The 109,637-nt window shown below is 74.0% G+C and carries 115 protein-coding genes, 4 tRNA genes and 1 pseudogene (2 of these 120 running past the window's edge); 47 read left to right on the top strand and 73 right to left on the bottom strand.

Annotation, left to right across the window (positions count from 1 at the left end; translation table 11 throughout):
* A protein-coding gene (locus NFX44_RS11715) for an LCP family protein (RefSeq protein ID WP_262283519.1) crosses the window boundary here: on the top strand, positions 1-447 show its 3' portion. 606 nt of this gene lie to the left of the window's left edge; 447 of the gene's 1,053 nt are visible here — the last part of the coding sequence; its start codon lies beyond the left edge, outside the window; it ends in the stop codon at positions 445-447.
* Positions 448-480: 33 nt separating this feature from the next.
* Here the strand turns inward: NFX44_RS11715 and NFX44_RS11710 are convergent, their stop codons facing one another.
* Positions 481-693, bottom strand: a complete 213-nt coding sequence (locus NFX44_RS11710; protein WP_262283518.1) for a hypothetical protein — start codon at positions 691-693, stop codon at positions 481-483.
* 138 nt (positions 694-831) lie between these two features.
* Between NFX44_RS11710 and NFX44_RS11705 the strand changes: the two genes are divergently transcribed.
* Together NFX44_RS11705 and fbaA are read left to right on the top strand one after the other, a co-directional pair.
* Positions 832-1,215: a phage holin family protein gene (locus tag NFX44_RS11705; RefSeq protein ID WP_262283517.1), complete on the top strand. Its 384-nt coding sequence runs from the start codon at positions 832-834 to the stop codon at positions 1,213-1,215.
* 131 nt (positions 1,216-1,346) lie between these two features.
* A complete protein-coding gene (gene fbaA / locus NFX44_RS11700) occupies positions 1,347-2,369 on the top strand; it encodes a class II fructose-bisphosphate aldolase (RefSeq protein WP_262283516.1) in 1,023 nt (340 codons plus the stop codon).
* 50 nt (positions 2,370-2,419) lie between these two features.
* Here fbaA and NFX44_RS11695 read toward each other — a convergent pair whose 3' ends face one another.
* On the bottom strand, positions 2,420-3,631 hold the full coding sequence (locus NFX44_RS11695; protein WP_262283515.1) for an LOG family protein: 1,212 nt from the start codon (positions 3,629-3,631) through the stop codon (positions 2,420-2,422).
* A gap of 262 nt (positions 3,632-3,893) precedes the next feature.
* On the opposite strand from NFX44_RS11695, the gene NFX44_RS11690 reads away from it, so the two are divergent.
* Entirely contained in the window at positions 3,894-4,322 is a 429-nt protein-coding gene (locus NFX44_RS11690; RefSeq protein ID WP_262283514.1) for a DUF3151 domain-containing protein, read from the top strand.
* A gap of 49 nt (positions 4,323-4,371) precedes the next feature.
* Here NFX44_RS11690 and NFX44_RS11685 read toward each other — a convergent pair whose 3' ends face one another.
* Complete coding sequence (locus NFX44_RS11685; RefSeq protein WP_262283513.1) at positions 4,372-6,639, bottom strand: chromosome partitioning protein; 2,268 nt, start codon at positions 6,637-6,639, stop codon at positions 4,372-4,374.
* Between the two features lie 76 nt (positions 6,640-6,715).
* On the bottom strand, positions 6,716-7,714 hold the full coding sequence (locus NFX44_RS11680; protein WP_262283512.1) for an acylglycerol kinase family protein: 999 nt from the start codon (positions 7,712-7,714) through the stop codon (positions 6,716-6,718).
* Positions 7,715-7,836: 122 nt separating this feature from the next.
* Between NFX44_RS11680 and NFX44_RS11675 the strand changes: the two genes are divergently transcribed.
* From NFX44_RS11675 to purD, 3 genes are all read left to right on the top strand, one after another.
* The gene (locus NFX44_RS11675; RefSeq protein WP_262283511.1) at positions 7,837-9,126 is read left to right on the top strand and encodes an adenylosuccinate synthase; all 1,290 of its coding nucleotides are present in this window, start codon (positions 7,837-7,839) and stop codon (positions 9,124-9,126) included.
* Between the two features lie 203 nt (positions 9,127-9,329).
* The gene (locus NFX44_RS11670; protein WP_262283510.1) at positions 9,330-10,250 is read left to right on the top strand and encodes a type IV toxin-antitoxin system AbiEi family antitoxin domain-containing protein; all 921 of its coding nucleotides are present in this window, start codon (positions 9,330-9,332) and stop codon (positions 10,248-10,250) included.
* A gap of 40 nt (positions 10,251-10,290) precedes the next feature.
* Positions 10,291-11,538, top strand: coding sequence for a phosphoribosylamine--glycine ligase (gene purD / locus NFX44_RS11665; protein WP_262283509.1), 1,248 nt, complete (start codon positions 10,291-10,293; stop codon positions 11,536-11,538).
* A 72-nt stretch (positions 11,539-11,610) separates the two neighbouring features.
* Here purD and NFX44_RS11660 read toward each other — a convergent pair whose 3' ends face one another.
* The 4 genes from NFX44_RS11660 to NFX44_RS11645 all read right to left on the bottom strand — a co-directional run bounded on the left by NFX44_RS11660 (position 11,611) and on the right by NFX44_RS11645 (position 16,694).
* On the bottom strand, positions 11,611-13,179 hold the full coding sequence (locus tag NFX44_RS11660) for a N,N-dimethylformamidase beta subunit family domain-containing protein (RefSeq protein WP_262283508.1): 1,569 nt from the start codon (positions 13,177-13,179) through the stop codon (positions 11,611-11,613).
* A gap of 97 nt (positions 13,180-13,276) precedes the next feature.
* Positions 13,277-14,842 carry an AMP-binding protein gene (locus NFX44_RS11655; protein WP_262283507.1) on the bottom strand — a complete coding sequence of 522 codons (1,566 nt, stop codon included), beginning with the start codon at positions 14,840-14,842 and terminating at the stop codon, positions 13,277-13,279.
* Positions 14,843-15,025: 183 nt separating this feature from the next.
* Positions 15,026-16,240 carry an acyl-CoA dehydrogenase family protein gene (locus NFX44_RS11650; protein WP_262283506.1) on the bottom strand — a complete coding sequence of 405 codons (1,215 nt, stop codon included), beginning with the start codon at positions 16,238-16,240 and terminating at the stop codon, positions 15,026-15,028.
* Position 16,241: 1 nt separating this feature from the next.
* Positions 16,242-16,694, bottom strand: coding sequence for an SCP2 sterol-binding domain-containing protein (locus tag NFX44_RS11645; RefSeq protein ID WP_262283505.1), 453 nt, complete (start codon positions 16,692-16,694; stop codon positions 16,242-16,244).
* A gap of 77 nt (positions 16,695-16,771) precedes the next feature.
* Between NFX44_RS11645 and NFX44_RS11640 the strand changes: the two genes are divergently transcribed.
* The gene (locus NFX44_RS11640) at positions 16,772-17,410 is read left to right on the top strand and encodes a TetR/AcrR family transcriptional regulator (RefSeq protein WP_262283504.1); all 639 of its coding nucleotides are present in this window, start codon (positions 16,772-16,774) and stop codon (positions 17,408-17,410) included.
* Here NFX44_RS11640 and NFX44_RS11635 read toward each other — a convergent pair.
* Positions 17,385-18,059: a DedA family protein gene (locus tag NFX44_RS11635; RefSeq protein WP_262283503.1), complete on the bottom strand. Its 675-nt coding sequence runs from the start codon at positions 18,057-18,059 to the stop codon at positions 17,385-17,387. The genes NFX44_RS11640 and NFX44_RS11635 overlap by 26 nt on opposite strands.
* A gap of 160 nt (positions 18,060-18,219) precedes the next feature.
* Here NFX44_RS11635 and NFX44_RS11630 point away from each other — a divergent pair, with 160 nt between their 5' ends.
* Both NFX44_RS11630 and NFX44_RS11625 read left to right on the top strand, forming a co-directional pair.
* A complete protein-coding gene (locus NFX44_RS11630) occupies positions 18,220-19,374 on the top strand; it encodes a sensor histidine kinase (protein WP_262283502.1) in 1,155 nt (384 codons plus the stop codon).
* Positions 19,371-20,018, top strand: a complete 648-nt coding sequence (locus tag NFX44_RS11625) for a response regulator transcription factor (RefSeq protein WP_262283501.1) — start codon at positions 19,371-19,373, stop codon at positions 20,016-20,018. Before NFX44_RS11630 ends, NFX44_RS11625 begins: the two co-directional genes overlap by 4 nt.
* An 8-nt stretch (positions 20,019-20,026) precedes the next feature.
* Here the strand turns inward: NFX44_RS11625 and NFX44_RS11620 are convergent, their stop codons facing one another.
* The 7 genes from NFX44_RS11620 to NFX44_RS11590 form a co-directional block, all read right to left on the bottom strand.
* Positions 20,027-20,644 (bottom strand): DedA family protein, encoded by a 618-nt coding sequence (locus NFX44_RS11620; RefSeq protein ID WP_262283500.1) that lies wholly within the window; start codon positions 20,642-20,644, stop codon positions 20,027-20,029.
* Positions 20,645-20,668: 24 nt separating this feature from the next.
* On the bottom strand, positions 20,669-21,919 hold the full coding sequence (locus NFX44_RS11615) for an adenylosuccinate synthetase (protein ID WP_262283499.1): 1,251 nt from the start codon (positions 21,917-21,919) through the stop codon (positions 20,669-20,671).
* Entirely contained in the window at positions 21,916-22,872 is a 957-nt protein-coding gene (locus tag NFX44_RS11610) for a hypothetical protein (RefSeq protein WP_262283498.1), read from the bottom strand. Before NFX44_RS11610 ends, NFX44_RS11615 begins: the two co-directional genes overlap by 4 nt.
* A gap of 10 nt (positions 22,873-22,882) precedes the next feature.
* The gene (locus tag NFX44_RS11605; RefSeq protein ID WP_262283497.1) at positions 22,883-23,857 is read right to left on the bottom strand and encodes a serine/threonine protein kinase; all 975 of its coding nucleotides are present in this window, start codon (positions 23,855-23,857) and stop codon (positions 22,883-22,885) included.
* Positions 23,854-24,606, bottom strand: coding sequence for an NUDIX hydrolase (locus NFX44_RS11600; RefSeq protein ID WP_262283496.1), 753 nt, complete (start codon positions 24,604-24,606; stop codon positions 23,854-23,856). Before NFX44_RS11600 ends, NFX44_RS11605 begins: the two co-directional genes overlap by 4 nt.
* A gap of 85 nt (positions 24,607-24,691) precedes the next feature.
* Entirely contained in the window at positions 24,692-25,582 is an 891-nt protein-coding gene (locus tag NFX44_RS11595; RefSeq protein ID WP_262283577.1) for a MaoC/PaaZ C-terminal domain-containing protein, read from the bottom strand.
* Positions 25,583-25,875: 293 nt separating this feature from the next.
* Entirely contained in the window at positions 25,876-27,234 is a 1,359-nt protein-coding gene (locus tag NFX44_RS11590; protein ID WP_262283495.1) for a 3-oxoacyl-ACP reductase, read from the bottom strand.
* Positions 27,235-27,288: 54 nt separating this feature from the next.
* Here NFX44_RS11590 and NFX44_RS11585 point away from each other — a divergent pair, with 54 nt between their 5' ends.
* Positions 27,289-28,581: an acetyl-CoA C-acetyltransferase gene (locus NFX44_RS11585; RefSeq protein ID WP_262283494.1), complete on the top strand. Its 1,293-nt coding sequence runs from the start codon at positions 27,289-27,291 to the stop codon at positions 28,579-28,581.
* A 51-nt stretch (positions 28,582-28,632) separates the two neighbouring features.
* On the opposite strand, the gene NFX44_RS11580 is transcribed toward NFX44_RS11585, so the two are convergent.
* The gene (locus tag NFX44_RS11580) at positions 28,633-30,960 is read right to left on the bottom strand and encodes a PKD domain-containing protein (RefSeq protein WP_262283493.1); all 2,328 of its coding nucleotides are present in this window, start codon (positions 30,958-30,960) and stop codon (positions 28,633-28,635) included.
* A 267-nt stretch (positions 30,961-31,227) separates the two neighbouring features.
* Here NFX44_RS11580 and purB point away from each other — a divergent pair, with 267 nt between their 5' ends.
* Entirely contained in the window at positions 31,228-32,649 is a 1,422-nt protein-coding gene (gene purB / locus NFX44_RS11575; protein WP_262283492.1) for an adenylosuccinate lyase, read from the top strand.
* A gap of 6 nt (positions 32,650-32,655) precedes the next feature.
* On the opposite strand, the gene NFX44_RS11570 is transcribed toward purB, so the two are convergent.
* Together NFX44_RS11570 and NFX44_RS11565 are read right to left on the bottom strand one after the other, a co-directional pair.
* On the bottom strand, positions 32,656-33,177 hold the full coding sequence (locus tag NFX44_RS11570) for a YbjQ family protein (protein ID WP_262283576.1): 522 nt from the start codon (positions 33,175-33,177) through the stop codon (positions 32,656-32,658).
* A 69-nt stretch (positions 33,178-33,246) separates the two neighbouring features.
* Positions 33,247-33,930: a DUF1986 domain-containing protein gene (locus tag NFX44_RS11565; RefSeq protein WP_262283491.1), complete on the bottom strand. Its 684-nt coding sequence runs from the start codon at positions 33,928-33,930 to the stop codon at positions 33,247-33,249.
* A 471-nt stretch (positions 33,931-34,401) separates the two neighbouring features.
* On the opposite strand from NFX44_RS11565, the gene purS reads away from it, so the two are divergent.
* The 4 genes from purS to NFX44_RS11545 all read left to right on the top strand — a co-directional run bounded on the left by purS (position 34,402) and on the right by NFX44_RS11545 (position 38,878).
* Positions 34,402-34,665 (top strand): phosphoribosylformylglycinamidine synthase subunit PurS, encoded by a 264-nt coding sequence (purS, locus tag NFX44_RS11560; RefSeq protein WP_030332194.1) that lies wholly within the window; start codon positions 34,402-34,404, stop codon positions 34,663-34,665.
* Positions 34,662-35,345 carry a phosphoribosylformylglycinamidine synthase subunit PurQ gene (purQ, locus tag NFX44_RS11555; RefSeq protein ID WP_262283490.1) on the top strand — a complete coding sequence of 228 codons (684 nt, stop codon included), beginning with the start codon at positions 34,662-34,664 and terminating at the stop codon, positions 35,343-35,345. The genes purS and purQ overlap by 4 nt, the downstream gene beginning before the upstream one ends.
* A 67-nt stretch (positions 35,346-35,412) precedes the next feature.
* Positions 35,413-38,118: a phosphoribosylformylglycinamidine synthase subunit PurL gene (gene purL / locus NFX44_RS11550; RefSeq protein ID WP_262283489.1), complete on the top strand. Its 2,706-nt coding sequence runs from the start codon at positions 35,413-35,415 to the stop codon at positions 38,116-38,118.
* Between the two features lie 10 nt (positions 38,119-38,128).
* Complete coding sequence (locus NFX44_RS11545) at positions 38,129-38,878, top strand: 2-phosphosulfolactate phosphatase (protein WP_262283575.1); 750 nt, start codon at positions 38,129-38,131, stop codon at positions 38,876-38,878.
* Positions 38,879-39,111: 233 nt separating this feature from the next.
* Here the strand turns inward: NFX44_RS11545 and NFX44_RS11540 are convergent, their stop codons facing one another.
* The gene (locus NFX44_RS11540) at positions 39,112-41,169 is read right to left on the bottom strand and encodes a carboxypeptidase regulatory-like domain-containing protein (RefSeq protein ID WP_262283488.1); all 2,058 of its coding nucleotides are present in this window, start codon (positions 41,167-41,169) and stop codon (positions 39,112-39,114) included.
* Between the two features lie 158 nt (positions 41,170-41,327).
* Between NFX44_RS11540 and NFX44_RS11535 the strand changes: the two genes are divergently transcribed.
* The 5 genes from NFX44_RS11535 to amcA all read left to right on the top strand — a co-directional run bounded on the left by NFX44_RS11535 (position 41,328) and on the right by amcA (position 46,079).
* A complete protein-coding gene (locus tag NFX44_RS11535) occupies positions 41,328-41,681 on the top strand; it encodes a sterol carrier family protein (RefSeq protein WP_262283487.1) in 354 nt (117 codons plus the stop codon).
* 170 nt (positions 41,682-41,851) lie between these two features.
* Positions 41,852-43,435, top strand: coding sequence for an amidophosphoribosyltransferase (gene purF, locus NFX44_RS11530; RefSeq protein WP_262283486.1), 1,584 nt, complete (start codon positions 41,852-41,854; stop codon positions 43,433-43,435).
* 56 nt (positions 43,436-43,491) lie between these two features.
* Positions 43,492-44,646 (top strand): phosphoribosylformylglycinamidine cyclo-ligase, encoded by a 1,155-nt coding sequence (gene purM, locus NFX44_RS11525; RefSeq protein ID WP_262283485.1) that lies wholly within the window; start codon positions 43,492-43,494, stop codon positions 44,644-44,646.
* A gap of 124 nt (positions 44,647-44,770) precedes the next feature.
* Positions 44,771-45,874, top strand: a complete 1,104-nt coding sequence (gene amcB, locus NFX44_RS11520) for a cyclophane-forming radical SAM peptide maturase AmcB (protein WP_262283574.1) — start codon at positions 44,771-44,773, stop codon at positions 45,872-45,874.
* Positions 45,843-46,079 carry a multiple cyclophane-containing RiPP AmcA gene (gene amcA, locus NFX44_RS11515; protein ID WP_151461157.1) on the top strand — a complete coding sequence of 79 codons (237 nt, stop codon included), beginning with the start codon at positions 45,843-45,845 and terminating at the stop codon, positions 46,077-46,079. The genes amcB and amcA overlap by 32 nt, the downstream gene beginning before the upstream one ends.
* Positions 46,080-46,222: 143 nt before the next feature.
* Here amcA and NFX44_RS11510 read toward each other — a convergent pair whose 3' ends face one another.
* A complete protein-coding gene (locus NFX44_RS11510) occupies positions 46,223-46,441 on the bottom strand; it encodes a DUF3073 domain-containing protein (protein WP_091315761.1) in 219 nt (72 codons plus the stop codon).
* 302 nt (positions 46,442-46,743) lie between these two features.
* Positions 46,744-47,826 (bottom strand): Glu/Leu/Phe/Val dehydrogenase, encoded by a 1,083-nt coding sequence (locus NFX44_RS11505; RefSeq protein ID WP_262283484.1) that lies wholly within the window; start codon positions 47,824-47,826, stop codon positions 46,744-46,746.
* 174 nt (positions 47,827-48,000) lie between these two features.
* On the opposite strand from NFX44_RS11505, the gene NFX44_RS11500 reads away from it, so the two are divergent.
* Together NFX44_RS11500 and NFX44_RS11495 are read left to right on the top strand one after the other, a co-directional pair.
* Positions 48,001-48,840, top strand: coding sequence for a hypothetical protein (locus NFX44_RS11500; RefSeq protein ID WP_262283483.1), 840 nt, complete (start codon positions 48,001-48,003; stop codon positions 48,838-48,840).
* Positions 48,841-49,095: 255 nt separating this feature from the next.
* Positions 49,096-49,305: a BldC family transcriptional regulator gene (locus NFX44_RS11495; RefSeq protein WP_007073996.1), complete on the top strand. Its 210-nt coding sequence runs from the start codon at positions 49,096-49,098 to the stop codon at positions 49,303-49,305.
* A gap of 91 nt (positions 49,306-49,396) precedes the next feature.
* On the opposite strand, the gene NFX44_RS11490 is transcribed toward NFX44_RS11495, so the two are convergent.
* Entirely contained in the window at positions 49,397-49,774 is a 378-nt protein-coding gene (locus NFX44_RS11490) for a PPOX class F420-dependent oxidoreductase (protein ID WP_151461154.1), read from the bottom strand.
* A 54-nt stretch (positions 49,775-49,828) separates the two neighbouring features.
* Between NFX44_RS11490 and NFX44_RS11485 the strand changes: the two genes are divergently transcribed.
* Positions 49,829-50,605: a bifunctional 2-polyprenyl-6-hydroxyphenol methylase/3-demethylubiquinol 3-O-methyltransferase UbiG gene (locus NFX44_RS11485; protein ID WP_262283482.1), complete on the top strand. Its 777-nt coding sequence runs from the start codon at positions 49,829-49,831 to the stop codon at positions 50,603-50,605.
* Positions 50,606-50,644: 39 nt separating this feature from the next.
* On the opposite strand, the gene NFX44_RS11480 is transcribed toward NFX44_RS11485, so the two are convergent.
* Complete coding sequence (locus NFX44_RS11480) at positions 50,645-50,932, bottom strand: hypothetical protein (protein WP_262283481.1); 288 nt, start codon at positions 50,930-50,932, stop codon at positions 50,645-50,647.
* A gap of 166 nt (positions 50,933-51,098) precedes the next feature.
* Here NFX44_RS11480 and NFX44_RS11475 point away from each other — a divergent pair, with 166 nt between their 5' ends.
* Positions 51,099-51,956 carry a 3-hydroxyacyl-CoA dehydrogenase family protein gene (locus tag NFX44_RS11475; RefSeq protein ID WP_262283480.1) on the top strand — a complete coding sequence of 286 codons (858 nt, stop codon included), beginning with the start codon at positions 51,099-51,101 and terminating at the stop codon, positions 51,954-51,956.
* Positions 51,957-52,008: 52 nt separating this feature from the next.
* Positions 52,009-52,752 (top strand): enoyl-CoA hydratase/isomerase family protein, encoded by a 744-nt coding sequence (locus NFX44_RS11470; RefSeq protein ID WP_262283479.1) that lies wholly within the window; start codon positions 52,009-52,011, stop codon positions 52,750-52,752.
* Positions 52,753-52,807: 55 nt separating this feature from the next.
* On the opposite strand, the gene NFX44_RS11465 is transcribed toward NFX44_RS11470, so the two are convergent.
* Positions 52,808-54,157, bottom strand: coding sequence for an ABC transporter substrate-binding protein (locus NFX44_RS11465; protein WP_262283478.1), 1,350 nt, complete (start codon positions 54,155-54,157; stop codon positions 52,808-52,810).
* 166 nt (positions 54,158-54,323) lie between these two features.
* On the opposite strand from NFX44_RS11465, the gene NFX44_RS11460 reads away from it, so the two are divergent.
* Together NFX44_RS11460 and NFX44_RS11455 are read left to right on the top strand one after the other, a co-directional pair.
* Positions 54,324-54,713 (top strand): hypothetical protein, encoded by a 390-nt coding sequence (locus NFX44_RS11460; protein ID WP_262283477.1) that lies wholly within the window; start codon positions 54,324-54,326, stop codon positions 54,711-54,713.
* Positions 54,714-54,751: 38 nt separating this feature from the next.
* Positions 54,752-55,459 (top strand): DUF2786 domain-containing protein, encoded by a 708-nt coding sequence (locus tag NFX44_RS11455; protein ID WP_262283476.1) that lies wholly within the window; start codon positions 54,752-54,754, stop codon positions 55,457-55,459.
* Positions 55,460-55,468: 9 nt separating this feature from the next.
* On the opposite strand, the gene NFX44_RS11450 is transcribed toward NFX44_RS11455, so the two are convergent.
* Positions 55,469-55,984, bottom strand: coding sequence for an SRPBCC family protein (locus NFX44_RS11450; protein ID WP_262283475.1), 516 nt, complete (start codon positions 55,982-55,984; stop codon positions 55,469-55,471).
* A gap of 207 nt (positions 55,985-56,191) precedes the next feature.
* Here NFX44_RS11450 and NFX44_RS11445 point away from each other — a divergent pair, with 207 nt between their 5' ends.
* Positions 56,192-57,358 (top strand): hypothetical protein, encoded by a 1,167-nt coding sequence (locus NFX44_RS11445; RefSeq protein WP_262283474.1) that lies wholly within the window; start codon positions 56,192-56,194, stop codon positions 57,356-57,358.
* Positions 57,359-57,368: 10 nt separating this feature from the next.
* Here NFX44_RS11445 and NFX44_RS11440 read toward each other — a convergent pair whose 3' ends face one another.
* From NFX44_RS11440 to NFX44_RS11400, 9 genes are all read right to left on the bottom strand, one after another.
* Entirely contained in the window at positions 57,369-58,154 is a 786-nt protein-coding gene (locus NFX44_RS11440) for a hypothetical protein (protein ID WP_262283473.1), read from the bottom strand.
* 160 nt (positions 58,155-58,314) lie between these two features.
* Positions 58,315-58,388 (bottom strand) — tRNA-Phe (locus NFX44_RS11435).
* Positions 58,389-58,463: 75 nt separating this feature from the next.
* Positions 58,464-58,537: transfer RNA gene (locus NFX44_RS11430), tRNA-Asp, on the bottom strand.
* 33 nt (positions 58,538-58,570) lie between these two features.
* A tRNA-Glu gene (locus tag NFX44_RS11425) sits at positions 58,571-58,643 on the bottom strand.
* Positions 58,644-58,798: 155 nt separating this feature from the next.
* Complete coding sequence (locus NFX44_RS11420; protein WP_262283472.1) at positions 58,799-59,593, bottom strand: polysaccharide deacetylase family protein; 795 nt, start codon at positions 59,591-59,593, stop codon at positions 58,799-58,801.
* Positions 59,594-59,673: 80 nt separating this feature from the next.
* The gene (locus NFX44_RS11415) at positions 59,674-60,621 is read right to left on the bottom strand and encodes a MerR family transcriptional regulator (RefSeq protein WP_262283471.1); all 948 of its coding nucleotides are present in this window, start codon (positions 60,619-60,621) and stop codon (positions 59,674-59,676) included.
* Positions 60,611-61,216, bottom strand: coding sequence for an isopentenyl-diphosphate Delta-isomerase (gene idi, locus NFX44_RS11410; RefSeq protein ID WP_262283470.1), 606 nt, complete (start codon positions 61,214-61,216; stop codon positions 60,611-60,613). The genes NFX44_RS11415 and idi overlap by 11 nt, the downstream gene beginning before the upstream one ends.
* Entirely contained in the window at positions 61,213-62,694 is a 1,482-nt protein-coding gene (gene crtI / locus NFX44_RS11405) for a phytoene desaturase family protein (RefSeq protein ID WP_262283469.1), read from the bottom strand. Before crtI ends, idi begins: the two co-directional genes overlap by 4 nt.
* 29 nt (positions 62,695-62,723) lie before the next feature.
* Positions 62,724-63,881: a polyprenyl synthetase family protein gene (locus tag NFX44_RS11400; RefSeq protein ID WP_262283468.1), complete on the bottom strand. Its 1,158-nt coding sequence runs from the start codon at positions 63,879-63,881 to the stop codon at positions 62,724-62,726.
* A 65-nt stretch (positions 63,882-63,946) separates the two neighbouring features.
* Here NFX44_RS11400 and NFX44_RS11395 point away from each other — a divergent pair, with 65 nt between their 5' ends.
* Entirely contained in the window at positions 63,947-64,879 is a 933-nt protein-coding gene (locus NFX44_RS11395; protein WP_262283467.1) for a phytoene/squalene synthase family protein, read from the top strand.
* A gap of 34 nt (positions 64,880-64,913) precedes the next feature.
* Here NFX44_RS11395 and NFX44_RS11390 read toward each other — a convergent pair whose 3' ends face one another.
* On the bottom strand, positions 64,914-66,014 hold the full coding sequence (locus tag NFX44_RS11390; RefSeq protein WP_262283466.1) for a serine hydrolase: 1,101 nt from the start codon (positions 66,012-66,014) through the stop codon (positions 64,914-64,916).
* A gap of 92 nt (positions 66,015-66,106) precedes the next feature.
* Between NFX44_RS11390 and NFX44_RS11385 the strand changes: the two genes are divergently transcribed.
* Positions 66,107-67,591, top strand: a complete 1,485-nt coding sequence (locus NFX44_RS11385; RefSeq protein ID WP_262283465.1) for an NAD(P)/FAD-dependent oxidoreductase — start codon at positions 66,107-66,109, stop codon at positions 67,589-67,591.
* A 3-nt stretch (positions 67,592-67,594) separates the two neighbouring features.
* Here the strand turns inward: NFX44_RS11385 and NFX44_RS11380 are convergent, their stop codons facing one another.
* The 3 genes from NFX44_RS11380 to NFX44_RS11370 all read right to left on the bottom strand — a co-directional run bounded on the left by NFX44_RS11380 (position 67,595) and on the right by NFX44_RS11370 (position 70,214).
* Positions 67,595-68,359 (bottom strand): crotonase/enoyl-CoA hydratase family protein, encoded by a 765-nt coding sequence (locus tag NFX44_RS11380; RefSeq protein WP_262283464.1) that lies wholly within the window; start codon positions 68,357-68,359, stop codon positions 67,595-67,597.
* Positions 68,360-68,403: 44 nt separating this feature from the next.
* Positions 68,404-69,309: a DMT family transporter gene (locus tag NFX44_RS11375; protein ID WP_262283463.1), complete on the bottom strand. Its 906-nt coding sequence runs from the start codon at positions 69,307-69,309 to the stop codon at positions 68,404-68,406.
* Positions 69,310-69,374: 65 nt separating this feature from the next.
* Positions 69,375-70,214: an SDR family oxidoreductase gene (locus NFX44_RS11370; protein ID WP_262283462.1), complete on the bottom strand. Its 840-nt coding sequence runs from the start codon at positions 70,212-70,214 to the stop codon at positions 69,375-69,377.
* Positions 70,215-70,307: 93 nt separating this feature from the next.
* Here NFX44_RS11370 and soxR point away from each other — a divergent pair, with 93 nt between their 5' ends.
* Positions 70,308-70,676 carry a redox-sensitive transcriptional activator SoxR gene (gene soxR, locus NFX44_RS11365; RefSeq protein ID WP_262283461.1) on the top strand — a complete coding sequence of 123 codons (369 nt, stop codon included), beginning with the start codon at positions 70,308-70,310 and terminating at the stop codon, positions 70,674-70,676.
* Between the two features lie 239 nt (positions 70,677-70,915).
* Entirely contained in the window at positions 70,916-71,767 is an 852-nt protein-coding gene (locus NFX44_RS11360; RefSeq protein ID WP_262283460.1) for a Rieske 2Fe-2S domain-containing protein, read from the top strand.
* A 62-nt stretch (positions 71,768-71,829) separates the two neighbouring features.
* Here the strand turns inward: NFX44_RS11360 and NFX44_RS11355 are convergent, their stop codons facing one another.
* The 12 genes from NFX44_RS11355 to NFX44_RS11300 are packed head-to-tail and all read right to left on the bottom strand — an operon-like array spanning position 71,830 to position 80,883.
* Positions 71,830-72,873, bottom strand: coding sequence for a LysM peptidoglycan-binding domain-containing protein (locus tag NFX44_RS11355; protein ID WP_262283459.1), 1,044 nt, complete (start codon positions 72,871-72,873; stop codon positions 71,830-71,832).
* 16 nt (positions 72,874-72,889) lie between these two features.
* On the bottom strand, positions 72,890-73,321 hold the full coding sequence (locus tag NFX44_RS11350) for a pilus assembly protein TadG-related protein (protein WP_262283458.1): 432 nt from the start codon (positions 73,319-73,321) through the stop codon (positions 72,890-72,892).
* Entirely contained in the window at positions 73,318-73,779 is a 462-nt protein-coding gene (locus NFX44_RS11345) for a TadE/TadG family type IV pilus assembly protein (RefSeq protein WP_262283457.1), read from the bottom strand. The genes NFX44_RS11350 and NFX44_RS11345 overlap by 4 nt, the downstream gene beginning before the upstream one ends.
* A 5-nt stretch (positions 73,780-73,784) precedes the next feature.
* Positions 73,785-74,288: a TadE/TadG family type IV pilus assembly protein gene (locus NFX44_RS11340; RefSeq protein WP_262283456.1), complete on the bottom strand. Its 504-nt coding sequence runs from the start codon at positions 74,286-74,288 to the stop codon at positions 73,785-73,787.
* On the bottom strand, positions 74,288-74,497 hold the full coding sequence (locus NFX44_RS11335; RefSeq protein ID WP_189193410.1) for a hypothetical protein: 210 nt from the start codon (positions 74,495-74,497) through the stop codon (positions 74,288-74,290). Before NFX44_RS11335 ends, NFX44_RS11340 begins: the two co-directional genes overlap by 1 nt.
* 24 nt (positions 74,498-74,521) lie before the next feature.
* The gene (locus NFX44_RS11330) at positions 74,522-75,382 is read right to left on the bottom strand and encodes a type II secretion system F family protein (RefSeq protein ID WP_262283573.1); all 861 of its coding nucleotides are present in this window, start codon (positions 75,380-75,382) and stop codon (positions 74,522-74,524) included.
* Between the two features lie 55 nt (positions 75,383-75,437).
* On the bottom strand, positions 75,438-76,337 hold the full coding sequence (locus tag NFX44_RS11325) for a type II secretion system F family protein (protein ID WP_262283455.1): 900 nt from the start codon (positions 76,335-76,337) through the stop codon (positions 75,438-75,440).
* Positions 76,338-76,340: 3 nt separating this feature from the next.
* Positions 76,341-77,870, bottom strand: a complete 1,530-nt coding sequence (locus NFX44_RS11320; protein ID WP_262283454.1) for a CpaF family protein — start codon at positions 77,868-77,870, stop codon at positions 76,341-76,343.
* Positions 77,860-78,693, bottom strand: coding sequence for a ParA family protein (locus NFX44_RS11315; RefSeq protein ID WP_262283453.1), 834 nt, complete (start codon positions 78,691-78,693; stop codon positions 77,860-77,862). The genes NFX44_RS11320 and NFX44_RS11315 overlap by 11 nt, the downstream gene beginning before the upstream one ends.
* Positions 78,693-79,355, bottom strand: coding sequence for an SAF domain-containing protein (locus NFX44_RS11310; RefSeq protein WP_262283452.1), 663 nt, complete (start codon positions 79,353-79,355; stop codon positions 78,693-78,695). Before NFX44_RS11310 ends, NFX44_RS11315 begins: the two co-directional genes overlap by 1 nt.
* On the bottom strand, positions 79,352-80,323 hold the full coding sequence (locus NFX44_RS11305; RefSeq protein ID WP_262283451.1) for a hypothetical protein: 972 nt from the start codon (positions 80,321-80,323) through the stop codon (positions 79,352-79,354). Before NFX44_RS11305 ends, NFX44_RS11310 begins: the two co-directional genes overlap by 4 nt.
* Entirely contained in the window at positions 80,317-80,883 is a 567-nt protein-coding gene (locus tag NFX44_RS11300; protein ID WP_262283450.1) for a hypothetical protein, read from the bottom strand. Before NFX44_RS11300 ends, NFX44_RS11305 begins: the two co-directional genes overlap by 7 nt.
* 590 nt (positions 80,884-81,473) lie before the next feature.
* On the opposite strand from NFX44_RS11300, the gene NFX44_RS11295 reads away from it, so the two are divergent.
* Entirely contained in the window at positions 81,474-82,247 is a 774-nt protein-coding gene (locus tag NFX44_RS11295) for a prepilin peptidase (protein ID WP_262283449.1), read from the top strand.
* Between the two features lie 21 nt (positions 82,248-82,268).
* Here NFX44_RS11295 and NFX44_RS11290 read toward each other — a convergent pair whose 3' ends face one another.
* Complete coding sequence (locus NFX44_RS11290) at positions 82,269-82,898, bottom strand: phosphatase PAP2 family protein (protein WP_262283448.1); 630 nt, start codon at positions 82,896-82,898, stop codon at positions 82,269-82,271.
* A gap of 136 nt (positions 82,899-83,034) precedes the next feature.
* Here NFX44_RS11290 and NFX44_RS11285 point away from each other — a divergent pair, with 136 nt between their 5' ends.
* The gene (locus NFX44_RS11285) at positions 83,035-85,419 is read left to right on the top strand and encodes a glycoside hydrolase family 65 protein (protein WP_262283447.1); all 2,385 of its coding nucleotides are present in this window, start codon (positions 83,035-83,037) and stop codon (positions 85,417-85,419) included.
* On the opposite strand, the gene NFX44_RS11280 is transcribed toward NFX44_RS11285, so the two are convergent.
* The 4 genes from NFX44_RS11280 to NFX44_RS11265 all read right to left on the bottom strand — a co-directional run bounded on the left by NFX44_RS11280 (position 85,392) and on the right by NFX44_RS11265 (position 88,981).
* Positions 85,392-85,874 (bottom strand): hypothetical protein, encoded by a 483-nt coding sequence (locus NFX44_RS11280; RefSeq protein ID WP_262283446.1) that lies wholly within the window; start codon positions 85,872-85,874, stop codon positions 85,392-85,394. The two genes, NFX44_RS11285 and NFX44_RS11280, sit on opposite strands and share 28 nt — an antisense overlap.
* Positions 85,875-85,929: 55 nt before the next feature.
* Complete coding sequence (locus tag NFX44_RS11275) at positions 85,930-86,526, bottom strand: FHA domain-containing protein (protein ID WP_262283445.1); 597 nt, start codon at positions 86,524-86,526, stop codon at positions 85,930-85,932.
* The gene (locus tag NFX44_RS11270) at positions 86,511-88,319 is read right to left on the bottom strand and encodes a serine/threonine-protein kinase (protein WP_262283444.1); all 1,809 of its coding nucleotides are present in this window, start codon (positions 88,317-88,319) and stop codon (positions 86,511-86,513) included. Before NFX44_RS11270 ends, NFX44_RS11275 begins: the two co-directional genes overlap by 16 nt.
* A 233-nt stretch (positions 88,320-88,552) precedes the next feature.
* Positions 88,553-88,981: a hypothetical protein gene (locus tag NFX44_RS11265; RefSeq protein WP_262283443.1), complete on the bottom strand. Its 429-nt coding sequence runs from the start codon at positions 88,979-88,981 to the stop codon at positions 88,553-88,555.
* Between the two features lie 404 nt (positions 88,982-89,385).
* Here NFX44_RS11265 and NFX44_RS11260 point away from each other — a divergent pair, with 404 nt between their 5' ends.
* Entirely contained in the window at positions 89,386-89,985 is a 600-nt protein-coding gene (locus NFX44_RS11260) for a hypothetical protein (RefSeq protein ID WP_262283442.1), read from the top strand.
* Positions 89,986-90,058: 73 nt separating this feature from the next.
* On the opposite strand, the gene NFX44_RS11255 is transcribed toward NFX44_RS11260, so the two are convergent.
* The 5 genes from NFX44_RS11255 to NFX44_RS11235 form a co-directional block, all read right to left on the bottom strand.
* Positions 90,059-90,901 carry an alpha/beta fold hydrolase gene (locus NFX44_RS11255; RefSeq protein ID WP_262283441.1) on the bottom strand — a complete coding sequence of 281 codons (843 nt, stop codon included), beginning with the start codon at positions 90,899-90,901 and terminating at the stop codon, positions 90,059-90,061.
* Between the two features lie 264 nt (positions 90,902-91,165).
* On the bottom strand, positions 91,166-92,101 hold the full coding sequence (locus tag NFX44_RS11250; protein WP_262283440.1) for a hypothetical protein: 936 nt from the start codon (positions 92,099-92,101) through the stop codon (positions 91,166-91,168).
* 95 nt (positions 92,102-92,196) lie between these two features.
* A complete protein-coding gene (locus NFX44_RS11245) occupies positions 92,197-92,604 on the bottom strand; it encodes a hypothetical protein (RefSeq protein ID WP_262283439.1) in 408 nt (135 codons plus the stop codon).
* A 470-nt stretch (positions 92,605-93,074) separates the two neighbouring features.
* The gene (locus NFX44_RS11240; protein ID WP_262283572.1) at positions 93,075-93,740 is read right to left on the bottom strand and encodes an HAD-IB family phosphatase; all 666 of its coding nucleotides are present in this window, start codon (positions 93,738-93,740) and stop codon (positions 93,075-93,077) included.
* A 127-nt stretch (positions 93,741-93,867) separates the two neighbouring features.
* A complete protein-coding gene (locus NFX44_RS11235) occupies positions 93,868-94,275 on the bottom strand; it encodes an SMI1/KNR4 family protein (RefSeq protein ID WP_262283438.1) in 408 nt (135 codons plus the stop codon).
* 97 nt (positions 94,276-94,372) lie between these two features.
* On the opposite strand from NFX44_RS11235, the pseudogene NFX44_RS11230 reads away from it, so the two are divergent.
* From NFX44_RS11230 to NFX44_RS11215, 4 genes and pseudogenes are all read left to right on the top strand, one after another.
* Positions 94,373-94,533 (top strand): annotated as a pseudogene (locus NFX44_RS11230) (site-specific integrase); the annotation flags it as partial.
* Between the two features lie 64 nt (positions 94,534-94,597).
* A complete protein-coding gene (locus NFX44_RS11225) occupies positions 94,598-95,122 on the top strand; it encodes an SMI1/KNR4 family protein (protein ID WP_262283437.1) in 525 nt (174 codons plus the stop codon).
* Between the two features lie 147 nt (positions 95,123-95,269).
* On the top strand, positions 95,270-95,428 hold the full coding sequence (locus NFX44_RS11220; protein ID WP_262283436.1) for a hypothetical protein: 159 nt from the start codon (positions 95,270-95,272) through the stop codon (positions 95,426-95,428).
* A 66-nt stretch (positions 95,429-95,494) separates the two neighbouring features.
* Positions 95,495-96,355 (top strand): class I SAM-dependent methyltransferase, encoded by an 861-nt coding sequence (locus NFX44_RS11215; RefSeq protein ID WP_262283435.1) that lies wholly within the window; start codon positions 95,495-95,497, stop codon positions 96,353-96,355.
* A 204-nt stretch (positions 96,356-96,559) separates the two neighbouring features.
* Here NFX44_RS11215 and NFX44_RS11210 read toward each other — a convergent pair.
* Positions 96,560-96,631: transfer RNA gene (locus NFX44_RS11210), tRNA-Lys, on the bottom strand.
* Positions 96,632-96,753: 122 nt separating this feature from the next.
* Here NFX44_RS11210 and NFX44_RS11205 point away from each other — a divergent pair.
* The gene (locus NFX44_RS11205; RefSeq protein ID WP_262283434.1) at positions 96,754-97,053 is read left to right on the top strand and encodes a hypothetical protein; all 300 of its coding nucleotides are present in this window, start codon (positions 96,754-96,756) and stop codon (positions 97,051-97,053) included.
* Between the two features lie 36 nt (positions 97,054-97,089).
* Positions 97,090-98,172: an NAD-dependent epimerase/dehydratase family protein gene (locus NFX44_RS11200; RefSeq protein WP_262283433.1), complete on the top strand. Its 1,083-nt coding sequence runs from the start codon at positions 97,090-97,092 to the stop codon at positions 98,170-98,172.
* A gap of 60 nt (positions 98,173-98,232) precedes the next feature.
* Here the strand turns inward: NFX44_RS11200 and NFX44_RS11195 are convergent, their stop codons facing one another.
* From NFX44_RS11195 to NFX44_RS11175, 5 genes are all read right to left on the bottom strand, one after another.
* On the bottom strand, positions 98,233-99,423 hold the full coding sequence (locus NFX44_RS11195; RefSeq protein ID WP_262283432.1) for a hypothetical protein: 1,191 nt from the start codon (positions 99,421-99,423) through the stop codon (positions 98,233-98,235).
* Between the two features lie 105 nt (positions 99,424-99,528).
* Positions 99,529-100,278: a ZIP family metal transporter gene (locus tag NFX44_RS11190; RefSeq protein WP_262283431.1), complete on the bottom strand. Its 750-nt coding sequence runs from the start codon at positions 100,276-100,278 to the stop codon at positions 99,529-99,531.
* Between the two features lie 39 nt (positions 100,279-100,317).
* Positions 100,318-101,517, bottom strand: coding sequence for an enhanced intracellular survival protein Eis (gene eis / locus NFX44_RS11185; RefSeq protein ID WP_262283430.1), 1,200 nt, complete (start codon positions 101,515-101,517; stop codon positions 100,318-100,320).
* Between the two features lie 51 nt (positions 101,518-101,568).
* On the bottom strand, positions 101,569-102,288 hold the full coding sequence (locus NFX44_RS11180; RefSeq protein WP_262283429.1) for a PP2C family serine/threonine-protein phosphatase: 720 nt from the start codon (positions 102,286-102,288) through the stop codon (positions 101,569-101,571).
* A gap of 93 nt (positions 102,289-102,381) precedes the next feature.
* Positions 102,382-102,945 carry a helix-turn-helix domain-containing protein gene (locus NFX44_RS11175; protein ID WP_262283428.1) on the bottom strand — a complete coding sequence of 188 codons (564 nt, stop codon included), beginning with the start codon at positions 102,943-102,945 and terminating at the stop codon, positions 102,382-102,384.
* A 59-nt stretch (positions 102,946-103,004) separates the two neighbouring features.
* Between NFX44_RS11175 and NFX44_RS11170 the strand changes: the two genes are divergently transcribed.
* Positions 103,005-104,213, top strand: a complete 1,209-nt coding sequence (locus NFX44_RS11170) for a benzoate/H(+) symporter BenE family transporter (RefSeq protein ID WP_262283427.1) — start codon at positions 103,005-103,007, stop codon at positions 104,211-104,213.
* On the opposite strand, the gene NFX44_RS11165 is transcribed toward NFX44_RS11170, so the two are convergent.
* The 5 genes from NFX44_RS11165 to NFX44_RS11145 form a co-directional block, all read right to left on the bottom strand.
* Complete coding sequence (locus NFX44_RS11165) at positions 104,214-104,489, bottom strand: hypothetical protein (RefSeq protein WP_262283426.1); 276 nt, start codon at positions 104,487-104,489, stop codon at positions 104,214-104,216.
* Positions 104,490-104,511: 22 nt separating this feature from the next.
* Positions 104,512-104,877: a hypothetical protein gene (locus NFX44_RS11160; RefSeq protein WP_262283425.1), complete on the bottom strand. Its 366-nt coding sequence runs from the start codon at positions 104,875-104,877 to the stop codon at positions 104,512-104,514.
* Positions 104,878-104,906: 29 nt separating this feature from the next.
* On the bottom strand, positions 104,907-105,155 hold the full coding sequence (locus NFX44_RS11155; protein ID WP_091315558.1) for a hypothetical protein: 249 nt from the start codon (positions 105,153-105,155) through the stop codon (positions 104,907-104,909).
* A 77-nt stretch (positions 105,156-105,232) separates the two neighbouring features.
* Positions 105,233-105,703 carry a large conductance mechanosensitive channel protein MscL gene (mscL, locus tag NFX44_RS11150; RefSeq protein ID WP_262283424.1) on the bottom strand — a complete coding sequence of 157 codons (471 nt, stop codon included), beginning with the start codon at positions 105,701-105,703 and terminating at the stop codon, positions 105,233-105,235.
* Positions 105,704-105,742: 39 nt separating this feature from the next.
* Complete coding sequence (locus NFX44_RS11145; protein ID WP_262283423.1) at positions 105,743-106,426, bottom strand: FadR/GntR family transcriptional regulator; 684 nt, start codon at positions 106,424-106,426, stop codon at positions 105,743-105,745.
* 49 nt (positions 106,427-106,475) lie between these two features.
* Between NFX44_RS11145 and NFX44_RS11140 the strand changes: the two genes are divergently transcribed.
* A complete protein-coding gene (locus NFX44_RS11140) occupies positions 106,476-107,768 on the top strand; it encodes an MFS transporter (protein ID WP_262283422.1) in 1,293 nt (430 codons plus the stop codon).
* 10 nt (positions 107,769-107,778) lie between these two features.
* On the opposite strand, the gene NFX44_RS11135 is transcribed toward NFX44_RS11140, so the two are convergent.
* On the bottom strand, positions 107,779-108,135 hold the full coding sequence (locus NFX44_RS11135; RefSeq protein WP_091315546.1) for an STAS domain-containing protein: 357 nt from the start codon (positions 108,133-108,135) through the stop codon (positions 107,779-107,781).
* Between the two features lie 161 nt (positions 108,136-108,296).
* On the opposite strand from NFX44_RS11135, the gene NFX44_RS11130 reads away from it, so the two are divergent.
* The 3 genes in view from NFX44_RS11130 to NFX44_RS11120 are tightly spaced (each overlapping or abutting the next) and all read left to right on the top strand, a layout consistent with a single transcriptional unit that may run on beyond the window.
* Complete coding sequence (locus tag NFX44_RS11130) at positions 108,297-109,157, top strand: STAS domain-containing protein (RefSeq protein ID WP_262283421.1); 861 nt, start codon at positions 108,297-108,299, stop codon at positions 109,155-109,157.
* A complete protein-coding gene (locus NFX44_RS11125) occupies positions 109,157-109,567 on the top strand; it encodes an STAS domain-containing protein (RefSeq protein WP_262283420.1) in 411 nt (136 codons plus the stop codon). Before NFX44_RS11130 ends, NFX44_RS11125 begins: the two co-directional genes overlap by 1 nt.
* Positions 109,564-109,637 carry the beginning of an ATP-binding protein gene (locus NFX44_RS11120; protein ID WP_262283419.1) on the top strand. It continues 346 nt past the right edge of the window, so the window shows 74 of its 420 coding nt (coding positions 1-74); its start codon is at positions 109,564-109,566; the stop codon falls past the right edge of the window. The genes NFX44_RS11125 and NFX44_RS11120 overlap by 4 nt, the downstream gene beginning before the upstream one ends.

The following is a 109,637-nucleotide window of genomic DNA, read 5'->3' as shown; positions in this document are numbered from 1 at the left end:
CACACCGGGCGGCGGTTCCCGGCCGGCTGCCAGCAGCTCGACGGCACCGCGGCGGTGGACCTGCTGCGGCAGCGCTACGGCCTTCGGGACGGCGGACTGGACCGGGACCGCAACGCCGGCCGGTACGCGGCCGGACTGCTCACCCGGATCCGGGAGGAGGGGGTGCTGACCAACCCGGTGCTGCTCAACCGGTTGGTCTCGCAGGCCGGTTCGGGCCTGGTGACCGACACCGGTGAGACGTCCCTGCTGACGCTGCTCTCCGTGGCCGGGAAGGCGGCCACCGTCGATCCGGTCGTGGTCGGCCTGCCGGTCCGCTACACGGAGAAGGAACCGTTCGGGTTCCGCCTCGACCCCGCCCTGGCACCGGGCTTCCTCGACGCGCTGCGGGGCGACCGGCTCGGTGAGTGGACGGCCGCGTACCCGAAGCAGGTCACCGCGCTGCGCTGACGCGGGCGGGGCCGCCGGCCCCGCCCGCCTGGCTCAGCGGTAGTCGTCCTCGTCGGCGGTGACCACCCGGGCCTGTTCCATGGCATCCCAGTCGCCGACCTCCAGCCCCCGGTGCGGCTCGCCGTCGGCGTCGTCGGGGGTGACCGCCGCAGCCTGCTCGACCGCGTCGGCCGGCTCCGCCTCCAGGTCCCGCTCCTCCGGAGCGAGGTGGTCGCTCGGGGCGAAGTCCTCGTCGGGCTGACCCATCTTCCCTCCCTGGATCTCGGTGCGGGCAGTTCCCACCACACCGTACGGGCTGACCCGGGTCCCCGCTCGGGAGCGGGTGGAACGGTGGAGTCGGCGATTGTCCCCTCCGGGGCGAGCACCCGGTGCCAGGATGATGGCGTGGGGTTCCTGATCCGGCTGGCGATAACCGCGATCGCACTGTGGATCACCACGCTCATTGTGCCCGGCGTGGAGGTGACCGGCCGCAACGGGGCGAACACGGCGTTCACCCTGGTCGTGGTGGCGCTCATCTTCGGCGTGGTCAACGCCGTGCTGAAGCCGGTCATCAAGGTGTTCGGCTGCGTGTTCTACCTGCTCACACTCGGTCTGTTCGCGCTCGTGGTCAACGCCCTGCTGTTCCTGCTCACCGACTGGATCGCCCGCGGGCTGGATCTGCCGTTCCACGTGGACGGCTTCTGGGCGGCCTTCTGGGGCGCCATCGTGATGGCGGTGGTGAGCTGGCTGATCAGCGTCGTGGTGCCGGACAGGCTGGGGAAGCGGTGAGCGGTTCCCGGGTCGGTTGTGTCCGCCGCGCGCTCCTACGGGATACTTCCGGCGGTGGACAGCGCGGTCCGGCGCACCCAAGGAAGACAGCGGCCTGCACGGCCGAGAGCGGTAAGTAAGGAGCGTTCGACATGCCCATCGCTTCCCCCGAGGCTTACGCGGAGATGCTGGACCGGGCCAAGGCCGGCCGGTACGCGTACCCCGCGATCAACGTGACCTCCTCGCAGACGCTGAACGCGGCGCTCAAGGGCTTCGCCGACGCGGAGAGCGACGGCATCATCCAGGTCTCGACCGGTGGCGCGGAGTACCTGTCCGGGCCGTCCGTCAAGGACATGGTGACCGGCGCGGTGGCGTTCGCGGCGTACGCGCACGAGGTGGCCAAGAAGTACCCGGTGAACATCGCGCTGCACACCGACCACTGCCCGAAGGACAAGCTGGACAAGTTCGTCCGCCCGCTGATGGCCATCTCGCAGGAGCGGGTGAAGAACGGCCAGGAGCCGCTCTTCCAGTCGCACATGTGGGACGGCTCGGCGGTGCCGGTGGCCGAGAACCTCGAGATCGCCGAGCAGCTGCTCACCGAGGCCGCCAAGGGCAAGATCGTCCTTGAGATCGAGGTCGGCGTCGTCGGCGGCGAGGAGGACGGCGTCGAGAACGCCATCAACGAGAAGCTCTACACCACCGTCGAGGACGGCCTGGCCATGGTCGACGCGCTCGGCCTCGGCGAGAAGGGCCGCTACATGGCGGCGCTGACCTTCGGCAACGTGCACGGCGTCTACAAGCCGGGCAACGTCAAGCTCCGCCCTGCGGTGCTGCACGACATCCAGGTGGCCGTGGGCGCCAAGTACGGCAAGGACAAGCCGCTCAGCCTGGTGTTCCACGGCGGTTCCGGCTCGCTGCTGTCCGAGATCCGCGAGGCGCTGGACTACGGCGTGGTGAAGATGAACATCGACACCGACACCCAGTACACCTTCACCCGGCCGGTCGCGGACCACATGTTCCGCAACTACGACGGCGTGCTGAAGGTCGACGGCGAGGTCGGCAACAAGAAGATGTACGACCCGCGCGTCTGGGGCAAGGCCGCCGAGGCCGGCATGGCCGCCCGCGTGGTCGAGGCCTGCGAGCACCTGCGCTCCACCGGCACCAGGATGAAGTGACCTGACCTGCTGAGGAGGGGCCCCCTGTCGTCGACAGGGGGCCCCTCCTTTCACGCGGTGAGGATCCGTGCCGCCTCGCGGGCGTCGTCGGTGAGGTGGATCGTGGCCGACAGGTCGCCGAACGGGGAGGCGGCGAAGAGCGGCCGCAGCAGCGACTCCACCGGCAGCTCGGTGGTCCAGTAGGTCCGGTCCAGGAACACGTACGCGCCGCTCGCCCCGTCGGTGCCGTAGAAGGTCTTCGTGGCCGCCTGGAACACCTCCTGCACCGTGCCGGCCCGGCCGGGCGCGAAGACGATCCCGCCCCGGGCCAGCCGCAGGATGGTGTCCTCCCGGATGGCGTTCGAGAAGTACTTGGCGATCCGGCCGGCGAACAGGTTCGCCGGCTCGTGCCCGTACAGCCAGGTGGGGATGGCCAGGCCGCCCGAGCGGGCCCACTCGGTGCCAGGCGCCGCCGGGCGGGGCGTGGGCAGGGACGGGCCGGCCGCGTACCGGGCCCGGACCGACAGCGCCGCGGCCGTGTAGCGGTCGTGGTCGTTGAAGTCGGGCGCGGTGGCCAGCAGGTCGATCGCCGCCGTCAGATCCTCCGCCGGCCAGGCCGCGAGGAACGCGCCCAGGTTCGCCGCCTCCATCACGCCGGGGCCGCCGCCGGTCACCACCAGCCGGTCGGCCCGCGCCAGCTCCCAACCCAGCACGGCCGCCATCCGGTACGCGGCGCTGCCGCGCGGCACCGCGTGCCCACCCATCACGCCCACCACCGACTGCGGCCCGTGCACGGCCAGCCAGGCCCGGGTGGCGTCGGCCAGGGCGTTGTCCACCCCGTGGTCGTGCAGCCGCTGGCCGAGCGCCTCCCGCACGTCGGGCAGGGCGCCGCCGTGCGCCCGGAAGTGCGCGTACACCCGGGTGTCGTACATCCCGGCGAACCCGCCCTCGGCGAAGCCGGCGGCCAGGTCGTCGGCGGTGTAGAGGTGGGACGGCTGCGTCGGGTAGGGCAGCCCGGAGAAAGGTGGGACGACGTTCGCGCCCCGGCGGACGAGGTCCGCGCCGACCTCGCGGTCGGCGAACCGGCAGCCCACGAAGAGCGTGCCGGCGACCTCGGCGCCGCGCAGGTCGGGGACCGGGTCCAGGTCGAGGCGGAGGCCCTGGACGGTCACGCCGGCGAGGGTCCCCTCGGCCAGCCGCCGGTCGAACTCGGTCCGGGTCTCGATCTCGTCGGTGCGGGTGGCGTGCGGCTCGATGACGTCCGCGGGTGGTGGGGTCGGCACCCGACCATCCTGCCCCCGGGCGGCAAGCCGGCAAACGTGGGGAGCACGGACAGGAGCCCGGTGGCCAGGCCGCCGGGCTCCTGCACTACCCGGTCCTGGGGAGGCTCCGGATCTGTAGTTGTAGTGGAAAAACCCGCGCCCCGGCATGGGCCGCGGGTACGTGGGTGGCACACCGCAGGCGTGACGAAACCCTCAGCCGTTCAGCCGACCGGCTGGCCGGACCCCCTCGCGTACCCCAGGGCGAAGCGGGTTGAATGGGGCGATGCAGAACCTGTTGCCTGAGCCACCGGCCACCCTGCTCCCCGCACACGAGGAGGCCGACGCCATGCTGGCGGCCGCCGCCGAGCAGGACACCGACGAGGCGTACGCCGAGGTCGCGGCCCGCTTCCCGACCTACAGCGCGGGCTGGGCGGCGCTGGCCACCCGGGCGCTCGACGCGGGCCAGGTCATCCCGGCGTACGCGTACGCCCGCACCGGCTACCACCGGGGCCTCGACCAGCTCCGCCGCAGCGGCTGGAAGGGCCACGGCCCGGTGCCCTGGTCGCACCGGCCCAACCGGGGCTTCCTCCGCTGCCTCTACGTGCTCTCCCGGGCGGCCGGCGAGATCGGTGAGGCGGACGAGGCGGCGCGCTGCGCCCAGTTCCTCCGGGACTGCGACCCGGCCGCCGGAGACGCCCTGGCCAGCCACTGACGCGGGCGACGGCCGGCTCTCCGCGCGGGAGCCGGCCGTCACGCTCGCGCTACAGCCCCTCCGCCACCGACGCCGCGATCTTCAGCCAGGCGTCCCGGGTGGCCGAGGAGAGCTGCCCGTACCGGATCGGCTCGCCGGTGTCGATGAGCCGCTCGTACGGTGCCAGCAGCACCGCCCGGGTTCGGGCGGCGAAGTGTTCCTGGATGGCCGGCAGGTCGATCTCCTTGCGGGACGGTGGCATCGACACCACCGTCACGGCCTGCCGGACCAGCCGCTGCCGGCCGCTCTGCTCCAGGTGGTCGAGCATCCGCGCGGCGGTCTCGGCCGAGTCGTTGCGCGCTGACATGGTCACCACCAGCTGGTCGGTGGCGTCCATGGCGGCCTGCCAGTTCTGCGCCCGGACGTTGTTCCCGGTGTCCACGAAGATCAGCTTGTAGAAGCGGCTCACCACCTCGCGGATCTCGGCGAACGCGGCGGCGGTCAGCATCTCGCCGCCGGTCGCCGATTCGTCCGAGGCGAGCACGTCGAACATGCCCTCGCCCTGCGAGCGGACGTACTGCGACAGGTCGCCGACCCGGCCGTGGGGCCCCTGGAACTGGCCCAGGTCACGCAGCATGTCCCGCACGGTGCGGGAGTGGAAGTCCTGCTGGGCCCGCATCCCGAGGGTGCCCTGGGTCTCGTTGTTGTCCCAGGCCAGCACGTACCCGCCGCGCTTCTGGCCGAAGGTCATGGCGAGCAGCAGGATGGCGACCGTCTTGCCGGCGCCGCCCTTCGGGTTGACAACGGTCACCTGGCGCAGGCCGCCGAAGTTCCGGCGCACCATCTCGATGTCGCGCCGCATCTCCTGCTCCTGCCGCCCCGGCGCGAGCCGGACCAGCCCGATCTTGTTGACCACCGCCCGGACGCCCATGGTCGCCACCGGGTCGACCGGCCGGGCCTGCCGCCGCCGGGCGAAGTCCTCCGCCGTCGGTGGGGCACCGCTCGCCGGGGTCCAGACCTGCTCCGGGTACGCGCCGGGCTGCTGCGGCCCGGCCTGGTGCGGGCCGGGCTGCTGAGGGCCGGGCTGTGGGGGTACGGGCGGCTGTTGGGGTGCGCCCGGTTGCGGGGGCGGGCCGGCCTGCTGGGGCCAGGCCGGCGGGTACCAGCCCGGTGCGCCGGCCTGGGGCGCCGGTTGCCCGTAGCCGACCGGACCCGGCGGGTACCCCGTCCCGTCGCCGTAGGGCTGCTGGAGAGGTACGCCCGGCGAGGGTGGGAACGGGCCGAGCCGCGGCGGCGAACCCTCGGCCGGGCGGTCGGGACCGACCTGCGCGGTCCCGACCGCAGGCTGCCCCGGGTCGGGCGCGGTTGGGCCGGGCTGCGCCGGGTCGGCGGTGCCGGTCGCTGCCGCTGCGGCGGTCGGGTTGTCCGGCTCCCCGGCGTGTCCCTGGGTGCTGTGGTTCGGCTCCCCCGGGTGAACGGGGGTGGCGGGGTCGGTGGCCCCAGGGTGGGCCGGGCCCGTGGCCTGCGGCTGCACGGGGTGGGCCGGGGTCGACGGAGTGGTGGCAGGCGGCTCGGGCGGGTGGACCGGGGTCGCCGGTGCGGCGGCCTGGGTGGGCGGGACCGGCCCGGGGTGGGCCGGCGGCGTGGACGCGTCTGCGGTGGAGCGCTGCGGGGGCTGAGCCCAGGGGGACTCCGGCCGGCCGATCGGCTGCGTTTCCGCCCGGCGCTCGCCGGAGGTCGCGTCCGCTTCGCCGGGCGTCCCGTCGGTGCCGGCCGAGGTGTCCGCCGAGGTCGCACCCGCCGTCTCCGGCGTGGTCTCCGGCGCGCCGGATGCGCCGTCCGTGTTGGCCGTTTCGACGGGGCCATCCGGGGCGGCGGCCTGCACGGGGGCGGCCTCGGCGTCCGTCCCGACACCGGCCTGCGGGCCGGCCGCAGCGTCCGCGCCGGCCGCACCATCCGCGCCGGCGGGGTCGCCCGGGTGGGCGGCGGCCGTCCGAGGAGCGGGGACCCCGGGGGCGGCCGCGGCCGGTTGGTCGAGGGTGAACGGGAGATCCAGGTCGACCGGGGCCCGCGCCGCGTGGGGCGCGGGCACCGCGTCGCCCGCCGGTGCCCCGACCTCCGTGCCGTCGGCCGTCGAGGGCGCCGGCTCGGCCGGGGACGGCGTGGGCCAGGCGGGCGGGACGGGCCAGGCCGCCACGTTGGGCTGGGCCGGGGCCGCCCACGGCGGAGCGGTCACGCCCCCGTCGGTCTGCTCGGGCGGCCAGAGCGGTTCGACGTCCCGCTCCGGCACCTGCGGTTGACCTGGCACGTGGGCCCGGTCGGCGTTCTCGTGCACCACGGTTCCTCCCCATTCCTCCCGCCGAGGATAGGCCGTCCGGTCAGCCGGGTGGCCCGAGCGGGGGGATCGACGGAGGTCAGGCCGTCCAGACCGCCCAGGCGCCCGGCTCGGTCCACCAGGACCGCTTCCGGCTCAGCTCGCCCTCGACGCCGTCGTCGAGGAAGGGCAGCTTCTTGTCGCGGGGCACGACCGCCGCCGCCCGGCCACGCGCCCGGCGCACCTCCAGCCGTACCCTCTTACGGCCCAGCGCGGACCGGGTGACCACGGGCACGGCGACCGCCACCTGGACCCGGCCGTCGGACGGGTCCGGGTCGGCGAGCAGCACCACGTCGTCCAGGCGCGCGTACCCGCCGGCGTTGCCGATCGCGCACGCCATGATCGGCTCCTCGCCGTTGCTGAGCACCGTGCCGTCGACCTCGATCCGGGCCCGCCAGTGCAGCGGCCGGCCCGCGTCGTCGGCCGCCCCGAGCAGCGCGCCGTCCAGCGTGACCGAGCCACCGTCGTTGCGGAGCAGGTCGAGCCGGCGGGCAGTGCCGTCCAGCACCGCGGCGGCCACCGCCGCCGGGTCGCGGGGCAGGCCGAGCTGCGCGGCCAGATCCCGCGCCGTCCCGGACCGGGCCGGGTCGAGCGGAAGTACGCCGACCGGCGGCAGGTCCGGCACCGTCCGGTTGTCGGGCAGGTCGGCGGGGCGGCGGCTGGGCGGCGGAGCGTACCTCCGCACCAGCCGGCGCAGCACGGCGCGCAACTGCCCGTCACTGGCCGTGGCGACGACCAGCCGGGTCTTGGAGTCGGGGTCCGGCCAGGTGAGGCCGTCGGCGCGGGGTGGGCCGTCGAGGCGGGCCAGCACCTCGTCGATCTCGGCGTCCGAGCGGGCGGTCACCGTCTCCACCCGGGCACCCCGGGCGGTGAGCGCGTCCGCGCAGGCCAGCACCGGTACGCGCGGCGTCTCGCACCGCTCCCCCGGCTGCTCGCCGGCCGCCTCCGAGGCGCCACCGCAGCAGGCTCCACCGCTGCCGCAGCCTCCACCGGGAGCGTCCCGCTCCGAGCCGAGGGTGAGCAGCACCACGTCGTACACGAAGGAGCCTCCTGCTTCTCGACGAACCCCTGCCGGTCCCGCCGTCACTACTTGTTAGCCTGACACCCCGGGCTCGCCGACCGGTCGCCACCTGGCACCCGAGCCTTCTGGAGGCGGAAAAGATGCCAGCGATCGTGCTCATCGGCGCTCAGTGGGGCGACGAGGGCAAGGGCAAGGTTACCGACCTGCTGGGTGAGCGGGTCGACTACGTCGTGCGCTACTCCGGCGGCAACAACGCCGGCCACACGGTGATCACCCCGGACGGCCAGAAGTACGCGCTGCACCTCATGCCGTCCGGCGCGCTGTCGCCGGACGCGATGATCGTCATCGGCAACGGCGTCGTGGTCGACCCGAAGGTGCTGCTGGAGGAGATCGACGGTCTCGCCGAGCGGGGCGTGGACGTGTCCCGGCTGCGGATCTCGGGTGACGCGCACCTCATCATGCCGCACCACCGGGCGCTGGACCGGGTCGTCGAGCGCTACCTGGGCAGCTCGCGGATCGGCACCACGGGCCGGGGCATCGGCCCCGCGTACGGGGACAAGGTCGCCCGGATGGGCATCCGGCTCCAGGACCTCCTGGACCCCGGCATCCTGCGCAAGAAGCTGGAGCTGGCGCTCCGCGAGAAGAACCAGCTGCTGTTCAAGGTCTACAACCGCAAGGCGATCGACGTCGACGAGACCGTCGAGGAATACCTCCGGTACGCGGAGCGGCTGCGGCCGTACATCGCGGAGACCCGGGTCATGCTCTGGGACGCGCTGGACCGCGGCGACACGGTCCTGCTGGAGGGCGCCCAGGCGACCATGCTCGACATGGACCACGGCACCTACCCGTTCGTCACCTCGTCGAACCCGACGGCGGGCGGAGCGTGCGTGGGCGCGGGCATCCCGCCGACCGCGATCACCAAGGTCATTGCGGTGAGCAAGGCGTACACCACGCGGGTGGGTTCCGGCCCGTTCCCGACCGAGCTGTTCGACGACAACGGCCAGCACCTGCGCAAGGTCGGCCACGAGTACGGCACCACCACCGGCCGGGAGCGCCGCACCGGCTGGTTCGACGCCGTCGTGGCCCGGTACGCGTGCCGCCTCAACGGCGTCACCGACCTGGTCATCACCAAGCTGGATGTCCTGACCGGCATGCCCAAGGTGCCGATCTGCGTCGGCTACGAGATCAACGGCAAGCGCTTCGACGACATGCCGATGACGCAGACCGAGTTCCACCACGCCACCCCGGTCTACGAAGAGCTCGACGGCTGGTGGGAAGACATCACCAAGGCCCGCACCGAGGCGGAGCTCCCGGAGAACGCCCGCCGCTACATCGCCCGCATCGAGGAACTCTGCGGCACAAAGGTGAGCATCGTAGGCGTAGGCCCGGGCCGCGAAGAAAACGTAATCCGCCACCCCCTCCTCCCGTAACCCACCCACCAGGCCCTCCCGCGCCGCCGTCGCCCCGGTGATCATGAAGTTATTGCTCCGACACGCCGAAATCGGTAGCAATAACTTCATGATCAACCCTGCCGGATGTTGTCTGTGTCCACAGGGTTGTCCACAGGGGTCGTAAGTTCCGGCGGGGCGGTGGATCCTGCCGGGTTGTGGATGCTCTGGCGATCGTGCGGCGAGTGGCCGCGGCTCGAGACGGTGTGGTGACGCTGGCTCAGGCGCGTGCCGCCGGCTTCAGCGTGCACGAGGTGCAGCGCATGTGCCGGGCGGGTCGGTGGCGGCCCCTGGCCCGTGGCGGCTATCTGGTCGACGCGGACGCCTACGACGACATCCCCCGACGTGCGCGGATCAGAGCGGCAGTCGCCTCGTTCGGTCCGGGCGCCACGGCAGTGCTCGGCACCGCAGCCGAGTTGCACCGCATCGAGGGACTGCCGCGCAGCGACGTGATCCACCTGTCGGTGCCGGGAGCTGCGGCGCGACCGGCCCGTGCGTCCCATCCCGAGGTGGTCGTGCACCAGTGTGTCATCGGGTCCGGCCAGATCAGGTGTGTGGCCGGGGTCATGGCGACCAGTCCGCTGCGCACGGTGGCAGATCTCGTGCTGCGGAAGGACCGGTACCAGGCAGTCTCGCTGTTGGATTCCGCCCTGAACCGACACCTGCTCGAGCCGGGCGACCTCGAACTGATCCCGTCGCTGCTCCGCGGGCGACGTGGCGCAGTCGCCGCACGCGGCTACCTCGCCGAGGCGAACGGCCTGGCCCAGTCGCCGCTGGAGACGCGTACCCGACTTCGCTGCGTTGACGGCCGGATCCCGCCGGACGCCCTTCAGGTGGAGGTCCGCGACGGCGACGGCTACCTGCTGGGCCTCGGTGACCTGGCCTGGCGCGCCGCCCGGGTCATCGCCGAGGCGGACGGCCGACGGGCGCATGGCGGGCCGACCGCGCTCTACGCCGATCGGCACCGGCAGAATCGCCTGGTCAACGCCGGCTGGACGGTGCTGCGCTTCACCTGGGCCGACACCCTCCGCCCCGACTACATCCCCTGGGTGGTCCGACAGGCCGTCAACGCGCGGAGACCACCATCCGGGCGCGGCGCCTCATGATCGACGGGGGCGGGCGGGGTGGTCAGTAGGATGCGGGGTCGTGCGGGTTCTTCTTGTGGGTGGTGGAGGGCGGGAGCATGCGCTCGCGCTCGGACTGGCCGGCGATCCCTCTGTCTCGGCGCTGGTCGCGGCTCCCGGTAATCCGGGGATCGCGGGCGTGGCGGAGTTGCGGGACGTGAACGGCGCCGATCCGGCGGCGGTGGCGGCGCTCGCCGTCGAGGTGGCGGCGGATCTGGTGGTGATCGGGCCGGAGGCGCCACTGGTGGCCGGGGTTGCCGACGCGGTGCGCGCCAAGGGCATCGCGGCCTTCGGTCCGTCGGCCGAGGCGGCCCGGCTGGAGGGCTCGAAGACCTTCGCCAAGGACGTGATGACCGCGGCCGGCGTGCCGACCGCCCGGGCGTACACCTGCGCCGACGCGGAGAGCGTCGGCCGGGCGCTGGACGAGTTCGGCGCCCCGTACGTGGTGAAGAACGACGGGCTGGCCGCCGGCAAGGGCGTCGTGGTGACCGACGACCGCGCCGCCGCCGAGCGGCACGCCGAGGAGTGCGGCCGGGTGGTGATCGAGGAGTACCTGGCCGGTCCCGAGGTCTCCCTCTTCGTGGTCACCGACGGCGAGGCCGCCGTGCCGCTGCTGCCCGCCCAGGACTTCAAGCGCGTCGGCGACGGCGACACCGGGCCGAACACCGGCGGCATGGGCGCGTACGCGCCGCTGCCCTGGGCCCCGCCCGGCCTGGTCGACGAGGTGATGCGCGACGTCGTGCACCCGACGCTGGCCGAGCTGCGCCGGCGGGGCACCCCGTTCGCCGGCCTGCTCTACGTGGGCCTGGCGATCACCGCCGCCGGCCCGCGCGTGATCGAGTTCAACGCCCGCTTCGGCGACCCGGAGACCCAGGTGGTGCTCGCCCTGCTGGAGACGCCCCTCGCCGGGCTGCTGCACGCCGCCGCCACCGGCACGCTGGCCGCGCACCCGCCGCTGCGCTGGCGCGACGGCGCGGCGGTCACCGTCGTGGTGGCGGCCGAGGGTTATCCGGCGGCGCCGCGTACCGGTGACGTGATCACCGGCGCGGACCGCGCCGGGGTCATCCACGCCGGCACCCGCCGCGACCCTGACGGGAGCCTGCGCTCCGCCGGAGGCCGGGTCCTCTGCGGTACGGCCACCGGCCCGACCCTGGCCGCCGCGCGGGACGCCGCCTACGAGTTGGTACGCGGCATCGAGCTGGCCGGCTCGCACCACCGCTCCGACATCGCCGCCGCCGCCGTGGACGGCCGGATCGACCTTCCCGCCTGACCGGATAGCCAACGACCATCGGCCGGGCCGGGCAGGGCTGGTGGGGCCGCGACCGAGCCGCCGGCCCGGGCGTCAGCGGTTCGTCGCGCCGGGGGAGACCGCCGGCTGACCCGCCGTCTCCATGCCGGTTCTGCCCGGCGAGGCCGGGCGGACGGGTGTGCGGCCGACCATCCGGTCGAGCACGTTGGCGGTGGCCCGTTGGATCCGCTCGTCGCGGTGCCCGCGCCGGTTCAGCGCCATCGTCCAGCCGAGCGTGCCGGTGGCGAAGACCACCGCGCGCTGGGGCGTCTCGTACACGTGGGTGCTCTGCGTCCGCTGCCCGCCCTGCCGGGCCGGGTACGGCGACCCGCTGAGCAGGGTCTCGTGGAGCCCGCCGGGCCGGGCGGCGGCGGAGTTGACGCCGTCCGCCTCGCCCTGGACGACCCCGGGGATCCGGTCGCCGTCGGCCACTCCGGTGCCGGCCCACACCCAGTGCCTGGCGGACCGGACCACCAGCGGCTGCGGGGCGGCGACGATGCCGTTGTACTGGACGCCGAGCAGGGCCTGCTCGGGGATGTCCAGGTCGCGCCAGGTCACGGTCGGCCCGGCGGCGTCCTCGCCGGGGTCGGGGGTGGTCTTGGCGCAGGCGACGATCCGCTCGGGACAGCCGTGGGCCGAGGGGCGCACCCGGATGTGCCAGTAGACGCTGTTGGCGCCGAGGAAGGCGAGGCTGGTGCCGCCGGCCAGCCCGGCCTCGGCGGCCCGGCGCATCTCCGCCGACCAGTACTCGTCGTGCCCGCAGAACACCAGCCCACGGTGCCGGGACGGGTCGAGCCGCCCCGAGTGCAGGTCGAAGCTGGTCGCGTAGCTGACGTCGTAGCCCTCGCGCTCCAGCCACTGGACGGCGTCCTGGTCCCGGCTGAACTGGGTCGGCTGGCCCGCGTCGGCGTACGGGCGGTCGAAGGAGACCTCGCGCGCCCGCAGGGCCGGGGCGCGCCGCCCGCTGGCCGTGTAGCCGTTGTAGAGGCTCTTGCCGGCCCGCCCGTCCAGCGGCCACTGGTTGTACGCCTGCCAGGTGGTCACCGGCAGCACCACGCACAGCGCGGCGGCCCGCCGGTCGTCGCGCACCACGAACGGGGTGCACGCGCGCCAGCCGTCGGTGGAGGTGAAGACCGCCTGGTAGAGGCCGGAGGTCCAGTCCTCGGGGATGCGGAGGGTCCAGGACACCGGCCAGCGGCAGGCGATCGCCCCGGTGGCCGGGTCGGCGGGCGGCACCGGCTGCGGCGTGCCGTCGAGTTCCGGGCTGGTCAGCATGGTCCGGGCGCCGGCCCCGCGGTACCAGCCGAGCCGGTGCACGGTGATCCGGAACGGGCAGGCCGGGTTGACCGCGACGTGGAAGTCGACGGACTCGCCGGGGGCGAGGCTGGTCGTCGAGGCGTACCCCTGTATCTGCCGTTGCCGGTCGTCGGCGGACCGGATGTCGCCCCGCGGCCACCAGGGCTCGCCCGCCGCGCGGTTCTCCACCGGGACGGGTGGGGTCTGGCGGCGGGTGGGCGGGCCGGTGCGGCGCTGGCTCAGTACGGGCTCGCCGGCGCCGAGCGCGGTGGCGGAGACACCACCGAGGAGGAGGCCCAGGGCCCAGCGCCGACGGAGTCGCACCATGCGCAGCTCCCGGAGGGGATGAGAGTCACTGCCGGGGCAGCCGGCGCACGGAAAGTACCACCGGCCGGGGGGCTCCGTCTGTCCCCTGTGGGACCGCTCAGGCGTAGTAGCGGCGGAGTTCCCGGCCCAGCACCTTGCCGGTGGCGTTGCGCGGCAGGTACTTCACGAACACCACGTCCCTCGGCACGGAGAAGCGGGCCAGGTAGTGCCGGACGTACTCCCGGACCGCCTCCGGGTCGAGCGCCTCACCGGGGTGCAGGGCCAGGAACGCGGCCAGCCGCTGGCCGTACTCCGGGTCCGGGACGCCGATCACGGCGACCTCGCGGACCTGCGGCAGCCGGGCGATCAGATCCTCCACCTCGGACGGGAAGACGTTCTCGCCGCCGGAGACGATCATGTCGTCGGCCCGCCCGTCGACGAAGAGCAGCCCTTCCGGGCTCATGCGGCCCAGGTCGCCGGTGTCCAGCAGGCCGTCGCGGCGCTCCCGGCCGTCCCCCGAGGTGTAGCCCTCGAAGAGCATCTCGTTGCCCACGAAGATCCGGCCGACCCGCCCGTCCCGGACCGGTTCGCCGGCGTCGTTCACGATCTCGACGCGGGTGCCGTGCGGCGGGCGGCCCGCCGTGGTGGGGGCCGCGCGCAGCTCGGCCGGGCCGGCGATGGAGGCCCAGGAGACCTCGGTCGAGCCGTAGAGGTTGTGGACGACGTCGCCGAAGCGGTCCATGAAGGCGGTGGCCAGGCCGCCCGGAAGGGCGGAGCCGCTGACCGCCACCACCTTGAGTGGTGGCCGGGGCTCGGGGGGCGGCACCTCCATGAGCCGTTGCAGCATCACCGGTACGGCGAAGAGCGCGTCGCAGGGCTGCCCGGCCAGTGCGGCCAGCGTGGCGGCCGGGTCGAACCGGCGGTGCAGCACGATCGTGGCGCGCAGCGCGAACGAGACCTGGAGGGCGGCGTACCCCCAGGTGTGGAAGATCGGCGCGGCGATCAGCACGGTGTCGTGAACGTGCAGCGGGATCCGGTCGATGATGGACACCAGCGGGCCGAAGCCGTGCGGTGTGGGCCGGCGGGCGCCCTTGGGGGCGCCCGTGGTGCCGGAGGTGAGCACGATGGTGCGGCCGTCCCGCTCCGGCGGCTTGAGCTGGTCTCCGGGCAGCGCGCCGGCGATCAGCTCCTCCTGGCCGCGCTCGTCGACCCGGTGCAGATCGGCGGGAAGGCCGAGGACCCGCTCGGCGAACTCGGCGTCGTGCACCAGCACGCGCAGGCCCTGCTCCTCGGCCACGGTGGCCAGCTGTGCCGCGGAGAGGCCGGTGTTGACAAGTACGGCGTCGGCGCCGAGCAGCATCGCGGCGACGATCGCCTCGATGAGGCCGTGGTGGTTGCGGCAGAGCACGCCCACCCGGTCGCCGGACTGCACGCCGAGCCCGGCCCGCAGCGACCGGGCCAGCCGTTCCGACCGGTCCAGCAGCTCCTGGTAGGTCAGGGAGGCGCCGTGCTCGTCGACGACGGCGGTCCGCCCGGGGTCGCGCGCGGCGGCCTGGCGCAGCTCTCCGGCGAGGCTCCAGCCCCACCGGCGCAGGGCGTTGAGCTGAGTGGCCACCCGGATGGGGCGGCCCGGGTTGAGCAGTCCGCGTCGGGTCAGCGTGGCGACGATGAACGGCAGGTCCAAGTCGCAACCCTCCTTCGCGTTCGTGTTCTTCCGATCATGCACCCGCCGCGGCTCGGCGCCCAGCTCACGTGATCAGTTGCGCAGCCCGTCGGGATCCGGAACGGGGGCCGGCGGCCCGACCCGCGACGGCGGTACGCCCGGCACGGCGGTGCCGTCGCGGGTCGAGTCGGGGTCCGCCGGCGATCAGCGGATCTGCATGCCGGAGATGGCCCGGGAGATGACCAGCCGCTGGATCTCGGAGGTGCCCTCGAAGATGGTGTAGATCTTGGCGTCCCGGTACCACCGCTCGACCGGGTGGTCGCGCAGGAAGCCGGCGCCGCCGAGGAGCTGGACCGCCCGGTCGGTGACGGACACGGCCACCTCGCCGGCCTTGAGCTTGGACATCGAGCCCTCGCCCGCCGTGAACGGCCGGTTGTTGCGACCCATCCAGGAGGCCCGCCAGACCAGCAGCCGGGCCGCGTCGATCTCCATCTTCATGTCGGCGAGCGCGAACGCGACCGCCTGGTTCTCGATGATCGGCCGTCCGAACTGGACCCGTTCCTTGGCGTAGTCGAGGGCGTACTCGTACGCGGCGCGGGCCACGCCGAGCGCCTGCGCGCCGACGGTCGGGCGGGACAGTTCGAACGTGCGCATCGCCGCCTGGCCGGAGGCCCGCTGGCCGGTGCGGGCCCGGGCCAGCCGCTCGTCGAGCGCCTCCTTGCCGCCGAGCAGGCAGCGCCCCGGGACCCGGACGTCGTCGAGGAAGACGTCGGCGGTGTGCGAGGCGCGCAGCCCGAGCTTGCGCAGCTTGCGGGTGGCGGTGAGCCCCGGCGTGCCGGGCGGTACGACGAACGCGGCCTGCCCCCGCGAGCCCAGGCCGGGCTCGACCGAGGCGGTGACCACGTGCACGCCGGCGATGCCGCCGTTGGTGGCGTACGCCTTCTGGCCGTTCAGCACCCACTCGTCGGTGGCCTCGTCGTAGACGGCGCGGGAGCGCATCGACCCGACGTCGGAGCCGGCCTCCGGCTCGGTGGTGCAGAACGCGGCGACCGCCGGCTGGTCGACGTCGCCGAAGCACTGCGGCACCCACTCGACGAGCTGGTCGGGGGTGCCGGCGCCGTAGATGGCGGCGACGGCCAGCGAGGTGCCGAAGATGCTCAGGCCGATGCCGGCGTCACCCCAGAACAGCTCCTCGCTGGCGATCGGCAGGGAGAGCCCGGTGGGGTCGGCCCAGCAGGTGGCGAGGAACTCGAAGCCGTACAGGCCGACCTTCGCCGCCTCCTGGATGATCGGCCAGGGCGTCTCCTCCCGGGCGTCCCACTCGGCTGCGGCCGGGCGCACGACCTCGGCGGCGAAGCCGTGCACCCAGTCGCGAAGGTCCCGCTGTTCCTCGTTCAGGTCGAGCGAGAACTCGGCCATGTCAGGCCTTGGGGATGTCGAACAGGTTGGCGATGTTGGCGGCGAGGCCCAGGTCGCCCTTGGCCTTCAGCTTGCCGGTCATGAACATCATGACCGGGTTGCCGCCACCGGAGACGATCTTCAGGAACTCGACCGGGCCCATGGTGAGGCTGAGCTTCGGGTCCCGGGTCGGGGTCTCCGAGACGGCGCAGGTGCCGTTCTCGATGACGATCTCGTAGGTGTCGGTGCCACCGTCGGGGCGACCGGTGATGTTCCAGTGGATGACCGCGTTGGTGGAGCCCGCCCGGTCGGCCCGGAACAGCGACGGCATCCGGTTGAAGACCTCGCTGAGGATCTTGCCGCGCAGGTCGCCGGACATGATCTCGGCGAGCTTGTCGTCGGGGGTGGACTTGACCAGCTGCGCGAACTCCTTCGGGCCGACGTTCGCGAAGTTGGCCGGGTCGAAGTCACTCATGGGGGATGCACCTCTCGGGCGAGCCGACTTTGGTTACTCAGGCGTAACCCTACGCACGAGTAGGTATGCTCGCAAGGGTGTCCGACACGCCGACCTTCAAGCGCCTCCCCCGCGCCGTGCGCGAGCAGCAGATGCTCGACGCGGCGGTCAAGGTCTTCTCCCGCCGGGGCTTCCACGCGGCCAGCATGGACGAGATCGCCGACGACGCCGGCATCTCCAAGCCGATGGTCTACGCGTACCTGGGCACGAAAGAGGAGCTCTTCGTCGCCTGCCTGCACCGGGAGGGCACCCGGATGATGGAGGCCATCGCCGGGGCGGCAGCCCCCGACCTGCCCGCCGACGAGCGGCTCTGGCGCGGGCTGCGCGCCTTCTTCGGCTTCGTCGGCGCGCACCGGGACGGCTGGGCGGTGCTCTACCGGCAGGCCCGCGGCGAGCAGCCGTTCGCCGCCGAGCTGGCCACCATGCGCGGCCGGCTGGTCGAGGTGGTCGCCGGGATGCTCGACCACGCGCTGCGCGCCAAGGGCCGCGAGGTCGGCGCCACCGACCTGGAGGTCGTCGCGTACGCCCTGGTCGGTGCGACCGAGTCGCTGGCCGACTGGCTGGCCGACCACCCGGAGGCGGACCCGGAGAAGACCGCCACCCGGATGATGAACGTGGCCTGGCTCGGCGCCGACCAGCTGCTGCGCGGCGTCACCTGGCACCCGCCGGCCGGCTGACCCGGGACCGCACCCGCCGGCCGCGCGCCCAGCGCACCGACTCCACGACGGCGGTCAGGGTCAGCGCCAGCCCCAGCCCGAGCAGCAACCCGCGGACCGGGTCCCGCTCGAAGGCGAGCCCACCCAGGTAGCCGACCAGCGCCGAGTAGACGCCCCAAGAGAGCGCGGCCAGCGCGTCGAAGGCGAGGAACCGCCGCCGGGGGAACCGGGTCGCGCCCATGGTCAGGGTGACCGCCGTCCGTCCACCCGGGATGTAGCGAGCCACCACCAGGATCAGTCCGCCGCGCGCCGCGATGCCCCGCCTGGCCCGCTCCACCGCGGCCCGCCGCCGGCTCCCACGACCGTGCCGGCCCGACTCGTCCGACGCCGCGCCGCGAGCGGGCGCCGGGAGCCGGGCCAGCAGCCGGCCGCCGCCGTGGCGGCCGATCGCGTACGACACGTGGTCGCCGACGAGTGCGCCCAACGCGGCCACCACGACCACCAGCGGCAGGTCGGGCTGGCCGGTCGCGGCGAACACCCCGGCCGTGATCACGGCGGTCTCGCTCGGCACCACCGGGAAGAAGCCGTCGACCACCGCGACGGCGAACAGCGCCAGGTAGACCCAGGGCGAGGACATGGTCTGGTGGAGCAGGTCGAGCACGGAATCCATGGCCCCGATGCTGGTCGCGCCGGCCGTCCCGGCCATCTGCCATCGGTCGCCCGGCGACGGTTACTTTCGTCGCGTCGTACCCCGAGGGGCCGTCGGGGTCGGCCCCCAACCCTCCCGGAGGTACGCCCCGGCGCGCGCCCGCCCGGCCTAGGCTCGCCGGGTGACCACCCGCGTCGCCCTGCTGCGGCGGGCCGAGCGGCACACGCCGCTCCTGCTCGCCGCGCTGGTGGCCGCCAGCACCTGGGCGTCGGCCACCGGCGCCCTGGGCGTCCGCTCGCCGCTGCCCCGCCTGCTGATTCTGGTCGTGGCGCTGGTGTCGGGCGCCGCCGCCGTCGCGGCCCGCCGCTGGCCGCTGGTCGCCGCGGCGGCGGTCGGCTGGCTCGTTCTGGCCGCCTCCCCGGCCGCCGTCCTGGCCTCCTGGCGGGCGGGGGTCGCGCTGCGCGGCCGGCGCCTCGCCGCGTACCTGCTCGGTGCGGGAGGAGTCGCCCTGCTCGGGGTGGCCGTCGGCATCGCGGTCGGCGGTGAGCGCCGGCTGACCACCGCCACCGGCGCCAACGCCGCGGTGCTCTTCGCCTGGGTGGTGGTCTTCCCGCTGGTCGCCGGCCTGTGGATCGGCGCCCGGCGGGACACGCTGGCCGCCCTGCGGGACCGCGCCGAACGCCTGGAACGCGAGCAGGAGGCGCGCGCCGACCGGGTACGCGCCGAGGAGCGGGCCCGGATCGCCCGGGAGATGCACGACGTGGTGGCGCACCGCGTCTCGCTCATGGTGGTGCACGCCGGGGCGCTGGAGGTGACCGCCGCGGAGCCGGCCACCGTCGAGGCGGCCGCCCTGATCCGCTCCACCGGCCGGGCGGCCCTCACCGACCTGCGCGAGGTGCTGGGCGTGCTGCGCCAGCGGGCCGGCGACGGCACCCCGCTTCCGCCGACCGGCCTCGACGCGGTCGACGAGCTGATCCGGGAGTCGCGGGCGGCCGGCCTGCGGGTGGACCGGCGGGACGAGGGGACGCCCGAGCCGGTGCCCGGCGGGGTGGCCCGGACCGTGCACCGGGTTGTCCAGGAGGGGCTGACCAACGTCCGCAAGCACGCCCCGGCCGCGGCGGTCACGGTCCGCCTGCGGCACCTGCCCGACGGGATCGAGGCCGCCGTCCGCAACGGGCCGTCCGCCCGGCCCGGCACCGCCCTGCCCGGCGCGGGGCTCGGCCTGGTGGGGCTGCGCGAGCGGGTCGAGCTGGCCGGCGGGCGGCTGTCGGCCGGCCCGACCGACGACGGCGGTTTCCTGCTGCGGGCGCTGGTGCCGTTGGAGGACCCCACATGATCCGCACCGTGATCGCCGACGACGAGCAGCTGGTCCGCGCCGGTCTGCGGCTGATCCTGGAGGCCGCACCCGACATCGCGGTGGTGGGCGAGGCGGCCGACGGGGCCGAGGCGCTCGCCGCCGCCGTGCGGCTGCGTCCCGACGTGGTGCTGCTCGACGTGCGGATGCCCGGCACCGACGGGCTGACCGCCGCACCGCTGATCGTCGCCGCGGGCCCGAAGGTCGTCATGCTCACCACTTTCGACCAGGACGAGTACGTGCACGGCGCGCTGCGCGCCGGCGCGGTCGGTTTCCTGCTCAAGGACACCCCGCCCCGGGAACTCGCAGCCGCCGTGCGGACCGTGGCGGCCGGCAACGCCATGCTCGCCCCGACGGTGACCCGACGGTTGATCAGCTCGTTCGCGGAGCGCGGCCCGGCCCGGCGGGACGCCGCCCGGCAGCGGCTGGCCCGGCTCACCGACCGGGAGGCGGCGATCGTCCGGGAGGTGGCCCGCGGCGACGCGAACGCCGACGTGGCCCGCCGGCTCGGCACGAGCGAGGCCACCGTGAAGACCCACGTCAGCCGCGCGCTGGCCAAGCTCGACGTGGCCAACCGGGTCCAGCTCGCCATCCTGGTCCACGACGCCGACCTGCTGGAGGAGTAGGGCGCCGCTCAGTGGCGGGCGGCGGCCCGGGCGCGGGCGCGGCGGCGTGCCCAGCGGGCGAGCTCGAACAGGCCGGTGACCGCCACCGAGATGCCGACCCCGGCGAGCAGGCCCTGGACCGGGTTGTGCGCGAAGGCCAGCCCGCCGAAGTAGCCGAGCAGGCCGCAGTAGATGCCCCAGGTGCCGCAGGCCAGCGCGTCGTACATGAGGAAGGAGCGGAACGGGTAGCGGACCGCGCCCATGGTCAGGGTGACCGCGGTCCGGCCGCCCGGGACGTACCGGGAGGTGGTCAGGATGACGCCGCCGCGCCGGTCGACCGCCCGGCGCGCCCACTCGGAGCTCGCCCGGCGGCGGCTGTCGACGGGCAGCCGGGCCAGCCGGCGCGCGCCCCCGCCGCGCCCGATGGCGTAGGAGATGTTGTCGCCGAGCAGTGCGCCGAAGGCGGCGGCCACGATCACGCCGAGCACGTTCGGCTCCCCGCCGGCCGCGAAGACCCCGGCGGTGATCGCCACCGTCTCGCCCGGCACCGCCGGGAAGAACGCGTCGACCGCGGTGACCACGATGATCACCAGGTACGCCCACGGCGAGGTCACCGTCTGGTGCAGCAGGTCGAGCACGTCCCCCATGCACCCATGCTCGGTGGTGGGGTGTCAGCGGGGTGCGGAAACGGCTCCGGCCAGAGCGGGCAGCTTGTCCTCGGCGGTCGGCCCGTGCGAGGTGAGCAGCACCGGCGTGCCCAGCTCGGCCGCCACCGCCGCCGGCCAGTCGGCGGGCGCCTCGTCGAGGACCGGGCGGGCCCGGAGCAGCCGGGCCGTGAGCGCGGCCTGGCGGTCCAGGTCACCGGGCGGGCCCGGGACGAGCCGGTCGGCGGTCTCATAGCGGCGGCAGATCCGGAGGGCCGGACCGGCCAGGTCGAGGTGGGTGAGGGCCAGCCCGTCCACCCCGCCGGCCACCTCCAGCGCGTAGCGGTGGGCGACCGCGTCGAAGTGGCCGAACCGGAACCGGCCCTGCCACGGATTGGTCGGGTTGCGCGAATCGGTGAACGGCAGCGCCGGGTCCCCGGTGACCAGCGGCCCGGGGCCGTGCCGGGTGGTGGTCACCCGCAGCACACCGAGCCGCTGCCCGCTCCCGGCCAGCCCGGCCTCGGCGAGCAGTGCCTCCGCGTTGGCGAAGGTGGTGGTGCTCCACGTGGTGTACGGGTGGAAGCCGTGCCACTCGTCCAGCAGCACCCCCTGCGCCCCCTCGAAGACGCAGGTCCCCGCCCGGAGCGCCCCGGACAGCCACGTCCGCTCGACGATCGCCACCCGGTCGGCGAACCCGGCGTACGCGGGCAGGCAGTCCTCGACCGGCGGGGCGTCCAGCGGGCCGAGTTCGGCGGTGAGCCGGTCCCGCAGCGCGGTGAGCCGCCGGCGCAGCACCGCCGGGCGGCGGCAGTCCGCCACCCGGGGCGCCTCGTCGGGGTGGGCGAGGCCGTACGCGACCGCCTCGCCCACCCCCAGCCCGCAGGAGCCGTGCCGGTCGGCTCCCCGGGCGATCTCCCGCGCCCGGTTGGCGGCCCGGTGGTACGGGGTGGCCAGCAGCGCCTCCCCGTCCACGGTCAGCCGGTCGAGCGCGTCGGGCACCCCGACCGCCGTGAGGTGGTCGGCCTCGGCGGCCAGCGCCAGCGGGTCCACCACCACGTGCCGCGACAGGTGCGTACCGACGCCGGGGCGGAACGTCCCGGAGCCGAACTGCGCGAACGTGTGGTGCCGCCCGTCGCGCAGCACGACGTTGTGCGCCGCCTGCGCGCCCCCGTTGAACCGGACGACCGTGTGCACCGGCCGGCTCGCGCAGAGCCAGTCGACGACGGTGCCCTTGCCGGCGTCGCCGTAGCCGAGGTCGACCACCATCACGTGGCTCACAGCCGGGTGACCCCGCTGCCGTCGGTCGGGGCGAACGGCAGCGTGGCCACCGCGCGCCGGTCACCGCCGAGGCGGGCGAGCGCCCGGGAGACGGTCGGGCCGGCCGTCGACCCGGCCCGGTCCAGGTCGCGCAGCCCGGTGTCCAGGTCGACGGCCTGCTCGCCGAGGCCGACGGTGAGCGCGATGGTCTCGCAGACCGCGTCGAGGTCGTCCAGCTCGACGGCGTGCTGCCCGAGCAGGTCCCGCCAGAAGTCGAGCACCTTGCGGCTGCCCGCGTACGCGCTGCCGGCCGGGAGCAGGTAGTAGGTGTCCCAGCGCCGGGTCACCTCGTCGACGATCTGCCGCAGCGGCACGTTCTCGCGCAGGTCGTCGCCGATCAGCCGGGCCACCTGCCGCCGGTCCACCCGGGGGTACGCCAGCTCGTCGCCGATGATGAACAGGTAGCCGCGCCGCCCCCGCTTCGCCCAGCTGTCGGTGACCGTGTGCCGCGCCATGAAGTACAGCGCCAGCTCGTACGACTCGGTCATCTGGCCGCCACCGCCGCCCTCCAGCACGATCCGGCCGAGGTCGTCGTCCATCCGGTTGTCGGACTCGAACTGGCCGATCTGCAACGGCACCCGGTCGCAGGTGGCGTCGCCGATCGCGCCGAACAGCAGCTGCGGGTCGCGGGCGTACCCCTGCCGGAGCAGCAGGCCGAGCAGCTGCGGGAGCTTGCTCTGGAGCACCCGGGGCACGTGCCCCATCGAGCCGGTCACGTCGAAGAGCACCGCGATGGGCGTCGACCGGGGGTGCTCGTCCGAGTCGCGGCTCTCGCGGACCGCGCCGCGCGGGTCGAGCGCGGGGTGCACCGTGCGCGCCCCGCTGTCGCTGTAGGAGAAGGCGCTCGCGCCGGTGGCCCGCCGGTAGCGGTCGGCGGCGTCGTACACGTCGGTGGACCAGATTCCGCTGCCCATGGCAGCCTCCCTAGGGATTGAGGGTGAAGGGTCGGAAGGTGCGGGGGCCGTAGCGGCGTTCCAGCACCTCGTCGAGTTCGCCGAGCAGCCGCCAGGCGTCGTCGGGACGCGCGGCGAGCTTCGGGCGCCGGCAGCCGGCCGCGAAGGCGCGCAGCTCGCGCGGGGCCCGGTCGGCCATCAGCCAGGTCATGCAGCGCGCGGCCATGGCCAGGTCGGTGCCCGGGCCGGCGGGCCGCCGCGCGGTCACCTCGGCCGGGTACCACTCCTCGTGCCCGGGGACCAGCGCCGGGACGGCGCCCTCGCCGACCACCGCGAAGCACCAGTCGACCAGGACCACGCCGTGCGCGTCCGGCTCGATGAGCACGTGCCGGGGGAGCACCGCGCCGTGCACCACCCCGGCCCGGTGGGCCAGGCCGAGGGCGACCAGCAGCCGCCGCCACATCCAGGCCGCGTCGCGCGGGTCCACCCCGTCCGGGTACGCGCGGCGCACCTCGTCGAGGCTGTGCAGCCCCGGTGCCGCGGCCACCACGTTGACCAGCCGTTCCGCGCCGGTCGCCGGGTCCTGGACGGGCAGGTGGTCGACGAGCCGGGGCACGTAGGGCAGGTGCCGCGGGTCGCCCCGCTCGGCGATCCGGCGCAGGGCGCGCGCCTCGCGGGCCATGAGGTCGTTGTCGGCCGGATCGCGGGGCAGCTTGAGCAGCCGGTCACGCCCGACGTCGTAGAGGTCGGCCAGGTCCCCGACGTACGCGATCCGGCGCAACGCGTAGTCGCCGAGGTGGGCGTCGCGGCCGCCCCGCCAGCGGGCGGTCACCGTCATCAGCGCGTCGGTGGCGGCGGCGCGTACCCCCGGGTCGAGCGCGCCGAGCCGGTCGGGGTGCAGGGCCGTGACCAGCTCGCGGTAGCGGCGGGCCGGCGCGTCGGTGCCGAACAGGTCGGCGTCGCCGCGCGCGGTGGCGACCAGCCGGATGGCCTCCTCGGTCCTCACCGCACCGTCTCCTCCCGGGCGGGGCGCAGGAGCGCCGGGTGGAGGAGCCGGGCGTCGCCGGCCCGGTAGAGCTTGGCCCGGGGCCCGCCGCGCGCGCCGCCGCGTTCGGTGCTGGCGCCGGTGCTCTCCACGAAGCCGGGCACGGACAGCACCTTGCGGTGGAAGTTGCCGGCGTGCAGCGGGTGCCCCCAGACCGTCTCGTAGACGGCCCGCAGCTCGGTGATGGTGAACTCGGGTTCGAGGAAGCGGGTGGCCAGTGGCGTGTACTCCAGCTTGGACCGGGCCCGCTCCAGCCCGTCGTCGATGATCCGGCCGTGGTCGAAGGCGAGTTGCCGGCTCGTCAGCGCGGTCACCGGCAGCCAGACGGCGTCGTCGGCGTCGGTGTCGGCGACCGGGTCGGGCAGGTCGGGGGCGAAGGCCAGGTGGGCGACCGAGACCACCCGCATCCGCGGGTCCCGGTCGGGCCCGCCGTAGGTGGCGAGCTGCTCCAGGTGGACGCGGCGCAGCCGCTCGCCGCCGAGCCCGGTCTCCTCGGCCAGCTCGCGGCGGGCGCCGGTGGCGAGGTCCTCGTCGGGGCGGACGAAGCCGCCGGGCAGCGCCCAGTGCCCCGTGTAGGGCGGGGCGGCCCGGCGGATCAGCAGCACGTGCAGAGCGCCCTCGCGGATGGTCAGCGCCACCACGTCGACGGTGACGGCGACCGCCGGGTAGTCCCGAGGGTCGTACGCGGCCAGGAAGTCCTGCTCGTTCACGGCGTCCCGTCTCTCTCATCTTGAGAACAACTCAATCCGAGAACAACTTAGCGCACGAAAGAGGGGACCTCAAGCCCCTCTTTCCTCAGCGGACGGTGCCCACCAGATGCGGCCGGCCCTGCCGCGCGTCGTGCAGCGCGAAGTCCCAGGTCGGGCCCGTGGCCGTGGCACTGAAGGCCACCGTGGACGGCAGCGGCACGGGCAGCTTGAACGCCACCTCCACCGTGTAGGCCTCCGGCAGCCGGCTCTCCAGCGCGGCCAGGCAGCGCGCCTTGCTCCACATGCCGTGCGCGATCGGGCGTGGGAAGCCGAACAGCCGCGCGCCCAGCCGGGACGTGTGGATCGGGTTGTGGTCGCCGGAGACCCGCGCGTAGTCGGTGCCCACCCGGGGGGTCACCCGCCAGTGCGCCGAGGCGGCCGGCGGGGTCGGGCGGTCACCCCGGTCGGGCCGCGGGCCGCCGCCCGCCGTGCGCTGCTTCCCGAGGTACGTCGAGACGCCGCGCCAGACCTCCTCCCCGCCGACCGAGCCGACCAGCACCACGTCGAGCTGCCGGCCCCGCTCGTGCGGGCGCAGGTTCTCGGCGTACGTGCGGAAGTCCACCGTCTCGCCGACCTCGACCGGCCGGTGCACAATGATCCGGTTCGCCACGTGCACCACCCCGGTCAGCGGGATGGGGAACTCCGGCGCGGTCATCAGCCGCAGCGACAGCGGAAAGCCCAGCACGTGCAGGTACGTCGCCGGCAGCCGGTCGGCCAGCCGGAACCCGCAGACCCGGTCGTAGTCCGCCAGGTGGGCCGGGTCGACCGGCACACCGGAGACAGCCAGCTCCACGGCGGGCACGTCCGGCCGGCGCCGGCCACCCATGCCGGGCAGCGCCCCCAGCAGGGCCCGCCGGTAGAGCGCCCCCGGCGCCGGCAGCCGCGGCAGGTCCAGGCGCAGGCGGCCGTCCGGCCCGGTGCGCTCCGGAGCGACCAGGGTGGCCGCGCCGCCCGACGTGACCGCGGTGGCCGCGCCGGACAGGTCGCGGGTGCGGTCGTCGGCCAACGCGGACAGGTCCTGGGTGCGGTCCTGGGTCAGCGCGGACAGGTCCTGGGTGCGGTCCGGGGCCAGCGCGGACAGGTCCTGGGTCGCCTCGACCGGCGGCTCCGGGGCGTCCCGGGCGGCGAGCGCCGCGCGGGCCGAGGTGAGGTCCTGGGTCGGGCCCTCGATCAGCTCGTGCACCGACAGCTCCTCGGCCGGCTCCTCCGGCCGCTGCTTCCGCCGCGCCATCACGCCCCCAGCAGGCTCTGGCCGCAGACCCGGACCACGTTGCCGGTGACCGCGCCGCTCGCCGGCCAGGACAGCCAGCCGATCGTCTCGGCCACGTCCACCGGCAGGCCGCCCTGGGCCATGCTGTTCATCCGCCGGCCTGCCTCACGGATCATCAGCGGGATCCGGGCGGTCAGCCGGGTCTCGATGAAGCCGGGTGCGACCGCGTTCAGGCTGATGCCCCGCTCGCGCAGCACCGGGGAGAGGGAGTCGACCAGGCCGATCACCCCCGCCTTGCTGGTCGCGTAGTTGGTCTGGCCCCGGTTGCCCGCGATGCCGGCGATCGAGGAGACCGAGACGATCCGGCCGCCGGCCGGGATCAGGTCCCGCTCCAGCAGCACGTCGTTGATCCGCTCCTGGCTGGAGAGGTTCACGTCGATCACCGAGTCCCAGCGGTCGGCGTCCATCCGGCCGAGCGTCTTGTCCCGGGTGATGCCGGCGTTGTGCACCACCACGTCGACCCGGCCGTGCCGGCTCGCCAGGTGCTCGGCCAGCCGGGTCGGTGCGTCCGCGGCGGTCAGGTCGAGCTGCACGGCGCTGCCGCCGATCTCGTTGGCCACCGCGGCCAGCTCGTCACCGGCGGCCGGGATGTCCAGCGCGACGACCGAGGCGCCGTCCCGCGCGAGCACCCGGGCCAGCGCCGCGCCGATGCCCCGGGCCGCCCCGGTGACCAGGACCACCTGGCCGTCCAGCGGCCGGTCCCAGTCGGCCGGCGCGGCGGCGGTCCCGGCGCCGACCCGGATCACCTGCCCGGAGACGTACGCGGACCGGCCGCTGAGCAGGAAGCGCAGGGTGGACTCCAGGCTGACCGGGGTGCCGGCGTCGCCGTCCTTCGTGACGTACACGAGCTGGGCCGTCACACCACGGCCGAACTCCTTGCCGATGCTGCGGGTCAGCCCCTCCAGCGCACGCTGGGCGGTGGCCTCCCGGGGCGAGCCGCACTCGGCCGGCGGGGTGCCCAGCACGATCACCCGGCCGCTGGGCAGCAGCGCCCGGGCCTGCGGGTGGAAGAAGTCGTAGAGCTGGCGCAGGCCGGTGGAGTCGGCGATGCCGCTGGCGTCGTACACCAGGGCCGCGAAGCCGGCGGTGGCGTCGGTGACGGCGGCCGGGTCGACCAGCTCGACCCCGGCGGCGGTCAGCACCTTGCCCACCGGCTCGGCGAGCCGGCCACCGGTCGACGAGCCGAGCAGGACCGGCCCGGGGACGAGCGGGTCGCCCGGCGTGTGCCGGCGCAGGCGGGGCGGGTCGGGCAGCCCGAGGCGCTTGACCAGCGCGCGGCCGGCCCCCGATTGGACGAAGCTCGCGTACCTGTCGGTCATAGGCGTAGCCTACTGGCGAGTAGGGTTCGGGCAACAGCTTCGAGGAGGCCGATCGTGCAGAGTGTCCGGCGGGTCGCGGTGATCGGCGGCAACCGCATCCCCTTCGCCCGCTCCAACTCGCGCTACGCGCACGCGTCCAACGCGGACATGCTCGGCGCGGCGCTGGACGGGCTGGTCGCCCGGTTCGGGCTGGCCGGGCAGCGGGTCGGCGAGGTGGTGGCCGGCGCCGTGCTCAAGCACTCCCGGGACTTCAACCTCACCCGCGAGGTGGTGCTCGGTTCCCGGCTCGACCCGCACACCCCGGCGTACGACATCCAGCAGGCCTGCGGCACCGGTCTGGAGGCCGCCATCCTGGTCGCCAACAAGATCGCCCTCGGGCAGATCGAGGTCGGCATCGCCGGCGGCGTCGACACCACCTCCGACGCGCCCCTCGCGGTCAACGAGGACCTGCGCCGGACCCTGATCCAGCTCAACTCCGCCCGGGCCCTCGGCGAGCGGCTCAAGCTCGCCGCCAAGCTCCGACCGCTCCAGCCGTTCAAGCCGGAGATCCCGCGCAACGCCGAGCCGCGCACCGGGCTGTCGATGGGCGACCACGCCGCGAAGACGGCGCTGCGCTGGAACATCGACCGGCAGGCCCAGGACGAGTTGGCGCTCCGCTCGCACCAGCGGCTCGCCGCCGCGTACGAGAAGGGGTTCTTCGACGACCTGATGACCCCCTACCTGGGGCTCACCCGCGACCAGAACCTCCGCCCGGACACCAGCCTGGAGAAGCTCGCCTCGCTCAAGCCGGTCTTCGGCGCCAAGGGCCCGGACGCCGAGGCGGCCACCATGACCGCCGGCAACTCCTCGCCGCTCACCGACGGGGCGTCCACTGTGCTGCTGGCGTCCGAGGAGTGGGCGCGGGAGCACCACCTGCCGGTGCTGGCCTGGTTCTCCTGGTCCGAGACCGCGGCCGTGGACTTCGTGCACGGCGACGAGGGCCTGCTGATGGCCCCCGCGTACGCGGTGCCCCGGATGCTGGCCCGGGCCGGGCTGACCCTGCAGGACTTCGACTACTACGAGGTCCACGAGGCCTTCGCCTCGCAGGTGCTGGCCACCCTGGCCGCCTGGGAGTCGCCGGAGTTCTGCAAGGAGCGGCTCGGCCTGGACGCGCCGCTCGGCGCGATCGACCGCGACCGGCTCAACGTCAACGGGTCCTCGCTGGCCGCCGGGCACCCGTTCGCGGCCACCGGCGGCCGGATCGTGGCGACCCTGGCCAAGCTCCTCGACCAGAAGGGGAGCGGGCGCGGCCTGATCTCCATCTGCGCGGCCGGTGGGCAGGGCGTCACCGCGATCCTGGAGCGCTGACGCCGACGCCCGCCCGGGTGGATGGACCCGGGCGGGCGTCCGGTGTTCCGGTCAGCTGCCGAGGGTGAACTTCTCCCACGGGCCGATCGCGGTGCGGTTGGCGATCAGGGGTGCGGTGCCTGCGCTGTCGGCGGTGACGTAGCGGCTGTTGACCGCCGCCTTGAGGCTGACCGTGCCGTCGGTGTTGCGGATCAGGGTGAACTTCTCCCAGGCGCCGGCGCTGGTCCGGTTGGCGATCAGCGGCTTGGTGCCGGTGCCGTCGGCGCTGACGATCAGCCGGTTGGCCCAGGCCAGGAGCGCCACCTTGCCGCCGCCGAGGTCGAGCACGTCGAACCGCTGCGCGGTGCCGGCGCTGGTGCCGCTGGCGATCAGCGGCTTGACGCTGCCGCTGTCCGCGGTGACGAAGCGGCCGTTGGCGCCCGCCTTCAGCGTGCGCCCCACGTTGGCGACGTCAACCCGGTAGAACTTCTGCTCGGTGCCGATGGTCTTGCCGTTGGCGATCAGCGGCGTGGTCGCGTTCGCGGTCGCGGTCACGTACCTGCCGCCGGCGACGGACTGCAGGCTGATCGTTCCGTCCGCGTTGCTGACCAGGGTGAACCGCTCGGTGTCGCCGACCACCACGGTCTGGTAGGTGAGCGCCGCCACCCCGGCCGTGTCCGCGGTGACGTAGCGGCCGGCCGAACGCAGGAACAGGGCGACCTTGCCGTTGCCGGCATCGACCAGGTCGAGCCGGGCGGCCGGGCCGAGATCCGACCGGTCCGCCCCGAGCGAGGGCCACGGCACGTTGGCCATCGGGGCGACGTACCGGAGGGCGGACGTGGTGAGCAGACCGACGGTGCCGGTGCGGGGCAGCACGCTCACCCCGTGGGTGGTGTCGTCCTTGCGCCCGTCCGTGCCGGTGGCCCGGACGGAGACGCTGTACGTGTTCCGGGTGGCATACCGGTGGGTGGCCACCGGCGTGTCCTGGGTGACGACCGTGCCGTCGCCGAAGTCGAACCGGTAGGTGGCGATCGGCGCGACCCCCGGCACGGTGGCCGAGGCGTCGACGGTGACCGAGCCCGTGTCGAGGTCCGGCGTGAGGGCGAACCGGGTGTCCGGGCCGCGGACGGTCTCGACCGCCCCCCGGTCGGCGTAGGGCAGCGGCCCGGCCCCCGTGTTCGGCACCGCCGGATCGTCCACCCGGGCGGTGCCGTTGCGGTCGGTCGCCGGGAAGCCCGGGGCGGCCGAGTTGGCCGAGTCGTATCCGCCCGTCGGGCCCGGGGTGTCCAGGTCGTGGGCGGCCTGGCCGGAGGCGGCGCGGAACGCCGCCAGGCCCATCCGGGCGCCGTTCCAGTCGTAGATCGTCGAGGATCCGGCGGTGTACCTCTCGACGAGGTTGTAGTCGACCACCGTGTCGGCGGTGGCGCCGCCGCCGACGGCGATCTCCGCCCCGCTTCCGGAGGGCGACGAGCAGGACACCTGGGAGCCGGTCTTGACGAGCCGGTTGTTCTGCACCGAGACGCCGGAGGAACTTCCGTCGACGCGGATGCTGTCCAGGCAGCGGTCCGTGAGCGTGTTGTTGGTGATCGCCGTACCGACGGCGCCGGCGTTGTGGATGCCGTGGCCGGCGCCCAGTCCGATCTCGTTGTTCACCACCGTCGTCCCGCGCGCGCTCGACGCGACACTGACGGCGGCTCCGGTGAAGCGATCGAGGGAGCTGCCGACGATCGTGTTGCCGGCGCCCTCGACCCGGATCCCGACACTCTGCTCGACGGGGTCGTTCGGGTTGCCGATGACGTTCACCGACGACAGGCGTACGCCGGAGGTCGTGTCGTCCAGCAACACGCCGGTGGTCAGCGAACTGCCGGAGACGGAAGAGCGGCTCAGGACCGAGTCGGTGACACCGGAGAAGCGCACGACCGTGCCGGTCACACCGCCCGTCAGGGAGTAGCCGCCGCCCTCGACCGTGATGCGGGCGGCGTTGCGGATGTCGAGTGCGGGGCCGTCGACCGCGCCGGGGACCTGGATCCGTTCGATCGTGATGTCGTGCTGGCCGTCGATGGTGATCCCGGCCGCCGGGCCGCTCAGCTGCGAGCTGGAGGGACCGCCCCGGAAGACGATGGGCGCGTCCGGCGTGCCGGAGCGGGTGACCGTGACGTGTTCCTGGTAAACGCCTCCGCTGATCTCGACGGTCTGCCCGGCCGAGACGACCGACGCCGCGGCGCCGATCGAGCAGAACGGCTGGTCGTAGGTGCCGGGCCCGGTGTCGGAGCAGGTGGTGACCGTCGGCCGGACGTAGAGGGTGGTCCCGTCCGTGGCCTGTGCGGGGCCGGCGAGGGTCAGGAGTGAGCCACCGGCCAGCGCGGCTGCGGCGAGCCCGGCGAGAAGAGGTTTACGCATGCTGATCCTCGGTTCGAGGAGGAGGAAGGGGGACCCAGGAGGGGTCAGCGACGATCTTCGCTGGTCGGCAGGTCTCCCGCTGTCCCGACCGGCATAACGGGCGGCGGATTTCCAGGTGGACGAAACCGCCCGATGTCCGCCAGGACTTCGCCACCGGGAGGAGGCCTCCGCCGGGCTCTACCGCGCCCCCACCGGCCGCCCCGTCCCGCCTGATCCGGCTCGTGGGCCGGCGGGAGCGCTGGTCGGCGGGTACGGGAGAATGGGCCCGTGACGATCCCGAACGTGCTCGCCAACCGCTACGCCTCGCCCGAGCTGGTCGCCCTCTGGTCGCCCGAGGAGAAGGTACGCATGGAGCGGCGGCTCTGGCTCGCCGTGCTCAAGGCCCAGCGTGACCTCGGCGTGCCGGTGCCGGACGGGGTGGTCGAGGCGTACGAGCGGGTGGTCGACGACGTGGACCTGGCCTCGATCGCGGAGCGCGAACGGGTCACCCGGCACGACGTGAAGGCCCGGATCGAGGAGTTCAGCGCCCGCGCCGGTCACGAGCACGTGCACAAGGGGATGACCTCCCGGGACCTCACCGAGAACGTCGAGCAGCTCCAGGTCCGGGCCTCGCTGGAGCTGATCCGGGACCGGGTGGTCGCCACCCTGGTCCGGCTGGCCTGGCACGCCCACGAGTACTCGGGCCTCGTGATGACCGGCCGGTCGCACAACGTCGCCGCGCAGGCCACCACGCTGGGCAAGCGCTTCGCGTCCGCCGCCGAGGAGCTGCTGATCGCGTACGAGCGGCTGACGGACCTGATCGACCGTTACCCGCTGCGGGGCATCAAGGGGCCGGTGGGCACCGCCGCCGACCAGCTCGACCTCTTCGACGGCGACGCCGGAAAGGTGGCCGAGCTGGAGCGCCGGGTCGCCGAGCACCTGGGTTTCGCCCGGGTGCTGGACAGCGTCGGCCAGGTCTACCCGCGTTCGCTGGACTTCGACGTGCTCTCCGCGCTGGCCCAGGTCGCCGCCGCGCCGTCGTCGCTGGCCACCACGATCCGGCTCATGGTGGGCCAGGAGCTGGTCACCGAGGGCTTCAAGCCGGGCCAGGTGGGCTCCAGCGCTATGCCGCACAAGATGAACACCCGCTCGTCGGAGCGGGTGAACGGCTTCGCGGTGATCATCCGGGGCTACCTGTCGATGGTCGGCGAGCTGGCCGGCGACCAGTGGAACGAGGGGGACGTCTCCTGCTCGGTGGTCCGCCGGGTGGCCCTGCCGGACGCCTTCTTCGCCGCCGACGGCCTGTTCCAGACGTTCCTCACGGTGCTGGACGAGTTCGGGCCGTACCCGGCGGTCATCAACCGGGAGCTGGAGCGGTTCCTGCCGTTCCTGGCGACCACCAAGATCCTGGTCGCGGCGGTCCGCCGGGGCGTCGGCCGGGAGGTCGCGCACGAGGTGATCAAGGAGCACGCGGTCGCCGTGGCGCTGGCCATGCGGGAGAAGGGCGCCGCCGAGAACGACCTGTTCGACCGGCTCGCGGCCGACGGGCGGCTGGGCCTGAGCCGGGCCGAGATCGACGCCCTCGTCGCCGACCGCAACGCCTTCGTCGGCGCCGCCGGCGCCCAGGTCGACCGGGTGACCGCCCGCATCGCCAAGATCGTGGAAGCCCACCCCGAGGCCGCCGCCTACTCACCGCCCCCCATCCTCTGAGGGAGGTCAGGAGCCGGGAGTGGGGGTTTCGCCGGCGGTCCGGAGGTTGGGGGCGCTGGCCGGTTCGGCGATGCCGCCGGGCGCGGAGGCGATCTCCGGGTCGTGGGCGGTCTCGGCCGCGATCATCGGCTGGTCCGGCGGCATGACGTCGGGCGTCTTGGGTACGACGATCACCGCCGTCCCGTACGCGCAGATCTCCATCCACATCTCGCCGCAGTCCCGGCTGTCGAAGCGCATGCCGATCACCGCGTTCGCGCCGAGCCGCATGGCCTCCTCGCCGAGTCGGGCCACGGAGTCGGTACGCCAGCGGGTGAGGTTGTCCGGCGCCATCGGGTCGTAGGCGCCACCGCGCAGGTTCTTGACCCCCTCGCGGTACGGGTTGCGGGTCCGCGCCATCGAGGAGACCACTTCGCCGAGGATCTGGCGGATCTCGTAGCCGGGCAGTTGATCCGTCGTCACGACCAGCACGGTTCCGATGCTGTCAGCCGTCGGGCGGCCGGTTCGTGAGCCGTGTTCACCTGATCGGATGCTGCAAAACGGCGCGGCGCGGACGGTCGGGGTGCCACCGACCCATCCGCGCCGCACCGGCGCTAACCGTCAGACACCGGCCGTCGAGGTGATCCAGGCCCGGTTGTACGCGACACTGCCGTAGTTCTGGATGCTGGAGCCGTCGGCGGTCGAGGCCACGCCGACCTGCCGGCCGTTGTAGAACTGCGGGCCGCCCGAGTCGCCCCGCCAGGCGTTGCCGTTGATCCGGGTGCTGCGGATCGCCTGGCCGCCGTAGGCGTCGGTCGCGTTGGTGCTGGTCACCTGCACGTTGGCGGTCTTGAGCTGGCTGGACGCGCTGCAGCCGCTGTAGCAGGTCATGCCCCAGCCGTAGATCGAGTTGGTGGAGCCGACCGGCGGGTTGCTGCTGGCCAACGTCACGGTGGAGGTGCTGACCGCGCTGGACAGGCGGAGCAGGGCGAGGTCGTTGCGGGTGTAGGAGGCGCTCACCGTGCGGGTGACCCCGCCGGAGGCGCGGTAGACGCTGCCGATCCGCACCGACATGGTGCCGCTGACGCAGTGCCGGGCGGTGAGCACCCACTGGGACGCGATCACGCTGCCGGAGCAGGTGAACGAGCCGTTGCTGAACACGGCGGCGGCCCACGGGGCGGACGAGACGGTGCTGCCACCGATGATCGGCTGCGGGCCGGCCGGCGCGGCGGTGGCGCCGGAGGCGGTGGCGAGCACCCCGGCGAGGGTGGTGGTCAGCACGGCGAGCAGGGGACGGAGACGCATCTCGGGGGACTCCTTCTGCGGAGAGGGCTGCCCGGGGTCGCCGGGCAGGTGGTGACCGCCGGGCGGGGTGGACCCGGCGGTCGGAGCCGATTAACTCATCGACGTCGGACGATGCATGCTAAGGGCGGGCCGATGTCCGTCACAAGAGTTAAATCGAAATCCAGCGATGTTACGGCGCGTCGGGGGCGATCCGCCCTCCCGCCTGTCGGAAACCGGTCGGACCGGCGGGCATCCGCGGGGAAATGCCTGGTGGGAGCCCTGGCGCCCGAAGTTGCCCGCCACCGCCGGCAACGAATTCATATCGACGCCGCAACGAACGCGTATCGGCCCTCCGCCCGGGCGGCCGGTTACGCCGATCACTGCCTGAGCGGGCACCGGCCGGTGCGGGCGGGACGGCATCTGCCAGGTAGGCTGGCTGCGCTCGCCCGTAGTGGGCCGGCACCCAACTGCGTACACAGTCAGGAGTGCCCCGTGCCTCGCGTCGTCGTCGACGTCATGCTCAAGCCCGAGATCCTCGATCCTCAGGGCCAGGCCGTCGCAAACGCGCTGCCCCGGCTCGGCGTCAGCGACGTCGCCTCGGTTCGGATCGGCAGGCGGATCGAGATCGAGTTCACCGGCGAACCGGACCTGGACCGGGCCCGGGAGATCGCCGACAAGCTGCTCGCCAACCCGGTGATCGAGGACTTCACCGTCCGCCTGGTCGAGGCCGACGAGACCGCGGACGCCCGCTCGTGAGCGCGCGGGTCGGTGTGGTGACGTTCCCCGGCTCGCTCGACGACGGGGACGCGGCCCGGGCCGTCCGGATCGCCGGCGCCGAACCGGTCCGGCTCTGGCACGACGACCCGGCCCTGCACGGCGTCGACGCCGTGGTGCTGCCCGGTGGCTTCTCCTACGGCGACTACCTGCGCTGCGGGGCGATCGCCCGGTTCGCCCCGGTGATGGGCTCGATCGTCGACGCCGCCCGCGGCGGCCTGCCGGTGCTCGGCATCTGCAACGGCTTCCAGATCCTCTGCGAGGCCCACCTGCTGCCCGGCGCGCTCACCCGCAACCAGCACCTGCACTTCCGCAACCGGGACCAGGTCCTCCGGATCGAGGCCGTCGGCACCGCCTGGACCAACGCGTTCCAGCCCGGCCAGGAGGTGCTCATCCCGGTCAAGAACGGCGAGGGCTGCTACGTCGCCGACCCGGCGACGCTGGACCGGCTGGAGGCCGAGGGCCGGGTGGTCGCCCGCTACGTCGGCGGCAACCCCAACGGATCGCAGCGCGACATCGCCGCGATCACCAACGAGGCCGGCAACGTGGTCGGCATCATGCCGCACCCCGAGCACGCGGTGGAGGCGCTCACCGGCCCCTCCCTGGACGGCCTGGGCTTCTTCACCTCGGTGCTCAAGCACCTGGTCGGGGCCCCGGCGTGACCGTGCGCGGCGGGATCATCGGTCGGCTCACCCGCCGCCACGGCGGCGAGCGCAGCGAGGAGAGGTCATGACCACCCATCCGGACCCGGCCCTGCGCGAGACGCCGGGCGTGGTGCCGCAGGCCGGCCCGGCCGACGACTGGGCCCTGGGCCTGGACACCGTGCCCCGCGCCGCCGGCACCCCCGAGGAGCTCCAGCCGTACGCCGAGCTGGGCCTCCGCGACGACGAGTACGACCGCATCCGGCACATCCTCGGCCGCCGGCCCACCCAGGCCGAGCTGGCCATGTACTCGATCATGTGGAGCGAGCACTGCTCCTACAAGTCGAGCAAGGTGCACCTGCGCCAGTTCGGCGAGAAGGCCCCGCCGAGTGACCGGCTGCTGGCCGGCATCGGCGAGAACGCCGGCGTCGTCCAGGTCTCCGACGAGCTGGCGGTGACCTTCAAGGTCGAGTCGCACAACCACCCGAGCTTCGTCGAGCCGTACCAGGGCGCGGCGACCGGCGTCGGCGGCATCGTCCGGGACATCCTCGCCATGGGCGCGCGCCCGGTCGCCGTGATGGACCCGCTGCGTTTCGGCGCGGCGGACCACCCGGACACCGCCCGCGTGCTCCCCGGCGTGGTGGCCGGCGTCGGCGGCTACGGCAACTGCCTGGGCCTGCCCAACATCGGCGGCGAGCTCGTCTTCGACCCCAGCTACCAGGGCAACCCGCTGCTCAACGCGCTCTGCCTCGGCGTGCTGCCGGTGTCCCGGCTGCAGAACAAGGCCGCAGCCGGGCCGGGCAACGTCGTGGTGCTGATGGGCGCCAAGACCGGCCGGGACGGCATCGGCGGCGTGTCGGTGCTGGCCAGCGCCACCTTCGACGAGGGCAGCGAGCAGCGCCGCCCGGCCGTGCAGGTGGGTGACCCGTTCACCGAGAAGCTGCTCATCGAGGCCTGCCTCGAGCTGTACGACGCCGAGCTGGTCGTCGGCATCCAGGACCTCGGCGGCGCCGGCCTGACCTGCGCTCTCACCGAGACGGCCGCCGCGGCCGGCACCGGCATGCGGGTCTGGCTGGAGCGGGTGCCGCTGCGCGAGCCCTCGATGGAGCCGCACGAGATCCTGGCCAGCGAGTCCCAGGAGCGGATGCTGCTGGTGGTTACGCCGGACAAGCTGGAGGCGGTGCTCAAGACCGCCGAGAAGTGGGGCGTGCTCGCCACCGCCATCGGTGAGGTCACCGCGCCGTCGCCGGACGGGCAGCCGGGCCGCCTGCTCATCACCTGGCGTGACCAGATGGTGGTCGACGTGCCGCCGGGCTCGCTGGTCGACGACGGCCCCGTCTACGCCCGCCCCATGCGCGAGCCGGCCGACCTGATCCTGCTCCAGGCCGACCGGGCCGAGACGCTGCCCCGGCCGAGCGACCCGGACGCGCTCCGGGAGACCCTGCTCCGCATGATCGCGTCGCCGAACCTGGCCGACAAGACCTGGGTCACCGAGCAGTACGACCGGTACGTGCTGGGCAACACCGTGCTCGCCCAGCCGGAGGACTCCGGCGTGATCCGGATCGACGAGCGGACCGGCCTGGGCGTCGCCCTGTCCGTCGACGGCAACGGCCGGTACGCCCGCCTCGACCCGTACCACGGGACGAAGCTCGCGCTGGCCGAGGCGTACCGGAACGTGGCGGTGACCGGCGCGAAGCCGATCGCCGTGACCAACTGCCTCAACTTCGGTTCCCCGGAGGACCCGGGCGTCATGTGGCAGTTCGCCGAGGCCGTGCGCGGCCTGGCGGACGGCTGCCTGGAGCTGGGCATCCCGGTGACCGGCGGCAACGTCAGCTTCTACAACCAGACCGGCGCGGCGGCCATCCACCCGACCCCGGTGGTCGGCGTGCTGGGCGTGCTGGACAACGTCGCGGAACGGGTGCCGATGGGCTTCGTGCCGCGGCCGGCCGGCGACCACGACCAGCTCTTCCTGCTGGGCGAGACGCACGTGGAGCTCTCCGGCTCGGAGTGGGCGTGGGTGACCCACGAGCACCTCGGCGGCATCCCGCCGCAGGTCGACCTGGCCCGTGAGCGGCAGCTCGCCGAGCTGCTCGCCGAGGCGGCCCGGGTCGGGCACCTCAGCTCCGCGCACGACCTCTCCGACGGTGGCCTCGCCCAGAGCCTGGTCGAGTCCTGCCTGCGGCGCGGCGTCGGTGCCCGGGTCGTGCTGCCGGAGCACTTCGCCGGCGGCTCGATGCCGTTCGTCTTCCTGTTCAGCGAGTCCGCCGGCCGCGTCCTGGTGTCGGTGCCGCGCGGGCACGAGAAGGCCTTCACCGCCCTCTGCGCCGAGCGCGGGGTGCCGTGGGAGTTCATCGGGGCCACCGACCCGGCCGGCGGCGCCCTGGAGGTGCACGGCCAGTTCCGGATCGGCCTCGACGAGCTGCGCGAGGCGCACACCGCCACCCTGCCGCGCCTCTTCGGCGGCGCGGAGGCGGCCCGGGTGGAGGTGGAGGCCACCCGCACCGGGACCACCACCGTCCTGCCGGCCACCGCCGAGCAGCCGGTCGGCGTCGACCCGGCCGAGGTCGCCGCCGAGCCGATCGCGCAGGCCGGCACCGCCGCGGCGGAGACCGAGACCGAGACCGGTGTCGGGCCGACCGCGCCGGCGGACGTCGCGGACGCTCCGGTGGCCGACGAGGCTCCGGCGGACGAGGCCGACACCACGACCGATGGTCCCGAGGCGGCGTCCGACCCGGACCGCTCCGCGACGGCCGCCGGTGACCCGGACCAGCGCCCCGCGCCGGATCAGCACTGAGGCCCTGGCCTTGGCCGTCTTCGCCCAGCCCGGCGCCGGCGCCCGGTTCGACTGGGGGCTGAGCGGGGCCGCGGAACTCGGCCGGGTCTGCGCCGCCCTGGTGGTGGTGGACGTGCTCTCGTTCACCACCGCCGTGGAGGTGGCGGTGAGCCGCGGCATGCGGGTACACCCGTTCCCGTGGGGCGAGCAGGCCGCCGAATACGCCCGCCGGGTCGGCGCCGTCGCGGCGGTGGGTCGCCGGAGGACGACCCCGGAGCATCCGTGGTCGCTTTCCCCGGCGGCCCTGCGCACCGCGCCGGTCGTCGCCGACCTGGTGCTGCCGTCGCCGAACGGCTCGGCCATCAGCGCCGCGGCGAGCGCCACCGGCGTGCCGGTGGTCGCCGCGTGCCTGCGCAACGCCCCCGCCGTCGGGCGCTGGCTCCGGGCCCAGGGGTACGGCTCGATCGACGCCCCCGTGGGGGTGGTGGCCGCCGGCGAACGCTGGCCGGACGGGTCGCTGCGTCCCGGGGTGGAGGACCAGCTCGGGGCGGCCAGCGTGCTGGACGCCCTCTCCGGGGTCCCCGGCGGGCTCTCGGTGGAGGCCGCCATGGCCTTGGCCGCCCTGGCCAGCACGCCTGACGTGCCGGCCGCGGTACGGGGCTGCGTCTCCGGCCGGGAACTCGTCGAGGGTGGCTTCGCCGAGGACGTGGCAGTCGCCATCGAAGTCGGCGTCTCCGACGTGGTGCCGGTGCTCCGCCGGGGCTACTTCGCCGCCGCCTGAGTCGTCCCCGATCGACCGCCCGGCGGTCGAACTCGGGAGTTTCCTGCGCGGCTGTCGAGCTGATGACCTCAGCGACTCAACGGTGGGCGGGTGGTCCGGTCCGTGGTGCGCGGATGACCTGGCGGCCCGCTGATCGTGGCAGCGTGTGTCGTCGCCGGTGTGAAGTGGCCGCCCGGCTGAGCCGGGCGGCCACTCTCCTCGTACGCGGTGGGGGGGCGCTCGCGCCCCGGGCGTCAGTCGTCCAGCCAGTCCAGGCGGCGACCGCTGCGGTCCTTCGGGGCGTCGGGTCGGGCCCGGCCGGCCTCGGCCGGGTCGGCGTAGTAGCCGCCGCCCTGGTCGTAGCCCTGGTTGTCGTAGCCACCGCCGCGCTGCTGCGGCGGCTGCTCCTGGCCGTAGCCGCCCTGCTGGCCGTAGCCACCCTGCGCCGGCTGGCCGTAACCGTCGCCGCCGCCGTAGCCGCCGCGCTGGTCGTAACCGGCGTAGCCGCCCGGCTGGCCGGCGTCGTACGCGCCGCCCGGCTGGCCGGCGTCGTATCCGGCCTGCTGGCGACCGTCGTAGCCGCCCTGGCGGTTGTCGTAGCCACCGGTCTGGCCGCTGTCGTAGCCACCGTTCGGGCCGCCGTCGTAGGCGCCCGCCGCGCCGTTGTCGTAGCCGCCCGCGGGACCGTTGTCGTAGCCGCCGGCCGGGGCGCCGTAGCCGCCACCGGCACCGTAGGCGTCCTGCTCCGCGCCGCGGCCGTACTGGCCCGGGCCGGGTTGCTCGTAGCCGCGGCCCTGCTCGGGCTGGTAGGTGCTGGTCGGGTACGGGTCGGCCGGCGGCGCGTACTGGGTGCTGTCACCGGTGTAGCGGCCGGTGGGCTCGTCGTAGCGCTCGTTGCCGTAGCCGCCGGCCGGCGCGGGCGGGTAGCCGGCGGCGCCGGCGCCGTACTCGGGGCTGCCGTAGCCGCCACCGGAGGACGGGGTGTTGCCGTAGCCGCTGCCCGAGGAGGGGGCGTTGCCGTAGCCGTTGGCGGCGCCGTAGCCGCCCGGACCGGCAGGCTCGTCGCCGTAGCCGCCGTAGCCGGGCTGCCCCGCCCCGACGCCGTACGAGGGGCCGGGAGGCGCGCCGTACGGGTCCGGCGGGACGTCGTCCACGACCGGGCGGTGCATCATGGTCGGCGCGTCGCTGAGCGAGGGGCCGCCGGCCATGGTCGGGGCCGGCCCGGCGCCCATGCCGTTCACCACCCGGGTCTGGTCGTCCGCGCCCCGGTAGGCGCCCCGGGCGCCCGGCACGCCGACTGCTCCAGCGGGGCCACCGGGGCCGGTCGGCCCGTTCGGGCCGTCGCCGTCGCCGTCGCCGTCCTCGTTCTTGCGCCGCATGTAGAGCAGCACGATGGTGCCCACGCCGACGGCGACGAAGAGGCCGCCGAGCAGGATCAGCAGCCAGGAGCTGAAGCCGCCCGAATCCTCGTTGGCGGCCGGCTGCTGGGCGGCGGGCGCATCGCTGGCCGCCTCGTCGGTCGCCTCGTCGGTGGCTTCCTCGCTCGGCAGGGCCTCTTCGCTGGCCGAGGCGCTGGGGCTCGGCGAGGCCGCCACCTTGATCGGCACGCTGATCCGCACGCCGGTCACCGACTGGCCGGCGGACGCGTTGATCGACTTGGTGCCGGGGTTGGCGTCACCCTTGGTGGCGCCCAGGTCGATCCGGCCCGGCGCGATCGGGTCCGAGGTGGAACCGGTGAAGCGGAAGTTGCCGCTGCCGTCCGTGTTGGTCTGGCGCTGCTTGCCCTTGCTGTCCCGCAGCATGACGAGAGCGTTCTCGACGGGATCGCCGTTGTCCGCGACGACGACCTTGCCGGAGATCGACTTGACCGTCTGCGTCTGCTCGGGGGGCGGCGCCTTGGCGACCAGGGTCACCGTGACCGTGGCGGACTGCTCCTGCTTGTTCGGCCCGTTGGAATCCGTCGCCTTGATCGTGATGGTGGCGGAGCCGTTCGGCGCGTCGGAGGCGGCGCGCAAGGTGGCGTCGAAGGTGCCGTCCTGGTTCACCCGGCCCCGGGAACAGCCGTCGACACAGCTGAGCTTCGGGTTGCTGGAGGTGACCGAGACGTCGGCGCTGGACAGCGGGTCGGTGAAGTCGAGGCTGTAGGTCACCTTGACCGAACCGCCGGCCTCCACCGAGTTCGGTGAGGCGGACACGTTGCTGACGTCGGGAGCGGCCAGAGCGGGTGTGGCGGGGACGGCGAGCAGGGCGCCGAAGACCAGCGCCACGACCACACCGGCCCGCTGCTTCCAGGCACGTCGGTGTGTTGACACGTCCACCGCCTTCCGGGTCTGATCTCCCCGCCGGCCGGTCCGGCCGGGTGATCACTCACGGTACGAATACGCCGTCGGCAACTATGCCTTGTCCGGCGGGGCTATCTCTACCCAGGGCCAGCGTCGAGCGCGTTGCGGCAGGGTCGTATCGTCCCGTCGTGTCCTCTCCGCACACTTATTCGGCCGCGGTAGCGGCGACGTTGACAGCGCTGGATGAGGGGCGTACGCCCGATCGGCCGGTGTACCGGGAGGCGGTCCGTACCCTTTTGGCCGCCCTCGCGGAGCGCGCCCCCGGCCGATCGGTGGAGGTGCGGGTCCCACCCTACGGCGCGGTGCAGTGCGTGGCGGGGCCGCGACACACCCGTGGAACGCCCCCGAATGTGGTGGAAATGGACCCGGCGACCTGGTTGGCGCTGGCCACCGGCCGCCTCGGGTGGGCCGAGGCCGTCACCGAGGGTCGCGTACGGGTGTCGGGCATCCGGGCGGATCTCTCCGAGCACCTTCCGCTCTAGCTGCGGCGCAACGCGGTTCGCGATCACGCTCAGCGGGCATCCCGTGACTGTCGGTATCGACCGCTGTTCGCGTACACTGTGAGGCGACGACGGTCCCCGGCCCACGGTGCGGAGCTTGCCCCCCGACCTCCGCCAGGCCAGTCCCAGACCCCAGCAAGAGGGAGCGGCAGGTGCCCCGAGGCGATGGCCGGCTGAGCCACGACCTTGATCCCCAGCGACCCGGCCCCCAGGACGCGTGCGGCGTCTTCGGTGTCTGGGCGCCAGGGGAAGAGGTCGCGAATCTGACCTACTTCGGGCTCTACGCCCTCCAGCACCGCGGCCAGGAGGCCGCGGGCATCGCGGTGAGCGACGGGTCGGGCGTGGTGGTCTACAAGGACCTCGGCCTGGTCGCCCAGGTCTTCGACGAGCCCACCCTGGCGAGCCTGCGCGGGCACCTGGCGATCGGGCACGCGCGCTACTCGACCACCGGCGGGTCGACCTGGGAGAACGCCCAGCCGACCATCCGGGCCACGACCGCGGGCACCACGATCGCGCTGGCCCACAACGGCAACCTGGTCAACACCGCCGAACTGAAGCGCGAGGTGGCCGAGCGGGGTGTGGACTCCGACGGCTCGACCAACGACACGTCGCTGGTCACCATGCTGCTGGCCAGCCGCCCCGACCTCTCCGTGGAGGCGGCCGCCCTGGAGGTGCTGCCCCAGCTGCGCGGCGCGTTCAGCTTCGTCTTCATGGACGAGTCGACGCTCTACGCGGCGCGTGATCCGCACGGCGTCCGCCCGCTGGTGCTCGGCCGGCTGGAGCGCGGCTGGGTGGTGGCGAGCGAGACCGCGGCGCTGGACATCGTCGGCGCGAGCGTGGTCCGCGAGGTGGAGCCCGGCGAGCTGATCGCCATCGACGAGGACGGCCTGCGGTCCAGCCGCTTCGCCGCGCCGGAGCCCAAGGGCTGCCTCTTCGAGTACGTGTACATCGCCCGCCCGGACGCCACGATCGCCGGTCGGAACGTGCACTCCGCCCGGGTGCAGATCGGCCGCCAGCTCGCCAGGGAGCACCCGGTCGAGGCCGACCTGGTCATCCCGGTGCCGGAGTCCGGCACGCCGGCGGCGATCGGCTACGCCGAGGAGTCCGGCATCACCTACGGCCAGGGCCTGATGAAGAACCCGTACGTCGGGCGGACCTTCATCCAGCCGTCGCAGACCCTGCGTCAGCTCGGCATCCGGCTCAAGCTCAACCCGCTGCGGGAGAACGTGCGCGGCAAGCGCCTCGTGGTGGTGGACGACTCGATCGTGCGGGGCAACACCCAGCGGGCGATCGTGCGGATGCTGCGCGAGGCGGGGGCGCTGGAGGTCCACGTCCGGATCTCGTCCCCACCGGTCAGGTGGCCCTGCTTCTACGGGATCGACTTCGCCACCCGGGCCGAGCTGCTGGCCAACGGGCTGGACAACGAGGGCATCCGGCGGTCGATCGGAGCCGACACGCTGGGTTACGTATCGCTTCCCGGTCTCATCGCTGCCACCGAGCAGCCGAAGACCCGGCTCTGCCGGGCGTGCTTCGACGGGGAATACCCGATCGAGCTGCCCGCCGGGAACCTGATCGGCAAGCACGTGCTCGAAGGGGTGGGCCGTCGGGTCGCCGCCGAGGCGTCCGAGCCCACCGCCCCGCTCAACGACAACCTCAGCTCGGCGCGTCTGACGCCGCGCCCCGACCTGACGCCGTCGGCCGCCACTCCGGGCGGCGCAGCCACCCACCGCCCGTAGCACCACCGACGCGGGGGCCCTCCGGTCGGCCCGCGGGAACCACAAAGGGGAGAACCGTGACCCACGTGTCCGAGCGCAGCGGCGCAGGATCCAGCCCGACGGGCGCCGGCGGCGACCGCCAGCCCTGGTCGGCGGGGACCGGCCGTACGCAGCGCAAACGCTCGGTCTCGTACGCCGACGCCGGGGTGTCGATCGAGGCGGGCGACCGCGCGGTCGAGCTGCTGAAGTCCAAGGTCCGGCAGACCCGGCGCCCGGAGGTCATGGGCGACCTGGGCGGCTTCGCCGGCCTGTTCCGCCTGGACACGAAGAAGTACAAGAACCCGATCCTGGCCTCCTCCACCGACGGCGTGGGCACCAAGCTGGTGATCGCCCAGCAGCTCGACATCCACGACACGGTCGGCATCGACCTGGTCGCCATGGTGGTCGACGACCTGGTGGCCTGCGGCGCCGAGCCGCTGTTCCTGCTCGACTACATCGCCACCGGCGAGGTCGTCCCGGACAAGGTCGCCGAGATCGGCGCGGGCATCGCCGACGGCTGCCGCTACGCGGGCTGCGCGCTGCTCGGTGGCGAGACCGCCGAGCACCCGGGCGTGCTGCGCCCCGACGAGTACGACATCTCCGCCACCGGCGTCGGTGTGGTGGAGGAGAGCGACATCCTCAGCCCGGACCGCGTCGAGGTGGGCGACGTGGTCATCGCGATGCGCTCCTCCGGCCTGCACTCCAACGGCTACTCGCTGGTCCGGCACGTGCTGCTGGGCGCGGGCCGGATGCGGTTGGACGTGGTGATCGACGACTTCGGCCGGCAGCGGACCCTCGGCGAGGAGCTGCTCACCCCGACCAAGATCTACGCGCAGGACTGCCTCAAGCTCATCGCCGAGGCCGAGGTGCGGTCGCTGGCCCACGTCACCGGCGGTGGCATCCCGGGCAACCTGGTCCGGATCCTGCCCGAGCACGTCGACGCGGTGGTCAACCGCTCCACCTGGAAGCCGCAGCCGATCTTCGACCTGATCCAGTCCAAGGGCCGGATCGAGGACCCGGAGATGGAGGCGACGTTCAACATGGGCGTCGGCATGTTCGCCATCGTCTCCGCCGAGGACGCCGACCGCGCGCTGGCCACCCTGACCGGCCGTGGCGTCGACGCCTGGCAGGCCGGCGAGATCATCGAGGGCTCGGGCAACGTGCAGATGATCGGTCAGCACACGCGCGGGTGATCACTCTCCGGTGATCATCCAAGCACCTGATCGGGGGTTCACCCGAGTAGCCACCGCCGCCTAGCCTGAAGGGCAGTTCAGGGCCGGCGGGGGAGGGGTGATGGCTGCGCGTACGCACACCGGAATGCGGGGCATCGCCGCCGTCCCCTCGTACGTGGTGATGCAGCCGACCACGCTCTGCAATCTCGACTGCGTCTACTGCTACCTGCCGCTGCGGGCGGTGGACCGGCGGATGCCCGTGGCGGTCGCCGAGGCGGTGGCGGCCTCGGTGAACCCCTGGGCGGCCGCCGGCCGCTTCTCGGTGGTCTGGCACGGCGGGGAGCCGCTCGCGGCCGGCCGGGAGCACCTGGCGGCGCTGCTGGCCCCGTTCGGGCCGGAGGTGGAGCACCACGTCCAGACCAACGCCACGTTGATCGACGACGCCTGGTGCGCATTCTTCGCCGAGCACGGGATCCGGGTCAGCGTGAGCGTGGACGGCCCCCGGGACCGCAACGGCGAGCGGGTCACCCGGGGCGGCCGGCCGGCGTACGACCGGATCCTGGCCGGGGTGGCGGCGCTGCGCCGGCACGGGCTGCCGTTCTCGGCGCTGGCCGTGGTCTCCCGGCCGGAGCCGGGGCTGGCCACCGAGCTCTACGACTACTTCCTCGACCTCGGCTGTGACGTGCTGGGGATCAACATCGAGGAGACCGAGGGCGTCAACACCCGCACGAACGCGCGGGACGCGGGCGCGGTGACGGGGTTCTGGGCGGAGCTGGTGGGCGCCTGGCGCCGGGATCCGCGGATTCACCTGCGCGAGATCGAGTGGTCGCTGCGCTATGCCGGCGCCGTCCTGGCCGGCACGGCGGACGACCTGCTGCCCCGCCGGCTCGACCCGATCCCCACGGTCGCCCAGGACGGCTCGGTGGTGGTGCTCTCACCGGAGCTGGCCGGCTTCACCGACCCGCACTACGGCGACTTCAGCAGCGGCAACGTGCTGAGCGCCCCGCTGGCCGAGATTCTGGCCGGGGCCGGGCGGACGCCCTGGGTGGGCGAGTTCCTCACCGGTGTGGAGGCGTGCCGGTCGTCCTGCCCCTACTTCGGCTTCTGCGGCGGTGGCCACGCGGCCAACCGCTACTTCGAGCTGGGGCGTTTCGACGGTACGGAGACCGAGCACTGCCGCAACAGCAAGATCCGCCTATTGGAGGGAGTGTTGGAGCATGCCCGAGACCACGAGTCACCGGCAGCCTGAGCGTGTCGGAGGAGCCGAGCCCGATCCGGTCGCGGACCGGGTGCGGGAGGCTGCCGGCGGACTGACCGCACTTCTCCACGAGGCCGAGGCCGCGCGCCTGCTGCGGGCGGAGGTGTCGGGCGGCGACGGCGCCAGCGCAGTGTGCGCCTGGAACCACTTCGAGAACATCCCGACGTTCTACAACTGGAACAACCGGCCCCGCTGAGGTATGCGTGACCGCGATCAGGGGCCCGCCGGTCGGCCGGAGGGCTCCGGGAGGGCGTGGCCCCTGATCGTCGGTGCGCCGCACTGGAAGGGCACATGCGTGAGCACGCGGAGAGTCACCGCGTGCTCAGATGCGACCGGAGGTCAGCGGGTCGGACGGACCCAGGTGTCCGGGTCGTCGTCCGCGTGATCCTCATCATCATCGTCGACATACTCTTTGTAGTCGTCGTCGAAGTGCTGCTCAGACTTCCCACCAGCACCCGCCAACTCGCGCTGCAAGGCGGTGAGGTCGGTGTTCGGGGAGTGGTACTTCAACTCCCGGGCCACCTTCGTCTGCTTGGCCTTAGCACGGCCGCGCCCCATGGCTCGACCCCCTCGCACAGAATGCGGGGCAGCCCGAAGGCGGGCCCCGATGACGTCAGGCATCTCTCGTGGCTCTTACGGTACATGGGGATGCCACCGTTCGGCACCTCGGGTTACCGTCAACCGGCCCTGCGCGTCGCGGTGAGCCGGTCGTCACAAAGTGTACCCGGTAAGGAGCGGACAGCGGGAGCGGCCGTGACAGCGGTCAGATCGGCACGAATCACCCCAACATCCAGCTTAACGCCGGTGCCACCGGCGCGGCGGTCCGGGGGCGGGCCGGTGGCACCGCCCCCGGGTGACGCTCACCGCAGGTGGATCGTGCGCAGCCGGCCGACCTCGGCCATCCGGCGCTCGGCGAGCCGGTCCGCGGCCACCGCCGGCGGGACGCCCTCGTCGTCGGCGAGTCGCAGGATCTCGCGGGTGGTGTCGAAGATCCGGGTGGCCCGCAGCTTGGCGCGGTCGAAGTTGAAGCCCTCGATCTCGTCGGCGACCTGGATCACGCCGCCGGCGTTCACCACGTAGTCCGGGGCGTAGAGGATGCCGCGGTCGGCCAGGACCTTCTCGATGCCCGCGTGGGCGAGCTGGTTGTTGGCCGCTCCGGCGACCACCTTCGCGCGCAGCACCGGCACCGTGTCGTCGTTCAGGGCGCCGCCCAGCGCGCACGGGGCGTACACGTCGATGTCGGAGGCGACCAGCGCCGCGGTGTCGTCGACCAGCGTGACCTGCGGGTGGGTGGTGCGCACCCACTCCAGGGCCTTCGGGTTGACGTCGGTCGCCACGACCTCCGCCCCGTCCTCCAGGAGGTGCCCGGTCAGGTACTTGCCGACCTTGCCCAGGCCGGCCACGCCGACCCGCTTGCCGGCCAGCGTCGGGCTGCCCCAGACGTGCTCGGCGGCGGCCCGCATGCCCTGGAAGACGCCCCAGGCGGTCAGGACCGAGGAATCGCCGGCGCCGCCGTGCTCCACGCTGCGGCCGGTGACGTAGCTGGTCTCCCGGGCGATCACGTCCATGTCGGCGACGTAGGTGCCGACGTCGCAGGCGGTGTAGTAGCGGCCCGCCAGGGACTCCACGAAGCGGCCGTAGGCCCGCAGCAGCGCCTCGCTCTTGATCTGCTCGGGGTCACCCCAGATGACCGCCTTGCCGCCGCCCAGGTCGAGGCCGGCCAGGGCGTTCTTGTACGCCATGCCGCGGGAGAGGTCGAGCACGTCGGCGAGGGCGTCCGCCTCGCTGGCGTACGGGTAGAACCGGGTGCCGCCGAGCGCGGGGCCCAGCGCGGTGGAGTAGATCCCGATGATCGCCTTCAGCCCGGACTGCTTGTCCTGGCAGAACACGACCTGTTCGTGACCTGTCGATCCCGGGTCGTCGGTGCTGGCGAATACGCCCATGGCTGACTCCTGTGTCGGTGTGCGCCCTTGTGGGGCGCGGACCCTGCTGGCACGCCGGCGGGATGGTGCCGGTGCTGCTGAGCCTAATATCGGCCGCAGCCGTACTGTCGCGCACGTCACGACGCCTCGTGACGGCGGCGGCGGGGAAGTCCCGTCTCGTGGGAGGATCGCGCCGTGCCGTCGCTCTTCGCTTCATACCTGCGCGTGTACGAGCCGCTGACCGCCTTCGATCGGGACCGCCAGTCGTTCTGGCGTCGCTACGTGAACGAGGGTCGGGCGGTCGCCCCGCTGGAGGGGCCGGTCCGGCAGCGGACGGCGGTGATCGAGGCGCTGGGCGCGGGCTGGACCCGGCTGCCCGACCTGCCCGACGAGGCGTACGTGCTGGAGACCGACGACACGCTGCTGGTCTGTCCCTGGAACCTGCGGATCCGGGTCGCCGAGGCGGCGCTGAGCGCCCGCGACGGCGTGCCCTCGGTGCTGGCCGACGCGTTCGTCCCGCCGGTCCTGGCCGGCCAGGCGAAGGCCGTGGTGGAGGACTGGCGCAGCGGGGCGCGGGTGCTGGAGCACGGGGTGCCCCGGGTGCACGAGCAGATCGCCACCTGGGGGGTGCCGCTGCGCTGGTTCGTGCTCTTCGACGCGCAGGAGCGGCACCTGGTCACCGAGCCGGAGCGGCGGGCGCTGCGCTACCGGACGGAGATCTCCAAGGCGCGCCGCCGGTCGTCCCGGGCGCTGTCGGTGCTGCGCAAGTCGGTCGGCGAGGCCCCGATCACCGAGGCGGTCGAGGAGGCCGCCCGCTGGCTGGAGGAGTTCCACCCGCGCTCGGTGGTGGAGCTCGACTACGGCGGCCTGGTGCAGCTGCTGCCCGACGAGATGCTCGCCGCCGACGACTCGACCGAGCTGGTCGCGACGGGGTTGGCCGGGCTCTCCCGGGGCGAGGCGGAGGAGGCCTCCGCGGCGTACGACAAGCTGGTCGCCCGCTGGCGCGCCGTGCAGCTGCTGGAGCGTTGCAACTAGGGCCGGGTTTGCCCGGGTTGTGGTCTCTCGATGCGAGAGTGTCTCGTAGTTGACGCATCACGAACCGTGATCATGAGTCCCATTAAGGTAGTTTCTGCGGCATAAAAGTCGTAAAAATCGGGCATGGTTCATCCGTCCGTCTAGGGACCTTCAGCCGTTCGGCCCATGTCGGACATCGGGGACTAGCCGGACCATGGGAGGCGCGTCGGCCGGCGGGACCCCGGCCGATGTCTATACATGTGGAGGAGTGACCCGATGGCATCGCGAACGCACGAACCAGAGCCGCTACTCACACCGGCCGAGGTGGCGTCGATGTTCCGTGTCGACCCGAAGACGGTGACCCGGTGGGCCAAGGCTGGCAAGCTCAGCGCCATCCGGACCCTGGGCGGCCACCGCCGTTACCGCGAGTCGGAGGTCCGGGCCCTGCTGCAGGGGCAGATTCCCCAGCAGCGCCAGGGGGACTGACGACCCGGACGATTCACAGGCGTTCCGATCAGGGGCGGTGGGACGTCGCGACAGCGACGATCCGCCGCCCTCAGTCGTTTCCGGGGCCGGCTCAGTCGAGAACGATGCGCAGGCCGACCGTGCCGCTCTCGCCCCGCCGCAGCCGGCTGCCCAGCAGGCTCAGCCGGCCGATCAGGCGGTACTTCTGCTTGAGCAGCCCCCGGATCCGCCGGGTCGACTCCGGGCCGCTGACCGTCGCGTGCCCCGGCACCGCTTCGCCGTGCGGCCGGCCGCGCACGTCGCACGGTGCCACCGTGACCCGGCCGTCGCGCCGGATCCGCTTCACCTTGCCGGAGTCCGACACGGTCCACACCGCCAGCGCCTCGCCGTCGCGCACCGCCCACACCGGAGTCGGCACCGCCCGCCCGTCCTTACGGAACGTCGTGAGCAGCACGTACTTCTCCGCCGCCAGGCGGTCCAGGTCTGTCACGCCGCTCAGGATACGGCCGTGACGCACCGGCCGAGCCCGGATAGCGTCAACGCCGTGAGCGGGGAACCCACGATCGGCGACGTGTTCGGCGAGATGATCCGCGACGCGTACGCGGTCAGCACCGGAATCGGGCCCCGGCCGCTGGTCGGCGGGCGGCTGCCCCGGCCGGTCATCGAGATCATCGAGCGCGACGACGGGCTGGTCAACGGCGCACCCACCGAGCACTACCTGGACCCGCCGGAGCGGTGGCAGCCGTACGACCACCGGGCCGTCGACCGGGTGCACGGGCAGGTGCTGGACATCGGCGTCGGTGGCGGCCGCATCGCGCTGCACCTCCAGGAGCGCGGGGTGCCGGTCACCGGGCTGGACACCTCGATCGGTGCGCTGCGGGTCAGCCGGCACCGGGGCGTACGCGACCTGGTGCTCGGCACCGTTGACGAGCACGTCGCCGACGGCCGGCGCTACGACACGTTCCTGCTGCTCGGCAACAACCTGGGGCTGTTCGAGGGGCGGGAGCGGGCCCCGGCGCTGCTGGCCGCGCTCGCCGCACTGGCGCGCCCCGGAGCCCAGGTCATCGCGCACGGCACCGACCCGTACGGCACGACCGATCCGGTGCACACCGGCTACCACGAGCGGAACCGGCGGCGGGGGCGGCTGGGCGGGCAGCTCCGGCTGCGGCTGCGCTACCGGCTGCTCGGCACCGAATGGTTCGACTATCTGGTGTGCTCGGTGGAGGAGTTCGCCGAGCTGGTCCAGGGCTCGCCGTGGCGCCTCGTCGACGTGGACGACCGGGACCACCCGTACTACCTGGCCACGCTGCGGCTGGCTTGACGCCGGCGGGCACCCGCGGGCGCCCGCCGGCGTACCGGGTCAGACCTGCACGGTGGGGGTGGTCTCCTCCGGGGGGAGGCCGCCGTCGCCGTCGACCACCTCGTCCGGCGTGCCGTCCTCGTCGATGTCGACCATGGTGATGTCGACCTTGCCGTCGCCGTCGGTGTCGAACTGGAACAGGTCGGCCTTCCCGTCGCCGTCGGTGTCCACCACCCAGACGTCGGTCTTCCCGTCGTTGTTGGTGTCCGCGCGAAGCAGGTCCACCCGCTCGTCGCCGCGGGTCTCCACGGTCTCGGTGCTGTCGGCGCTCTCCGGTGCCTGGCTCATTTCGATCCTTCCCTCGGCGTTGACGGCCGTCTGTACCCGATCCGACGCGCCCCCACTCATGCCCGCGGGCCGGCCCTGCATAGGGTCGCACCCAGGATCGAGCGAGCGGACCCACCCGGCGCGGCGGAGACCCCGCCCGTCGTGAGGCCGCGGCGGAGGGACATCGATGAGTGGTCGTTTTGTGGTCGTCGGGGCCGGCACCATGGGCCTCGGCATCGCGTACGTGGCGGCCGGCGCCGGGTACGCGGTCGAGCTGGTCGAGGTGGACCCGGCGCGCGGCGCCGAGGCGGTGCGGCGGCTCGGCGAGCTGTGGGAGCGCGGTGTGCAGCGCGGCAAGCTGACCGCCGAGGCGGCGACGGCGAACCGCGAGCGGGTCACCCTGCGGGCCGGCCTCGCCGAGGTGGCCGAGGGCCCCGACGTGATCGTGGAGGCGGTCCCCGAGCGGCTCGACCTCAAGCGGGCCGTGCTCGCCGACGCCGAGAGCCGCCGGCCCGCCCTGCTCGGCAGCAACACGTCCAGCATCCCCATCGCCGAGCTGGCCGAGGGGCTGGAGCGGCCGGCCGATTTCGTCGGCCTGCACTTCTTCAACCCGGTCTGGGCCATGGCGCTGCTCGAGGTCGTGGTCGGCCCGGCCACCGCCCCGGAGACCACCGAGGCGGCCGTCGCGCTCGCCGGCCGGCTGGGCAAGGACCCCGTCGTGGTACGCGACCTGCCCGGCTTCGCCACCTCGCGGCTCGGCGTCACCCTCGGCCTGGAGGCGATCCGGATGGTCGCCGACGGGGTGGCCAGCGCCGCCGACATCGACAAGGCCATGGTGCTCGGCTACCGGCACCCGGTCGGCCCGCTGGAGCTGACCGACCTGGTCGGGCTGGACGTCCGGCTCGACATCGCCCGCACCCTCCAGGCGGCGTACGGGGACCGGTTCGCCCCGCCGCCGCTGCTGGAGGAGATGGTGGCGGCCGGCCGGCTGGGCAAGAAGTCGGGCCGTGGCTTCTACACCTGGGAAGGCGGGGTGAAGCAGTGAGGGCGAGGAGTGCGCTTGCGAGCCCCACGGTCGCGAGCGGAGGGCGGGCACGATGAGCGGGCTGCGGATCGAGGAACTGCCGGACCGGCTCGTCGTCACCCTGGACCGGCCGGAGAAGCGCAACGCGATCGACGCGGACCTGATCGGCGAGCTGCACGCCGTCTGCGCCGAGCTGGAGGCACGGCCCCGGTTGCTGCTGCTCACCGGCGGCACGGAGGGCATCTTCGCCGGCGGCGCGGACATCGCCCAGCTCCGCGAACGCGGCCGGCTGGACGCGCTGGCGGCCATCAACCAGGCCGCCTTCGCCCGGATCCGGGCGCTGCCGATGCCCACCGTGGCCGCCGTGGACGGCCCGGCGCTGGGCGGCGGCGCCGAACTGGCGTACGCCTGCGATCTGCGGGTGTGCACGGCGCGGGCGGTGTTCGGCCAGCCCGAGGTGCGGCTGGGCATCCTGGCCGGCGCCGGCGCGACCTACCGGCTGCCCGCCCTGATCGGTGAGGCCCGGGCCAAGGAGCTGCTCTTCACGGGCCGGCGGGTGGACGCCGACGAGGCGCTGCGGATCGGGCTCGTCAACCGGGTGGTGGCGGAGCCGGCGGAGCTGCTGCCCACCGCGCACGGCCTGCTCGACGAGATGGCCAAGGGCTCGGCGCTGGCGCTGCGGCTCACCAAGCTGGCGGTGGACGCCCCGGCGGCCGCCCACCCGCAGCTCGACCTGCTCAGCCAGGCGGTGCTCTTCGAGGACGAGGAGAAGCACCGGCGGATGACCGAGTTCCTGGAGCGGCGCCGCTCCCGCTGACCGCGGACACGACGAGGGCCGCACCGGTTCGCCCGGTGCGGCCCTCGTCGTCGTCTCAGTGCCGGATCTGCACCCCGGCGTCGGCCAGCGCGGTGATCACCCGCGCGGACTCACCGAAGCCGATCACCAGCACGGCGTCCGCCCCGTAGTCCTTGATCTCCCTGGCGCCGGCGGAGAAGTCCACCGGCGGAGGCGACGCGCCCTCCGGGGGCACGTAGGACAGCAGCTTCACCTTGTCGGCGCCCATGCCCGCCCGCTCCAGCTCGGAGCGGACGTTCTCCTGGAGGCCCTCGCCGTAGGAGTCCTTACGCGCGACGATCACGATCTTGTGCGGTCCGTCGCGCATTATCACGTCGGCCAGCGCCCGACCCTGAAGGCCGTCCGGCGGGGCGGTGCGGAAGTAGAGGCCCTTGTCGTCCACGGTGCTCAGCCCCGCGTCGGTGTTCGACGGGGAGAAGAGGATCCGGCCGGCGGCCACCACGTCGGGCAGCACGGCCCGGGAGATGCCCGAGGCGCCGGCGCCGATGATGACGTGCGTGCCCTGCTGGACGTGCGAGGCCACCGTCGCCTTCGCGATCTTCGGGTCGGTGCCGTCGTCGCCGTCGATCCACACCACCGGCTCACCGAGCGCGCCGCCCGCCGCGTTGATCTCACGGATCGCCAGCGCCGCGCCGGCCGCCATCGGCGGGTACGCCAGGGCCAGGTCACCGGTCCTCGGCAGCAGCCCACCGAGCACCAGCGGGGAGCCGTCCTCCTTGTAGGACTTGCCCGGACGCGACTTCTTGCCCCGCGGCGGCTTCTTGGTGCTCGCCCCCGACTCGTCACCGGCGCCGACGAACTCGGTCTTGCCGTCGTCCAGCTGGTGGTCACCGAAGTGCAGCGTCGCGTAGCTGGCCGCGGCCGGCTCACCGACGTCGGTGAACCCGGCGCGGGTCAGCGACACCCCGCGGTACTCGATGTCCTGGCCCGCCCGGGCCAGCTGGAGGCAGGTGGCGACCTCGTCGCAGCGCTGGCCGCCGGTGGTCACGCCGACGATCTGCTGGGCGATCTCCGTCGGCTGGGTCGTGCCGGCGAGCTGGGCGGCCAGCACGCTGATCACGATCGCGTCGTAGGTCTCCGCCGAGTAGAGGTAGTCCTTCAGCTTCGGATCTACGGTGCGTAGCCGTTCCTTGAAGCTCTCGGGCAGCGGCGTGAGCGGGGTGGTGCCCTTCATGCCGTTGAGAAGGTCCGCGCGGTCCTTCAGTTCGTCGACGTACGAGTTCTGCATGTTGCCGTCGGTGCCGTAGAGGCGCACCTGGGTGGTGGTGGCCTCTTCGGGCTTGTCGCTCCCGCAGGCGCTGGTGGCGAGCAGGAGCGCCGCGCAGGCCGTGGACAGGGCCGTACGCGACGCGCGAGATCTGAGCATTGTCGTCCTTCCTCCGGCGAGGGTCCGCTGCGCACACTAGCGTGCCGGCGCGGAGAGCGGGACCGTGGAGGTCGGTCCGTCGGCACCCCGACTGCCGGTATCACTGTGAGTGACGGCCGGGCCGTTCCGGGGTCACGGCTTGACCCTCCGAACTACTGTTCCGCAGGTGACCGACGAAGCACAGCAGACGCTGGACGATGCGACCGCCGTGCTCCGCTCGGCGCTGGCCGGTGACGGCGACGGCGTGGTGGGCACCTTCGACGCCGTCGTGGACCGCTCCGGGCTGGCCGGGGCGTACGGGGTGGCCTGGTGCCTGGCCGCCACCATGGTCGGCGACGAGGCCCCCACGGGCGGCGCCGCGCTCGACTTCCCCGGGATCGACCAGGCCGACTACGACACCCGGTGGGTGGCCCGCTTCGTCAGCGCGTACGCCAACCACGACGCCGACACCGGCGAGGCGCTGTTCGGGGCCGCGGCGGCCGACGGGCTGCTGCCCGACTGCCTGCTCACCCTCGCCGGCTCGACGGTCGCGACGCTGCGCAGCCGGGCGGGCTGACCGCCCGTCCCGGCCCCGGCCTGTGATAGCTCTGGTGCATGTCCGAGGCGATGCTCAGCAAGGTCCGCAAGCTGCTCGCCCAGGCGGAGGACGCGGCCTGCACGCCCGCCGAGTCGGCCGCCTTCATGGCCAAGGCCACCGAGCTGATCGCCCGCTACGGCGTCGACCGGGCGCTGCTCGCCGCCCGCGAGCCGGGCACCGACCCGGTAGGCGACCGGGTGGTCGAGGTGGTCGCCCCGTACGCCCGGGACAAGGCCGCCCTGCTCGCCGCGGTCGCCGACCCGCTGCGCTGCCGCTGCGTACGCCGCCGGCAGGGCAGCGGCTTCGACCTGCACCTGTTCGGCTTCGCCAGTGACCTGGAACGGGTGGAGCTGCTCTTCACCTCGCTGCTCGTGCAGGCCGCGCACGGGCTGGCCGGCACCGCCGTACCGGCCGGGGAGCATCCGGCCGCCTTCCGGCGTACCTGGCTGGCCGGCTTCGCGCAGGCGGTCGCCGAGCGGCTGCGGACGGCCGAGGCCGGCGCGGTCGCCGGGTCCGGGGCACCCTCGGTGGCGCTGGTGCTCGCCGACCGCTCCGACCGCGTCCAGCGCCGGGTGGCCGAGGTGTACCCGCGGCTGCGTACCGCCCCGCGCCGCCGGCTGGCGGGCAGCGGCTTCGGTCCGGGCGCGGCCGCGGGTCGCCGCGCCGACCTCGGCGGCACCGGCGTGGGCGGCGCCCGGTCCCCGGCGCGGGGCATCGACCGCTGACGCCGGTGGTCAGTCCGTGGTGCGGGCGACCGTCGCCAGGTAGCGGCAGAGGAGTTCGTGCCAGCCGGCGGTGAGCGCCTTGCGGTAGCCCTCGGCGGCCTCACCGTGCCGGTCGAAGTAGCGGTGCTCGACGTCGACCCGGGTCAGCTCCGGCCCCTCGGGCTGGAAGAGGACCTCGACCTCGCTGGCCCGCGCCGGATCCGGCACCGGCACCCGGTCCGGCCCGAGCTGCCAGGTGAAGACCAGCCGGCGGGGCGGATCCCAGGTCAGCACCCGGCCCCAGTCGCCGCGGAAGCCGTACGGGCCGATCTCGTAGAGCATGCCGCCGGCCCGCGGTTCGATGCCCAGCTCGGCCAGCGCCTCCGGCCCCGACCAGGTGTATTCGCGCACCCACCAGTCGGTCAGCGAGCCGGTGAACACGGCGAACGCCCGGTCGGCGGAGGCGGGGGCGAAGAGTGTGCTGCGGAGGGAGAATCGGTCGAATTCCTGGTGGACCTCATCCGGATCGGCCATCCCCTGTCCCATAGGCCCGGACCATACCGGCTCATGCCCCGCTGTGCAGCTTTCATCTTCGCCCGCTTCCGGACAGCGGGAGTTCCCATTCCCGACAGTGCCGGGCCGTCCGCACCGCCGCTGTTCACGGGCGTACGGGGCCACCAGGGATGCCCCGCCGGAAACCGGGTAACCGCCGCTGATTCGGCCCGGCCGACGGGCCAGCGGGGAGCGGGGAGCATGAGCGAGAACGGCGCGACCGAGCGGGAGCCGGACCAGAAGGGCGGGCGGCCCGCCCGCCAGGACGGCGGGCAGTCCGAGCCGGACGTCCTGCTCGACATCCCGGAGGTGACGGTCGACCAGATCCGGCTCTCCGTCCGAGGTCTCGACGCCGACCTGTCGCTGCGCGCCCGGCTGGCCAACCTGCTGCAGCTCGACGCCGGGGTCCGGGTGCATCTGGACGACGTGGAACTGGACGTCACCGGCGTCAGCGCCGAGGTGCTGCTCAAGGTGCGCCTGGAGAAGCTGGTGCAGATCCTGGACCGCGCGCTCACCAGCATCGACCGCAACCCGCACCTCATCGAGGCGCTGGCCCGCGTGGCCGTGACCGACGTCGAGGAGGTCAACCGGGTGGCCCGGCAGCTGGCGGGCGCGCCCGTCCGCGACGAGAGCGGGCAGCGGATCGGGACGGTCGGTGCGGTGGCCGACCGGCCACTGCGGGAGGGCGTCGGCCGGCTGGCACCGCCGTCCCCGGCAGTGCCGAGCCCGGCCCGTGCCCCCGAGCCCCCGATCGGCGAGCAGGCACACCCGGCACCGTCCCCGGGCCAGGGGCGGCCGAAGCCGCCGGCGGGCGACCAGGGGCAGCCGAAAGCGCAGGCGGAGGCCGGGGGCAGGGGGACCGGCGCTCCGCCAGCCGGCGGTGGCGAGCAGCCGTCCACTCGTGGCGGCGGCGGTGCCACCCGCGAAGGCGGCCCGGCGAGCCGTCAGGGCGGCGGCACGTCCCGCGAGGGTTGGCAGCCGGGCGCCGGAGCTGGCCAGACCGGTCCAGGCGGGCAACCGGGCGGCGGGGGCGGCCAGACCGGCGCAGGCGGGCAGCCCGGCCGGGAGAGTGGGCAGCCCGGCGGCGGCCCCTCCGATGCAGGTGCTGGCCGGCCGCCGACCGGTCAGGCACCCAGCGGGGCCGGAGGGCCATCCGCCGCCGGGAAGGCGGCCGAGCCGGGGAAGGCTGGCGAACAGGCGAAGCCGGCGGCCGGCGGTAAGCCGGAGGAGGAAGCAAAGAAGGAGCCGGGCGGCCCGCCCGGACCGGCCCAGCTCGCCGGCCAGGCCGGGGAGACGCTGTTGCAGGCCGGCCGGAGCGTCTGGGAGGCCATCCAGAACGGCATGAGCCAGCACCGACCGAAGCGGTAGTCGCGCAGTCTCAGCTAAGCGGGGCCGGGGACCGCCACCAGCCCGTACGCCGGAGCAGCAGCAACGCCGCGACCGGCGTGAGCGTCACGGCGAGGGCGACGCCGCTGGTCAGGTCGCGCGGCGTCCAGATCAGGTTGTCGCCGATCCCGTTGGCGTGCGCGATGAGCGAGCAGGCCACCAGCAGCCCCAGGGCCGCGAGCGTGGCCCCGACGCGACGCCCGCGCCCGCCGCGCTTCGCCGCACCGCCCTGCCGCACGGGCCGGGTGACCACCGCGACGGGCAGTGGCGGTGCCGGCCGGACGGCCGCCGGCTCGGCGACGGCGGGTCCGATGCTGACCGCGGGGGACGGCGCGACGGTCGGGCGCTGGCCGGTCAGCCGCCCCTGGAGGGCGGTGAGTCCTCGGACGGCCCAGACCGCCGGCGGTACGACCAGCAACATGACCAGGGCCGTGTGGGTCGCCCATGCGCCGGCCAGTGTCGGGCCGCCCCAGGCGTCGGCGTACCAGGCGGTGCCGGTCTGCTCGGCGAGTCCGAGCCAGGGGCGGAACGGGTACGCCAGCACGTTGATCAGCACCAGGTAGGCGAGCACCGCGGTCAGCGCGGTGGAGGCGACCGCGACCGGCAGGGCGAGCAGGGCAGCGCCCAGTCCCCGCAGCCGACCCGGCCGCCGCACCGACGCGCCCAGTGCGCCAAGTGCCCGGGGCACGGCGACCACCGACGAGGCGAGCCGTCGCCGGCTCTCGGCCCCGTAGGTGAACCGCCAGGGCGCGAAGATGTCCCGCTTCTCTCTCGTCATGCGGCTCAGTCTTCGCCCGGCTCCACCCGAGACACCATCGGGACCAACCCCGGCCCGACCCGGACCCACGCCCCTGACCACCTGCCGGCGGGTGCCAACAGCAAGATCCCCACCGGCGTTTCCGCTGGTGGGGATCTCTGTAGCCCGGCGAAAGGCTATGTGGCCAGGGGCGGGGTCGAACCGCCGACCTTCCGATTTTCAGTCGGACGCTCGTACCAACTGAGCTACCTGGCCGTGCTGTCCGGCTCATGCTACCGCACAGGCCGATACGCAGAACGCCGCGCATGAAGGGCGCGGCGTCAGCGCTTGCGGTCCTGACGGGACTTGAACCCGCGACCTCCGCCTTGACAGGGCGGCGAGCACTCCAACTGCTCCACAGGACCTAGCTGGTGTTGCATCCGGCCTGAGCCGGACCGTGCCCCCAACGGGATTCGAACCCGTGCTACCGCCTTGAAAGGGCGGCGTCCTGGGCCGCTAGACGATGAGGGCGGCCCCGCCATCATTGCACACTCGCAACTTCAAGCGGACTTGCTCCCATCCGGCCCCGCCGGAGGCATGAGAAGCATATGCCATGCCTCCTCGGCCGGCCAAACCGGTATGGCCACGGGCACAGAGCCGGGCGAAACCGCAGGTCAGAGGCGGTGTTACCGCAGCCTGGAGATCCCGTACCGCCGCTTGAGGTCCGGAATCAGGTGCCGGCAGGCGGCCATCGTCTGGGTCCGGTCGCCGCCCGCGTCGTGCATCAGGACGATCGAGCCGTGGTGGGTCGCGGCCGTCACCCGCTTGACGATCGTCTTCGCCGGCGGGTGGTCCCAGTCCTGCGGGTCGACGCTCCAGTGCAGCGGGCGCAGCCCGAGCTGGCGGGCCACCGTCAGCTCCTCCGCCGTCCAACGGCCGCCGGGCTGGCGGAACCAGGTGATCGGGGCGCGCGGCGCGGCCGCCCGGATGGCCTGGTTGGTGCGGACCAGGTCGGCCCGGATCTCGGCGAGCGGCCGTCGGCCGAGGTTGATGTCGTGCCGCCAGCTGTGGTTGCAGATCTGGTGCCCCTCGCGGGCGATCCGGGCCACCAGCTGCGGGTAGCGCTTGGCCTGCTTGCCGACCAGGCAGAAGGTCGCCGTGACGTGGGCCGCCCGGAGCTGGTCGAGGATCTGCGGCGTGTACCGGGGGTCCGGCCCGTCGTCGAAGGTGAGGGCGACCCCCTGGCTGCCGCTGGAGCGGTGCAGCCCGGCGGGCAGGGTCTTCGGCACCGGCCGCAGCTTCGGCTTCGGCGGCGTGGTGCGGCTCGGGCTGGGCCGTGGGCTCGGCGTGGGCGACGGCGTCGGGGCAGTCGGGGCGGCCGGTGAGGCGCTGGACTGGGACGGGGTCTTGCCGGGCTCGCCGCAGCCGGCCACGAGGAGGACCAGGCCGAGGGCGAACGCCAGCACGGCGCGTGGACGCATCGTCGCTCCGAGAGGGGGTGGGGTCGGGCGGACTTTCCGACCGTAGTGGACGTCGCGCCGAATCGGGAGGGGCCGGCCCCTCAGCCCGCCGTCGACTGGTCCAGCGAATCCCGTACGGCCACCGCCAGGGAGACCGCCTCGGCCAGGTCAACCGGGCGGACCACCCCGGCCGGGAGCGTGTCGGCCCGCCAGCCCGGCCCGGCGGCGAGCACCAGCAGGGGGCGGCGCGGGGCGGTGAGCACCGCGGTGAGCTGGTCCGGATCGGCCGTGGCGCGGGTGTGCGACCAGAGCACCACGGCCGCCGGGCCGGTGCGGTTGACCGCCTCGACCAGGGCGGGCACCGGCACCCGGGCGCCCAGCATCCGGTAGCCCACCCCGACCTCGGCCAGGGCGGCGCCCAGCGCCTCCAGCGGAAGGGAATGTTGTTCCTCATCGGCGCAGGCGAGCAGGATCCGGGCCGGCCCGGCGGCTGGGTGGGCCCGGGCCACGGTGGCGAACGCCTCGGAGACGCAGCGGGACATCAGGTGCTCGACCTCGACCAGCCCGCCGGTGGCGGCGTGCCGTTCGCCGATGCCGGCGAGCACCGGCCGCAGCAGCCCGTCCCAGGTGGGGACCACGCCGTCGGTGGCGAGGGCGTGCGCGATGGCCCGGCCGATCGCCACCGAGTCCAGCCGCATGGCGGCGCGGGCCACCCCGCGGGCCGCCGGTCCGGCGCGCCCGACCGGGATGGTCGTTCCGCCGCCGTCCCGGACCGCCGTGGCCCGCCGGTTCGGCCCGGGCCGTTCGGCGGGGAGGACGGCCGGTGCCTGCCGGGCCCAGCGGGCGGCCTCGGCGGGGGCGACGCCCTCCGCGGTGAGCCGGCGCATGATGTCCAGGCGCGCGAGATCCGCCGGCGTGTAGCGCCGGTGGTGTCCCGGGACGTGCTCGCTGGGGCCGAGGCCGTAGCGCTGGTGCCACGTGCGCAGCGTGGTGACGGCGACCCCCAGCCGGCGCGCGACGGCTCCCGCGCTCAGCGCCTCATCCGCCACCCGACCGCTCCGGTGCGTTGTCGGCCGGCGCGCCCGTCCGGGCCACGTCGGCGACGGGACGGGCCGGCCGCAGCAGCCGGTTCACCACCCCGCCGAGCCAGGGCGCGTACGCGCGGGGGTCGACGTCCAGCTCCGTCTCCAGCTCGCCGGGGTCGACCCAGCGCAGGGTGGCCACCTCGTCCGGGTCGGGCCGGATGGGCAGGTCGGCCGGTACGTCGGCGCGCAGCACGTGGTCGTACTCGAACTCGACCCGACCGGTGGCCGGGTCCTCGGCGTAGTAGACGTAGACCCCGACCTCGGTGAGGTCGACCGGTTCGACGCCGAGTTCCTCCGCGAGCCGGCGGTTGGCGGCCTCGACCAGCGACTCGCCGGGCAGGGGGTGGCCGCAGCAGGCGTTGGCCCAGCGCAGCGGGAACCGGGTCTTCACGGCGGCCCGCTGTTGCAGCAGGATCCGCCCCCGCGGGTCGACCAGCAGCACCGAGAAGGCCCGGTGCAGCCGGCCGGGTGGCTGGTGGGCGGCGGCCACGGTGGTCTCGCCGAGCACCCGCCCGCCGTCGTCGACCAGCTCGACGAGGTGCTTCTCCCGGGCCGTCAAGACGTCCTCCCGGTGATCCGCGAGGCGGCGAGCTTGCCGCTGATGAGGACCATCGGCACGCCCACGCCGGGCTGGGTGCCGGAGCCGACGAAGACCACGTTGCCCAGCGTCCGGTGCAGGTTCGGCGGGCGGAAGGGGCCGGTCTGGAAGAGGCTGTGCGCGGCGGCGAACGGGGTGCCGGCGGCCATGCCCTGCGCCGCCCAGTCGGCCGGGGTCACCGCGCGCAGCACCTCGATGCCGTCGCCGAAGCCGACGTAGCCCCGTTCCTCCAGCGTCGTCACGAGCTGGTCGGCGTAGCGGCGGGTCAGGTCGCCCGGCCAGTGGAAGGGCGCCCGGTGGAGGTTCGGCACCGGCGCGAGCACGTAGTAGGTGTGCCGGCCGGCCGGGGCCACCGACGGGTCGGTCCGGCTCGGGTTGGTCACCAGCAGCGACGGGTCGGTCATCAGCTCGCCCCGCCGGATCACCTCGTCGAACGTGCCCTTCCAGGACCGCCCGAAGTGGATGTTGTGGTGGGCGATCCGGCTGTAGCCCTGCGTCGAACCGACGTGCAGCACCACGCAGGAGGGCGAGTAGGTGAGCTTGCGCTGCCGGCTGGCCGGCAGCAGGTCCCGGTAGGCGACCGGCAGGTCCGGGTTGAGCACCACGACGTCCGCGGGGACGAACTCGCCGTCGGCCGTGACCACGCCGGTGGCCCGGCCGTGCGCCGTCTCGACCCGGGTCACCGTGGTGCCGTAGCGGATCTCGACGCCGTGCTTCTCCGCCGCGCCGGCCATCCCCCGGGAGACCGCGTGGATGCCACCGCGCGGGAAGCACACCCCGGCCACCGAGTCGAGGTACGCGATGACCGCGTAGATGGCCAGCGCGTCGTGCGGGGCGAGGCCCGCGTACATGGCCTGGAAGGAGAAGATCCGCTGGGTACGCGGGTCCCGGAAGAACTGGCTGATCTTCGTCTGGAGCCGGCGGAAGGCGCCGTTGGCCAGCAGCCTGAGCAGGTTGCCGGTGAGCAGGTCGGTCGGCGCGTCCAGGTTGCGCTCGATGAAGTCCGCCCGCTCCCAGCGCCACAGGTCGCGCGCGTAGTCGACGAAGCGCAGGTAGCCGTCCGCCTCCCGGGGCCCGCAGACCCGGGCGATCTCGGCGGCCATCCGGGTGGTGTCGGTGATGACGTCCAGCGTCGACCCGTCCGGATACCAGGCCCGGTAGGCCGGGTCGAGCGGGGTCAGGTCGAGCCAGTCGCTCAGCTCCTCGCCGACCGCGCCGAGCGCCTCGGCGATCAGGTCGGGCATGGTGAGCACGGTCGGTCCGGTGTCGAACTCGTACCCGTCGACGCCGAGCCGGCCGGCGCGCCCACCGGGCACCGGCTCCCGTTCCAGCACGGTCACCTGCCGGCCGCTGCCGGCCAGGTGCAGCGCGCAGGCCAACCCGCCCAGCCCCGCGCCGACGACCACCACCCGGTCGGTACGCCCGCTCACGGTGCGCATTCCGGCTCCCTTGTTCGTGAAGTTGCCCATCATGCCCGCCGCGTGGTGGCGGCGGTGGCGAGGCCGGTCAGCGCGGTGCGCGCGGTGCCGTCGATCGGAGCGCCGTCGAGCACCACCTGCGCCTCGGTCACCCGGTCGGCGATCATCCGTTCCACCCGGGCCACCGCCCCGGTGTCGCGCACCAGGTCGGCCAGCCGGGCCACCTCGCCCGCCCCGGTGACCGTGCCGGCCCGCTCCAAGGCGCGGCGCTGGGCCGGAGTGGCGAGCTGCCGGGCGAGCATCAGCAGCACGGTCGGCTTGCCGGTCCGCAGGTCGTCCCCGGCCGGCTTGCCGGTGGCGGCCGGATCACCGTAGACCCCGAGCAGATCGTCGCGGAGTTGGAACGCCTCCCCGACGGCCAGCCCGTAGCGGGTGTAGGCGGCGATCAGCCGGGTGTCCGCCTCGGCACCGGCCAGGGCGGCGCCGAAGAGCAGCGGTCGCTGGACGGTGTAGCCGGCCGTCTTGTAGCGGGCCACCCGCAGCGCCCGGTCGACCGACCAGTTCGCCGCGTCGTGCTCGCCGAGCACGTCGAGGAACTGCCCGGCGACGGTCTCCACCCGCATCTGGTCGTAGCAGCGGCGCACGTCGAGCAGCCGGGCCGGCGGCACGGCGGCGTGCGTCATGAGCCGGTCGGCCCAGACCAGGCAGAGGTCGCCGATGAGCACGGCGACGGCCTCGCCGTAGCGCTCCGGGTCACCGGTGTGCCCGGCGGCCCGGTGCCGCAGGGCGGCGGCCCGGTGCGCGGTGGGCCGGCCGCGCCGGGTGTCGGAGGCGTCCATCACGTCGTCGTGCACCAGCGCGAAGGTGTGCAGCAGTTCGAGCGCGGCGAGCGCCGGCAGCACCGAGGGCAGCGGCGCGTCGCCGCCCACCACTCCGCGCCAACCCCAGTACGCGAAGGTCGGCCGGACCCGCTTGCCGGCGGCCAGCACGCAGTCGCGGGCCGTCGCGGCGAACCCGCCCATCGCCACGTCGATGTCGGCGAGCGCGTCGACCTCGGCGGACAGGAACGCCGTGAGGGTCTCGTCGACGGCCGTCACCAGGTCCTGTGTGAACGCGGCCAGGACACCGCGGACCGGATCGTCTGTCGCGCCGGGCTGTGCCGGCGCGACGAAGCGGGGCGGAGTACCGGCAACTGCGTCGTTGGCCATGTGGGCGAGCGTACCCTAGGGTTACGAGTTGCGTCGATTGCTGCGTCGGATCTGGAGGAGGGCCGGTGGACACGGATCTCACCGCTGCCTATGAGCGCTGCCGCGAGCTGCACCGGCGTCACGGCCGTACCTACTATCTCGCCACCCGGCTGCTGCCCGCCTGGAAACGGCGGCATGTACACGCCCTGTACGGCTTCACGCGCTACGCCGACGAGATCGTCGACCGCACCGAGGACCTTCCGCCGGCCGAGCGCGCGGCCCGGCTCGCGGAGTGGTCCGCCCGGTTCGTCGCCGGCCTGCACGGCGAGCCGGTCGACGACCCGCTGCTCCCCGCCGTGCTGCACACCATCGCCGTCTTCGACCTGGACCGCGACGACTTCGCGTCGTTCCTGCGCAGCATGACGATGGACCTCACGGTCCTGTCGTATCCCACCTACGACGACGTGCTCGACTACATGGAGGGGTCGGCGGCGGTCATCGGCACCATGATGCTGCCGATCCTGGGCAGCTCCGACCCGGCCGCCGCCCGGGAGCCGGCCCGCCAGCTCGGCTTCGCCTTCCAGCTCACCAACTTCATCCGGGACGTGGCCGAGGACCTGGACCGGGGGCGCACCTACCTGCCCGACGAGGACCTGGCCGCGTTCGACGTCACCCGGGAGGACCTGCTCGCCGCCCGGGCCGCCGGCCGCGGCACCCCGCGACTGCGGGAGCTGATCGCGTACGAGGTCACCCGCGCCCAGGCACACTACGAGGCCGCCGCGCCCGGCATCCCGCTGCTCGCCCCGGCCTCGCAGGCCTGCATGCGCACCGCGTACGCGCTCTACGGCGGCATCCTCGACGAGGTGGCCGCGCAGGACTTCGACGTGTTCGCCCGGCGGGCCCGCGTACCCCGGCGCCGGCGGATGGCGGTGGCCGCGCAGGCGCTGGTCACCCCGGCCGGCGCGCCGGTGCGGATCCCCGGCCCGGCGCTCCGGCCGGCCCTGGCGGCGTCAATTTGATCATCCGCACCGCTCGGACCCGCTGTGGATCCCCTCAGAGACAGGAGTGCAGCGCCTCCACCAGATCCTCCACCCGGTCGTGGTCGGCCAGCCGCGCGGTCGCGTACGCGAAGGTGTAGCCGCGCTCCGGGTCGGCCCAGGCGCTGCTGCCGCCGATCCCGCCCATGCCCCAGCTCCCGTCCGGCTCCCACTGCATGCCCAGCGTCCAGTACGCCCGCCGGTCCAGCACCAGGTCCGGCCCGTCGTACTGCACCCGGGTCGCCTCGGCGACCAGCTCGGGGCTGAACCGGCGTACCCCGTCGAGGGCGCCGCCGGCGAGCAGTCCGGCGTAGAGGCGGGCCAGGGCGGACGCGGTGGCGTGCAGGTTCACCGCGGGGAACTCCGTGCCGCGCCAGAGCGGGGCGTTGACCACCGCCACGTCCAGGCCGCCGGCCGGGTTGCCCACCGCGCGGGCACGCAGCGACCCCGGCTCGCCCAGCATCCGCACCGGCCAGTCCGGGTCGGCGTACGACACGTCGGCGCAGCGCCGCTGGGCCGCCGCGTCCAGGCCGAAGGCCAGGTCGAGGCGCCACGGCCCGGCGATCTCCTCGGCCAGGAATCGCCCCACCGGCCGCCCGTCCACCCGGCGGACCAGCTCGCCGACCAGGTGCCCGTACGTCCAGGCGTGCTCGCCCGCGACGCTGCCCGGCGTCCACTCGGGCTCGGCGGCGGCCAGGTCGGCGCAGAGCAGCCCCCAGTCGGTGATCGCCGCGGTGGGCCGGGGCACCGGGAACGCGGGCAGCCCGGCGGTGTGGGCGAGTACCTGCCGCACGGTGGCCGGGGCACGGAACCCCGGCCAGTACGCCGACACCGGCGCGTCGAGGTCGACGCGGCCCCGGTCGACGAGGAGCAGGAGGCAGAGCGCGACCACCGGCTTGCCCACCGAGTAGACGTTCACCAGGGTGTCCGGCCGCCACGGCGCCCCGGCCCCGACGGCCGGGACGGCCACGCCGGGCGGGACGGTGGCGCGGGTGCCGCCGACCAGGTCGAGCACCGGCGCGCCGTCGTACCAGACGGCCAGCGCCGCGCCGGTCTCCCGGCCGGCGGCGAACAGGTCGTGAAAGCAGTCCCGGACCGGGGCGAAGCGTGCGTGCATCCGGCCACCGTAGGCCGTGGTGATGATCACCGGCGCGGGAATTCCGGCCCGACGCGGTGGCCGGTGGCCCGGCAGTGCGGAATGCTGGCGGGGTGGCGGAGTCGGAACTGGTGGACGTGGTCGTGGTCGGGCTGGGCGTCGGCGGCGAGGAGGTGGCCGGGCGACTCGCCGAGGCCGGCCTCACCGTGGTCGGGATCGAGCGCGACCTGGTCGGTGGCGAGTGCCCCTACTGGGGCTGCATCCCCAGCAAGATGATGATCCGGGCGGCCAACGCCCTCGCCGAGGCGCGCCGCGTCAACGAGCTGGCCGGCAGCGCCGAGGTACGGCCCGACTGGGCGCCGGTCGCGAAGCGGATCCGCGAGGAGGCCACCGACACCTGGGACGACCGGGTGGCCGTGGACCGGTTCACCGGCAAGGGCGGCCGGTTCGTCCGGGGCAGCGGCCGGCTCGACGGCCCGAACCGGGTCCGCGTCGGCGACCAGGTGTTCGAGGCCCGGTACGGGGTCGTCCTCGGCACCGGCACCCGCCCCTCGGTGCCGCCGATCGACGGTCTGGCCGACACCCCGTACTGGACCAACCACCAGGCCATCGAGGTCGAGGAGTTGCCGGCGTCGCTGCTGGTGCTGGGCGGTGGCGCGATCGGGCTGGAGCTGGCCCAGGTCTTCGCCCGGTTCGGGGTCCGGGTGACGGTGGTCGAGGCGGCCGACCGGGTGCTCGCCGTCGAGGAGCCGGAGGCCTCCGAGATCGTCGCCGCGGCGCTGCGCGCCGACGGGGTGGAGATCCACACCGGGGTCAAGGCCGAGCGGGTCGCCCACGACGGCACGAGCTTCACCGTCCACGCCGGCGACCGGGCGTTCAGCGGCGAGAAGCTGCTGGTGGTGACCGGCCGCCGGGCGCACCTGGAGGAGCTGGGCCTGGATTCGGTCGGCATCGACTGCACCCAGCGCTACCTGCCGGTGAACGGGCGGATGCACGCCGCCGACGGGATCTGGGCGGTCGGCGACCTCACCGGCGAGGGCGCCTTCACCCACATCGCCATGTACCAGGCGGGCATCGTCGTCGCCGACGTCCTCGACCACATGCGACGGGTGAAGGGCGGTCCGGACGCCAGTGGCACCGCCAGCGTGGTCGGCGGTGCGGCCGGCGTGGTCAGCGCGGTCGGCGGGGCCATGAGCACGGGCGGCTCGACCGTCGCGCCGGGCAGCGTGCCGGTCGCCGACTACCGCGCGCTGCCCCGGGTCACCTTCACCGACCCGGAGGTCGGCGCGGTCGGCCTCACCGAGCAGCAGGCCCGCGCCCGCGGCATCAACGTCCAGGTCGGCCGCACCGACCTCACCTCGTCCACCCGTGGGTGGATCCACAAGGCCGGCAACGCCGGCCTGATCAAGCTGGTCGCCGACGCCGACCATGGCGTGCTCGTCGGCGCCACCTCGGTCGGCCCGGCCGGCGGCGAGGTGCTGTCCGCGCTGGTGGTGGCCGTGCACGCGGCCGTCCCGATCAGCCAGCTCCGGCACATGATCTACGCGTACCCGACCTTCCACCGGGCCATCGAGGACGCCCTGCGCAACCTCAAGTAGCCGTCAGTCCACCGGCGTGCCGTGCCGGCCGGCGCCGGCGGTGAACCGGTTCGCGCCGTGCATGCCGTCGGCGACCAGCGACTCCATCCCGAAGGCGAGCTCGGTGGCCAGCGCCTCCGGCTCGGGCAGGCCGGCGCCCGACAGCACCGCCGCCCGGTCGTTGCGCAGGCAGGTCTGCGGGTGCCGGGCGATCTCGGCGGCCAGCCGCTCGGCCTCCGCCCGGGCCGCACCCGGCGCGACCAGCCGGTTCACCAGACCCATCGCGTACGCCTCGTCGGCGGGCACCGGGCGGCCGGTGAGGATCAGGTCCATGGCACGGCTCTCGCCGATGAGCCGGGGCAGCCGCACCGTCCCGCCGTCGATCAGCGGCACGCCCCAGCGCCGGCAGAACACCCCGAGCGTGGCGTCCGACTCGGCGATCCGCAGGTCGCACCAGAGCGCCAGCTCCAGGCCGCCGGCCACCGCGTACCCGGAGATCGCGGCGAGCACCGGCTTGGACAGCCGCATCCGGGTCGGGCCCATCGGGCCGTCACCCTCGGGTTCGACCCGGTTGCCGCGCGGCGTGCCGATGGCCTTCAGGTCGGCGCCGGCGCAGAACGTGCCGCCCGCGCCCCAGAGCACGGCGACCGCCGCGTCCGGGTCGGCCTCGAAGGCGCGGAACGCGTCGGCCAGGGCCCGGGCGGTCGGGCCGTCGACGGCGTTGCGGGCCTCCGGCCGGTCCAGGATCACCGTGGTCACCGGTCCGGCGTGCTCGACGCGTACCCCCATCGGGTCAGCATGCCCTCGACGGCTGCCGCCGCGCCAGGTCCCCGCTATCCCGCCCGCCGCCGGGCCAGGGTGGCGCCGAGGGCCGCGCCCACCACGCAGGCCACGCCGGCCAGCTGCGGCCAGGCCAGCAGCTCACCGAGGAGCAGCGCGCCGACCAGCGCGGCCACCGCCGGCTCCAGGCTGAGCAGCACCGCGAAGACCCGCGCCGGCATCCGGCGCAGCGCGGCCAGCTCCGCCGAGTACGGCAGCACCGACGACAGCAGCGCCACGCCCAGCCCGAGCGCCACGATGCGCAGGTCGAGCAGCTCGGCGCCGCCCGACGCCAGCCCGAACGGGAGTACGCAGACCGCGCCGACGGCCATCCCCAGGGCGAGCCCGCGGGTGCCCGGCAGGTGGCCGCTCATGGCCTTGCCGAGCAGCACGTAGCCGGCCCAGCCGACCGCGATGAGCCCGCAGAGCAGCAGGCCGAGCGGGTCGACGCCGGTGCCGCCGAGCCCGGCCAGGAGCAGCACGCCGGTGCCGGCCAGCAGCGCCCAGAGCACGTCGACCACCCGGCGGCTGCCCAGCAGCGAGACGACGAGCGGGCCGGCGAAGCCGACGGTGACGGCCACCCCGAGCGGCACCCGCTGGAGCGCGGCGTAGAAGGCGAGGTTCATGGCGGCCATGGCCACCCCGAACGCCACGACCACGCCGGCCGCCCGCCACCCGGGCCAGCGGGTCGGGCGGGTGACCGCCAGCAGCACCAGCGCGCCGAGGCCGAGCCGGAGAGTGGTCGTACCGCCGGCGCTGCTGGCGACGAAGAGCTGCTTGGCCACCGCCGCGCCGACCTGGGTGGAGACCATGCCGAGCAGCATCAGCAGCGGCGGGGGCACGGCCTCGGGCCGGCCCAGCGCCGCGACGAGCCGGGCCGCCGGGACGCCCGAGGGGGCGCGGGAGGTGTGGGCGTACATCCGGAACACGATGAGCGGCGACGGCGCCCACCGCCAGGCATTTTCCGGACGTGCGGCAGGGCAGGTCAGGCGAAGTCCGCCGCGTGGTCGGCGGCCCAGTCGGCGAACGTCCGGGCGGGCCGGCCCAGCACCGCCGCCACGTCGCCGGTCACCTGCTCCGGAGTCTCCGCCATGGCGGCCCAGCCGGTCAGCGCCGCGTCCGCGAACGCGGCGCTGCCCATCGCGGCGACCAGCATCGGGCGTACCGCCTCGGCGGGCACGTCCTGCCACCGCACGTCGCGGCCGATCGCCGCGCCGATGATCCGCACCTGCTCGGCCTGCGTGACCGTCCGGGGGCCGGTGAGCACGTAGGTCCGCCGGTCGTGCCGGTCGGTGGTCAGCGCCTCGACCGCCACCGCCGCGATGTCGTCCTCGTGGACCATCGAGCGGGCCGCCGCGCCGTACGGCCAGCGCACCACGCCCTCGGTGCGGATCGACTCGGCCCATCCCAGCGTGTTCGTGGCGATTCCGGTGGGGCGCAGCATCGTCCAGGGCAGGCCGGACGCGACGACGGCGCGTTCCACCACGGCCCAGAACGAGCCGGGGTCGGCCTCGGCTGAGGCGGCCGACACGTACACGACCCGGGGCGACCCGGCGCTCGCCAGCACGGCGGCGACGCGCGGAGCGAGCTGCGCCGTCCGGCCCGGATCGACGAACGGCCAGATCAGGAACACCGCCTCGACACCGTCCAGGTGCGGGCGGACCGTCTCCGGATCGGCCAGGTCCACGGCCACCACCTCGACGCCCGCCGGCAGACTCGCGCGGCCCGGGTCGCGGGTGACGGCCCGTACGCCGTGGCCCGCGGCAGCCAGCCGCTCGACCACGCGCCGCCCGACGTTGCCGGTCGCACCGGTCACCAGGATCATCGTCTCCTCCAGGGAATTCTCGTGAACTCGATGGAGCCGACCGTAGAACCTCAACAATTGTTGAGGTCAATGCTCGATGGGCATACTCGGGGCGTGAAGCAGGACACGTCCTTCGACTGGCACGAGCCCGGCCTGACGATCGGTCAGGTCGCGCGGCGCAGCGGGGTCTCCGCGTCGGCGATCCGGTTCTACGAGGCGCAGGGCCTCATCAGCAGCGACCGCACGGCCGGCAACCAGCGCCGCTACCACGGCAACGTGATGTGCCGCCTGGCGATGATCGAGGCGTGCCAGCGGGTCGGCCTCACCCTGGCCGAGGTGGGCCGGGCGCTCGCGGCGCTGCCACCGGGGCAGGCGCCGACCTCTCAGGACTGGGACGCGCTCGCCGAGCGGCTGCGTACCGAGGCCCAGTCCCGCATCGACCGGCTCAGCGAGGTGCTGCGCGAACTCGCCCCACCCGCCTGACTTTCGGCGCCGGGCCACGCACACGTCGGCGGCCCCGCCGTCGGTGGCATCGGCGGCGGTAATGATCATGCGAGGAGCCCGGCGTGCGCGGGCAGAACCGGAAAGCCGGTGGAGTGCTGGAGTCGGCGCTGGCCGCCGCCGTGCACGCCGACCGCTGGCGGGCGGACGGGAACCACCCGATGGGGTGATCCGTAGTCGCCGCCCGGTTTGGGACCTCTCCTGCCGGGAAGTCGGACCACGTGCGCGAACTATTGACGAAGATCGAGCAGAACACCCGACTCGACCGGGTCGGTGACCGGTTGCAGCGCGCCGTACAGGGCACCCTGCGTCCCCAGCGGGTGCGGGACTTCCTGCACGGCGTGTGGCTGGGGCACCCGCTGCACCCGGCCATGGTGCAGGTGCCGGTCGGCGCCTGGATCTCGGCCGCCGTCGTGGACCTGATGCCCGGTCAGCGCCGGGCGGCGACCGCGCTCGTCGGGGTCGGTACGCTCAGCGCGCTGCCGGCCGCCGTGGCCGGGCTCAACGACTGGGCCGCCCTCTCCCGCGACCAGCGCCGGATCGGCCTCGTGCACGCCGCCGCGAACACCATCGGCGTGACGCTCTATGCCGGCTCGCTGGCGGCCCGGCTGAACGGGCGGCACAACATGGGCCGGGCGCTGGCCTACCTGGGGCTGTCGGCGGCGAGCGCCGGGGCGTACCTGGGTGGGCACCTCGCGTACAAGCAGGGCGCGCAGGTCAGCCAGAGCATCTCGGAGCTGCACCTGGTGAGCGAGGGCTGGCACCCGCTCGGCGACATGTCGAGCCTGCCGCAGCGGCAGCTCCTCACCCGGGAGATCGACAACGTCTCGGTGATCCTCTACCGGCACGGTGACGACGTCACCGTGATGCTGGAGCGCTGCCCGCACCAGAGCGGCCCGCTCGGTGAGGGCGAGGTGCAGGAGATCGACGGCCACGCCTGCGTGGTCTGCCCCTGGCATGGCAGCACCTTCCGCCTCAACGGCGGGGAGGTCGTGCACGGCCCGTCCGGCAACGACCAGGTCGTCCTCCCCACCCGCGTGGTCAACGGCCGCCTGGAGGCCCGCCTCCCCTGACGGCGGAATCTTCGACGGCAGCGGTCCCCCGTGGGGCCGCTGCCGTCCGCGGTCGATTTTGGTCAGTCCCTGCGGTGTCGGCCGCTCATGAGGGCCCGCACGCCGGAGACCGGCCGGCGCCGGAGACCGAGGACCGCGCCGATCTGCGCGCCCACGATGGCCGCCACGGACAGCACCGCCGAGATGGCCAGCGGGCGGTTGATCCCGTCCTCGGGGGTGGCCCGGGAGGCCCCCGCCGACATCGCCGGCTGCTGTCCGGCCGGCGCCTCGACGGTGGGCGTGGTGTCCCGTCCGGCCGGGTGCGGGGAGGGCCTGCCCTTCGGCGTGGCGGACGACCCCCCACCACCCGGCGTCACCGCCGTGCCGGGCGCCGTCCGGGACGGGCCCGTCGAGGTGACCACGAGCCGTCCGGTCGCGTGCCGGCGGGCCCCCGCGTCCACCGAGCCCTCGGGCAGCCTGAGCAGCTGCCCCGGGCGGATCCGGTCCGGGTCGGCGAGCCGGTTCAGCCGGGCCACCTCGCGGTAGCGGTCGAAGTCGTCCAGGTACCGCTCGGCCACCTCGCCCAGGTAGTCGCCCTTCGCCACCCGGTACACCGCCGGGTCCGTGGTCACCGAGGCGGCGTGGACGGGCGGGGCGGCGAGCGCGGGGCCGGCCTGCGGGGTGACCGCCGCCGGCGCGGCGGCGACCGGCGGCGGCGCGGCCAGGGTGGCGGCGCTCGCGGCGGCCGGGCTGGCCGCCAGGATCAGCGCCACCGAACCGACCAGCGCGGCCGCGGCCCGCTGCTGGCGGCGCATCCCGGGCAGCCGGGGCGCCGGCCGGCGCAGCGTCGCCGCGAGGAGTTCCACGAGTACGGAGAAGGCGAACGTGGCCCAGCCGAACCACCCCACCACGGCCAGCGCCCGCAGGAAGAGCTGCCCGTCGTCGCGGCTGGTCAGCGCCGTGCCCACCTCGGCCAGGGTGGGCAGGTGGTCGGGGAGGGGGTTGCCGGCGAAGGCCAGCAGGGCGACCGGCCCACCGGCCAGCACCGCGCAGAGCACGACGAGGGCGCCGAACCCGGTGAGGACCTGGCCGGTCCGCCGGACGGCCGAGCGTTGCGAGGCACCCATGGCTGCCTTCCCTTCCCTAGGGGGCTCCGGTGAGCGCCCGCGCGGTGGCCTCACCGGTGACGGTGGCGGTGTTCTGGAAGCCGAAGAGACCGAGCAGGTCCCGCCGGTAGGTGATGCGGACGCGTACCTGGATCTGCCGCTCGCCGGCGACCACCGGGAAGCTGACGTCGTGGTCGCGGACCCCGCCGGCGGCGCCCAGGTAGGCCGCGACGGCCTGCCGGGCGGCCACCTCGTCGATCTGCTTGGGGCCGCCCTCGATGGCGCTGGCCCGGTCGATCATCTGGCCGCCACTGCGGGCCGCCTCGGCGGCCAGGTTGTCCGCGCGCTGCAACGAGCGGAGCTGCCCGGCGCCGTCGTACGCCAGGCTGATGATCACGAGTACGCCGATCATCGCCACGGCCAGGAAGAGGCTCACCCGGCCGCTCTCCGCCGCGCGCCGCCCGGTCATCCGCGGCTCCGATAGGTGTCCAGGGGCGAGGTGAAGCTCGCCGAGACGATCTTGCCGCCCGGCACGCCGGGCAGCCCCGGCGCCCGCAGGTCGTCGAAGGAGACCGTGCAGGTCAGCGTGACCGTGACGGTCGCCGGCACGCCGGGCGCCCCGCGGTACGCGTCCCGGAAGCTGGTCTGGGCGCCCGCCAGCGACCCACTGAGGGCCAACGCCGGTGGCGCGGCGCAGTGCAGGCCCGACCAGTCGAGCTGGCGTTGCGCGGCCTCGGTGGCGGCGGTCCGGCCGGCCCGGTCGTCCCGGGCGATCGAGGCGGCGCGGGCCGCGTCGTGCGCGGCCGACTCCACCGCCTCGTCGGCGACGGCCGTCCGGCCGGCCACCCCGGCCAGCACCATCAGCCCGATGAAGGCGGGGGCGAGCACCGCCACCTCGATCGAGACGGAACCCCGGTCCCGTGCCATCGGCCTCACCCCGTCGTCCAGCGTTCGGCGGTGCCGTGCGCGGTCTGCCGGACCGGGAAGTCGACCCCGGGGATCACCGACAGGGAGCGTCCGCTGACCGTGCAGGTGACCTCGGTGGGAGTGCCCCCGGTAGCAACGATTTCGCAGGTGGGGCCCGGGTTCTGCCAGTCGACCAGCCAGTCGCCGGCGGCCCGCAGGAAGGTGGTGGCCCGGTCCCGGCCCGCGTCCGGCGGGGCCTCGAGCCCCCGCTGGGCGTTCACGCCGGTCTGCGCCGCGTTGAGGGCGGTGGAGCGGGCGACGAACCAGACGGCGAGCTGGATCGAGGCGAAGAGCAGCACCAGGATCGCCGGCATCACCACCGCCAACTCGACCGGGTTGGCGCCCCGCTCGGACCCGCCCGCGGTGAGGCGTCCCCGCAGGACGGTGGTGATCCGCCCCGGGCCGCACCGGCCGGTGGGCCGGCCGGCGGGTGCCGGCCGGCTCCGGTCCGTACGGGCGGGGCCGCGCATCAGGGGGCCTTCGGCGCCGTGTTGTTCGGGATGGCGTTCATCCAGTTGTTGGCCTTGGCCAGGGCGAGCCCGGTGACCGCCATGGCCACCGCGACCAGCCCGAAGATGATCACCGCGGTCGGCACCGGGCTGTCACCCCGCTCGGTGTCCCGCCGCAGCTCGGCCAGGCGGCTGCTCACCGCGGCGTAGAGGTAGGCGTAGAGGTGCATGGTCTTCTCCTTCTCGGGGTGGGTTCACAGACGGGCGAGGAACGGATAGACGGCGAAGCCGAGCAGGACGAAGACCAGCAGCGAGCCGGGGATGTCGAGCTTGCTGGTCACCCCCTCGGCCCGGGCCAGGTTGTCGGTCCGGATCTGGTCGCGCAGCGAGTCGGCGCGGCTGCGCAGGGTCTCGTGGACCTGGGCACCCTCGCTGCCCGAGGAGCGCATGATGGCCCCCACGTCGCCCAGCTCCGGGATGCCGATCCGCTCGGCCAGCTCCTGGAGCTCGTCCCACGGGGAGTGCATCTGGAGCTGGGCGATCCGCAGCGCCTCCCGGATGCGCTCGAAGACCCAGCCGTCGCAGACCGCTGCCGCGCGCTCCAGCGACTGCACGGGCCCGTGCGCGGCGGAGAGCTGCAACGCCACCAGGTCCAGGTAGGTGCAGACGGCCTGGCGGAACTCGTCCCGCGCGGTGTCCGCCTTGGCCAGCACCGCGCGGTGCGCGAGCAGGCCGGCGACCAGCGCCAACCCCAGGCTCCCGAGCACCGGTACGACCAGCGGCAGCGCCACCCCGCCCAGGAAGAGCACGGCCGAGGCGACCGCCGGGGTGGCGAACCCGACCAGCGCGGAGAGCACCACGGACAGGGCGTACTGCTCGGGGGTCCGGTCGAGCAGGGCGAGCTGCCGGTGCGGGGGTCGCAGCCAGCGGGAGACGCCGCCGAGCCAGTCCGGCCCGCTCCCGGCCACCGGGGCCTGGCCGGGTGGCTGGTGCAGCCGGCGCAGCGCCGGGCCGAGCGCCGGGGTCGCCGGCAGCGCCTCGCGGACCACCAGGAACAGGCCGAGCCCGACGGCCGCCCCGCCCAGCACCGCCACGGCCAGCTGCCAGTTGAGGATCACCGTGCCCGCCTTCCGTTCGCGACTGCGGGGCTCGCAAGCTCACTCCTCGCGCTCACGCGATCGCCTCCTCCGGGTCGGGCGCCGGCAGGAAGCGCGCCGGGCGGGGCGGCTGGCTCATCGACCGCACCCAGACCAGCAGCCCCACGAAGGCCGCACCGAGCACCGCCATGACGAGCTGACCGAAGACCGTCCCGTACGGCCGGACGTAGTCGCTGTTGACCAGCCCGTACGCCAGCGTCGCCAGGGTCATCCCGGTGAGGAAGCGGACCGCGAACCGGGGCTGCGTCCGCTTGGCCTCCACCTCCCGCCGGGTGGCCACCTCGGCCGAGGCGGCGGTGGCGATCGAGCCGAGCACGTCGCCGAGGCGTTCGCCCCGGTCGGTGAGGTGCAGGATCAGCGCCGCCACCACCTGGTCGCAGACCGGGTCGGCGATCTCGTCGGCGAAGGCGAGCAGGGCGGACCTCGCCAACCAGCCGGCCTGGAGGCGGGCCGCCAGGGTGCGCACCTCCTCCTGGATCTCCTCCGGTGCGGTGGCGATGGTGCCGATGATGGCCTGTTGGAGGCCCTGCCCGGTGCCGGAGATGTCCTTGAGTCGCCGGGTCCACTCGCCGACCGCCTCGATCCGGGCGATGGCCCGCTGCTCGGCCCGGCCCACCGCGAACAGCCACGGCACGCCGGGCACCGCGAGCGCCACCAGGAGGCCGACCACCGGCAGGCCGGTGAGCAGGAAGGCCAGCGCGCCGACCACCACGGCCGCGCCGAGCAGCAGCTGGTAGCGGTGCTGCTCCCGGCGGCTGGCCCCGGTGCCGGTCCAGAGCCGCCTCAGCCCGGGCCCGGCGCCCGGGGTCGACCCGGCCGGCCGGCGGGTGCCGACCAGCGCGACCACCGTGAGCACCAGCCCGGCCACGCACGCCGCGCCGGAGACCAGCGCGATCAGCTCGATCGTCGCCATGAGCTACCGCCGCCCGAGCCGGGTGCGCCGGGGACGCCGCCAGGCGCCCGTGCCGGCCTCGATGAACCGGGTGAGCAGCCGGGCGTCGTAGCCGACCCGCAGCAGTTGGTCGCGGATCCGTTCGGGGAGGTGGCGGGGCACCGCCCGGCCGTCCGGCCCCGGGCCGAAGACGCTGGTGGTGGTGATCCGGTTGCCCTCGCCGACGCCGATGACCTCCTCGACGTGCGACACGAAGCGGTGCTTGCGGCCGCCGATGGCGGTCTCGTCCTCGACGGTGACGTAGACGATCAGGTCCAGCGCGTTGCCGGCCATCCGGCGGGCCTGGTCGACCGTCATCTCCCGGCCGTGGGCCAGCGCCAGCTCGATGATCCGCTCGCCCACGCCGGCCGGGGTACGCGCGTGGATCGTGCACATCGACCCGCGGCTGGTGGTCATCGCCTGGAGCATCGGCACGATCTCCCGGGACCGCACCTCGCCGACGATGATCCGCAGCACGCCCATCCGCAGCGACACCGGGATCAGGTCGGCGATGCTGACCTCACCGGCCGGTCGACCGTCCAGCCCGCGTTCGCCGTGCCCCTCCCGCGACTCGAAGCTCATCACCGCCCGGTGCTTGTGCCCGTGGCGGGCCGGCAGCAGCTCCCGGCTCTCCTCCAGCAGCACGTACGGCTCGTCCGCCGGGATCTCGTCCATCAGCGCCCGGATGACCGTGGTCTTCCCGGCCCCGGCGAGCCCGGCCACCATGATGTTCAGCCCGGCCCGCATGGCGGCGCGGAGGAAGTCGCGCAGCAGCGGGTCGATCATCTCGTCCAGGTCGGGCCGGCCGCCGGCGATGTCCTCCAGGCTCACCGCGAGCGTGTTGTGCTTGCGGATGACCGCGTACGGGCGGTGGCTGACCAGGAAGACCGCGGCGAGCCGGCTGCCGTCGGGCAGTTGCAGGTCGAGCGTCGGCTTCGAGGTGGACAGCGAGCGTTCGGTCGCCCCGGCCCGGCGGGCCGCCGCCTGGAGGATCTCCACCAGCTCGTCGTCGCTGTCGGCGATGGGCTCGGCCCAGTCGACGCCGCCGCCGTGCCGGGTGATGCGCACCTGGTCGCAGCCGAGGATGTGCACCTCCTCGATGGTGTCGTCGACCAGCAGCGTCTGGAGCCGGCCCAGGCCGACCAGCTCGGCGGTCACCTGGTCGAGCAGCAGGCGCTCCTCGTCGGCGGCCATCGGTGTGCCGGCCCGGCGCACCGAATCCGCGTACGCGGAGACCACCGCGACGGCCAGCCTGGCCCGCTCGACCTCCTCGGCGTTTGCGTCGAACTCCCGGCCGCGCTGCCAGAGGGTGAGCCGTTCGCTGAGTTCCCGGCGCAGTTCGCGGACCACCGCGAAGTCGACCCGGGGACGGGGCGGCGGGGCCGCCGGCGCGACCGGCGCGGCGGGCGGCGGGGGCACGTGGTGCCGCCCGTTCGGCGGGACCAGCGGCGGCACGGTCGACGTGGCGCCGGGCTGCTGCCCCCGGGGGTCGTGCGAGACCGGCTCAAACCGCACCGGACACCCCCGGCGTGCTCGGCGTGGTCACCGCGCGCGGGGCCGGGGCGCCCGGCCAGGCCAGCCGGGCCTGTCGCCGGTCCAGCAGCGCCCGGACCGGCACCTCCAACTGGCCGGCCGCGCGCAGGAGGGGCCGGTTGGCGCGTACGGTGCCGCCGTGCGCGAGCACCGCGGCGGTACGCGGGTCGTGCGGCAGCCGGGCGATCACCGGCAGCCGCAGCGCCTTGCTGATCTCGCTGCTGCCGTGCCCGTCCCCGACCACGAGCAGGCGCAGGGTGCCCGGGGGGACCCGGTGATCGGCGAAGTCCCGCTCGATGGCCTTGACCGTGGCGCGGGTGGCGGACAGGTCGGGCAGGTGCGCCCGGGTGACCAGCAGCACCACGGCCGCGGCCCGCAGCACCGGCCACGGTGGACCGCCGACCTGCAACCGGCCACAGTCGACCAGCACGTCGTACGGCGGGACGCCCTTCTCCAGGCTGGTGAAGAAGTCGGCGAAGCGCTGCCAGAGCGGGGTGACGCTGCCGGCCTGGGCCGGGTCGACGACGCCGGGCAGCAGCAGCCGTTCCCGCTTCGGCGCGTCCAGGTCGACGAGCTGGGACCAGAACGCGCTCTCCAGGTTGCCGTCCCGCAGCTCCCCGACGGCCAGCTCGCCGAGGCCGCGCGGGCCGTCGAGCGCCCCGCCCAGGTAGCCGGGCAGGACCGAGCCGCCCGACGGGTCGCACTCGGCCAGCACGAGCCGCCGGTGCCAGCTCAGCGCGGCGGCCAGCGCGGCCGTGGTGACGCCCGGCGAGCCCTTCGCCGAGACCAGGGCGATGACCGCCATCAGGCCGCCCCGGTGAGCACGAGCGCGATCCGGTCGTCGGCGGCCAGCGCCACCACGGCCGGCACGTCCCGGACGGCCAGCGCCAGGTAGACCACCACGTCGTTGTTCTCCGGCGTGGCGGTGTCGATCACCGTGGCCTCGAACCGGGTGCCGCCGCCGCGCGTGCCGCCGGCGCTGCCGGTGCTGTTGTCCGGCGTGCTGATCAGGAGCACCCGGTCGCCGGGGTGCAGCTTGCGGGCGGGCACCTGGGTCGGCTCCAGGCCCAGCGCGATCTGCTGCTGCCCGGGGCCGAGCAGCGGCGCGTCGGTGAGTTGGGCCGGGGTCAGCAGCGTGCCCGGGGTGAGCCGGACGGCGGCCCGCAGGCCGAGCACCTCCCTGATCCGGTCGGCCCGCACCGGCTGGAGTTCCCGCCCGCCCGACACCCGCACCGGGATCAGGTCGTCGCTGGTGAGCTGCCGGCCGGCCTCGACCGGCCGGGCCACCGCGAGGTAGCTGCCGGTGGAGCGGACCGAGGTGACCGCGAACGCCGCGCCCAGGCCGCCGAGGGCGATGAGCAGCACGGCCAGGCCGAGCAGGCCGGGGCGGATCCGCCGCTGCCGGACCACCTTGGGCGGCGCCACGGGCGCGTCCAGGGGGGTGCCGTTCCGCGTCGCCACACTCATCGCGTCACCACCTGAAGTTCGTTGATCTGGACCGGAACAGTCCCGCTGCCCCGGCTCTGGGCGATCTCGCCGCTCTCGCCGCCGCCGGTCCACTCGACGGTCCAGAACGTCGTGGCGCTGACCTGGTAGGTGCCGGCCTTCGCGTAGCCGAGGTCGTCGCCGCAGTCGGGGGAGGTCAGCCCCGCCCGCGGTCCGTCGGCGGTGTAGGGCGTGCCCGGTCCCGTGCAGGTGACCTCGGTGCCGTCGCCCATGTTCCAGACGATCCGGGTCACCCGGGCGGTGATCTCGACGGTCACGTCGCGGTCCGAGGCGGAGGCGTGCAGCGGCCCGAAGTAGGACGCCCCGTCGCTCGCCCACATCCAGACGGGCAGCCCCACCAGACCGGGACCCTTGCTGCGCCGGGGCGCCACCGCGACCCGGGGCGGCAACAGGGAGATGGACGCGAGCGCGCGGCGGGCCAGTTCCTCCGGGTCGGGCGGCGCGCCGTAGCCGGGTGGTGGCCCGTCGCGCAGCACCACGGTCTGCGCGCCCAGGTCACCGCCGTTGCAGGTCTGCACGTACCACTGCTTGCCCTCGGGCGCTTCGGGCTGGGGTTCGGCCAGCTTGTAGTAGCAGCCGTCGCCGTTGTTGAACCAACCGAGCACGTCGTCGTAGCAGGGGACGACCCGGCCGTTCCACTGGCACTTCGCGCCGCCACCGCCGCCGTCCCCGCCGCCACCGCCGGGGTTGCCGCCACCGCCCGGCCCGCCCGGGGTGCCGGGCTCGTCGTCCCAGACGTTGCAGTCGTTCTGCCCGGGAGGGCACTCGCCGCCGGGGTCGCCGGCCCGGGCCGGCGTGCCGGTGAACAGCAGGGCGGGCGCGCCGGTCAGCGCGAGCAGTAGCGCCAGGCCGGCGGTGAGCAGCAGCCGCCGGGGCGTCCCGGCCCGGGTCGGGCGGGCCGGGACACCCCTTCCTCCCCAGGTCAACACGGCTGGTCCTGGTGTCCGGCGCCGGCGCTGATCAGCCAGCGGCCGTCGGGGTAGCGGGTGGCGGTGGCGGTCGCCAGGTAGCGCCCGCCGCGGGTGCCGGGGACGACCCGGCGGTCCTTGGCGTAGACGAGGCGGTAGCCGGTGGCGTCCAGGCAGTCCTGGATCTCCACGGTGGGCGGTCTGGCCGCCAGGTCGACCGACACCACGGTGGGGTCGGACACGAGTTTCCCGGTACGCATCGCGCCGTGCTCCTTCGCGTCACGAATTGCCATCCGCACCCGAGTCAGCAGCGGATCCGCGACGAATCGGGCGAGTGCGGGATGCCCGGGATCGCTGCGTGCGCTCGCCGCCTGGGACGCGTCGAGATAGCCGGAATAGGCGGTGAGGGCGGCCTTTCCGGCCGCCTCCTCCTCAGCGGTGGAATGCGCCGCGGGTGCCGCCGCGCCCGCGGTCAGCGGGCGGGCCGCCGCCTCGGGCTCGTCGCCGCAACCGGCGGCCGCGGCCAGCAGAGCAAGGCTGAGCAGGCAGATTTCCCATCGGCGGGATTGCCGTGTGCGCAACGCCGGGCCCTCCTCGGTGGCGGCCCGGAGTGGTCGCGCCGACGCACTCCGGGCATGCGGAAGCGCGCCCGGATGTGTGCGGCCGGGCCACAACTGCTACCGCTGCATTTACCTGTACTGATCTTTAACGAATTCGAAACGTGATGTCTCCGGTCGGCCTCCGACGCCAATTGTTCGGGGGTTGCGTCGTACCCAAGGGGCGAGCATAGGCTGACGTCCGCCGATGCAACAGAGGCAATTCACGTGAACACTGTGAGTGATGACAGGTGGTGGCGACCGGTGGGTGTCCGGACGGCGACCAACGGCCCGCGGGCGGGTCGGCCGGTGGCAGGAGTGCGTTCACCCGCACGCGACAACCGGTGTCCCGGGCGCGGGTCACCGGGCGGTGGAATGGGGGGCAAGCGTCCCTCTGGTCCGATCCGTCCCCCCGGCCTCCGGAGCGCCCGCCGGCCGCCGGTTGTCACCCGCCCGGACCCGCCCGCCCCTCCGCGGGACGCCTTTTTCCGCGCCATCCGTGACACGGCGAGCGGTCCGGATTCACTCTGCGTGCTCCAGAGTGGAAGCCGGCGTGACCGATCGGGGGAGCCGGCGTGACCGCCGAACGGGTCCGTGGGCCCGCACCGGCGGCCCTCGACCGCCGCCCGGGCGTCCGGCTGCTGGCCGCCCTGGCGGTCGTGCCGCTCCTGCGGCTGGCGGTCGCGCGGTACGCCGTACCCCCCGGGGTGCCCGACCGGGTGGGGTGCGACCGCTGCGGCGTCCCCATCGGCCTGGACCGGCCGCTGCCGGCACTCGGCCCGGCGGCCCGCTGCGGGTCCTGCCGGGCGCGGGTCGGCGCGGCGCCGCTCGTGGTGGAGGTGGCCCTGGTCGCGGCGGTGGCGGCCGTCGCGCTGACCGGCGGGCCGGCCGGCACGCGGGCGGTGGTCGCCTGGTGGCTCGCCTGGGCGGTGCCAATGGCCCTGGTCGACGCGGCGGCGCACCGGCTCCCGGACCGGCTGACCTGGCCGGCGGCGGCCGGGGTGTGGGCACTGCTCGGGGTGGCGGCGCTGGCCGGGCCCGGCCCGGCGCCCTGGCTACGGGCCACCGCGGCCGGGCTCGCCCTCGGCGCGGGATTCGCGGCGACCACCCTGTTGCTCGGCCAGCGCGGATTCGGTCTCGGCGACGCCAAGCTGGCGCTCGGCGCCGGTGCGCTGCTCGGCTGGTACGGCTGGCCGGTCCTGGTGGCGGGCCTGGTGCTCGCGGTCACGCTCTCCGCGGTGGCCGGTCTCGCGCTGCTGGCGGCCCGCCGGGTCCGCTGGTCCAGCCACCTGCCCTTCGGCCCGTTCCTCATCTTCGGCACCGCCGTCGCCCTCGTCCTGACGACGTGAGCGCCGGCGGCGGCGAGCGGGTCAGCGCCGGGCGGGTCGGACGGCCGGCCGGGCCGCGGCCCGGCGGACCCGGCGGCGCAGGACGTCGGCGACCGGGCGGGCCAGCACCGGCGTGAGCACGGTGCCGACGAGCACGCCGAGCAGCAGGCCGGCGGCCACGTCGTGCGGGTAGTGCACGCCCACGAACGTGCGGGAGAACGCGGCCAGCACGGCGAGCGGGGCGGCGACCAGGCCGATCCGGCGGTGCAGCAGCAGTGCGGTGGCGGCCAGCGCGCCCGCGATGGTGGCGTGGTTGCTCGGGAACGACCAGTCGCCGGCCGGCGGACAGTGCCCGGCAACGATGACCAGGTCGGCCGGGCTGCGGCAGGGCCGGTCCTCGGCGATCAGGGTCTTCAACCCCTCGCTGGAGGCGTACGCGCAGACGACCGCGACCGGGGCGGCCAGGGCCAGCGCCCGGCCCCGGAGGTCGCCGCCGACCAGCCGGGTCAGCGCGGCCAGCACCAGCAGGATCCCGAGCAGGACGATCGCCCCCTCGGTGAAGTGCAGCGCGAACCAGTGCACCGGTTCCGGTGTGCGGTCGGCGAACTCGACGATGTCGTGGTACCAGTCGGTACTGACATCGGGAACGTCTGTCACCAGGGCGTCGGTCATGCATCACCTCACCAACTGTTCATACTCCGTTCACCTTGAGGGTGGTGGGGGAATGACTGTCGGGGCACCGAAGTCTCAGGCGCCTCTCAGCCGGGTCTGATTCGGTGGCCGCGGCGTACCGACCTCGGGAGGACCCGTGCCGCACAGCCCTCAGGGCGACGAGAGTTGGCGGATCCGCCGCACCGGGGCGGACCTGCACCGGCTCGGCGAGACCGAGTCGATCTTCGCGCTGGGCAACGGCTGGGTGGGCTGGCGCGGCACCCTCGACGAGGGTGAGCCGTACGAGATGCCGGGCACCTACCTCAACGGGTTCCACGAGCAGCGCGAGGTGAGCTACCCGGAGAGCGGGTACGCCTTCCCGGAGCACAGCGACACCGTGATCAGCGCGCCGAACGCCGCGCTGGTCCGGCTCTGGGTCGGCGGTGAGCCGCTGGACCTGCGGACCGGGACGGTCCGGCGGCACGAGCGGGTGCTCGACCTCCGCGCCGGGGTGATCCGCCGGGAGACCGAGTGGATCTCGCCGGGCGGGCAGGGCGTGCGGGTACGCAGCACGCGGCTCGTCTCGCTGCCCCGCCGACCGGTCGCCGCGGTGGACTACCAGGTCGAGCCGCTGGACGGCCCGGTCGAGGTGCGTGTTGACGCCGACCTGCTCGCCAACGAACGGGTGCCGGAACGCGCCGACGACCCGCGCGCCGCCTCGGTGATCCACGACCCGCTCATCGCCGAGACCGGCCGGCACGACGGCACCGACGCAGTGCTGGTGCACCGGACCGGGCGCAGCGCCCAGCGGGTCGCCGTCGCGGTCGCCCACCGGGTCGACGCGCCGGACACCGCCGCGACCGACACCGAGCTGACGGCCGACCGGTTCCGGCTGGCGGTCACCGGCCCGCTGCGCCCCGGCGAGCGGATCCACGTCACGAAGTTCGCCGCGTACGAGTGCGCGCACGTCGACGGCACGCCGGCCGGCGAGCTGGCCGACCTGGTCGTCGCCGAGGCGGACGCCGCCCGGACCGAGGGCTTCGCCGCCCTGCTCGACGCGCAGCGGGCCACCCTCGACGCCGCCTGGGCCACCGCCGACGTCGAGCTGGACGGCGACCCGGAACTCCAGCAGGCACTCCGGTTCGCGGTGTTCCACCTGCTCCAGTCCGGCCGGTCCGACGGGGACCGCACCATCCCGGCCAAGGGGCTGACCGGCAACGGCTACGACGGCCACGTGCTCTGGGACACCGAGGGCTACGTGCTGCCGGTGCTGACGTACCTGGCGCCGGGGCTGGCCCGGTCGGCGCTGCGCTGGCGGCACGCCCACCTGCCCGAGGCCCGGGACCGCGCCGCCGAGCTGCGGCTGGCCGGCGCCACCTTTCCGTGGCGGACCCTCGGCGGCCGGGAGTGCTCTGGCTATTGGCCGGCGGGCACCGCCGGGCTGCACGTCAACGCCGACATCGCCGACGCGGTGCTGCGCTACGTGGCGGCCACCGGCGACACCGAGTTCCTCGGCGGGTGCGGCGTCGAGCTGCTGGTGGAGACCGCCCGGCTCTGGCACCGGTACGGCCACTGGTCCGACACCGGCGTGTTCCACCTGACCGGGCTCACCGGCCCCGACGAGTACTCCGCGCTGGTCGATGACAACCTCTTCACCAACCTGATGGCCCGGCGTAACCTGCGCGGCGCGGCCGACGCCGCCGAGCGCCTCCCGCAGGCGGCCGCCCGGCTCGGCGTCGACCCGGCCGAGGTCGCCGGCTGGCGGGCCGCCGCCGACGCGGTGCACGTGCCCTACGACGGCAAGCGCGGGGTGCACCAGCAGTCGGCCGGCTTCACCGAGCAGCCCGAGTGGGACTTCCCGAACACCCGGGCGGACGACTACCCGCTGCTGCTGCACTTCCCCTACCTGGAGCTGTACCGCCGGCAGGTGGTCAAGCAGGCCGACCTCGTGCTGGCCATGCTGCGCTGCCCCGGCGAGTTCACCGCCGAGGAGAAGGCCCGCAACTTCGCGTACTACGAGGCGCGGACCGTCCGGGACTCGTCACTGTCGGCGTCCGTGCAGGCGGTCCTCGCCGCCGAGGTCGGCCACCTGGACCTGGCGTACGACCTGTTCGCCGAGACGGCGTTGCAGGACCTGGAGGACCTCGGCGACAAGACCGCCGACGGCCTGCACCTGGCCTCGCTGGCCGGCGCCTGGCTGGTGGTGGCGCAGGGCTTCGGCGGCCTGCGCGACGACCGGGGCGTGCTCTCCTTCGAGCCGCGGCTGCCCCGCCGGATCACCCGGCTCGCCTTCCACCTGCGCTGGCACGGGCACCGGCTGCGGGTCACCCTGACCCCGGACACGGCCCGCTACGAGCTGCCCGACGCCGGCCCGGCCGACGCGGTCGAGCTGTGGCACCACGGCGAACGGCTCCGGGTGACCGGGGCGGCGCCGGTCACCCGGCCCATGCCGCCGGTGCCGGACCCCGGGCCCGAGCCGCCGTCGCCACCCGGCCGCCGGCCGGCCCGGCGCGCTCAGGCGGAGGTGGGCGGCGCCGGCTGACTCGGCACGCCCGACATCCGCCCGACGATCTCCTCCAGCTCCTCGAAGGCGTACGCCCAGTTGTGGCACTTGAAGCTGCGCAGCCCCTCGATCGCGGTGCGGCAGTCGGCGCAGTGCACGCCGGGGATGGCGTCCGGCACCTCGGTGTTGACGTACTTGCGCTCGCCCAGGATCACCCGCGCGATCATCCCCCGGTCGTGCACCCCGTGCAGGGCGGAGGAGACGATGTCGTACCAGTTCACCCGGCGCCCGCACTTCGGACAGTCCGGCTCGTCGCCGCTCACCCACAGCGGGGCGCCGATGCTCCGCGCCGGCATGTTCAGCAGCTTCTCCAACCGGCGCACGTCCGACTCGGGCGTGGTCCAGCGGTGCCGGCCCGGCAGCGAGGCGGGCGAGTCGTAGACGGCGCGGAACACCACCGGGTCGACCTCCACGGTCTCCCGTCCACCGGTCATCGGTACCTCCTCGGCTCGGCTGGTCCCACCGTCGTACCAGGTGAACGGCCTCGCGTCAGCTCACCGCGCCCCGGCGGACCGCCTCGGCGGCCAGCCGCGCCCGGCGGCGGTCGTCGTTGCTGACCAGGCCGAACTTGTCGTAAAGCCGGGTCAGGTGCTTCTTCACCGCGCTCTCGCTGACGCCCAGGGTGCCGGCCAGCACCCGCACGGCCGGCGGCTCCGGGAAGGTGTCGCCCCCGGCCAGGTACGGGCGGCACAGCGCGTCGAGCAGCTCACCCTCCCGGCGGGTCAGCGCCGGCGGGGCGGGCGGCGCCTCGACGCCGACCGTACGCGTGCCGGTGTGCTGCCCGGGGGCCCGGAACACCAGCCGCGCCGGCCCGACCTCCACCCGGTCGCCGTCGTGCAGGGTACGGGCCTCGCGCAGCGGCGCCCCGTTGACCGTGGTGCCGTTGGTGCTGCCCAGGTCGCGGATGATCCAGCCCGACGGGAAGCGCTCCACCAGCGCGTGCAGCCGGGAGACCAACCGGCTGTCGATGGGCAGCTCGTTGCCGGGGGCCCGGCCGATGGTCAGGGTGTCCACGCTGAGCGGCACGAGGCGCACCGGCCCGGTGCCGTGCACCTCGAACCAGCCGCCGGTCACCGGTCGCACCACGGCTCGGTGGTCGCCGAGGTCACCGCGCCGGAGTGGATGACGGTCACCGTCGCCGTGGCGGTGACGCACCGCCCCGCCGACGGCCACGGCTCGGTCCACAGCTCGTACGGCTGGCCGGTGGCGCGCTGCCGCGCCCGCGGCCCGTCCGCCCGCACCGCCAGGTCGACGGTCCAGGTGCCGCCGCCCGTCGACACGTTGTCCCGGTACTGCTTCCACACCCAGACGTACGCCATCGCCGCGCGACAGCTCGGCGACCAGTACTGCTTCACCGAGATGGCGCGCAGCCCGCCCGCGTAGCCGTAGGCGGACGCGCCGATCTGGTAGGCGTCGGCGTAGCACCGGCCGGGCGGGGCGTCGTCCTGGGCCGCCCGGCGGGGTCCCGCCGTGCCGGCCAGCGTCGTGCTCACCCGCCGGCCGGCCACGGTCAGCTCCAGCACCGCCCGGACCGGCCCGACCACCCGGGGCACCACGACCAGCCCCACGTCGCAGGCGGCCCCCGGGGCGAGCCGCCGCGACCCGCACCCGTCCTCGACGATCCGCAGCTCACCCCCGGACGGGCCACCCACCCTCACCCCGCCCACGGTCACCGGGTGGTCGGCGCGGTTGCGCACCCGCACCAGCCGCTCCGCCGACTCGGCGTGCAGGGTCAGCTCGCCCAGCTCCACCCGCTCGGGCAGGGTCACCGGGGCGGGCGGGGGCGGTGCCTGCGCGTACCCGGTGGCCAGCACGGCCGCCACCGCCACGGCCAGGCCGACGGTGCGGCGCAGCGCGTGCCGGCGTACCCGGGAGGGTCCCGCCACCGTGGCGGAGAGGGCGAGGGCCGCGCGGCGGCGGGCCGACAGCGACGGCGCCGGGCCGGCCGGCGGGGCCGTCCGCACCCCGTCGTCGGCGGCCACGTCGCCGGGGACGAAGGGGGTCACCGGCAGCCCCGCCGCGGCCTGGGCGGCCCGCAGCTCGGCCGCGAACTCCGCGACCGACACCGGCCGCCGCGCCGGATCCTTGGCCAGCGCGCGCTCCAGCGCCGCGCACACCCCGTCGGGTACGCCGAGCGGGCGCAGGTCCGGCACCGGGTCGGCGGCGATCCGGCGCAGCAGGGCGTCGGTGGACTCCCCGGCGGCGGGCGCGAAGGCCGGCGTGCCGCGGATCCAGTGCAGCACGGTCGAGGCCAGCGCGTAGACGTCGGCGGCCACCGAGGCCGGCTCGCCGCGCAGCACCTCCGGGGCGGCGTGCAGCACGCTCGCGGTGACCGTGCCCCGCGTGCCGGGACGGTCCGCGCCGGCCCGGGCCTGGCCGAAGTCGGCCAGCTTCGGCTCCCCGTACCCGGAGACCAGGATGTTCTCCGGCTTCACGTCGCGGTGCAGGACCCCGGCCCGGTGCGCGGTCTCCAGCGCGCCGGCCACCGCGATCCCGCCGGCGACGGCCGCCCGCCAGTCACCCGCCGTGCCGAGGCGCAGCCGGTCGCCCAGCGAGCCGCCCTCCTCGTACGCCATCAGCAGGTACGGGTTTCCGGCGGCGGTCCGGCCGGCCTGGTGCAGGGTGACGATGTGCGGATGGTCGGAGAGCCGGCCCAGGGCGCGCAGTTCCCGCTCGAAGCGGGCCCGCGACGGCCCGGCCCAGTCGGCGGCGAGCACCTTCACCGCCACCCAGCGGGAGTAGTCGGCCTGCCAGGCCCGGTAGACGACGCCGAACCCGCCCCGCCCGACCTCCACGGCGTCGGTGCACCCGGCGATCCCCAGATCGACGCCGGCGCCCGGCTCGGGGCGGTGCGTCACCGGCTGCTCGCTGTGGACCATCGCCGCTGAATGCTACCGACGGGTCGGAACGGCCTCCGACGCTCGGGTGCACCCGTCGGCGCCGACGCCGACGGTCCGTGCCCCGAGCAGGGCACGGACCGTCGAGTGTCGCCACCGGGGCCGGACGTGTGGCCGGCCGGCCCCGCCCCCCTTCGGCGGATCGGTGATCGTTGTGGAGCCGGGGGTGTCCCGGGCCGCCCCAGGCGCGACCCGGGACGCCGTGCGGGCGGGGGTCAGCAGACGGTGCTGGTCGAGCCGCCCGTCGAGTTCAGGTAGCCGGTGACGTGGGTGCAGTGCGCGGCCGTGTTCGCCGGCTTGCCCCACAGCTCCGCCCGGGTGGTGTTGTTCAGCTCGCCCACCCCGTAGTCGGTGCCGCTGTCCGACTCGTCGATGACATGGACGTACAGGTCCCAGTTCGAGTGGTTGGCCCGGTACTGCTCCCACACGTAGATGTAGGCGTAGTTGTAGCCACAGCCGTAGTACTGCTTCACCGAGGCGGCCTGCACGCCGCCGACGGTGAGCACGCGGGTCGTGCCGATCTGGCGGACGCTGGAGCAGCTCGCCGGCGTGCTGGCCAGCGCCGGGGACGCGTCGACCACGGCGATGGCGCCGGCGGCGAGGGCCACGGCCGCGGTGGCGAGGGTACGGCGGAGCAACGACATGGAAACCCTGCTTTCTCTCGAGATCCCGTCGGCAGAGAGAAAACCAGGGACGGCGCCCGGGCGACAGGTGACGAAGCGGGGAGGGTTTGCTCCCCTCGCTCCCGGTGAGCAGCGTCGGTTCATGCCGGTACGCCGTCACCAGCTCCGAATCGGTGGCGTCGTCACCCACGTGCGGAGCGACAGCGGGCGGTGTTCGCGGGGCAGCGGGGAGTGTCCGAACCTGCGACCATTGACGCCGTTCGTGGAGGCCGGCACGTTGCACGCCCGCGAGCACCGCGATGGAACGCCCGTCGCGGACGCACGGAAATCGGGGGAGATCTCTTGCGTACGACACAGTCCACTGTGCTCGCTGCCGTCCTCGGCGTGGCCGCCGCGTTGACGGGCGGATCCGGGTGGAGTGCGACGTGCCGGGCGGTGAACTGAGCCCGGGTGAGCAGCGCGCCTTCACCATCGACTTCCAGGTGCTGACCACCGTCCAGCCCTACGCCATGAAGGCCGGCAACGGCGAGGCCGTCATCAAGGTCGACGGCACGAAGGTCACCGACGAGACGTTCACGACCCGGTTCCGGTCCACCACCGGCTCGCTCGCCAACCCCCAGCGCTACGTCCAGGACCGGCAGCCGGACGCCGCGGTCACCGTCTCGGGTGACCTGACCCTGGTACGGCAGCCCGAGGGCTACTTCGAGGGCCACCTGCCCGTGACCGTCCGCTACGACAGCGACGCCCCGCACGGCATGATGTCCATCGTCGGCGTGAACCTGCCGGCGACCTTCGGATACCCCTGGTCCCTCGAGTGCAGCCACGAGTGCGTGCCCGGCGGGGAGTTCATGGAGGGCGAGCAGCGGACGTTCGACCTGTACTTCTCCGCGTCGGCGGACACGCCGGTCGGCGACCTGGGGCAGGCCGGCGTCGAGGTGAGCGCCGTGCGGCGGGATGGATACCCGGACTCCGACCCGGCCGACAACGTCGCCACCTTCTCCATCACGACGACCGAGGCGGCCTGAGCGGCCGCCCGGGCGCTGCTCCGCCGGCAAGGATCGAGGCCCAGCCGGCGCCGCCGTGGCACGGCAAGCCGGCTCAGGACGTGTGGCGCAGGAGGGCGTCCACCGCCACCGGCCAGGCCGCCCGCGGCAGGCCCTGACCGATGCCGCGCAACGGGAGCAGTGTGGCGCCAGGGATCTCCTTGGCCAGCGCCACGCCGTTCCCGTACGGGAAGAACGGATCCTCGTCGCCGTGCATGACAAGCGTCGGTGCGGCAATGTCGCCCAACCGCTCACGCCACCGGGGCTGGCAGTCGATGGCGGCGAACATGGTGCCCAAGTGGCTGGCGCGCTGCGCCTTCGCCGTCCGTGCCGCCCGGTCGAAGACGATCCCGGCAGCGAGGCGTGCGTCCGCCTCGTCGAATCCTCGCGTGCCGGACATCAGCCTTGCGGCCCCGGCCAGGTAATCGATGACGCTGTCACGATCGGTCCAGTCCGGCTGCGGACGGCCGAACAGCTCCGCCGTCAGCTCCGGCGCGTGGTCGGGCAGGTCCGGATCCACCGGACCAGGAGCGACCGGCCGGGTGGAGATCAGCGTCAGCGACGCGACCCGATCAGGGTGGTCCAGCGCAAGCAACTGCGCGACGAAGCCGCCGACGCCGAGCCCGACCACATGCGCACTCCGCAACTCCAGCGCCCCCAGCAGCTCCGCCGCATCGGTCACCAGATCACGCAGGTCGTACGCGGGCGCGTCAGGATCGACGAACGCCGACTGGCCCGCATCTCGCAGGTCATAGCGCACCACATAGCGCCCGGTCAGCTTCGTGCACAGCTCGTCCGGCCAGCTCATCATGGTGACGCCGATGAGCAGCACCGGCGGGTCCCCCGGGTCACCGAAGGTCTCGACGCACAGCTCAACGTCGTTGACGTTGATCCGCATGGGGAACTCCTTTCGCGGCATCAGCTGAATCCTTCCGATAACGAGTTCGCCGCCGGTGAGTGGCCGACACGCATCACTCCGGCCTTCTCCTCGGCTCGCTGTGGACACGAGGTAGACCGGCGAGGCCGTGCGATCTCATCGGTCCCGGCCTTCGCGGTGCTGACGTCCACGGGGTTCGGGTCCCAAGCAGCGCCGGTCCGCACTCGTCCGGCTGCGGCCACCACCGTCGATGTCAACCGCTGATGTCAGGTCCCGTCAGGCCCGTCACCCGGTCGCCCGCTCGTCCGCCCACAGGCGGCCGGAGTCCTCCGGGTCATCCGGTTGCACGGTGCCGTCGACCAGTCCGGCGAAGAGCGACTCGAACAAGCGGTCGGGGTCCACCGCGGCCCGTCCTGCCCGGTCCTCGCTTGCCGCGTCGTACGCGGCCTGTACTTCAGCCACCCGGCGCACCAACGCCGGCATGTCCACGCCGGGGCGGTACAGCGCCGCCCACAACTCCTCTTCCAGTGCGATCGCGGCTGTCTCCCACGGCTGCGCCGGCTCCGGCGCCTCGCCGTTCTCCTCCTCGGCCCGCCGGTACACCGCCCTCGACCGTGCCCTGGTCGCCAGGCCCATAAAGTCCGTGATCACAGCAAACGGTCGACGGTCGATCGGGAACGCCCACGGCAGCGTTCGACCGATCCGGGCCACCCCCAGCGCCTTCACCAGGTCGAACAACAGATCATCCGCCGGCTGCCAACCCGGGGTCCGGTCGTGACTGATCAAGGCGCGCAGCGCCGAGGTGTCCGCTCGCAGACCAGCCGAGGCAGACCAGTCGCTCAACTCTGAGACCACCTCGTCGACGCCGCGGCCGACCGGCTGCGGCATGCCCCTCGGCTGATGCCGGTACACACCGCACGGCCCGCTGACGTCCCACAGGTGGGTCAACTGCCCCACCGCACCCGGCACCGCCGCGCACATCACCGCACAGTCCCCGTCGCTGACGTACGCGGCGAAGACCGGAAAACCCGTCGACGCCGCAACCGCCTCGGACGGCCCGAGCAGATCCGGCGGATCATTCCACCCTTGGGTCTCCACCAGCTGCCACCCGTCGCCCAGCTCGCGCAACCACTGATGGCGGTAACCGAACCCGCTGATGCCGTCCTGGTCGACCAGTAACCCCTGCGGCCGCGCCACCACCACCGTGCCCCAGTAACCCACCCGCGCAGCCTAGGTCAACGTCGGGATTCGGTTGAACCGCTCTGGAAGCGGCTCAACGGGCTGCGCGGCGGCCGTTCGGATTGCCGGGGCTTGCCTTAGGTGACGGGGTGCTCCAGCTGGGAACGCGCCCGCACGAACAGACTGTCCGCGCTGCCGGACTTCGGGAAGCCGAGGAAGGTCACCATGCCGATGCTGTGGTGGTCGGCCCACGCACAGACCTCCACGTTGACGCCCTGGGTCTCGCCCTTCCCGCAGCGAGCCTCACCGCCCATCGGGCCCGGTCGTGTTGGCTTGACACCGGACAGCCGCGGCAGGGTGGCGAAGATCCTGTCCAGCGTCGCCTTCGGATCGGTTACCTTCCCGGACACCCCACTGACGAGGGCCGTGTACTGCTCGTCGGCGGCCGTGTAGGCGGTGCCGACCGCGCTGGTCGGCTCCCCGTCGAGAAGCTCCTTGAAGCTGCCCATGTTCTTCTGGGCCGGCTCGCGCAACGTCCGGCTCATCGACTCAGGCCAACCGCTCAGCAACTTTTCCGGCTTCTCCAGACGCATCGCCACGACCGGTGACGGCGACGACTGCGCTTCCGCCCCCCGCTCCGCCGTGTCGGCAGCTCGCGAACAGCCGCCGGCCAAAAGTAGGCTCGCGAGGACCAGCGCACCCACACCCGCCGCGCGCCGTCCGGCGCCGCTCGACCTTCTGCCCGGCATGCTGCACACCCTCGTCTCACGTCTTCGGCAGCGCACGATATCCCAGACGGTCGCCCGACCGAGCCCGGTGGGCTTCAAGCGGGGCCCGGGCGGATCGCAACAGCCGACGGCCAGGGCCTCGGTCGCGGCGCGTGATGCGGACTATCTATGGACTGACACGCTCGGCGGCGAGGTTGTTGACCTTGGGAACGGCGACACCCAGGCCGTTAACCGGGCCTTTTCGCCGAGCCGGGTCGACGGTCGTGGACGTCAGCGGCGGTTCGCCGTCACTCGGCTGACGTCCGGAGGACGGTGACTGCGCCGGGCGAGGCCGCCTGCAGTCGGGCCAGGTCCTGGGTGGACGGCTCGATGAGGTAGCGGTGCGTGGCGGCGCGCAGGAGGGGCAGGTCGGAAAAGCTGTCGGTGTAGGCAGAGTGGATGGGCAGCGTGACCCCGGCGTCGCGGAGTCGCTGCACTTTCTGCGGCCCCTGGCAGCCGAGGACGGGCCACATGCCGGTGCGGCCGGCGCGGAGTCGGGCAGCGATGACCTCCACCTTGCCCAGGCCCAGCTTGGCGCAGATGGCGGTGGCGAGCGGGTCGGCACATGCGGTGACGATGATGACGCGGTCGCCGGTCGCGAGGTGGTGCTGGAGCCGGTCGAGCGCGACCGTGATGCGCCTCTGGGCGTGGGTTGCGGCGAACTGTTCGGCCAGGGCGGTGAACTGCGCCTCGGAGAGACCAGCCGACGCAAGCCAGAGGAAGCCGGTGATGGCCACCCGTCGCGTGGGTGACAGGAAGAGCATCGGTGCGAGGAGCGGAGCGAGTACGAGCGACACTGCCGCGCGCCACCGCTGGCGGAACAGCAGATGGCGGGTGAACTGGGCGAACGAGTCTCCGCGTACCAGGGTGTCGTCGAGGTCGAAGACGGCCACCCGGCGTGTCGAGGCGGTCATCACGCGCCTTCCGTCGGCATCGGTGCCGATCGTCTCATGGCGTCCAGTGCCTTCTGTGAATGCGTTGGCTGAATTCGTCCACGTCAGCTCTCGTCGGCGTGGCGGCGTCCGGCACGGTTGCTGTCGCTCACCTTCGCCGGGGGGCGGCGTCGTCCGCTGCGTCGAAGCGCCAACCTGTCCTCGGGAACTCGGCCATCAGGGCGGCAAAGCTCGGGGCCTGGTGAATCGCTGCGTCCCAACCCTCAGCAGTGATGTCGAGCAGCACCAACGGCGGTGGCTGTCGGCGGAAGTCGTAGGTGAGCATCTCCCGGCCACCGTCGCCCCCGATGATCACCCCACCGGGGAAGCGCTCTGCCGCATCCGCCGCCTCGTTCATTTCAATCAGGCGGTCCGGTGCGTAGATGCTCAGGAAGTCCCCTGCCGGGCCGACGAACTCGTCAACGCCACCACTGCTGACGATGAAGGTCCGGTAGTCAGAAGGGAATCGGACGCCTAGCGCCCTCTCGACTTCCGCGAGGGCCTTCTCTCCCTGCACGCCGCCTCCCGTGAACGATGCGGACACCTCACGACGCCTGTGACCCTACGGATGGCGAAGATCTGATGTTGAAGCGGAACGACTGTCGCTTGGGACGCGGGCCTGCGCCTCGCTTCTGGCTGGCCTGGATGTGCATCCCGGGTGGCGATGCGGATTCTCCGGCACGCGCGGTTCGCCATCACCATGGAGACCTACACGGTCGTGTCGTCGGCGACCACCCGCGACGCGCTCAAGCGGCTCGGCCAAGCGCTGGATCGGTGGAAGGACCCCTCAGCGATCCGCTGTCGGCGGTTCCGTCGGTACTCCTCGCTAGGGTGCTGCCGTGGATCAGGATGGCCGTACCTTGCCGGCTCCGCTGTCCGAAGCTCATGAGGTCGGCTTCGACTACAGGGACGGGGCCGGCGTTGACTTCGAGCCGTACTCCCACTTCCTTGACTCGGGGGAGATTGCCGAGTGGTGGCGGGCCTGGACGGGAAACGCCGAGCTTGACGGATCCGAGTTCCGGGTTTTCGGGCAGGACGGCACTGGTGGTCTCGCCGCCTTCTGGCTGGTGCGTGATGGCAAGCCGATCGAGCAGCAACCGGTGGTGTTTCTCGGTTCGGAGGGTGAGATGGGAGTCGTAGCGCAGAACCTGTGGGCCTATTTGTGGCTTCTGGCTGACGGGTTCGGTCCCTGGGAGGCGACGGCATACCCCAGCCACGAACATGAGCCCCGCACGGATGCCCGGCTCGCGGAGATCGCCCAACGGTGGGCACCGTCGCATCGCAAGCCGGCGAGTGAGGTCATTGCCGCAGCGCGGGAGGAGTTCCCCGGCTTCGAAGAACTGATCGGCTCTCTCTGCCGATAGCCGGCGTGAGGGGCAGACCAACAGTGGGACCGCTGAAGGCTACTGCCGTACTTCGCTGCTGTCCCGGCCCATCACGGCAACAGCGACCCCGATCGGGGCCGCTGACCTGCGGAGGAGTGGGCCGCCAGGGACTCGAACCCTGAACCTATGGATTGCCGGCGAGCCGGCCGGATCGAGTGTTGTGCGAGATCATCCGGCCTGCGCAAGCAGCTGGACATCGGCGAAGGCGTCCCGGTCCTGGTGGTCTTCCGCGCCGACGGCTCCCGCGAGCTGTACCACGCCGACCGCATCCGCGTCGGGCGCTAGCAGCCAGCGCTGTGACCACGAACGTTCACGGCGTTGGGTGACACGCCGCCTGGCTAGGCTGAACGCATGACTCATGCGGCGGGACCGATCGAGCCGTCCGGGGTGTGGGCCACAGCCGTGGGCGTGGCCCGGGTGAGGGCAATGGAGACGGCACGCGAGCAGCCGCTGTTCCGGGACCCGCTGGCGCTGGCCTTCGCCACGGCCGGCGGGAGAGGCCCCGGGACGCCGCCGCCCCCGCGCGCGGACGAGGCGGCGCGGCGCCGCTGGCTCGGTGTGGCCTTCTCGATCGTCATCCGGACGAAGTTCCTGGACGACCTGCTGGATCGGGCGGTCGCGTCCGGCGTCCGGCAGGTCGTGCTGCTCGGAGCCGGGATGGACAGCAGGGCCTTCCGGATGGACTGGCCTGCGGGTACGCGGTTGTTCGAGGTCGACACGGCCGAACCGCTTGGCTTCAAGGCCTCGGTGCTGCGTCAGGAGTGTGCCGTTCCGCGCTGCGAGCGGATCACCGTCCCGGTCGACCTACGCGAGGACTGGCCCGGCGCCCTTGCCGCGGCCGGGCACGATCCGGCGCAGCCGACGGTGTGGATCGCCGAGGGACTGCTGATCTATCTACCCGAGGACGCAGTGGAGTCGCTGCTCGAACGGGTCGGCGCGCTGTCCGCTGCAGGCAGCAGGATGGGCCTCACACTGGGCTCGCGCGGTGTGGTCGAACGCTTCCGCGGGGATGCCGCTTCGGGATCGGCAGCGTCGATGTGGGTCTGGGAGATGCCGGAGGACCCGGTCGGCTGGCTAGACGGCCTCGGCTGGGAGGCGGAGACCTTCACCCTGCGTGAGCGCGCCGAGGCCTACGGGCGTCCTGTGCTCACCCCGCCGCAGCAGGACGAGGGCGCGGGCGGGCTCGTCTCGGCGGTTCGCGCCGCGCCCTGATCACATGAGCCGCCGCACCCGTACAAGATCTGCCACCGACACAGCCTGACCGCCACGACGCCGCCCGACCAACCGGCCAGACCGTGTCAGCCAACACCGTGAACGTTCCTGGTCACGGCACCAGCCGGCCTACTACTTTGCTGCGGTACCGGTCGGAACTACGGCAACAGCGGCCCTACAAAGGGCCGCTGAGCTGCGGAGGAGTGGGCCGCCAGGGACTCGAACCCTGAACCTATGGATTAAAAGTCCACAGCTCTGCCATTGAGCTAGCGGCCCGTCCGACCAGGCTACCGGAACCCGCCCGCGCGGGGCTTCCGGCTTCCGCCACCTGTCGATCTTCAGACTCCGCGCCGGCGACCGCCGGGCATGACGACGCCCCGGTGGGGAACCGGATACGCATGAGGGTGAGCAGCACCGCCGCGGTGGCGGCGTCCAGCGAGGTGGCCGGGGACGACGGGGTGCGCCGTCCCGGTGGCGAGGTCCACGCCTGGCTGCCGGGCCAGAACCAGACGGTCTGCGGGCTCCAGCTCAGCCGCACCCGGCTGCGTCGCTTTCCCCACGTGCCCTTCGACTACTCGGACACCGACGTGCTCACCGAGGCCGACCCGGAGGGCTACGTCTGCCCGCGCTGCCTGGCCGCCACGCAGGGGCGGCGCGAGGGCGAGAAGAGCTGGGCGCGGACGAACCCCCGTCCGTGAGCGGTTGCTGTCCGCTTCAGCGGGTACGGCACCGGTATGCGCATCGTGATCGTGGGGGCCACCGGCAACGTGGGGACGGCGCTGCTGCGCCGGCTGCGGCGGGAGTCCGGGGCGGAGCTGGTCGGGGTGGCGCGCCGGTTGCCCGGGCCGGACGCCGGTGAGCCGTACGACGGGGTGGAGTGGCACTCCTGCGACGTGGGAGCGCCGGACGCGGTGGAGAAGCTGGCCGCGGCCTTCGCCGGGGCGCGGGCCGTGGTGCACCTGGCCTGGCAGATCCAGCCCAGCCACGACCAGCGCACCCTGCACCGGACCAACGTGGGCGGCAGCCGGGCGGTGTTCGAGGCGACCGTCCGGGCCGGTGTTCCCGCCCTGGTGCACGCCTCGTCGGTCGGCACCTACGCGCCCGGCCCGAAGGACCACCCGGTGAGTGAGAACTGGCCGGCGACCGGGGTGGAGACGTCGTCGTACAGCCGGGACAAGGCCGAGGTGGAGGCGCTGCTGGACGGTGTGCAGCGGGAGCGCCCGGAGCTGCGGGTGGTCCGGCTGCGGCCGGGGCTGACCTTCCAGCGGGAGGCGGGCACGGAGATCCGGCGTTACTTCATCGGGCCGCTGGCGCCGGTGCGGCTGCTCCGGTACGGCCGGATCCCGCTGGTCCCGACGCACCGGCGGCTGCGTATGCAGGCGGTGCACGCCGACGATGTGGCCGACGCGTACGCCCGGGCGGTGCTGGGTGACGCGCGCGGCGCCTTCAACGTGGCCGCGGATCCGGCGCTGACCCCGGAGCTGCTGGCCCGGCACTTCCACGGCTGGACGGTGCCGGTGGCCATTCCGGTGCTCCGCGCGGCGGCGGCGCTGACCTGGCGGGCGCGGCTGCAGCCGGTCGACACCGGCTGGGTGGACCTGGCGTTGAACGCCCCGCTCATGTCGAGTGAGCGCGCCGAACGCGAACTGGGCTGGACCCCGAGGATCGACAGCGTCACGGCGCTCCGGGAGCTGTTCGAGGGCATGTCCGACGGTACGGGCACCACCTCCCCGCCGATGTCCCCGGACCCGACCCTCCCCGGCCGCCCGACGGCCCTCCTGAAGGCCCGCCTCCCCGGCCACAGCAACCCCTACTGAGGTCGCTGATCATGAAGTTGTTGCCGCGACACGCCGACGGCGGTGGCGACAACTTCATGATCACCGGGTGAGGCGGGAGCCGGACACCGTGGGTGGGTGGGCGCCCAGGAAGAAGATGCCGGGATAGCCCTGTGTCTCGAAGCCCTTGCTGGGGTTGTGGCGGAGGGCCGAGGATTCGATCTTCATGGTGCCGGTGCGGTTGTTGCTGACGAAGAAGACGGCGCCGCCGCCCTCGTTCGCCGTGTTGTTCTCGATGATCGTGCCGGCGATCCGGACGGTGAACTCGTTGCCGTCGCAGTAGATCGCGCCGCCGCTGCCGCCGCCCGGGGTGCCGGACCGGGACGGGTTGGCCCCGCTGCCGACCGCCCGGTTGTCGCGGAACACGCTGTTCAGCACGGTCCAGGAGACGCCGATGCTGCTGGTCGCCGCGCCGTTCGCGCAGACGCCGCCGGTGAAGGTGCTGTTCACGACGTACACCGGTTTGTTGTCGTGCTGGCTGAGCACGCGCAGCGCGGCGCCGCCCAGGTCCGGGCCGGTCCGGTCGCAGCGGTTGTTCACGAAGCGCGTGTTGACCACCTTGAGCCGGCCACCGCGCACGAAGATCGCGCCGCCCCCGCCCCCCTCGGTCCGGTCGCCGGTGGAGTTGCCGTCGGCGAAGGTCAGGTTCTGCACGGTGAGCTGCGGGTGGTCCTGGTTCTGGCAGTGCGAGGTGGTCCAGCCCTGCGCCTGGTCGCAGGTGTTCTGGTAGAGGATCCGGCGCTGGCCGCCGCCGCTCAGCGTGACCTTGCCGCCGCCGTCCAGCACGACCCGCGGGCCGTGCGAGTTGACCACCTTGGCGGTCGCCGTCATCCGGATGGTCACCGGGGCCGGGCCGCAGTTGAAGGTGATGATGCCGCCGGCCGCCACGGCCTTCACCACCGCCGCCGAGGTGCAGCTGGCCGGGGTGCCGGTGCCGACCGTACGGGTCGGCCGCGACGTGTCCACGGCCCGCGCCTCGACGGGGACGGTGGCGCGCCCGTCCGGGTTGCCGGCCCGGAACGCGACCGCTGCGGGGGTCGCGCTGGGCTTGGCGGTGCCCAGACCGGCCCGGGCGCTCGGGGCGCCGGTCGGGGGCGGCGTCGCACCAGCGGCCGCGCCGGTGGTGGCGGCGACCGGCGCGGGCGAGCCCGCCGGCTGGTCACCTCCGCAGGCCGGCAGCGCCGCGGTGGCGAGACCGAGGACGAGGAGGGTGACAGCGGACTTCACACGCACCGCCCGATGCTAGGAGGACCGCCCGCCGCCGCACGACTCCGGACCGGATCCTTAACCCGCCGCTAAGCCAACCGGCCGCCGCGGGGCCGGGAGTCCGCGCCGGCGTCAGGCGTGGGACAGCGCGAACGCGACCAGGAAGCCGAGGACGGTGATCAGGCCGACCAGCAGGTGGGCGTCCTCGTACGCCTCCGGAACCATGGTGTCGGTGATCATCGCGAGGATCGCGCCGGCCGCCAGCGCGGTGATGCCGGCCAGCAGCGCGGGCGGGGCGCCGCCGAGCAGCGCGTACCCGGCCAGGGCCGAGACGCCGGAGACCACCGCGATCCCCGTCCAGAGCAGGAAGACGTAGCGGCGGGTCCGGCCCGCCTGGCGCATGCCGGCCGCGCTGGACAGGCCCTCGGGCACGTTGCTGAGGAAGACCGCGAGCACCGTGATCAGGCTGACCGGGCCGCCGGCCAGCAGGCTCGCGCCGATCACCACCGATTCGGGTATGCCGTCCAGCAGCGCGCCGACCGCGATGGCCGTGCCCGAGCCGGGCTGCTCCTGCTCGGAGGGCTGCTCGTCGCCGGAGCGCTTGCGGTGCCGCGCCCCGCGCCGGGCCAGCAGGATGTTCGCCCCCGTGTAGGCGAGCGCCCCGAACGTCGAGCCGATCACGACCGGCGTCAGCCCGCCCTGCTCGTGGGCCTCGGCGATCAGCTCGAACGAGACCGCGGAGAGCAGCACGCCCGCGCCGAACGCCATGACCGAGGCGATGACCCGGCGCGGCACCCGCGCGAAGAACCCGGCGGCCGCCCCGATCAGCAGGGCCGATCCGGCCAGCAGTCCCCAGAATCCCGCTTCCAACCACTCCGGCACCCGCAGGACCCTACCCCCGGCCCGGAACCGGAAACGGGCTCAGAAGTCGGCGAACAGGTACGGCAGTTCCCGCGGGAAGATCCGGCGCAGCTCGGCGGCCGCGTCGACGGGCACCTCGCCGAGCCCGCGCACGGCCACCTCGGCCGGGTCGAGCACCCCGTACGCCAGGGCGGAGAGCCCGGCGGCGGTGAGCCGCGCGGCCGGCACGGTGCCCGCCGCGGCGGCGTCCGCCGGCAGCACCTCCAGCGTGCCGGTGGTGCCGTCGAGCAGGTGGGTGCCCGTCAGCCAGCGGTCGCCGACCAGCTCGACGGTGACCCGGCCGGTCCCGACCGGCTGGTCGGCGAGCGCGTCCAGGCTGAGCAGCCGGGCCATCGGGGCGGGCGAGCCGGGCCGGGACACCCGCGCCTCGACGTGCACGGCGAGGTCGGTGAGCCACAGCTCGGGCAGTTCGTCGGCGGGGAGGTCGACGCTGATCCGCTCGACCTGGTCGACGTGGCGGGCGAAGAACTGGAGCAGCGACGCCCGGGCGTACGGGTCGCTGGCCAGCAGGTCGTCGGCGATCAGCGCGCCGCCGTGGTCGTCGATCCGGTAGGTGACCGCGCCGACCGTCTCGCCGTCCCGGACGGCGGTGAGCAGCCAGCGGTCGTCCCGGTCGCGCAGCCCGACGGCCCGGAAGTCCGGGAAGCACGCGAACCCGTGCCGCTCGCGCAGGCAGCGTTCGGTGTACGCCCGCCACCGCTCGTAGCCGGCACCGATCCGCTCCCACCTCACCTCGCCGGGCAGCTCGGCGCGGAGCAGCGGGGCCAGGTCCGCGGGGGAGAAGACCGCGGTACGCCGCCGGGGCAGCCCGACGTAGCCGAAGCGTTCGTAGAAGGAGGCGCGGAACGGGTAGAGCGCGGTCAGCGGGTGCCCCTCGTCCCGCATCTCGTCGAGGAGCTGGTGCAGCAGGGTGCGCACGTGCCCGCGCCGGCGGGCCAGCGGGTGGGTGGCCACCCCGGCGACGCCGGCCATCGGCAGCACGGCCCCGCGCAGGTTCTGCCGCATGGGGACGGCCGAGACGGCGGCCGTGGTGACCCCGTCCTCCTCGACGATCAGTGTCCGGTTGCCCGCGTTGTACGGCAGGTACTGGCGGAACTCCTCGGTCCGCGACGTGGCCATCGGCGATGTCTCGAAGGCGTAGGCCTGGAGCGGGAAGCTGGTGGTCAGGCGTTCCTCGGCGGCCAAGGGGCGAATGCGCATCCGCCCATCCCAACCCGACCCACCCGGCGGCGCAACCGGAATCGGGCGGGCTCAGGCCTCGGTGACGTCCGACACCACCACGGTGACGTTGTCCGGCGCGCCGGCCTGGTGGGCGAGCTTCACGAGCTGCTCGCCGCACTGCTGCCGGTCACCGTAGGTGACCAGCGCCGAGGTGATGGCGGCGTCCTCCACGTAGTCGGAGAGGCCGTCGCTGCACAGCAGCAGCCGGTCGCCGGCGAACACGGTGAGCACCCCGACGGCCGGTGGCGCGTCCGAGCCCTGCACCGCCCGGGTGACGAGCGAGCGTTGCGGATGGTGGCGGGCCTGGTCGGGGGAGAGCGCACCCTGGTCGACCAGGGCCTGCACGAACGTGTCGTCCCGGGTGAGCTGGGTCAGCTCGGTGTCCCGCAGCAGGTAGCAACGGGAGTCGCCGACCTGGGCGAGGACCAGGGAGTCACCGGCGAGCAGGGCGGCGGTCAGCGTCGTGCCCATGCCGTCGCGCGCCGGGTCGACCGTGATGGCCGCGCGGATCCGCTGGTTGGCCGTGCTCACCACGGCGCGGAGGGCGTCGGCCGCCTCGTCGGGAGCGGTCGGCGGGGTCAGCTCGTCCAGGATGCGGATGACGATCTCGCTGGCCACCTCGCCGGCGGGGAGGCCGCCCATGCCGTCGGCCACCGCCACGAGGCGGTCACCGGCGAGGGCGGAGTCCTCGTTGTTGGTCCGGACGAGGCCGACGTCGTTCAGGATGGCCGAGCGGAGGATCAGCGTCATGGAGACAAGCTTGCCAAGAACATCGGCCCCGCGTCTCTACGCACTGCTGGGTCTGCTGAAAGAAATGTCGCCGGCTTGCACACGCGGTATGTATCAGTCATCCACTGTGGTCGTTCGCGGGTAGCGCAGCAGCAGGCTCGCCCGCACCTCCTCGTCGCCGACGGCGGCGTAGCTGTGCGGCACGTCGGAGGTCCAGCGCAGGTATTCCCCGGGGCCGGCGGTCGCCGGTGCGTCGACCGGGCCGGCGCGGAGCACGCCGGCGAAGACCGTGACGTGCTCGGTGACGCCGGCCTGGTGCGCGGGGGAGAGCTGCGCCGGGCCGGGGCTGACCCGCATCCGGTAGAGCTCGTAGGTCGCGTCGGTGTCGCGGAAGACCTCCAGCAGGGTGGCACCGACGGCGGCGCCGCGGACGGTCGGCGTCTCCGCCGGCCCGGAGAGTACGGCGGTGAGCGGCACGCCGAGCTGGGCGGTGATCGCGTACAGGGTCTCCAGGGTGGGGTTGCGGGTGCCGTTCTCCAGCCCGGAGAGGGTGGCCTTTCCGACGCCGGCCAGCCGGGCGAGCGTGGACAGGGACATCCCCCGCTCCTCCCGGAGGGCGCGGATGCGCCGGCCGACGGCCGTGGCGGTCCGGTCACCGGCTGGTGGGGCAGCTGCCATGGGGGCTATCGTGCTACATCGGTCCGTTCCGTAAACGGAACGGTGGTGAGGGGAGTGCGATGGCCGGTCGACTGCAACCCGTCCTGGCCGGCGTGGTGACCGCCCTGGTCGGCTTCGCCAGCTCGTTCACGGTCGTGCTCGCCGGGCTCCGCGCGGTGGGTGCGGACCAGGCGCAGGCCGCCTCCGGGCTGCTCGCTCTCTGCGTCGCCTGCGGCGCCTGCGCGGTCTGGCTCGGCCTGCGGCACCGGCTGCCGCTGGCCATCGCCTGGTCCACCCCCGGCGCCGCCCTGCTGGTCGCCACCGGGCCGGTGCCCGGCGGTTGGCCCGCGGCGGTCGGCGCCTTCCTGCTCACCGGCCTGCTGATCGCCGCGGCCGGGCTCGTTCCCCCGCTCGGTCGGGCGGTCGCCGCGATCCCCGCGCCGATCGCCAGCGCCATGCTCGCCGGAGTGCTGCTGCCGCTCTGCACCGCGCCCGTCCGGGCCCTGGTCGAGGTGCCCGGGCTGGCCGGGCCGGTGGTGCTCGCCTGGCTGCTGCTGCACCGGTTCGCCCGCCGCTGGGCGGTGCCCGGCGCGCTCGCCGTGGCGGTGGTGGCGATCGCGCTGACCGCGTCCGGGCCGGCCCGGATCGACGCCGCCCCGGCCGTGGCGCTGACCGCCCCGGCCTGGACCCTGCCCGCGATCGTCGGGCTGGCGCTGCCGCTGTTCCTGGTCACCATGGCCGCGCAGAACGTGCCGGGGACGGCCGTGCTGGCCGGCTACGGCTACCGGGCCCCGCTGGGCTCGGCGCTCCGCGTGACCGGGCTCGCCACCGCGCTCGGCGCGCCGGCCGGCGGGCACGCGGTGAACCTGGCCGCGATCACCGCCGCGCTGGCGGCCGGCCCGGACGCCCACCCCGACCCGGAGCGGCGCTGGATCGCCTCGGTCACCGCGGGGATCGGCCTGGCGCTGCTCGGCCTGGGTGCCGGGGTGGCCACCGCCCTGGTGCTGCTCTCCCCGCCGGTCCTGGTCGAGGCGGTGGCCGGGCTCGCGCTGCTCGGCGCGCTGGCCGGCGCGGTCGCGGCGGCGGTCGCCGAGCCGGACGCCCGGGAGGCCGCCGTGGTCACCCTCGTGGTCACCGCCTCCGGGGTGAGCCTGCTCGGTGTGGGTGGCGCGTTCTGGGGGCTGGTGGCCGGCTGGCTGATGCTCCTGCTGTTCCGCCGCCGACGCCCGGCCGTGCCACCGGTGGCCGAGCCGGCCCCGGAGCCGGCGGCCCCGGCCCGGGCCGGCTGATCAGGCGACGCCTTCCGCCTCGACGCCGATTTCCATGATCCGCACGCGGGCGCCGGTGACGTTCTCCTCGACCATCCGCCGGAGCGCCCGCGCCTGCTCCAGCGTGTCGAGGACGACCAGCGCGTGGCTGAGGTCGGGCTCGTCGTCGTCGGCGCCCCACCAGCCCCGGACGAAGCCGGGGCTCTGCCGGGTCACCTCGGCCATGTGCGCGAACTGGGCAGCCCGTGCCGCCGCCTCGGCCGGCGAGCCGCCCTGTTCTCCGATCACCATCCACATGCCGCCCACCCTAGGCGGGGGGTCATTCCTCCGGAGGGAGTTCGCCGGCGGGGACGGTGAGGCGTACGCCGTCGTCGGTGACCGCCGCGATCCGGTCGGCCAGCACGTAGACCGCGCCGGTGCGGGCCAACTCGGTCGAGACCTTGAGGTAGCCCTCGCGCAGCAGCCGGGCGGCCAGGTCGGCCGGGACGTCCGGCTCCTCGGCGGCCGCCGACCCGATCAGCTCGTCCAGGCTGCTGCCCGGGTCCACCGGGGCGGGCGCCTGCACGGTCACGGCGGTCGGGTCGCCGCGCTGGACGAGATCCACGGTGCCCACCTCCACGCCGGTGGAGTCGACCACCCGCATGCCGGTGGTGACCCGGGAGACGGTGTCCTGCTGCTGGCTCATACAGGCGCGGTTCCCGAGGCGCGCGGGCGCTAAACGGGCGGGGCCCAGCCGCTCGGCGGTCGGGGGGACAGCTCGCGCCACGTGTCCGGCCCCTCGAGCAGCGCCCGGACCGTCTCCTCGGCCTCCTCGACGCTGGCGTACTCGTAGAACTGGGAGACCCCCTCGGCGCCGCCGGCCCGCTGCTCGACGTGCCAGCGGTCGCCGTCGACCCGGAGGAAGACGTCCCGCCGGGCCAGCCGCCCCCATTTCCCGTTCCACCAGTGCCTGCGCTGCTCCATGCCGGGACTCTATCGAACATGTGTACGACACGCGTCGGCCCCCGCGGGATTCCCACGGGGGCCGATCGGCTATGGGGTCAGCGCGCGGCCGGGGGCTCCTGGCGGCGGCCGAGCACGTCGTCCAGCGCGCCGCGCTGGGCCGGGGTGCCGTGGTTGCCGGCGAGCAGCGCGTCCCGGATCTCGGTGAGCAGCTTGACCTCTTCGCTGGGAGCGGCGGGCGGGGGCTCCTCGCCGCGCTTGCGCCGCTCGGCGAGCCGGTTCATCGGGTAGACGACCAGGAAGTACAGCGCCGCCGCGGTGAGCAGGAAGGTGATCACCGCGTTGAGGAAGGCGACCCAGTCGAACGCGATGCCGCGGAAGGTCGGCGCCGTGCCGGCCAGACCCTTGTCGCTGCCGGTGATCAGCAGCACGAAGACCCGGATCAGCGGGTCCAGGAACGACTTGGTGAGCTGGGTGACCACCCCGGTGAAGGCGGCACCGATGACGACGCCGACCGCCAGGTCGACGACGTTGCCGCGCATGATGAAGTCTTTGAAGCCCTTGAGCATCCGCACTCCCGTGCTGTCCGAATTTCCGTCCGGCACAACCTATGCCCGGGAGGGGGCCTCGAGGAAAGCGCCGGCCTCGATCGCCGCCCGGGCCGGGTCGCCGTCCCGGATGGCCTCGACCAGCCGGCCGTGGTCCACGTACCGCTCGGGCTCCAGGGTCTCGCCCATGGCCTGGGCGACGGTGCTGCGCAGCGCGGTGCCGACCGAGGCGTAGAGCTCGGCCAGCATGGCGTTGTGCGCGGCGGCCACCACGGCGGTGTGCAGCGCGGCGTCCGCCTCGACGAACTCGCCGACCCGGCCGGAGCGCCAGGCGGCCTCCCGGGTGGCGAGCGCGCCGTCGAGCGCCGCCAGGTCCTCGGGGGTACGCCGCAGCGCGGCGAGCCGGGCCGCCTCCACCTCGAAGGCGCGCCGGACCTCGATGACCTCGGCCATCCGGTCGTCGGTGAGCCGGCGGGCCACCACGGGGGCCAGCTCGTCGGTCGACACCACGTAGGTCCCGGAGCCCTGCCGGCACTCCAGCACCCCGGCGTGCACCAGCGCCCGGACCGCCTCGCGGACCGTGTTCCGCCCGACGCCCAGGGCGGCGACGAGCTGCGGCTCGGTGGGGATCTTCGCGCCCACCGGCCACTCGCCGCCGAGGATCCGGCCCCGAAGCTGCTCGATGGTCTGGCGCACCCGGTGGCCGCGTGGCGGCACGGCGACGGAATCGACGGCGGGTGTCACCGGTTACACCTCCTGCCGAAATTCATCCCATGATTGTAGGTTCGAGGTCATGACCCCGCCACCACCGCCCACCGGGGCCCCCGTCACCGAGGCGCCCACCACCGACGTGACCCCCGGGCCGGCCCCGGCCGCCGCCCCCGCGCCACCGGCCACCCCGGCGCGCGGCGGCCTCCTGGTCCTGGTCGGCATGCTGCTGGTCGCGGTCAACCTGCGCGCCGCGGTGACCAGCCTGGGCGCCCTGCTCGACGAGATCCGCGACGGGCTGGGCCTCTCCGGCGCGACGGCCGGCCTGGTCACCACGCTGCCCACCATCGCCTTCGCCGGTCTCGGCGCGCTCACCCCGTGGCTGGTCCGCCGCTGGCCCGCCGCGCGGGTGCTGGTGGTGGCCATGGTCGCGTTGACCGTCGGGCAGGTGCTCCGCGTCGTCACCGACTCGGCGGCGGTCTTCGTGCTCACCAGCGCGCTCGCGCTGGCCGGCATCGCGGTCGCCAACATCCTGCTGCCGATGCTGGTCAAGCAGCACTTCCCGCACCGCACCGGGCTGGTCACCGGGGCGTACACGGTGGCGCTGACCGTGGGCACGACGGTGGCCGCGGCCTCGGCGGTGCCGGTCGCCCACGCCTTCGGCTCGTGGCGGGCCGGGCTCGGCGTGTGGGCCGGGCTGGCCGCGGTGGCCGTACTCCCGTGGGTGCCGCTGGCGCTGCGGACCCGGGCCGCGCGCCGGACGGCGACCCCGGCGGTGGCCGCCGCCGCGCCGCCTCGGGTACGGCCGGCGCGCACCCGGCTCGGCTGGGCCATGGCGGTGTACTTCGGGGCGCAGTCGCTCAGCGGGTACGCGATCATGGGCTGGCTGGCGCAGCTCTTCCGGGACGCCGGGTACGCGCCCGAGGCGGCCGGCCTGCTGCTCGCCGGGGTGACCGCGCTCGGCGTGCCGGTGGCCCTGGCGATGCCGGCCCTGGCCGGCCGGCTGCCCACGCTGCGCCCGCTGGTGCTGTCGCTGACCGCGTTCTCCACGGCCGCGTACGTCGGCCTGGCGCTCGCGCCGCACGGCCTCGCGCCGCTCTGGGTGCTGCTGCTGGCCTTCGGCCAGGGCGCGTTCCCGCTGATCCTGACCACGATCGGGCTGCGGGCCCGGACCGCCGAGGGCACGGTCGCGCTCTCCGCCTTCGCGCAGAGCACCGGCTACGTGATCGCCGCGCTCGGCCCGCTGCTGGTCGGGATCCTCTACGAGGCCACCGGGGGCTGGACCGCGCCGATCGGCTTCCTGCTGGTGGCGCTCGCCGTGCAGACGGCGGCGGGCATGGTGATCGCCCGCCCCCGGCACATCGAGGACGAGCGCTGAGGGGAGACGGTCAGGAGGAGGCCGGCGTGGGGTCGCCCGCCACGGCCTGCTCCACCGTCGGGTAGGTGTGCAGCACCTCGACCAGGCCGCTCACCTCGAGGATGCGGAGCACGCCGCGCTGCGGGGCGGCCAGCCGGACCACACCGCCGGCCTCGTCGCAGCTGTTCTTGGCGCGCACGAACACCGACAGCCCGGTGGAGTCACAGAACGACACCTCGGCCAGGTCGAACACGAGGCGGTTGCGCCCCTTGTCCAGCAGGTCCGTGATCTGGTCCTGGAGCTGCGGTGCCGTCGCCATGTCCAGCTCGCCCGCGACCGACACGACGACCACGTCGCCGCGCTGTTCCGTGTGCACCGTCAGGGACATTCGCCGACCTCCTGTGTTCGGTGGAACGGTAACCCACGGAGCTGGCAACGTGCAGAACGGGAGCCGAGAAGGGTGCCGTCGTTCATTCCGTTGCTACGCGACAACTAGTGCCGCAGACCCCGGTGATAGAGTCCGCCAGTCCAGAGTCCAGGGAGGTCACGATGGCGTTGAGCGCCGAACAGAGTGGTCGGCTCGCCCGCCTGCTGACCGAGCACGCCGACCGGCTGACCGAGCGCTGGACGGAGATCGTCGTCGGCTCGCTGCGCGGTCGCCTCAGCCAGGCCGAGCTGAGCCGGCAGGTGCGGGAGCTGCACCGGAGCATGGCCGACGCGGCGGGGAACGGGCTCGCCGACCTGGCCGACGAGCACGGCGGCGAGCTGCGCGCGGTGCTGGCCGAGCTGTCCACGAACCGGGCCCGGCAGGGCTTCAGCGCCACCGAGACCGCGATCAGCGTGTTCGCCATCAAGGACGTGCTGCTCGAGCTCATGGAGCAGGACCAGGACGCGGGCACCCTCCGTGACTTCGTCGCCTTCTCCGCCCTGATCGACCAGATGGGGCTGTTCACCTTCGAGAGCTTCGTGCGCACCCGCGAGGGCCTGATCGCCGACCAGGCGGAGCAGCTGCTGGAGCTGTCCACGCCGGTGGTGAAGCTCTGGGAGGGCGTGGTCGCCGTCCCGCTGGTCGGCACCCTCGACTCGGCCCGCGCCCAGGTGGTGATGGAGCGGCTGCTCCAGACCCTGGTCGACACCGGCTCGCCGTACGCGATCATCGACATCACCGGCGTGCCGGCCGTGGACACCCAGGTCGCCCAGCACATCCTCAAGACCGTGGTGGCCGCCCGGCTGATGGGCGCCGACTGCATCATCTCCGGCATCCGGCCGCAGATCGCGCAGACGATCGTCGCGCTCGGCATCGAGTTCGGCGACATCGCCACCAAGGCGAGCCTGGCCGACGCGCTGCGCCACGTGCTGCGCCTGACCGGCGTCGAGACGACCTCCCGCCGCGCCCGCCGGGAGTCCTGATGGAGCGGGTGCCGATCCTCAAGATCGGCGACATCCTGCTGGTCTCCATCCAGGTCGACATGTCCGACCAGACGGCGATCCAGCTCCAGGAGGACCTCGCGGAGCGGATCGTCGCCACCGGCTGCCACGGCGTGATCATCGACATCACGGCGCTGGACATCGTCGACTCCTTCGTCGGCCGGATGCTCTCCACCATCGCGTCGATCTCCAAGGTGCTCGACGCCGAGACGGTGGTGGTCGGGATGCGTCCCGCCGTCGCCATCACCCTGGTCGAGCTGGGGCTGTCGCTCAACGGCATCCGTACCGCGCTGAACGTGGAGCGCGGCATGGAGCTGATCGCGGCGAGCCGGGCCGACGAGTGGGACGAGGTGGACGGCGACGAGGACGCCGAGACGACGGCCACGTCATGACCGCCGGCGTCGACCTGGGCGTGCCGGCGACCCAGGCGATCCGCAGCGACGAGGACGTGGTCCGGGTGCG

It is taken from the genome of Micromonospora sp. MA102, from assembly GCF_025460765.1.
GTDB lineage: Bacteria > Actinomycetota > Actinomycetes > Mycobacteriales > Micromonosporaceae > Micromonospora > Micromonospora halotolerans.
Note: the sequence above shows the minus strand (reverse complement) of the source record. Positions and strands in the feature narration are given on the sequence as shown.

Excerpts from the sequence above, each read along its gene's own strand:
- NFX44_RS11710 (WP_262283518.1), bottom strand. The coding sequence starts at position 693 with ATGGGTCAGCCCGACGAGGACTTCGCCCCGAGCGACCACCTCGCTCCG.
- fbaA (WP_262283516.1), top strand. The coding sequence starts at position 1,347 with ATGCCCATCGCTTCCCCCGAGGCTTACGCGGAGATGCTGGACCGGGCC.
- NFX44_RS11690 (WP_262283514.1), top strand. The coding sequence starts at position 3,894 with ATGCAGAACCTGTTGCCTGAGCCACCGGCCACCCTGCTCCCCGCACAC.
- NFX44_RS11675 (WP_262283511.1), top strand. The coding sequence starts at position 7,837 with ATGCCAGCGATCGTGCTCATCGGCGCTCAGTGGGGCGACGAGGGCAAG.
- NFX44_RS11660 (WP_262283508.1), bottom strand. The coding sequence starts at position 13,179 with ATGGTGCGACTCCGTCGGCGCTGGGCCCTGGGCCTCCTCCTCGGTGGT.
- NFX44_RS11650 (WP_262283506.1), bottom strand. The coding sequence starts at position 16,240 with ATGGCCGAGTTCTCGCTCGACCTGAACGAGGAACAGCGGGACCTTCGC.
- NFX44_RS11645 (WP_262283505.1), bottom strand. The coding sequence starts at position 16,694 with ATGAGTGACTTCGACCCGGCCAACTTCGCGAACGTCGGCCCGAAGGAG.
- NFX44_RS11635 (WP_262283503.1), bottom strand. The coding sequence starts at position 18,059 with ATGGATTCCGTGCTCGACCTGCTCCACCAGACCATGTCCTCGCCCTGG.
- NFX44_RS11625 (WP_262283501.1), top strand. The coding sequence starts at position 19,371 with ATGATCCGCACCGTGATCGCCGACGACGAGCAGCTGGTCCGCGCCGGT.
- NFX44_RS11620 (WP_262283500.1), bottom strand. The coding sequence starts at position 20,644 with ATGGGGGACGTGCTCGACCTGCTGCACCAGACGGTGACCTCGCCGTGG.
- NFX44_RS11610 (WP_262283498.1), bottom strand. The coding sequence starts at position 22,872 with ATGGGCAGCGGAATCTGGTCCACCGACGTGTACGACGCCGCCGACCGC.
- NFX44_RS11590 (WP_262283495.1), bottom strand. The coding sequence starts at position 27,234 with ATGACCGACAGGTACGCGAGCTTCGTCCAATCGGGGGCCGGCCGCGCG.
- NFX44_RS11580 (WP_262283493.1), bottom strand. The coding sequence starts at position 30,960 with ATGCGTAAACCTCTTCTCGCCGGGCTCGCCGCAGCCGCGCTGGCCGGT.
- NFX44_RS11565 (WP_262283491.1), bottom strand. The coding sequence starts at position 33,930 with ATGCGTCTCCGTCCCCTGCTCGCCGTGCTGACCACCACCCTCGCCGGG.
- purL (WP_262283489.1), top strand. The coding sequence starts at position 35,413 with ATGACCACCCATCCGGACCCGGCCCTGCGCGAGACGCCGGGCGTGGTG.
- amcB (WP_262283574.1), top strand. The coding sequence starts at position 44,771 with ATGCGGGGCATCGCCGCCGTCCCCTCGTACGTGGTGATGCAGCCGACC.
- amcA (WP_151461157.1), top strand. The coding sequence starts at position 45,843 with ATGCCCGAGACCACGAGTCACCGGCAGCCTGAGCGTGTCGGAGGAGCC.
- NFX44_RS11510 (WP_091315761.1), bottom strand. The coding sequence starts at position 46,441 with ATGGGGCGCGGCCGTGCTAAGGCCAAGCAGACGAAGGTGGCCCGGGAG.
- NFX44_RS11505 (WP_262283484.1), bottom strand. The coding sequence starts at position 47,826 with ATGGGCGTATTCGCCAGCACCGACGACCCGGGATCGACAGGTCACGAA.
- NFX44_RS11495 (WP_007073996.1), top strand. The coding sequence starts at position 49,096 with ATGGCATCGCGAACGCACGAACCAGAGCCGCTACTCACACCGGCCGAG.
- NFX44_RS11480 (WP_262283481.1), bottom strand. The coding sequence starts at position 50,932 with ATGAGCCAGGCACCGGAGAGCGCCGACAGCACCGAGACCGTGGAGACC.
- NFX44_RS11475 (WP_262283480.1), top strand. The coding sequence starts at position 51,099 with ATGAGTGGTCGTTTTGTGGTCGTCGGGGCCGGCACCATGGGCCTCGGC.
- NFX44_RS11470 (WP_262283479.1), top strand. The coding sequence starts at position 52,009 with ATGAGCGGGCTGCGGATCGAGGAACTGCCGGACCGGCTCGTCGTCACC.
- NFX44_RS11465 (WP_262283478.1), bottom strand. The coding sequence starts at position 54,157 with ATGCTCAGATCTCGCGCGTCGCGTACGGCCCTGTCCACGGCCTGCGCG.
- NFX44_RS11455 (WP_262283476.1), top strand. The coding sequence starts at position 54,752 with ATGTCCGAGGCGATGCTCAGCAAGGTCCGCAAGCTGCTCGCCCAGGCG.
- NFX44_RS11450 (WP_262283475.1), bottom strand. The coding sequence starts at position 55,984 with ATGGGACAGGGGATGGCCGATCCGGATGAGGTCCACCAGGAATTCGAC.
- NFX44_RS11445 (WP_262283474.1), top strand. The coding sequence starts at position 56,192 with ATGAGCGAGAACGGCGCGACCGAGCGGGAGCCGGACCAGAAGGGCGGG.
- NFX44_RS11440 (WP_262283473.1), bottom strand. The coding sequence starts at position 58,154 with ATGACGAGAGAGAAGCGGGACATCTTCGCGCCCTGGCGGTTCACCTAC.
- NFX44_RS11420 (WP_262283472.1), bottom strand. The coding sequence starts at position 59,593 with ATGCGTCCACGCGCCGTGCTGGCGTTCGCCCTCGGCCTGGTCCTCCTC.
- crtI (WP_262283469.1), bottom strand. The coding sequence starts at position 62,694 with ATGCGCACCGTGAGCGGGCGTACCGACCGGGTGGTGGTCGTCGGCGCG.
- NFX44_RS11400 (WP_262283468.1), bottom strand. The coding sequence starts at position 63,881 with ATGGCCAACGACGCAGTTGCCGGTACTCCGCCCCGCTTCGTCGCGCCG.
- NFX44_RS11390 (WP_262283466.1), bottom strand. The coding sequence starts at position 66,014 with ATGCACGCACGCTTCGCCCCGGTCCGGGACTGCTTTCACGACCTGTTC.
- NFX44_RS11380 (WP_262283464.1), bottom strand. The coding sequence starts at position 68,359 with ATGGGGGTACGCGTCGAGCACGCCGGACCGGTGACCACGGTGATCCTG.
- NFX44_RS11375 (WP_262283463.1), bottom strand. The coding sequence starts at position 69,309 with ATGTACGCCCACACCTCCCGCGCCCCCTCGGGCGTCCCGGCGGCCCGG.
- NFX44_RS11370 (WP_262283462.1), bottom strand. The coding sequence starts at position 70,214 with ATGATCCTGGTGACCGGTGCGACCGGCAACGTCGGGCGGCGCGTGGTC.
- NFX44_RS11355 (WP_262283459.1), bottom strand. The coding sequence starts at position 72,873 with ATGGGTGCCTCGCAACGCTCGGCCGTCCGGCGGACCGGCCAGGTCCTC.
- NFX44_RS11350 (WP_262283458.1), bottom strand. The coding sequence starts at position 73,321 with ATGACCGGGCGGCGCGCGGCGGAGAGCGGCCGGGTGAGCCTCTTCCTG.
- NFX44_RS11345 (WP_262283457.1), bottom strand. The coding sequence starts at position 73,779 with ATGGCACGGGACCGGGGTTCCGTCTCGATCGAGGTGGCGGTGCTCGCC.
- NFX44_RS11340 (WP_262283456.1), bottom strand. The coding sequence starts at position 74,288 with ATGCGCGGCCCCGCCCGTACGGACCGGAGCCGGCCGGCACCCGCCGGC.
- NFX44_RS11335 (WP_189193410.1), bottom strand. The coding sequence starts at position 74,497 with ATGCACCTCTACGCCTACCTCTACGCCGCGGTGAGCAGCCGCCTGGCC.
- NFX44_RS11325 (WP_262283455.1), bottom strand. The coding sequence starts at position 76,337 with ATGGCGACGATCGAGCTGATCGCGCTGGTCTCCGGCGCGGCGTGCGTG.
- NFX44_RS11315 (WP_262283453.1), bottom strand. The coding sequence starts at position 78,693 with ATGGCGGTCATCGCCCTGGTCTCGGCGAAGGGCTCGCCGGGCGTCACC.
- NFX44_RS11310 (WP_262283452.1), bottom strand. The coding sequence starts at position 79,355 with ATGAGTGTGGCGACGCGGAACGGCACCCCCCTGGACGCGCCCGTGGCG.
- NFX44_RS11290 (WP_262283448.1), bottom strand. The coding sequence starts at position 82,898 with ATGACCGACGCCCTGGTGACAGACGTTCCCGATGTCAGTACCGACTGG.
- NFX44_RS11280 (WP_262283446.1), bottom strand. The coding sequence starts at position 85,874 with ATGACCGGTGGACGGGAGACCGTGGAGGTCGACCCGGTGGTGTTCCGC.
- NFX44_RS11270 (WP_262283444.1), bottom strand. The coding sequence starts at position 88,319 with ATGGTCCACAGCGAGCAGCCGGTGACGCACCGCCCCGAGCCGGGCGCC.
- NFX44_RS11265 (WP_262283443.1), bottom strand. The coding sequence starts at position 88,981 with ATGTCGTTGCTCCGCCGTACCCTCGCCACCGCGGCCGTGGCCCTCGCC.
- NFX44_RS11255 (WP_262283441.1), bottom strand. The coding sequence starts at position 90,901 with ATGCGGATCAACGTCAACGACGTTGAGCTGTGCGTCGAGACCTTCGGT.
- NFX44_RS11245 (WP_262283439.1), bottom strand. The coding sequence starts at position 92,604 with ATGAGCCGGACGTTGCGCGAGCCGGCCCAGAAGAACATGGGCAGCTTC.
- NFX44_RS11240 (WP_262283572.1), bottom strand. The coding sequence starts at position 93,740 with ATGACCGCCTCGACACGCCGGGTGGCCGTCTTCGACCTCGACGACACC.
- NFX44_RS11220 (WP_262283436.1), top strand. The coding sequence starts at position 95,270 with ATGGATTGCCGGCGAGCCGGCCGGATCGAGTGTTGTGCGAGATCATCC.
- NFX44_RS11215 (WP_262283435.1), top strand. The coding sequence starts at position 95,495 with ATGACTCATGCGGCGGGACCGATCGAGCCGTCCGGGGTGTGGGCCACA.
- NFX44_RS11205 (WP_262283434.1), top strand. The coding sequence starts at position 96,754 with ATGAGGGTGAGCAGCACCGCCGCGGTGGCGGCGTCCAGCGAGGTGGCC.
- NFX44_RS11200 (WP_262283433.1), top strand. The coding sequence starts at position 97,090 with ATGCGCATCGTGATCGTGGGGGCCACCGGCAACGTGGGGACGGCGCTG.
- eis (WP_262283430.1), bottom strand. The coding sequence starts at position 101,517 with ATGCGCATTCGCCCCTTGGCCGCCGAGGAACGCCTGACCACCAGCTTC.
- NFX44_RS11180 (WP_262283429.1), bottom strand. The coding sequence starts at position 102,288 with ATGACGCTGATCCTCCGCTCGGCCATCCTGAACGACGTCGGCCTCGTC.
- NFX44_RS11175 (WP_262283428.1), bottom strand. The coding sequence starts at position 102,945 with ATGGCAGCTGCCCCACCAGCCGGTGACCGGACCGCCACGGCCGTCGGC.
- NFX44_RS11170 (WP_262283427.1), top strand. The coding sequence starts at position 103,005 with ATGGCCGGTCGACTGCAACCCGTCCTGGCCGGCGTGGTGACCGCCCTG.
- NFX44_RS11165 (WP_262283426.1), bottom strand. The coding sequence starts at position 104,489 with ATGTGGATGGTGATCGGAGAACAGGGCGGCTCGCCGGCCGAGGCGGCG.
- NFX44_RS11160 (WP_262283425.1), bottom strand. The coding sequence starts at position 104,877 with ATGAGCCAGCAGCAGGACACCGTCTCCCGGGTCACCACCGGCATGCGG.
- NFX44_RS11155 (WP_091315558.1), bottom strand. The coding sequence starts at position 105,155 with ATGGAGCAGCGCAGGCACTGGTGGAACGGGAAATGGGGGCGGCTGGCC.
- mscL (WP_262283424.1), bottom strand. The coding sequence starts at position 105,703 with ATGCTCAAGGGCTTCAAAGACTTCATCATGCGCGGCAACGTCGTCGAC.
- NFX44_RS11140 (WP_262283422.1), top strand. The coding sequence starts at position 106,476 with ATGACCCCGCCACCACCGCCCACCGGGGCCCCCGTCACCGAGGCGCCC.
- NFX44_RS11135 (WP_091315546.1), bottom strand. The coding sequence starts at position 108,135 with ATGTCCCTGACGGTGCACACGGAACAGCGCGGCGACGTGGTCGTCGTG.
- NFX44_RS11130 (WP_262283421.1), top strand. The coding sequence starts at position 108,297 with ATGGCGTTGAGCGCCGAACAGAGTGGTCGGCTCGCCCGCCTGCTGACC.
- NFX44_RS11125 (WP_262283420.1), top strand. The coding sequence starts at position 109,157 with ATGGAGCGGGTGCCGATCCTCAAGATCGGCGACATCCTGCTGGTCTCC.